Genomic DNA, 115,343 nt, shown 5'->3' with positions numbered 1-115,343 from the left:
TTCCAATTTTTCTGCGGCGATTGATCTCCTCTGCGATTGCGATAATTTTTCCCCGCTTGACGGAACTGATAAAATTCAGACTGCCGCTTAATGTCACAGAAGAGATTCCGCAGGAAATCGCCGCAAGTCCTGCAATAGAATCTGCCAATGTGTAATATACTCCTCCATGAAGAATACCAAACGAATTGAGGTTGTGGTCTTCAATCTCCATCTCGACTTCAGCATAACCCTTGTCCATTTTTACTACCCTTATACCATGGTTCATCAGGAACTTATCTTTACTGTTGATTAAATCTCTTATCTTATTGTAGTCCATATTAATAATCTTCCTTAAAGTTCAAATTGTAATTGGTTATTGATAATTAAAAATTTAATCATAAGGTTATGATTTAGTTAAAACTCTAAAAAGAGCAGCTATCGGAAATCGGTATCAGTCTTTTCCGACAGCTTACTCCTTTATAAAACATTCCCCATTGTAAATCAATGGAAACATTTACCCATATCTGAACTCAACCCCGAAAGTCCCTTGAGGATACTTCCAATCCTCAATGACTTTCCCCTGAGCCAAAATGCGGCAGGTGCCGCATTCCAGACATCCTGCATAGTCGAAGCGGAGCGTTCCGTCTTCATTAAGGCTGTACAAGCCTGCCGGACATGCTTTGATGATCTTATTCAGAATCACCAGCTCTTCATCTGTAAAGTCGCTTTTTTTGACGATGATATGGGCATTGCTTTCATCTACGTAAAACTTATTAAAGCCTAGTTTTTCTTCTATGCTCATCATAAAGCGTTAACCCCCTTCCAGGCATCCCTGGTCAGATTGACGAGTCCTACTTTCTTCAGAGCACTGAATGCCTTGCTTTTAAGAGATTTATTCGGCACACCGTCAATCCGGAACAAATCCGTCAAAAGACCGGCTGCCAGTTCAGGATATTCATTAAAGATCCTGGGATTCTCCATAAAAGCCGGAAAATCTTTGTATAATTTCATATCTCTGATCACAAAGCTTTGCTCCAGCTTCTTCTGATAGCAGAAAAGACTATCGGCGCTGAAATCGTTTCTTTCTTTTGCTTCTATAAAAGCCCGGGCCGCCATTTCTGCAGAAGCAATGGCCAGATCCATGCCTCGTACCATATAGCCGGTATTAATCACCAACCCTGCCGCATCCCCGACTACCATCACTCCGTCTCCAAATAGCTTGGGGATCGCGTTATATCCTCCTTCAGGCACCACGTGACCGGAATATTCTACTAGTTTCCCTCCTTTTATGAGGGGCTTAATAATGGGATGCTGTTTAAAATTTTCCAGCAGCTCCGGTACGGTATACTCCGATTTGCCGATGCCGCCCAAACCGATCACCAATCCTAATGAGATGCTCTCCTTATTGGTATAAAGGTAACCGCCGCCCATCATGCCGTCGCTGCAGGCACCGGCAAAAAGCCAGGCTGCACCTTCATCCCCGTTGAGATTAAAACGGTCTTCGATCACGGATGGGGGGAGTTCGATCACTTCCTTGGCTCCTACTGCCACATGATGGGGATCAATCTCATTTCTCATACCGATTTGCTGCGCCAATAGGGAATTAACGCCATCGGCCAGAATCACCACGTCAGCTTCCATTTCGTCTTCACCGGCTTTGATCCCTACTACCCTGCCGTCTCGGACCAGGAGCTCATCGACGAGAATTCCGCTGGCGACCATCGCACCGGCCTCTTCCGCCTGGTCAGCAAGCCAGCGGTCAAATTGGCTCCGTAAGACCACATAGGAATCCTTGGATTGAAAGCCCAAGCGGTCCGATTGGAAATCCATGGTTACTGCCGAATCCTGTGTCATAAAACTGACTTTTTCACGGGTTACTTTGCGTTCAACGGGAGCACTTTGGGCAAAATCGGGGAAAATACTTTCCAAACTATGAGAGTATAGCCTGCCCCCGGTCATATTCTTGGCACCGCTGAAGTTACCCCGCTCGACAATCAGAACTTCCAATCCCACGCGAGCCAGCATATAGCCTGCGGTTGAACCCGCGACACCGCCTCCCACGATGATGCAATCAAATTTATCTGCCATATGATTCACCTCCCAGGCTTATTTAAGCATCACTTGACGAGCCTGTTATCAATTATTTTGCTACTTTGCCTATTACTCTTCCCCTTGGAAATTTGCTTTTCGTTTTTCTAGGAATGCGTTTAATCCTTCTTCATGATCTTTCGTAAAAAACATTACACTCATTATGCCTTCTTCGATTTGGCAATAATCCTCATGGGTCATTTCGGAGATTTTATTGCATATGCTTTTTATTGTACTTATAACAAATTTGGGTTTATCTGCAATTTCTTTAGCCATTGACATCGCTTCTTCAAACAGGCTCTCAGAAGGAACAATCTTTGTTACTAAACCGTACGTCATGGCCTCTTGGGCATTTAGCGTAAGCCCCCTCATAGCAATTTCCTTCGTTCTCATGACTCCAGCTAATCTCGTTAAAGTCCATAGTCCACCTGTATCTGGCATAAGACCAAGATTTACAAAAGGAAATAGGAATTTAGCCTTCTCAGAAGCGAAGATGAAGTCACAAGATAAAGCCAAATTAGCTCCTCCCCCTGCCGCTGCACCATCAACAACAGCAATAATAGGTTGAGGCATATCATACATTTTTTTAACTGCTTTATTAAGGGAATTTAAATATTTTTTTGCCTTATAAGGAGTATCTGTTGCTTTCATTACGTCAAAATGTGCTCCCGCAGAGAAAATTTTCCCTTCAGCCTTCAGGATGATAGCCTTAATTTCACTACTATCAGCAATTTCTGAAAGTACGCTATATAGATCCTCTGGAAATTTTGTCAGGAAAGCATTTGCCATATCACCTCGGTTTAAGGATATAATTGCAATATTATCCTCTTGTTGCTCAATTTTAAAAGATTCATATTGTTTTTCGACAATTGCCATTACCAGCATCTCCAATCTTTATTATTTGCTTACTTTAATTTTTTCTATCAGTGCAGGAAGCACTGTGTAGAGATCGCCGACAATCCCATAATCAGCCTGTTTGAAAATAGGAGCCGCTTTGTCCTTGTTAATTGCAACTATCGTTTTGGCCGAGTTAGCTCCGACCATATGCTGAATTTGACCCGATATCCCTATTGCAACATAAACATCAGGCTTCACCATGGCCCCAGATACACCGATATACCGTTCCTTCGGAAGCCAATTCTCTCCTTCGGCAATTGGTCGGGAACATCCCACTTCTGCTCCTATGAGGTTAGCTAGATCTTTAGCAAGTGTAAGATCCTCCTGTTTAGCAAACCCACGACCGACACCAACAACACATTTAGCCGCACTTAAGTTGACACTCTCGCTTTCTTTTTTGCGTATCTCTATACATCTGACCGGGTGGGCAGGCTGTACGAAATCAACCTCCACAATATTGCCTTTACGAGAATTATCTTCAATAAGAGCCTCGAATACTCCTCCGCCTACAGTAGCGACTACAACTTCCGAAGTTGAGTATTCACGCTTTAATCCCGCACCGCCATATACTAATCGCTTGGTGTGCAGCTCATTATTATCTACTGTAAATTCCATAACATCTGTCAACACACTTGTTTTTAGCTCCGCAGCGAGCCTGCCTGCTATCAACTTAGCTCTTTTACTGGATCTAATAAGAATTAGCTCAGGTTTTTCCTTTTGCACCAAATGAATGATTGTTTCTGTATAGTCTTCTATTCTTCGGTCTTTAAGTTCTCCCAGATGATAGACACTATCTGCTCCATAAGAAAAAGCCTTATCTACTTCTTCCTTAGGCCCTAATACTAATGCACAAACCTGACTGCCCAGCTGTTTTCCACCAGCGCAAAGTTCAGCCAGCATTTCCGTTTTATCTGCATAAACGAAAACGGTCTGGAATATTCCCATACGTGTTAAACCTCCTTGGTCTCATAAAAAGAATAAATTTTACTTAAAAACAGCATCGTATAGTTTTTGAACAGCTTCTTCACCTTCCAAAATAATTTGTTTTCGTTCTGTTTGATCAGGAGCAAGGGTAGAGATTGACCGAGTAGGACAATCAATATTCTCTGTACCAATATCAGCAAGGCACCACTGAGTAACCGGCTTTTTCCCTGCAGCAAGAATATCTTTCATTCCAGGAATCCGTGGAAGGTTGATATCGGTAGTAACAGAAATCACAGCTGGTAGGGTAACTTCCAATACTTCCACTTCATCCTCAAGGGTTCTTTCGACAACTAGCTTATTCCCCTCAGGGATAATTTTACTCACTGCATTCAGGGTTGTTACCCCTAATAACTGACCCAGTTGAGGACCGACCTGCTGAGCATAAAGATCTGAAGATCCTTCACCACATAAGATCAGGTCAAAGCTCCCCATTTTTTTAATCGCTGCTGCCAAAGCTGAAGCTGTTTGAAAGGTATCGGCTTCTCTCAAATAATCATCAGCAATGATAAACAACTCCTTAGGACCGCGGGAAAGTATACCTTTTTTTAGTTTAGAGTTTTCTAGTTCTTTGCCACCAATGCTTAAAGCAGATGCAGATCCCCCAGTAGCCTCAGCAAGCTTCATGCCAGCTTCTACAGCATTGAGATCATATTGTCCGATTTTCCATTCGGCTCGATCGAAGGAAAGCGTGCGATCGTCTTTTACAACGATATCCTGTTCTTCGGGAACAATTTTATAACAGGTTATAATTTTCACAAATATCACCCCATAGATTTTTACTTCCCTTACTTACTAAATTAGCGCATTCGAAATAGCAATTCTGCATGTAGACGGTTTCGGTGTAGGTAAAGCTGCACGACTAGCCCCATGCAGGCAGCCTTACTTTACACCTACTTCTGTTTTGAAATATATTTATTTCCTAATCTTTTTCAGTACTTTGATTATTAAATGTTACTTAATTAAACCAATATCTTTGGCTTCCTGGGTTAATTGATCCCGGAAGTCAGGATGAGCAATACTTATCATTAACTTTGCTCTTTCTGAAAGGCTCCTGCATTTCAGGTTAACTATACCGTATTCCGTTACAATATATTGAGCTAAGGCACGAGGTGTAGTTACTGCAGCACCAGGTGGTAGTACAGAAACAATCTTTGAAGAAACAACACTGGTCTTCTTATCTTTATTTATTGACGGCATAGTAATAAAGGATTTTCCTCCTTTAGATAGGCTTGCCCCTATTGCGAAATCAAGGTGACCACCAATTCCACTAAATTGTCCGTAGCCATAATTCTCAGCACACAGCTGACCGGTTAAATCAATCATAATTGCAGAGTTAATGGATACTTGGTTATTGTTCTGAGCGATAACTATGGGGTCATTGACATATGTGCCTGGAGTAAGAATCAACTCTGGGGTGTCTGACATCCACTTAAACAACTCAGGTGTGCCTATACCCCCGCCAGTTGGCATCAAACCCACATCGATTTGCTTTCTTTTGCCCGTGAGATTACCATTTTTGAAGAGCTTCATAACTCCATCACTGATCATTTCAGAATGAAGGCCTAGATCATTTTTATCCAATAGACAATCACAAATAGCATTGGCGACCCCACCAATACCGACTTGAATACAATCTCCATCGTGAATTTTATCAGCGATGAATTTGCCCATTCTTAATTCTATTTCTGAAGCCGGTGGATAAACTATCGAAAACATTGGATCATCTGCTTCAGCAATATAATCAACTTCTGATACCGGAATTAGAGCTCCTTTAATTCCGTTTACAAACGGTACTTGTTTATTTACACAAACAATAACAGTAGTAGCAGCATCAACCAAGTGAGGTGTGTGTTGTCCACCAGCAGGCCCAACAGACATGTAACCATCTTTGTTTGGTGGAGATACTTCAAGTAAGGCTACATTTAATTTAGCCACATCTTTGTACCAATAATCTAACTCTCTTACAGGAATTGAGCTTACATCAATATTTCCCTCTTTAAGGAAATTTCTTTCATATCCCTGCATGAAAAAGGTATGAAAATTGAGGTGGCCTTTAAATTCACCTCTCAACAAAGCAAAAGGTTCAAAGAAATTGCCGCCATACACTTCAACATCTTCTAATTCATCTTTACGTGCACATAAAGCATTAATCAATTGCTTTGCAGCGCTTGAAGCTTGTGCCACGGCAACATGATCCCCCGATTTAACAACCGCAGCTGCCTCTTTCAAACTGACTAACTTATTAAAATAATCCTTTTCCCAAGCAAATCCTTGTGGTTCTAGAATAATACTATTCATTTAACAGTTCTCCTTTCGAAACTCCATTTCTTAGATATTTGATTTTTTTGAAAAACCGATAAGTCTTATTTATATTGTTTTAAAATTCCTCTTCCGGCAATATGAACCATGATTTCGTCTGTTCCGCCACCGATACGTCCAACCCTGTTATCCCGCCATAATCTTGAAACACGATGATCGGTCGTATAACCTAGTCCCCCAAGAATCTGTAGAGCATCGTCAATCACTTCAAAAGAGGCCTGGGCACAATATCGTTTACACATAGCTGAAGACAATTGAATCGATATGTTATTATCTTTTTCCCATGCTGTTTTGTAGACATAGTTCCTCATATTTTCAATCTTAATATTCATGTCAACAATCTTTTGTTGGATCATCTGGAACTTACCGATTTTCTGACCAAACGCAATCCTTTGATTAGCATATTTAACCGCATCCTCAAATGCACATTCAGCCTGCCCAAGAGCCATTGCTGCCATTAAAGTGCGTTCGATCTCAAAGTTTTTCATCAATTGAATGAATCCATGCCCTTCTTTGCCTACCAAATCCTTTTCCTCAATCTCAACATTATCGAGATACACCTCACTGGTGGCAGACATGTTCCAGCCGATTTTATCCAAAACCTCTATTTTTACTCCAGGGGCATTCATGGGAACCCACCACATTGAAAACGCTTTGGATGGTTCACTTACATCAAAATCTCTAGTCATACAAAGCATGTAGGGCGTGGTTTTAGCAAAGGATGTAAATGTTTTGTGTCCGTTAATATATACTTTTCCATTTTTACGAGTTGCGGTTGTAGCAATTGCATTTGTATCAGACCCCGCTTGGGGTTCACTGAAGCCAAGGCAAAACGCCATTTTCCCCTCTTTAGCGTACTCCATTGTTGCTTTTTTCTGTTCTTCATTTCCGAAGGTGAGGATATCGTCTACTGAAAGTGCTGTTCCATAAAGATAAACAGGAGCACCTGACTTTCCCATTTCTTCAGCTACCATCATTAAAGTTACATTATCAACCTCTGTTCCGCCGTATTCTTCCGGAACTCCAAGAAGTCCAAATCCATTTTCCGCTAATGCTCTCATAAATTTTTCAGGATATTCATGCTTTGCATCGCATTCTTTAACATAGCTTTCAGGGCATTCCCTCTCCAACAACTCCCTTAAACTCTCTAACAAGAGTTCTTGTTCTTCCGTTTTTTTAAAATCGATCATTTAGTATCTTCCTCTCTTGTTGGTGATTGTCAAGTTTTTTAGCATCTTCACTTTAATAATTAGCAAGTATCATGCCAAGTAATGAATCCCTTTAAACTAGGAATTTTAGGCTTTTTATGTTATTATGAACTTGTTTCCTCTTTCCCATATGTATACATCATTTTCTCATTTTTTCTCATAAGTAAACACCATGTATAGAAAGGATGAATTAACAATGAGGCCAATTCCTGATGCTTGCTCTGTTGCTTATCAACGAAAAGTTCGGCAAGAAAAAAGTGCTTTTCTTAATCATCAAAATATTGATGCCGATTTATTTAGCCCCGAAATACTACATTCCTGGAAAATTTGTAAAAATCTTAATTTAGATCCAGTTAACATTCCAGAAATTAAGTCGAGCAACAAAAGGTTAACCATAGAAAATATTAATCCCTTCAAAAAGTATATTCTTAGCATATTTCATACATTTCATCGACAATTGTCTGACACGCTTACGCAACTTAATGCTGCAATGTTATTCCTTGACCACAATTTGCAGGTTTATCACAAAGAAGGAAACCCAGAGCTATTAACAGAACTTAAAAAAAAGAATATTGCTTTTGGAGCAAGTTTTGCAGAAGAAGAGGCTGGCACCAATTCTGCGGCTTTAACCAAAAAAACTCAAAAATGCTGCTGGGTTATAGGCCAGCAGCATTATAAAGATGTGCTTTCAGATTATGTTTCTTATACACATAACCCTATTACAACGATAACAGAATCTCAAGAATATACCTTAATAATAATACCTTATTCAAAATTCAATAGTGCTGTGATGTCAATCTTCGAATATATAAGCGAATCCTATTGTCAATTAACAAATTTTCAAACGTTACCTCAAGTTACCCTAACAACCAATGTGTTAGAGCACTACTTGAATCAAAATCATGCCATATGTATTATTACTGACTCCAACGAAGATATCATTTTTACAAATCAATATTTCTATCAGCTTTTCGGAAAAAGAACATCTCAGACGATTGGCACAAAACTTAAAGACTTACTTCCCGAAGTAACTCCTTATATCTCAAATCAATCAACTAGTGTTAAATCAAAAGGAATTATATTCAATTCTTTAAAGGAAAATTCAAAGGCTTTCTTGATTGATTATGATCCAATCTACATTGGCGGCACAAAATTAGGTAATGTTGTTATTCTGACTGAAAAAAACCATATGGCTAAGCAAATAAATAAAATCAACAATTCCGGCACATATTTTACCGTCGATAATATTATTGGCAATTCACCTGAGATGCTTCAAATAAAAGAAGTCACAGTGCGTTCAGCAAAAACAGACAGTAATGTATTGATTACGGGAGAGAGCGGAACAGGAAAAGAAATGATTGCTCAATCTCTACACAATGCCAGTGACCGTAGAAATCAACCCTTTATTTCAGTTAACTGCGCAGCAATCCCTAAGGAATTAATTGAAAGTGAACTATTTGGTTATTCGGAAGGTGCCTTTACAGGTGCAAAAAAGAGCGGTTCTCCTGGAAAATTCGAGCTCGCTGATCAAGGGAGTCTATTTCTTGACGAAATCGGTGAAATGCCGCTAAATATGCAAACAGTCCTTCTCCGAGTTCTTGAAAATCGGAAGATCACTCGTTTAGGAGGAACAACACCAATTAACGTCGACATCAGACTTATTACTGCAACAAACTGTAACCTATGGGATCTTGTGAACCAAAAATTGTTCCGTATGGATTTATATTTCAGGCTTAATGTAGTAAATATTCAAACCTTACCTTTAAGAAGATTAACCAGTGATTTACCCTTGCTCATCCAGCATTTCCTAAATAGCCTTTCATCTCAATATGATAAAAACATCCCTGCCATTTCTGATGAAGTACTTCACTTTTTTAGACAATATTCATGGCCAGGTAATATTCGAGAATTGCGAAACGTTCTTGAAAGAATCACCATTTTCAACGACTCCCGCTTAATAACCATGGAGGATATCCCTCCTGATTTATTTAATCGCATGAATGATAATATATTAACCGAGCAACCAAATAAGTTTCAGCATTTCAATACTCAGCAGAGCTTTGACAACTACGCTGAGTATGAAAAGCATCAAATTCTCAATCTTCTAGCAAAATACAGAGGAAATAAGACATCCGTTGCGAAAGAGTTGGGAATATCAAGACGGACGCTCTATACAAAAATAAAGAAGTATAATATATAACTTGAGTTTCCCACGCTGGAGCTGACCTTTCACCATCAGATAATTCCTTCAGTACATGGGCTCGAAAATTATTCAGTTTTGCTTCAACACTCGTTATGCTTTAACTGATCCGTCATATCACATATCTCCCAGGGCATGTCTTTTGCATTCTCCCCAAAATGGCCATAACAGGATAACCTGGCATAAATAGGGCGGTAAAGCTCGAATTTTCGGATAATTGCCACCGGCCGCATATCCACAGTCTGAATGATATGATCACGCACCTTGTCCATAGCAACCCTTCCCGTCCCAAAATCTTCAATATGGAAAGAGAGCGGCTCGGAGAGTCCGATAGCATAACTTATTTGCACCTCACATCTGTCTGCGATTCCGGCAGCCACAATATTCTTGGCCAAATATCTTGCCATATATGCACCACTTTTATCGACTTTTGTCCCGTCTTTACCAGAGAAAGAGCCTCCGCCATGCCTGGCATATCCGCCGTAAGTATCGGCAATAATCTTTCTGCCCGTGAGACCTGTATCTCCGGCAGGACCTCCCAGGACAAATCTTCCCGTGGGATTAATATAAAAATCTGTCCAGCTATCGATCATTTCCTCAGGTAAAACCGATAGGATCACGTGTTTTGTAATATCGTCACGTAATTGATCTATTGTAACATCGTCACGGTGCTGTGCCGCGATGATGACTGATGAAATCCGTTTTGGCTTACCGTCTTCATATTCCACCGTCACCTGGGTCTTGCCGTCAGGACGCAAATAGGGCAATACCCCTGATTTTCGCACTGTCTCCAGGCGGTGTGCCAGCTTGTGAGCCATCTCAATGGGATAAGGCATCAGATATTCCGTTTCCCGGCATGCATATCCAAACATCATGCCTTGATCCCCTGCCCCTCCATCCAAGGGTTCTGTTTTATTAACGCCCCGGGCAATATCAGGGGACTGCTCGTGGATATCCACCGTAATCTTACACGTATCCGCATTAAAACCCGAATCATCATCGGTGTAACCGATATCTGCGATAACTTTTCTTGCCACAGCATCATAGTTGACAGATGATCTTGCGGTGATCTCCCCCATAATGTGCAGTTTATTAGATGTCGCTGTAACCTCACAGGCGACATGTCCCAAGGGATCCTGGCGCAAAATCTCATCCAGTATGCTGTCAGCAATTTTGTCACACAATTTATCAGGATGTCCACTGGTCACGGACTCTGAAGTAAAATATGAACGCGTCATCGGTACACCTCGATATTCATCTACTGTTGATCCTGTCAATTATCTTTACCAGTCCTAATTTCTTGACGTTCATCCCATAGTCTGTCTGCTACAGGAGCCCATCTTTCGGCCGCATGGACACATTTATCACAATAGTCAACCGCCTTCTCCGGGGAAGCCATATCCGTGGAATAAGCATTGCTGCCCTCCACCATCTCTGTCAGCCGTCCAGGATTATCCAACACCGGGCAGGGACGGAGCAAATTGGAGTTAAAGGGCTGGTTTTTCCGATATGCCTGGAATAAGGGTGATTGGTAGGCTTCAATCAGGGACTTATCCTTGATATTAGAATCAGAGTAATGGATAAATGCGCAAGGCTCGATATCCCCATTGGCATTAATATGCATATAACATCTTCCTCCGGCAATACAGCCGTTGACATATTCCCCGTCATTCCAAAAATCCATGGTGAAGATGGCTTTCTCACTGCGGAATTTACGCACCTGCCGAAACGTATATTCACGCTGTTCGGCAGTGACAAGCAGTTCCGGTACTGCATCCGCACCAATGGGCATGTAGGTAAAGAGCCACATGAACTTCGCCCCCATGTCAACCATGGCATCGAAGAATTCATCGCTTATGATCACTTCCGTATTTGTGTTGGTACAGCAACAAGAAATACCAAAAAGAAGCTTCTTTGCTTTCAGTCTTTCCATAACGGAAATAACCTTATGATAAGTGCCTTGACCACGGCGGGAATCTGTACTCTCTTCAAAGCCTTCGACGCTGATGGCGGGAACGAAATTGCCCACACGCACCATTTCATCCGCAAACTCCTCATCAATCAGAGTTCCGTTAGTAAAAGCAAGAAAAGCACAATCATCGTGCTTTTCACACAAACGGATCAGATCTTTCTTCCGGACAAGGGGTTCACCGCCGGAATAAATATAAACATAAGTACCGTGTTCCTTGCCTTGGCGAATAATATCGTCCATCTCTTCAAAGGTCAAATTCATTTTGTCGCCGTATTCTGCCGCCCAGCACCCAGTACAATGCAAATTGCATGATGAAGTAGGATCCATGAGAATTGCCCAGGGAATACTACATTCGTATTTTTCCTCAAATTCCTTTCGTACAGGGGATCCCAGGAGAGTGCCGTTAATGATGCCATTATTAAACAGGAGTTTACGCTGTTTGTGGTTAACATCCGACCACAAGCTATAAAGGAGCTGAGACCAGTTATTATCAGGATCGGTGACTGCCGCGCGCACTGCTCTTACCGGAGTTGTGACAGCATTTTTTTCATCATGATTTTCTAACCAATCAAGAATTTTGGGAAGGTTTTTCTGCGGATCGTGATCGATATAACTGTAGACAGTTTTTACACCTAGATATTTTAGTTTAGACGATAGATCCATTTTCTTGCACCCTTTCATTATGATATTTTGGTTTATCACCTGATACCATTATATTAAAGGGCGGTTATAGATAAGTACGGTCATTTGTGATGGAATGTGAGAAATTTTGGCATCAGACCATTCATTGACCAAAATTTGGGCAAAATAGACGAATTGTTTGATTTTTGGACAAATTATTCTTTTTGTCGAGAAATCTCCAGCAGCTTCTCGATATAATTACGGATACTTTCTTCAGTAAGGAGACTGATTCTTTTTAATAAGCTTTCCAGCTCCTCATCATCATCGTCAGCAAGCCAATTAATCAGAAAACCAACAAGGGCATACTTATGATAACGTGCTAAAAAATGAAGATCACCTTGAGGGATGTCAATGTCCTTAAAGCAATGCTTCACAAAATTAAGCATCGTCTGATCCAGTGCTTTAAAAAGATAACGCTCCAGCTGATCCCTATTAGCAGAATCGTAAATATGCTTTAATGCTGTCCGGTTATTTTTTAAAAAATCCAGCACAAGCTCACATTCGTCGCTCAAAGATTCAGAAGTCATTGTGATTTCCTGAAGTTTTTCTATTTCCGTATTGAACAAATAATCGACCAGATTATAAATATCCTCAAAATAATAATAAAAAGTATTGCGACTAATCTCACATGTTGTTATGATTTCCGTCACGGTTATTTTTGCCAGTGTCTTTTCATTTAATAATTTAACAAAGGCATCAATGATCGCTTTTTTGGTAAAATTAGCCATAATCATCCCCTCTATTCAGCATTAATCAGCATTAATCGGCACTAACCCGTTTGTCAACCTGCCACCTTCCCTATGATTAGTATTCTACTTATCTTTACTTATCTTTACTTATCTTTAACTATCTTCAATTATCTTTAATTATCTTCCATATCAAAAATATCGGTCAGTGCGTGGCTAACGATGTATTGGTATGCTTTGATTACATCTTCCACGACTAGATCATCATCAGAGTAATCGCACCAATTTTTAATAATATCAATAATTCCAATCGTATAATAATGAGCAATTCCGTGACGCGACAAGGCAATTACCGAATCTTTTTCTTTTAGCGGAAACAATTCAAGGATATACAAAAATAATTCTTCTACCCTTGTGTGGAATATTTTACTAAAGGAGTTTTGCCCTGAGACCTTGAACGCCTGGTGATAAAAGGCCTTATTCTGATCAAAATAATTAAAAAGCATCGCTACTGCTTCATCTAACATTTTCAAATCAACTAGTTTATACATGGAGTCAAACAATTCGTCATCTAAAATCTCTTCAAAAATAGCATACTTATCACGAAAATAATTGTAGAAAGTCGGCCGAATCACACCGGCACCGTCCGTAATTTTCTTAATCGTAATTTTTTCAAAAGATATCTTAAGAAGCAATTCCTTAAAACTGTTAATAAGTGCATGATATGTATCATCAGTTTGATTGATCACAATCTCCCCTTCATTCCTTGGATAACCCAGGGTACCAAAAGTTAAATCAGCAAAAAAAGGTATCCTATTTACTAATATTATGTAAATATTATACCCTATTTTTGAATGTTTGTATTTAAAATTGGTAAATGTTTAAAGCAAAAAAATAGCATCTTTTACACGAGGTAAAAGATGCTTCAAAAAATAAGGGGTAACTAGTAATTGGGGTATAAGGTTTTAAAATTATAAGTCAGTATGATTTAGTTATACGATGCCGACAAGCAGAGCAATCGCTGCTACGATAATTCCTACGATGTTCAACGTTCTTTGCGGCGAGAATAAACCGATGACACCTAGTACGATACCGGTAATTCCCGTCCAGATCGGTTGCCAGAAAAATGCAATAACACCGAAAATAATTGCCAGCCAACCTAACCATTTCCCTGCAGTGTTGCTAATCTTGGTTTCATTGTTGTTAACAGTTGTTTCCGTCATGATTAATTCCTCCTTTTATTTTGGTTATCTTTTGCGTATTTGCTCAAAAATTCCTTTATCTCTTCCCTCAGTTTTTACCTGATTTTTTGGAGCTTGATTCCAAGCATTTTATGGATTGACCTGTATTTTTTAATCATCTTAATCGCCCTACCATTTTCTACATTTTCTATATGAATTATGAATTCCTGGGATCTATTTTATTTTTTTTGGTCTTACGTTAAAAACTTAACGCCATATTTAAACTGGTAACGAGTATAATTGTAGCACCCAGATAGTAGGCATTTGTTTTTGGCTCGTAGCCAAACCAGTGACCAACATAGACACCGAGAAAAACAGCTAATACACTTATAAACATGAAAGGAAACAGTAAACCTGTAACCGAGACACCCATAATTCCCATCGAAATTCCTGCCAGTAGCGCATCTAAGCTAGTCACAATTGCTAAGCGGAATGTTTTTCTTACGTATAGACGCTCCTGCAGTTTTTCTTCCACGTAATAGTGATGGCGGGCTTTCCAAATCAGATACAATCCTAGAAAAACAAATATGCCAGTCGCCAGGACTCCTAAAATTTCTCTTATATAAAGTGGATCCATAAGACTATTTGAAACTATATATCTCTGGGTAAGTGCACTGCTAAGCGTTATAACCAGTGTCTGCCATCCGCCAAAAAGAACACCAACCTTGATTAAGTTAAAAAGTGAATTGTAGGAATCATTGCTCCCTGGATTGTCATCACTGCAAATGCATCAAGTGAAATGCCAATCGCTAATAAAATAATTTCCATTTCTTCAATAGCCATCACCTACTTATTGAGCCAACTTGATCTTGATTTTTGAGAACACCTCCTCTTCATGATTTCACGATTTGCCTTTTCAATTTCTATTGATTAAGCTCTTTCGTTACTCTTATTTTACGAGATAAAGTGTGAGAGATAAATATGCAGAAATCCTTGTTTGAAGCGTTTTGGCGACAATTTTGAGTGTTTGAAATCTAAATAATACAAAGTCGGAAAATTGTATTCTTCGCGTGTCATCAGGGGGGACAGATTCTTGTGTTCCTTTGCCTGCAACTTTAACATAAGAACTGTACCGCTCATGGATAACGATTTCTAAGCATCAGATGGAGTAAAAACTCCACCTGATGCCCAGAACTCTTTTTGTGCAAATAAAAAACCGCCAACCTTTGATTTTAATGGCTGGCGGACGTTTTTAAATATTTACTTCGAAAGTCAGACTGGAGGGACAAGGAGGACACTTTATAATCACATTATCGGGTTTTTTGCGTCAATGAATAATTGGAATTTCCAAATCAAAGAATTCAATAGATTTAATTTCTTTATCATTGATTACTTTTTCAAATCTCTTAATGCTTATTGTTGTATTGGATGAATAAGAGCCCAATGTCATGCCGGTAGCATAGGTTGTAGTTTCTTGTGAACCGTCCTTATAATTAATTGTAACTGGAAACTTATCAAGATAAGTATCATATTCCACTTGCTCAAAGGGTACGGCATTGTGTATTTCTTCGGTATAAGGACTCTCAAATTTTACGGTGACAGAAATAGGTGATATGGCAATGGATTTCAGTGTTGCTTCGTGGCCATGCACCATTACTTTACTGTTTGGCGTATAGGTTTTTGAATAATCCTTGAAATCAAGCTTAAAGGAGGTAGACCAGGTCCCTTTAATGATGGGTTTGAATTCATATTCCTTACTGTCACGAGCGGCTGCTTCCTTAAAGGTTTTTGGCAGATCTTCGGCACCTTGTAACTCTTTAAAGTCCAGCCTGATTTTTCCACCCACAAGGGATTGCTCTGTGTTAAGAGTCATGACCATACTGATTTTATTGTCCTCCGGATTTTCATCCTCAAGTTTTGTGAATCCCACCGAATAAACTCCATGGTAGCTATCCACACCATTGATGGAAGAATCAAAGCGATAGCGATCATCATTCAAGGTTATGCTCTTCGGTGCTGTAAAATCCATTAAGATATAGGTTAAATTGCTGTCGCCTATAACCTGTTTAATTTCCAATGTTCCATTTTTATTTTTTACTTGCTTGTCAACAATGTAAGCTCCGTTTGCCAGATATTCCTCTTGTTCATCGCTTGAAGGATTCAGAAAATTAAGGAGCTTAATATCCAACCCTAAATATGACGCGGTAAAGGCTGTTGTGGTAATCAAGAAAACTGCCAGCACAGCCGCTACCAATGCAGGTTTAAATCGTTTCATGAGTGTAAAACCACTTTTCTTTGTATTCTCATTTCTGTGTTTTTCTAAAATACTATTGAACATTCGCTCTTTTTGTTCTTCTGTAGGTTCAAGAATTTCAGATATTCTGTTCGCAACTTTTTTGTTCAAGATCTTTACCTCCTAAATCAATTTTGAGTTTTTCACGGCCCCTTTGCAGTTGTGACCGGATAGTGCTTTCGTTGCGCCCTAAAATCTTTGCTATTTCCTTTACCGAATAATCTTCCAAATAATAAAGATGTAAAACCACCCTGTATTTTTCGGGGAGAGCAAGAAGCTTTGCAATTATTTCTTTCTCCTGCTTATCTTTATCTTGCGAAGCAATATCCGGCAGGGTTTCAAAATCAACACGTTGTCGTTTCCACCAAGATTTAAGGATATCTTTGCAATAGTTTTTTGTTGTTGTGATGAACCACGCCTTTTCGTGTTCGTAGTCATTAAAATATACATTTGATTGTAGCAGCTTTAGGAATACAGATTGAACGGCGTCCTCTGCATCAACAGCGTTTTTCAAGTATATATAGCACAACTTATAAACTCTATTTACATTCCGCTGGTACATTTCAGCCAATTCTTTATCCGTACGCAACAAAGAATTGTCTCCCATCAACTCACCTCCTACATATAACACGATTGGCTAATCCAAAAAGTCTCATTTTTAAAAAATTCCTTGGTGTTATTTTTATAAATAGCTTGCATCAATTGTCTACTTTACACTGCACAGATAGCCAACAAAGAAATCCAGACCACAATTTCAAAAAAGGAACGCGATCTGGAAAGAGAAATAGCATAACAGTAAACGGCAGACAGCGAATATTCACTGCCTGCCGATACATACCACCCACTGCACCACGGTTTAGAAAATGTCCCTATGACACCGTGGAGTATGAGATGCTTTTTTAATTTGCTTTAAATAAATTTATTGCCTGATTTATTACTCATGGAAAAATAACTCTATCGAATGCAGCTGGCAAATTTTTTAGCACAAAGCCACGGAAAGAGAACTGTCCGACACTGAAAAATATCTATTTTACTTCGATTTTACTTCGATTTTATTTCTACTTCCGTGACACATTCCGATTTAATTTTCCCAACCAAAAACTGCAATCCATCAATGACATGAGGTCTGATATCACCGCCGATCAAAACATACATGATATCGTCACCCACCTCTAGCTGTCCTTCGTTAAGCCACACCTTGATATAGAAGATCCCCGGCATTTGATAAGTTTCCCTGATCACCTCTTCCACTTTCAGTTGATCATAAGAAAATTCCAAACCTTTGACCAAAGAACCGTCATCAATCCCTTGCCTCACCTGAGCTTTCGGTGTCTGGCGTACAATGCCGTTATGAACTAAAAACATCCCTTCTTCCCCTGCTCTGGGATCTGCTTTTGCTTCTTTGAGCCATTCATCAATAGACGGCGGTATTTTTTTTGCCTTTTCATTGTTCATTAATTTATCAGCTCCTTACAAAATAATCTCGCCCCAAGAATCGTCACCCAACACTTCATCCAGGGCTCTGGGAATTTGCTTAATTATATCATAGATTTGTGTGGCCGGTGTCGGCCTGGCATAAAAGCCGGCTAAACGGTTAATCCTGGCCGCCTTGGCTGATGCTTCCTTGATCTCCATACCGGAAGCAACCAGGGCCGAGACAATCCCCGTCAGTGTATCCCCGGTACCGCCGATGGCTTCCAGAGCTTCCTCAACAGGTTCGTCTATGACCGAGATAATCCCATTTTCATCGGCGACATAATCTTTTGCTCCTTTAACAAGGAGATGCGCGGCCGCATTATGATGTTGATAGGCCCTTTTAATCAGCTCCGGAACCAGGTTGTCTTCATGGAGAATAAATCCTCTGGTATAGAAGGGATGAGGCGCTTTTTCGTCAGCTAAATAAGCAAGCTCCCCCGCGTCCGGTGTAAATAAATCAAAAAACGGGGCATCCCCGCCCATTTTGGCTACATACATAAAACCTGCATCCGCGATTAAAATAGGCTTGTCTGGCATTTTGGCTATGGCAGCAATCACTTTCTTAAATAAACGGACTTCTGGCTGAAAGTAGTGAAAGACCAAAGCATTACAGGGTGTCTCCATGATATTGGCTGCCAGGTGCTGATAAAGATGCACACTCCCCTCCCCGGTGCCGATATCTCCTACCAAATAACAGTAAGGATCAGGCTGATTTATGTATTTCAGGGTTTTAACCGCGGCCGCGATCAGCGCCGGAGTCCCCCTGTTCACATGAACGGAATGGTTGTCAATAATAATATGGTCCTCTTCCAGCCGGACCGTTCCGGTGATCAGAGGAAAATTTTCATCTGGGATAGTGCCTACGATACCTAGCATATTTCCACCATCCGATCATAGGCAATCTGAAGGGCATAGGCACAGAGGGTGTGCCCGATATCCTTGGGCTTGGGCGCTTCATGGAGGTGCCGGTTTACCATTTGCCCCGCCAAGTAAGGAACGTCGGGGCATCCCCCTCCCGATATATTTACGATTAGCAAGGTGTCCCGATCAACGGTGATCTTCATGTTAGCGGCCCGTACCATCAGATATTTACCATATTTATCGAATTCCTTTACCTGCAGAAGATCAACCGGCTCCAATAAAGCACTACTCACCGGGACAACCTGTACCGGTTTGATCCGCACCTCGGTAAGATTTCTCATAACTGCCAGCTCTTCGATGAGGGGAAATTCTATGACCAGGTCGCAGCCGGTGCGTATCTCCGGAGGCGGCCCCATGACCCTGATATTCCAGCCCTTCGCCTTTAAAACGTTTTCTGCTCTGATGACATCGCCGGTATTTTCAAAAACGAGAATACCCCGATCCCGGTTTTCCCAATCAGGTTTGCCTTTCTTTTTGCCAAAACCTTTAAACATGTTAATTTTCCTTTCTTAAAACAATCCTGTAACCATCGCCTTCTGCTTGAATATCTGACGCCATCCAGCCCTGGGACTGGGAGGCGCGGCTGACATTCTCCTTAGCCGTATCTGTGTCTACCAAAACCACAAGCTCGCCGTCCTTGGTTTTTTTGATGGCGTTCAGGGTCATGATCACAGGCTGGGGACAGGAAAGTCCTCTGACATCAATCGTATTGCTCATATCTAAATCCCTCCTATTCCTATTATACCGCTTATACCGCTTCTCTCATGGTAAATCCAATGAGCAGGCAAGCTGCCAAACCGATAAAGAGCGCAATGATACCCCCGGATGTGACGCCGGCAGCAGAACTGGCCAGTCCGAAGTTGTGGGCAAAGGCGGCACCGACGACCATACCGATGACAAATACGGCGGCATCCCCATCTCCCTCACCTGATAAAAAGAGCTGACGGCCGGGGCAGCCGCCGGCAAGGGCAAAAGCCAAGCCTGCCAGAACCATGCCGGAAAAATTCCAGATGTGCATGGTATGGGCAACGGGCTGATTGGCAAACCCGGGATGAAACTGACCGAGAATCAGGTTAACGACAAAGGCTGTCACGGCCAGACTTACGATGCCCATGAAAAGATGGGTCTGTTTGAATAAAACCAGGTCACGTATGGCTCCCATAGTACAAAAACGGCTCCTTTGCGCGACAAAGCCAATGGCCAGGCCTGCGACAAGAGAAATGATCAAAGGTGCATGGAGAGATCCCGGTCCTTCTACACTGTAGTTAATAATTCCGCTTTTCCCTTCCCCCGGGATCTGAGGATTGAAGAACATCAAGATAAGAAAACTGAGCATAATGATGGGGAAAATCCACCCTACGGAGGTATAGGTCTTATGGCTGGCTCCTAAATTATATCCGGTTTTAAGAAACAAGGTGCCAATCCAAATACCTACGCCCAACCCTAGCAACCCCAAAATAGCATTGAAGTCGCCGCCGGCCAGACGCAGCAATGCCCGCCAGGGGCAACCCAGGAAGATCAAGGCTCCGATCATGGCGAAAAAACCAAGTACAAAGCGAACCAAAGGTGCAGACCCTAGGCGCGGTCTGAATTCTTTAAAAAGATATGCAGCAGCAAAAGACCCCAGGACAAAACCGATAATTTCCGGGCGCATATACTGCACCACGGGGGCTTGATGCAAACCTAAAGCCCCTGTGATATCCCGCAAAAAGCAGGCCACGCAAATACCCATGTTGGCCGGGTTCCCCCAAAACTGTAATAATGGCGCTAAAATACCAATAACTATACCAACTCCGATGATACCCTGTTTAGTAGCAAATACATTTTTCATTCTTTGTCAATAACCACCTTTCCTGATTTAATGTGCAGAATCATAATAAAGCGCCTAAATTTTACTATAAACTGCTACATATGATTCTACTACCAAAATATTCAATGTTGAAATAGAATGATTTTATTGTATAATTTTGCTGATAAAAATAGTTAATCATTGAAATTTATAGACAGCATACACGCAAATTGGTATACTGCATATATTCTATTATTATGTTTTTATAGGATACAGTTTGGTTTTGCCTCGTAATTAGGGGCATATAAATGGAGGAAGTGAAAATGCTACAAGTCAATCATAGTAGCCAACAACCAGTTTATCAGCAGATTTACGAACAGATAAAACAGGATATTCTTATGGGGAAATTACCTATTGGAACCAAAATAACATCGACAAGGGTATTAGCGAAAGAGTTGCAAATTGGGCGTAATACAGTTGAAAATGCCTATACTCAATTAGTATTGGAGGGATACCTCACAAACGTACCAAGTTCTGGCTATGTAGTTAACAACCTGCAATTTGACCTCAACCCAAAACCATCAGAACGGCTATCTAAACATAAAACTACAGTAGTTGATTCCAATCATGGAATGGAAAGTATTAAGTATAATTTTCAACATGGGAATCTTGATGCTGTAAACTTTCCTAATAAGCTTTGGAGAAAGTATTTAACCGATGTATTGGATGGCACGGATACTCAACAGGTTCATAGCTATGGCGATGTAAAAGGAGATATTGAACTACGGATTCAACTGAAAGAATATTTGTATCACAGTCGCGGCGTAAATTGTCGACCCGAACAGATTGTAATATGCAGCGGCACACAATCCGCTCTTGAAATCATGATAAAGATATTTCCATATGCTAAAAAACAGGTTGCTATGGAGGAACCATGCTATAATGGAGCCAGTATTATTTTCCGCAGTAATGGGTTTGAAATATTACCGATACCTGTTTATGAGGATGGAATTGGAATCAATGATCTTTCCTTATCATCAGCAAGGATGGTACATATTGCGCCATCTCATCAGTTCCCTATGGGCGCTGTTATGCCAATTCATAAACGAATTCAATTGTTAAACTGGGCACAGGAGGGCGGCAATATCATTATTGAAGATGATTACGATAGTGAATTCCGCTATAATGGGCGACCAATTCCCTCACTCCAATCTATTGATGAAAACGAACGAGTCGTGTATGTCGGTACATTTTCTAAATGTCTCTCCCCCGGACTGCGTATGGCATACTTGATATTACCAGAATGGCTACTAAAAAAATATGAAGAAAAGTTTATTGGTTACCAATGTACTGTTCCTCTAATAGAACAAAGAATTATGGCCAAATTTATAGCTGATGGGCATTGGGAAAAGCATGTGCGAAAAATTTGTTTAGCCCATAAAAAGAAACATGATATATTGATCCATGCAATCAAAGATACTATTGGAGATAAGGTTCGAATTCACGGGCATCAAGCCGGATTGCATATTCTTCTGGAATTCTTGGATGGACAGCGGGAAGAAGATCTTACCCGAAAAGCACTTCAAGATAAAGTAAAGGTTTGCCCGGTATCCCCATTTTGGCTAAATAAAGATAATTATAGTAATAACGCTCTTGTTTTGGGATATGGTATGATTTCAGAGGATGATATCCCAAAGGCTGTAAAAGTTTTATCAAAGGCTTGGTTTAGCTAATCAACTGTATCCTGAAATCACATCAAAACCGGCTCTTACAACAGAGCCGGTTTTGTGGTAATGTAAAATAAAAATTACGATGATAAGGAGAATATTATATTATGCAGTATCGAATGAAAACTCACCAACTATCCGAGGAACAGATACACCAATTACTCGGATGTTCACAAACAGGTAGCTTAGCAACCTTGAATTCTGATGGAACCCCATATATTATCCCGATACATTTTGTTTATTATAAAAATGCAATCTTTGCTCATGGGCTTCCTAAAGGGAAAAAGATTGACAATATCTCTAATGACGCAAGAGTAGGATTCTGTGTTTATGAAATGGAAAAGTTGTTGTTAGATCCAAATGGAAACCCATGTAATACCAATACAGAATACGAAAGTGTGATTATTTCCGGCATTGCGAAACTTGTTGACAATATTGAGGAAAAAAGCAGCGTCTTAAAGGAAATCGTGAAAAAGTACACGCCGCATTTAGTCAACAGTGAACTCCCAAACAATATGGTTAAAGGTACAGCAGTAATACGGATTGATTTGACAGAAATAACAGGAAAATACTATAAATAATAAAGGAATTAAAAAGACTCAACGTAGCAGAATCCTTTTTTAATCAGTAAGCAAAAGGCCATCCGCGCTTGAGCATTTTTGCTCTTGCATGGATGTCTTTACTTGTTGTCCCCGCTTGAAGATAGTCGGTCAAATTACGCCATCATGTCCATGGTCGAAAGCGGACTTGGGATAAGTATCCTGCCGCAGTTGATTCTGAAGCGTGCGCCTTACCGTATCGTACAAAAAGAGTTGGATGTGCCGGCATACAGGAATATTGGCCTTGCTTTGAGAGATAAAAAATCTGCATCATTAGCTGTACAACGATTTATGGAATATGTACAGTATCGGTAGTAACTATTGCAATATTTAACATTACTTTTTTCTGAGTTTACTATCCGGTGGCACACACAATTCTTTGTTGAATTTCATCTACATAGGGCATCTTTATTGCCATTCCGTACATATTAGATAAAATCCCTTCGGAAACAATATCCCGTGTTTTACCAAATAAAAACTTCCCTTGGCTATTAATAATAGCTGTGTGGCTATCTAACATGATCGCATGATTGGGTTGATGGGTTGTCATGATGACGGTGTATCCCTCCTTTGCCAAATCTCGCACCAGCCCCACCGTTTTATGTTGATTACCGAAATCAAGATGTGCTGTTGGCTCATCTAAAATAATTATTTTAGGATCCTGCACCAGCACCTTGGCAATGGTTGCCTTTTGCCTCTCTCCTCCGCTGATTTGGGTATAGGGCTTATTCCTCAAATGATATATCTCCATCTTGTCCATTATCTCTTCAGCAATGAGGATATCTTTTCTCGTTGGCTTTGCAAAAAGGCCAACCTTTGGCGCTAATCCCATAGTCACAAATTCCGTTACCGTAAAACCAAAGGTGGGGATATGTATCTGGGGAACATATCCAATCTTTCTTGCAATTTCATTGAAATTCATATTTGCAATATTCTGACCTTCAATTAATATTTGTCCGCTTTTTGGCTTTAATACGTTGGTCAGACAATTCAGCATCGTGGATTTTCCTGCGCCATTTGGCCCAAGAATGGTCAATATATCTCCCTTATGCAATGAAAAATTTGCATTTTTAAATATTATTTTACTCTTATCATAATAATATGATAGATTCTCTACCTTAAGTATCATCGCTATAACCTCACTCTTTGCCTGGAAAGTATCCAGAAATAAAATGGTGCCCCGATCAAACCTGTTAAAATACTCAATGGTAATTCTGCCGTAGTTAATACCCTGGCCAAGGTATCAATGGTAACCAGAAAGATTGAACCCAACAGCAAAGATATTGGAAAAACCTTGACATTATCCGGGCCAATCAAAATCCTTGCCAGATGGGGGATAACCAATCCCAACCAACCAATAGTTCCGCTGATGCTGACTGAAGAAGCAGTCAACATGGTAGCACAGATGATTACAATAGAACGAATCATCTTTACATTGACGCCCGATAATTGAGCCTCTTGATCCCCTAATGTTAAAATATTGATCCGCCATGATAAGGAGAGAAGGATCACAGTAGCAATCACGACAATCGGCAAAATACCAAGAACATCAGGCAGATTAACCTTAGCCAGACTCCCCATTTGCCAATAGACAATTTCCGCCAGCTGTTCATCCGGATCTGCTAAAAATTTAATAATACCAATGATGGATCCCATCAGTCCGCCCACAATAATGCCGGACAATACCAGCAGCATCGTGGAAGTATTCTTTAAAAGCTTTGGTATCATCATTGTTAATAGCACCGCAGCAATCCCACCCAAAAAAGCTCCTATCTGAATCATAAATCGATCTCCGCCTAAGAGAATAGCAATAGCAGCTCCTACAGTCGCTCCCGAGGATACCCCCAATATATCGGGGGATACCAGTTGGTTTTTAAAAACTCCTTGATAACAAGCCCCCGATATGGCTAAAGAACTGCCTACTAAAATTGCCCCTAACACTCGAGGTAATCTTAAGTTTAAAACAACCCCTTCTGCCACCAAATCCTGGGTACCTTCTGTTTGAAAGATAAAGGATATCAGAATCCTTACGACCTCTGAAAAAGAAACGGCATATCTTCCTACACTCAGGGAAATAATAATACCGGCAATGAATACGATGATAATTACAATAAAAACATTTCTATATTCATTATTTATCTTCATAGACACCACTCTTATGATCTATTTAGCATTTTATTTAATTCCTGCTCTGTTAAATCATAACTGAAAAATTCCTTATAAAAATTCCTAATATCTTCATCCAGTACATAATCATTGAATAATTCCGGCTGCTGTATTTGGCCCAGCCATTTCATAAATAAAGGTGTTTCCACACATGGAGCGTCCCATCTAATGATTCCTACCGGTGTTTTATACACTCTTTTATTTTTCACTGCATCTATTTGACTCCAATCCTGTCCTTCAATGGTATTATTATATAGGTCTTCCGGTTGAAAACTATCAAAATTGCTTAAATAGATAATCTCCGGATTCCAATTGAGCACTTCCTCCATAGAAACCCCAGTCCAAGAACCCTTGACCCCTGCTGCTACGTTAATACCTCCGGTTAATTCGATCAGCTGTCTATTGAAGCTTTCGCCGGCTGCAACCGCTAAGTTCTTATCTCTGATATATAAAACTTTTGGTTTTTCATTTTCGGCAATTTGATCTTGTTTAGCTGTAAAATAATCTTCCACATCAATATTATATTGATTTAAATTTTCCGCTTGTTGTTCTTTATTCAATAGTTTTCCTATGATTTCGATATTATCTCTCGTCTTTTCAAGATTGGAACCTCCGCCTTGATCAAGAGCAACTGCCGGTATATTCACTTGTTCTAATTTTCTGATATCATCTTCTTGAACGTGCCAAAGAACGACAACTTCCGGCTTTAGATTCAGCAGTGCTTCCACATTAATGGTAAAATCTGTGGAAACATAATCAACCGAAACATCTGCAAATTCCGGAGCTAATGTGCTCAGCAGAGATTTTTCATATTCGCTTTTAACATCAGGATTAACGGCCACTATTTTTTCCATTGTGCCGTCAATGGCATAGATGATGGAACCATATGGAACAGGGGTTACAACCATTGAGTTGATTTCATTCCTCACTTCAACTTCCCGCCCTAACATATCAACCACTGTTTTAAATCCTCCTTGACCATCTGCTTGTCCCTCCGGTTCTGTTCCTTGATCCGAGTTGTCATTATTTTGGGCACATCCTGTAATTAATAAAGCCAAAGCCATTAATACTAATAGTATTTGCTTATATCTTTTCATTTTTTATCTCCCCGTTATTATTAATTGTCGTTTAAAATATTCAAACCCTTTGATGCCTATATAGTCATAAGGGATTTTAGCATACTCTCTTCCACTTAAACCAAAATAGGGTATCTCAATAAAAGTCTTCTCACTAATTTGTGGAATCGTCTCTCTTAATAGGGGATCACCAATAATCAGATCTGCTGCCTGGATCCTGCCCAAAAATTTATCTTCATGAGTATCAAAAAAGATATCCTCATAAAGTGCTTCACTTAATTTGTCCTTTGAAAAGTTTTCTTTAGGTAACAAAGACAAAATCTGTACCTCATCCAGTCCAAAATCCTTTTGCAGCGCTTTTCGCAAAAATGCCGCAAAAAATGGCTCTCCTATGATCAAAACTTTTTTTGCATTTCCCTGCTTTTTAAAATAATAGTCTTCCTCTTGATCCATCTCCGGATATGTTTCACCCGTATATTCTTCTAAAACTCGAATCAGATCTTTCATCCCTGATTTCGAGATGGGCAACAATTTTTCATAGGGAACTCCATCTGCCTCTTTTAATTTTTCTCCCAGTTTCACCCCTTCCTCTGATAAGATAATGGATATGTAAGCGGATTTTGATAATTTTGCATGGGCTTTCCCAAAACAATCAAAGCCGGGCAAACAAAATTCAATTTGATCATGGTGAAAAGTATCCAAAAATTGTACTAAAAATTTATCAGAACCATGGACTAGCGGATGAAAACCAATTAAATTGACTTTTTTCTTATCTCCGGACGGATCCTTTTCCACAATAAAGGGTAAAATTTGCAAATACGCCTGTGCAATAGCTTTAGGATAGGCTTTAAATCCATTGGTATTAAAAAATACTACCGGTTTTCCTGAAATTGACTCGATTTTTTGGGATACCACCCCAAGGTCTGTCCCGATGATATCTGTGATGGCTGTTCCCATGACTGCAATAAATTCCACATCCCGCTCCATATTGGATAATAACTTTTCATTGATAATCCCTTCAATACCAAGAGTGACTTGGGCGTCGTCAAGTTTTGTCGTATATTGATTGGTGTTGGAAAAGTCTCGATATTCATCCACTTCTCTGATTGGCTGATTGCATCCACTGGGAGACAATAAGATTATCGAAGTTGGCAGATGGTATAACAATGAATGTAAGCCGGAATAATCACTCACAAGTTGCGGTAAGTATCGATCATAGATATTCATTGATTTTAGAAATCAACTCCTTCATTTTCTCCCTAGGCGCTCCTGTTCTTTTTGCAAAAGGTCCTCTCTTAAAAACATATACCGGCATATTATATTTCTCCCATAGCGTTCTTTGGGTTTTTTCAAACTTCATTCCCGTCAGTATTTCAGAGCAAGACAGGTAGAGAATCAGACCTCGCATCTCCCTCTTTTCGGATATCATCTTGGAAATATGCTCAATAAGCCGATCTTCATAGGAAGCTGATATTACATCGATGGGTTTTATTGCAAATGAAAAATACTGCTCTAATAGTTCAGCTCTCATTGCTCTAAAAAAGAGAACCCTTAAACAACCGGGAGGACCGATGGACAACACATAGATACCTTTCTTACTCAATGCTAATTCAATCAGTTCATTAAAACTATCCTTCTGAACTAAGGTTTTTTCTAACATAGCTGCCCCTCATCTACAATCAACGAAAGATATTCTTTGGATAATTGTTCCAACTCCCCCTCTTCCAGTGGTTTGGGGATTACCCCTGTAATCCCTGCCATAATAGTTTTCGATGTTTCGATAAATCTGCTTGCTATAGCTGAATCCGGATATTTTTCAATAACTGTTTTATAATCCAATTCACTAAATATAATCTCCTTAGCAAAAGGAATTTCTGAGATAATGGGTACTTTCACTTTTTCTGAAAAATCCCTAACCAATCCCCCCATAGCGTTATCATTTCGCTGATTATGGATGATTCCACCTAAGAAGGGTTCCTTTTGATCAGAAAACACCTCAATACTTTTTAAAATATTGTTTGCCGCGTAGATGGACATATATTCACTGGAAGATACCAGCAAGACACGATCTACATATCCTTCTCGCATGGGTACTGCAAATCCCCCACAGACCACATCGCCTAAAACATCATAAATAATCACATCCCAATCTTTATCAAAGATATTATGTTTCTCCAGTTCTTCCATCACGGTTATGATCCCCCGGCCGGCACAGCCAACCCCAGGAGAAGGGCCGCCTGTTTCAATACAAGATATATTTAAAAAACCTTTTTCCAAAAAATCCTCCTCAGCTAAGAAATCTCCCTTTTCCAAGATCAAATGAAGCATCGACTTGATTTTTCCTCCAACAATATTTTTAACAGAATCACTTTTAGGATCACAGCCAATAAATAAAACCTTTAATCCAAGTGAACCCATTGCAGCTGCTATATTGCTTGCAATTGTGGATTTTCCTATTCCTCCTTTTCCATAAAAAGCAATTTTAATCGGTCTCTTCAATTCATCATCCCTTTCATGATAGCCATCAAATCAAAAAAACTCTCCTGAACAATTAACAGAAGAGTTTATAAAAAAATAAAGACCTCACCTAATAATCCGTTAAGTTCGGTAATAACGAAATGTAGTAGTATCCTGGCTCAAGTTCATTGCCATCTATAACAACTTCCCAGAAAGATTCTTTCCAGTGTTGAAACATCTTATAGAGGCTCACTCTTACAGTGGCGTTACCGCATCGGATTTTAACCGATTTCCTTGCAACATTTCGAATTATTCAATTGATGCCAGTATATCATAGAAGTTTCATTAAAACAATCGGTTAATCTTCTTGAATTTCAATTGCTAGCTATTAGTTTATTTGACGGGTCTTCGACACTTACAGGCCTATCAAAATCCCTCAAAGCCTTTAAATAGGCTTATTTTTTTGTCAATTTTTTTAAAATAAATGTTGTATGTGGTGTATGTATACGGTATAATATATATGGGTGATGCGTCTTGAAACTATACTATGATAAACGGCTTAAAGATCCTACTTATTATGCGCAGCAAGGAATAAGAAACGGCAAAAAAACTACTACCAAAAATATCAAGAATTTCGGAAAACATTCCGAACTCTTGAAAATAACTGATGACCCCGAAACCTACGTAAGAGAAGAAATTAAAAAGATGAACGAGGAATACCGCGTTGGCAGGGTCACATTTAACCTAACTGCTAATTTTAATGAGAAAGTCAAGCATACACAAGACGAGGCATCGGCATCCACTTGTTTGAACATAGGTTATTTTGTTCTGCAAGATATTATGAAAGGTCTTAATCTTAAAACTTTTTTTAAGCAAAATATTTCAGAATGCAAGAACACCTATGATAGTTTTAAAATCCTCCGTTTCCTAACGTACGCTAGAATACTAAAACCCGGTTCTAAACTTTCCACCTGGAATGATTTGAATTCATATTATGAGCAGCCAGAATTTGATTACCAGCATATTCTTCGGTTTATGGATATTTTAGAGGAGCATTATGACGTTTACTTAACATGGCTTTATAAAAACAGTAATGCTGTCGTCAAAAGAGATTCTTCTATTATCTACTATGATTGCACAAACTTCTATTGTGAATGCGAACAACCTGACGAGGATATTGTTGATGAAGTTACAGGGGAAGTTATTTGTGGCTTAAGAAAATTCGGGATAAGTAAGGAGCATCGCCCTAATCCGATTGTGGAGATGGGGCTTTTCATGGATAGCCAAGGTATTCCCATCACCATGTCCCTGCATCCCGGGAACACAAGTGAACAAACTACTGCCATCCCCCTGGAAAAAGAAGTCTTAAAGATGCTGAATGGAGCCAAATTTATTTATTGTGCCGATGCGGGACTTGGTTCTTATAGCATCCGTAAATTTAATAGCATGGGTGGCAGGGCTTTTATTGTCACTCAATCAATTAAAAAATTAAGCAATACTCTTAAGGAGGCAGTTTTTAATGACTATGACTATCATTTATTGTCAAACGACTCCCCTGTCACAATCAAAAAAATGACAACCTTTGATCAGTACTCAAAAGAAAATTTACCTTTGTATAACGATTTTGCTTACAAAGTAATTTTTGCTGACAAAGCCCTTGACATTGGTTTAAGCGAAGAAATAACATTAAAAAATGGTAGTGTTAAGTCTAGGAAATCGACCGGACTTTTAAGGCAACGCTTAATCATAAGATTTTCACGAAAAATGATGGAGTATCAAAGATCAGTACGGAGAAGCCAGATAGAGCGGGCAAAAAAACTATTAGCTAGAAAGGATCCTGAAGAAATTAAGAAGGGACCGAATGATGTAAAAAGATTCATGAAAAGAATCTCTCATACAAAATCTGGTGAAAAGGCAGTTATTAATTATGTCCTGGACGAGGAGAAAATTGCTGAGGAAGAAAAATACGATGGCTATTATGCAGTGGCGACTAATCTCGAAGATCGTGCTCAAGATATTCTCGCAATATCACACAAAAGATATCAGATTGAAGAGTGTTTCAGAATTATGAAAACCAATTTCACCGGGAGGCCTATAAATCACAGATTGCCTAATCGTATCAAGGCCCACTTCATGATCTGTTTTACAGCCCTATTGGTATATCGCCTATTAGAGGCTAAATTGGACGAACAACATACTCATATAACTCCAGAAAACCTAATTACTACACTTAAAAATATGAATGTCACCAACGTACACGATATTGAATACATGGCACTCTATCATGGTAGCAAGGCCCTTGATACATTAATGGAATTAACATCACTTAATCTGGATAGGCTTCATTATAGACCAAAGGAATTAAACGGGAAAATTAAAAAATTATTAAACTAGTAATTACATACAACATTTCAAATTCAATAATTAGCTGGGAACCTGCTAAACACGCGGGTTCCCAGCTTTCTTTTTCTTCTAACTGTCGAAAACGGGATCATAGAAGTTTCACTAAAACAATCGGTTAATCTTCTTGAATTTCAATTGCTAGCTATCAGTTTATTTGATAGTATAATAGTATATTGAAAGGAAGTAATTAGATGATATCGTTACAAAATATGAGATATATGATTGAAATTTCAAAGCATCAGTCTATCTCTGCTGCTGCAAAATCCCTTTTTATTTCTCAATCCACTTTATCAACAGCTATTAAAGAAGTGGAACAAAGCCTGGGTATTGTTTTATTCAAAAGAAATAGCAGAGGTGTTGAGTTAACATATGAGGGCCGGGATTATATCAGTCATGCCAAGGATATTGTAGAACAAGCTGAATATTTAGAAAGACGCTATCAGCATAAAAAGTCTCTTCCCATGCGTTTTTCAGTTTCTACACAGCGGCTACCTTTTGCAACCAAAGCTTTTATTAAAATTATTGATAAGATTGGACTTGATCGATATGATATTGCCATTCGTGAATGTCCAACCCACGAAGTCATTCATGATGTGACAACCAGAAGAAGTGAGATAGGTGTTCTATGTCTTAACGAAAATTATTTAAATACTATGAAAAAGATATTAAATACCAGTAGTCTCATTTTTTATCCTTTAGGAGAAATTGAAAATTATGTTTTTGTCAGAAAGGAACATCCCTTAGCTTCCATGGATGCACTAACTATGGAAGACCTTAAAGGGTATCCCTTTGTAACTTACGGCCAAGGTGATGATAATCTCCTCCATTTCTCTGAAGAAATTATCTTTAAAGAAATTCTTGATAAAAACATCCATGTTATCGATCGTTGTACTAAAATAGCATTGGTAAGATGGAGTAATTGTTTTAGTATTGGCCCTGATTTAACAAATAGTAATGGTGACGAGATGCATTCAAAATTAAGTGAAATACAGGCTATTAAACTTTCAGATAATAATCAAATTTTATACGCCGGTTATATTTTGCGTAGTGAACATACCTTAAGCGATTTAGGAGCAATTTATATCAAAATTCTAGAACAAGAAATCCAAGGGTTATAAAAAAATCCTATTTATCATGATTACATTCCTTACGCATAATAAAATACCTGTGATCCGATATATACTCAATTCCGAGGCCCGATGAATTTATCGCCGTTTAAGTGGATCATATGGTCTGGGTTTTCTTCAATCCACACCTCAGTTTCCCAGGCAAGCTGGTCAATTAATCTCTTATATAATTTTCCGTCAGGAAAAGCAGTGACATATATCCTCCCCGCCGCACATCCTGCGGTCATATCTTCGATTTCCCGCATCCGTTTTACCGAAATCGGCCCTGCGCTGGTTACTGCTTCAATAAAATAGAGCCAGTTCTTATCGCTTAGATACAAAACCACATCGGGCAGTTTATCGTGGTCGGTAATTATTACACCTATAGATTCAAGCACCTCACGGTTCTTGATTAAATCCTTGTTCTCAGCATCGCCTACATAAATCACTTCCGCCCCTTTTGCGAAGCGGGGGGCAAATTCTTCGATTATTGCTTTCTGCAAGGTGTTATGCTCACCTGGACTAAAATTAAATTCCTGTCCATTTACGACAACAGGCACCCGTGCTATATCCCTCAGCTGACTATATTTATCAATCAAAGTTCCCTGCTTCGAAATGAATTTTTTGAGGGTACGCTGCCATCCCCTTGTTCCGTATGTCTTTATTAATTCAAGCATTTCGTCCGTTAAGCAATAGCTGTACTTCGGACTATTGGTAGGGCGGTCGATGCTGTTTGTATTGCGCTCTGCAACTGCTCCATCAACGAATTGATGTATGGTATCCTTGCGTATGGTTTCCCGCGTATTCGGCTTATAAACCTTGCCATAATGCTGGGACATGAAATTCATCATATCCACAATGCGCCTCTCCGGTTTTTTTGCTCTTGTCCATGGGTCAGACACTTTTATGTCTGCCAATGCCAAAAGCACATAGGCGCTGCGGTCATTTGTCTGCTGACTGGGCATTCCAATGGCAGATAAAATCCCTTTGGATTCTTCTAATTTGCTCACGACAAATCCTCCTACATCACTTGACTAATCGCTATAGACATGAACTGATTTCTAAGAATATCGTCACAATCCGAATCGTTTAATGATGTTTTGTGCATAGCCGTTATGCCCATTTGCACAAGGTCTCTATGTGCGGGGAAAGGTATCGAATTGATTTCATTCGCATTGACCTGGGTAGAGCCATTCAAAATGCGGAAATATCTATCCATGCAACTGGAGTTGAGGACAACAAACAATCCATACAATTCTTCTTTGCTCATATGTCCATTGATTTTGGTTATAAAGTTCAAATGGTTTTCCGTGCTTATCCCATCGTATAAAGGAAATTCTTCTTCAAATAGCAACGCGCATTGGAGACGTTTGCGTTCTTCCTTCGAAGTAAAACGCTTGAGCAAGAGATAGTTGCCCTTCCTCATTTTAAGCCGATTCGTTTCTTGAACATTATGAAGATACTGGGGCTTTCCGTCCACTTCAACCGGGAAATTGATACGGTTTTCATGGAAGTTATATGCCCAGAGCAGCGGAACAACCTCCTCTTTGTTATCGGTGCAGAGCCATGTAGTTTCACGAAAGTCTACGACCATTCCGGTTTTCATCCGATAGCCTAATTCCGGCAAAGACGCAGGCCATTGATTCACAAAATTCAATATTTGCGCATCATCTTCAGAAGACGGAAAGAATAAGAAAGAGTTACTGTCCTTTCTGACGCAAGTGTCATACGCCACAGAATATTGGTTTGTGATATGACAGCTTTCGTCCGAGGATTCTGTTATCTCTATGACATCTGGACGCATATTTTTTTTTGCTGCCCGCAAGATAACTGTCTCTTGCAATACATTGTCTCCAGAGCCGCCAACAGATTCTCTTGATGTAAACAAATGCAGATTTGTTATTCTAACCTCATTCAAGAAATGATTACGGAATGCAGTAAAATATAGGCCGCTGGAAAAGCTGCGCGGCACAATATATACGCACTCCCCGCCGTCTTTCAACAGCCGCGTTCCCATCGCCATAAACAAAAAATACAAGTTCGGCTGACCATAAACAATGTCCTGCATGATGCTTGCTTCCGCATCGCGCTTGCCAATTTTCTTGTAGGGTGGATTGGCAATGACAATATCGTATTTCTGAATGTTGATAAACCCCGTCCATGCAAAATGGTTTTCGGTAATAAAGTTCTCTTCAAAAATGTTGAAGTGTAATGCCACATATCTATCTTGTGCTGCCCGCTGTATAAGAGTCAGGTTTTCTTTCAGCATAGGCAGTATGTCAGAATTGTTCTCATATGCATCAAGATAGATTTCTTTTACTCCTTTTGATATAAGTACATCTACAATAGCGGCGGACAGAATCCCACTCCCCGCACCTGGGTCGAGGACTGAAACAATATTGCCGGAGCTCCGGGTCAATCCAGCCATATAATTAGCTATGGCGGCAGGTGTAAAAAACTGACCGATTTTCTTCCGCTCAGTTTTAGGCATTGTATCTAAATACGATGTTGTCTTCTCATAAATCATCTTTGCAAGGCTCATAGTACCACCCCGCTTTCTGCATGTTTTTATTGCAACTATTGTATCATAAAAACTTGCAGCTATCAAAGGATTTCACAGAAAATAAGATTCATTTTTCTATAGCTGCATAGGAGCAATCAACTTGGCAAACTAAACGGAAAAATAGCATAGCCGCAATTAACGACTATGCCCAATTTTTCAGGAATTATAAATCTCCGTCAGACCACTCCAATGGAGGGATCAAGTTTATGTTTATATCGTTTCTCCGACAAATTGAACCCCCAATTGGCCAGACTTTATTTCAACATTTGAAGGGATTTCCAGATAAAGTATCCTTTGCCCCACTTGGAAATGTCTCAGTCCGGAACCCGGACCTTGAAATTGCGGAGTCGTGTCAGGATCTGCGAATTGGGCAGCGACGAAATCTTTTCGAAACTCAACTAAACTGATCTTATTTTCAAAGTTACCGACCTCCAGCTTGCTGCCGGTAAATTTCATTTCAGGCACTTTAATCTTTAGAGAAAGATCTTTACCATTATAATAGGTTTTGGTAGCATATAAAGATGCGGTAATTTGTCCGTCACCGGCAGATCACTATAACCGTCGTGGTACGAGATCAGCAGCTCTTCTCCCGGCAGTATGAAATTTGTTTTTCCCAGGAGCATGATCCCGTCAGTTTCATTCATCCTGTTTTCTTAAGCCGCTGCATAAATATTTACTCTTTCTCCCGTAAAGTACCCCTCTGAGGCACCGGTAAAACCTTGCTCCCTATACAAAAAGCCCATTTTACCCCGATATCGTGATAAAATGAATTATTCCGAAATACCTATCTCCACTTTTGGTTGTTGTTACCAATTATATATAAGCTTAAACGTCCTCTATTTGTTCTACCAACACCGGTTCAACTAAAGGGCTTGTTCTGTAAATTCTTTAAAACTATCGATAACATACTTCTTAAATTTCTGGATAGGTAAAGTCTCCTGTCTATTTTTCATATAGCCAAAATAAATGATTCTTTTATATTTAGGATTACCAATAGGAAGTATTTTTATGTCAAAATTCCGGAAGGTAGGGTTTTCCGGGACGATGGCGATTCCTATTTTAGCCGCTACCAAACCAGCCATTGAAACGTCATCACCTACCTCACAACAAACTTTTGGAATTAGATTGACCTTCGCATATTGGCGATTGATTTCTCGTTTCAATCCGGGCTTACCCGAATAATGTATTAAAGGATATGGCTCCAAATCTTTGAGATCAATCTCATTATTCTGGGCTAGAGGATTATCATAAGGTAGAAGAACAACTAATTTTTGCTCACAGATAGGAACAAATTCGACATCAGAATCCTTGGGTACTAATGAAGCAAAAACCAAATCAATCTTTCCGGTCTTTAAGCGTACAATTAAATCAGCCGTACATTCATCTTGGGTCGTTCCTTCTTGTAAAGCAAACCGTATATTTGGTTTTTGTTCAACCTTCCTGTAACCAGAGATTAATTCAGGAATGAAGTGTGAGCTAAGTGTATAAATAAATCCAACGTTAATAACACCTTGAGCATTACTTGCCGATTCTTTGATCTTGTCAGCTCCCTGTTCTAATTCTGCTAAGGCTTTTTCGACATAGGGCAAAAACTCTCTTCCGTATTTTGACAGCGCAACATTACGTCCATGCTTTTCAAATAGCGCTACTCCCAGCTCATTTTCTAAGGAAGATATAGCATTACTTAGACTAGGCTGTGTTAAACAGAGCTGTGCAGCGGCTTTTGTATAATGTTCTGTAAGCGTCAAATCAAACCCACATATTCGTCCTTTTCTTACTATGAGATAATGAATTCGAAAAGAGGGACAAAACCTCCTCCATGACAATCACAAGGAAGTGAGTGTGGCTATGATGTTAGGCCGAGTAGACACGGTTTATCTTGCAGCCGGCGCAACGGATCTTCGCAAGTCTATCGATGGCTTGGCTGTAATCGTGCAAGAGCATTTCCGCTTGGATCCATTCTCTAGGCATCTTTTTGTCTTTTGTAATCGCAAAAAGGACAAAGTCAAAGTCCTAGAATGGGGTGGCGATGGATTCTGGCTCCATTACAAGCGCCTCGAGAAAGGACACTTTCAGTGGCCAGATGGCAATAGCCAGTCACTTGCTGTCAGCCAGCGAGAATTTCGATGGCTGCTCGATGGTTTACCCCTTCATCAGGCAAGTGCCAATCCGGAAATAAGCGAGAGAATCATCATATAAAAACTGCGAAAAACCTTGATTCTATGCGGTTTTTGGCTATCTTTCATTAGCGAAAAATGATATAATAAAGCCATGGAAAACATAACTGAATCAGACGCAAACCATCCTCAAACGGATGAACATATACAAAGTCTTAAGGACAAAATTTCTGTTCAAGAGCACCAAATCGAAGAGTTGTCCGCTAAGCTGAAATGGTACGAAGAACAGTTCCTTTTAAGCCAGAAGCGGCGATTCGGTGCATCCAGCGAGAAAACCAATCCAGATCAATTAAGTTTCTTCGATGAAGCGGAACAAGAAGCCGATCCTAAGGCATCTGAACCAACGGTTGAGGAAATTACATATAAAAGACGCAAGACCAAGGGCAAGAACGACAAAATGCTTGATGATCTTCCCGTAGAGACTGTGGAATACCCCTTATCGGATGAAGCACAAACTTGCCCACAGTGTGGTGAGCATTTACATCAGATGAGTAAAGAAATCCGAAAGGAGATCAAGGTTATTCCAGCTCAGGTTAAGGTAGTCAAACACGTGCGACACGTATATACATGCCGTAACTGTGAGAAAAATGACATCTCCACGCCGGTGATCACTGCACCCATGCCTGCCCCTGTGCTTCCGGGTAGCTTTGTCTCACCGTCTTTAATGGCGTTTGTGATGGATCGAAAATATACTCTTGCTGTTCCGCTTTACCGCCAGGAGCAGCAATTCAAACACTTTGGTATCGATTTATCTCGCCAGACACTGGCCAACTGGATGATTCACGGTGCGAATGATTGGCTTGTTCATCTGTACAACCGCATGCATACCAAGCTAATTGGGCATGAGATTTTACATGCGGATGAAACGATATTGCAAGTGCTGCGTGAAGAAGGAAGAACAGCCGCTAACAAATCATATATGTGGCTGTATGCTACAGGTCATACGGATGTGCCGATCTATCTTTATGACTATCGTACGACCAGAGCCAGTAAGCATCCGCAAAACATGCTTGACGGTTTTAATGGATATTTGCATACTGATGGCTATATAGGGTATAACGGCATTCCAGGTGTCAAACCGGTCGGTTGCTTCGCTCATGCCAGAAGGTATTTTTCTGATGCACTCAAAGCCTTGCCAAAAGGCTCCGACCAGACATCTTCTGTTGCGAAAGAAGGGCTGGATTATTGTAACCAGCTTTTTCACCTAGAGCAAGGGTTCAAGGATCTGGATGCTGACGAGCGATACGACAAGCGTTTGGAACAAAGCAAACCGGTTCTTGATGTCTTCGAAGCCTGGTTAAGAACGAAGAAAAGACAGGTTCTTCCGAAAAGTGCTTTAGGAAAAGCCATTGATTACAGCCTGAAGCAGTGGGATAAACTGTGCGCGTTCTTGCTTGATGGTCGGCTGGAAATCAGTAATAACCGAGCAGAACGAGCCATCAAGCCTTTCGTAATCGGAAGAAAAAACTTCCTCTTCAGTAACACTCCGAAGGGTGCTACGGCCAGTGCAATCATCTACAGCATGATTGAGACGGCAAAGGCCAACCATCTGAGCCCTTTTCATTATTTGACGTATCTATTTGAGAAGTTGCCCAACATTGACTTGGGAAATATGGCTCAACTGGATGCTTTGCTCCCATGGTCGGACACGCTTCCGGAATCCTGCAAAGTTTCTTCAAATAACTGATAGCGTCTTAACGACATCAGAGAGAAGTTTGGGATTGAATCCCGGACGCACTTCAATAGTTGCTTTGCCTACACGAACGGGCAAAGCTTCTTGAGGTTCGCTTACTTCTAACCCGCCGATCTCCACGGAAAGCCACTGCATTTTCTTCTCTGCTGACTTGCTTTCTGACTTAAACTTACGCATCCAGTAGCGCAGCTGATTGATCTTCAATTCATGTGCTGTGCACCATGCTGTAGCCGTTTGGCCACTCGATTTAAATTCATTCACCCTGGATTTCCACATTTGGCACTTTTCAACTTTGGTCAATGAGCAGGCCTCCTTATAGTTATCATGGAGACATTATCTCATAGCTAGATTCAAAAGAATATGTGGGTAGTATTTGACGCTTACGGAAGATATAGCATTACTTAGACTAGGCTGTGTTAAACAGAGCTGTGCAGCGGCTTTTGTATAATGTTCTAACTCCGCCAGTGTCTTAAAATAATATAACTGATAAAGATTCATTTTCTACTCACCTCCCCGAAAACTTCCGAAGTTTCACACCCTGTAGAGTAGTACCAAGGTCATGTGATGGTTATTTCAATCACAAATCTGCTTGTTAAAACAACACTAACTAATTATGATTAATTATAACATTTACCTAGATGTTATTTAACATAAAAAGCAAGAAGATGCCTTAACCCCTGCAACGCAGAAAGAATTAAGACACTCTCTGACTACTCATTAATTATTCCACTACTCCAAATGTAGCCGTGAAAATCTACTAATCTTTCTCTTTTTCTAATTTATTCACTATATCCTGACGCAACACGAATTTCTGGATTTTCCCTGCCTCCGTGCGCGGTAGATCTTCCATAAATTCTATTCGTTCAGGACATTTAAACTTGCTCACACCTTTTTCCGAGAAAAAATCCCTCACTTCTGTCAGGGTTAACCCCTTATTCCTATCATTCAATACCAAATAAGCACAGACTCTCTCACCCAACCTGGGGTCAGGCATAGCAACCACTCCTGCCTGACGGACATTAGGATGTTGAAGAAGGATATTCTCCAATTCGCTGCTACTAATATTCTCTCCCCCACGAATAATAATGTCCTTCTTCCTACCCGTAATTCGGATATATCCGTCGTCATCCTTGACACAAAGATCGCCACTGTAATACCAGCCATTGTTATCTAAAACCTTTGCAGTTAACTCAGGTTCCTTGAGATAACCCACAAAAACCGCTGGTCCACGAGAGGCCTCCTCTCCCTGAATCCCAGCCGGCACAGGGCGCAGTGATTCGTCCACGACTTGAACTTCGACCCCCGCTACCGCCACCCCATCAGTATTGATAATTTTTTCGATATCATCACTCAATCTTACAGCTGTATGCGGAACACTTTCCGTTGAACCATAAACTCCGATTACCTTAATCCCTGCTTCCATAGCTTCCTTAACCATATGTCTGGGTATTGGCGCCCCACCGCACATGAAAAAACGCAACGTCGAAATATCATATTTTGTTTTTTGCAGGGTACGCAGGATGTCGTAAACAAATGGCGTTGCACCCATAGAGCAGGTGCATTTTTCCCTTTCAATTAACTTAAGAGTAATTTCCGGAGCAAATATATCCTGAAGAACACTTTTGGCACCGCAAATGAATGGCAAAGACACCCCGTGATGAAAACCGGTAGCGTGGGCTGTTGGTGCGGGCATTAACATGACATCTAGATGTGTAATATTCATTGCCGCAGCCAAGGATTTTTCCGCGGCAATAATATTATTATGGGTCAACAGGACCCCCTTCGAAAAACCCTCCGTTCCTGATGTAAATAAAACGGCAGCCAGATCGTCCGAACTACTTCCGCAATTGCCGACTAAAGGTGAATAATCGCTGAGTATCATGTGTAGAGTGGTACCTGCCCGAGCCTCTTTTACCTTTTCGACGATTACTATTTCCTGCAAGGTAGGAATTTTCTGCCTAAGGGAACTCATCATTGCCGGAAAATCAAAACCCTTAAACTCAGAGGGGATAAACAATATTTTGGACTCACATTTATTGAGAATGTATGATAATTCATCAGCACGATAGCCCCAACAGATAGGATTGGCAACTGCTCCAACTTTGAGACACGCCACATAGATCATCGTGAATTCTGACCAGCCGGGTATTTGAAATGATACAAAGTCGCCTGGCATTACCCCACTGTCTTTTAGATAAGCTGCCACTCGGCCAGCAGCATGATCCAATTCAGCATAAGTATAGCTCGTTCCTTGGAGATCAACAACGGCCACCTTATCTGGGACGCTTATCACAGACATCTGCCAATAGTCAGCCAAGGTTGCGTCACCCCAGTAACCGGCTTGACGGTATTCCCGCTTTCGTTCTTCATTTATTATCATCTCCAAAGACATCCTATCAACCCCTTTATCGGTTATAATAATTCTTCGATCACCTATGTGCGTCTATTCATACACATTTAGGTGTAATTTCCTTAACCCTAACAAACAACAATAATATCAGAGAGCCTACGATGGATATCAAAGCACCTAGATACAAGGCAAAATTATATCCATAAGCGTCCACGATTACCCCGGTAAGAAGGGGAGCCGTCACTCCGCCTATTGTGGCAAAAGTGGACCATAGACCAGTTATTTTTCCAGCATTTTTTCGAGAAAAGACCATCGGCATAGAGTAGTATCCACCCATAGTAAGGCATAAAAGGCCATTCGAAGCAGATATTAATACCATAGCATTAAATGCATTCGCTGCTTGAGATCCCAATATTAGCAAGACTCCGGCTGAAACCATGCCGATAACCGGGAATATCTTACGTCCGATGTTATCTCCAAATTTGCCTGCAGCCTTATCCGCTAAATAACCGCCGATCGGATATGTGAACACAGCCACAATATAGGGCATCATAGCAAATAGAGCGCTTTGCCCCAATTGGAGGCCAAGCCCCCTCATAAAGTAAGTGGGTAACCATGTCATGAATAAGTAGAAAAGATAGTTGGTACAGAAAAAAGATAAGGCACCTGTCCAGACCGACCGGGTCGTAAAAATATCCTTGGGAGTCAAGTCTAAAGATTGATCCGGCATTTCCTCCTTACCGCCTTGACCTGATTTGATATAGGCAAGCTCTTCTTTACTAATAGAAGGATGATCCTCCGGTTTCTCCTTACCAAACTTTAACCAAATCAAAATCCAAACCGGGGCAATAAATGCAAATGTCCAAAATACCATTTGCCAACTATGATACTCTATAATCCGAGCTGCAAGCGGCATAGTGAGTGTAATGCCCAGGGGAACCCCGACAAGACAAAGTCCCTGAGCCAACCCGGCTTCCCTTTTAGGTACCCATCTGGCAACCATAGATGAAATAGCCGGTAAAGCCACCCCTTCACCCATACCCATCAGTATGCGTATTATCACCATCAGGCCCAGGGAGGTACCAAAGGGGGTCAAAAATACGAATATTGACCACCATAATGCTCCAAAAATAATGACCTTACCGCCACCAAAACGATCAGCTAACCAACCACCCATGATCATCGTACATGCATAACCTATAAAAAATGATGTCAACACCAAACCAAATTGAGTTGCACTCCAGTCAAATTCTTTCATCATGGCCGGGCCTGAAATAGATATATTAGATCTATCCATATACAAAACTAAATAACACAGCAGAAATAGACCTATGATCAACCAACGTTTATTACCAATCTTAGGTTTCATATTTTTGCTCCTTCGCATTTAATCCAACCGTTAGTCTCCTATTACTGTAGGCAGAAATTCCACTACATTTCTTCGGTGGGGGATTCTAGCCCCACCGAAGTTCTCCGATTTTCGACTTTTGCCGAATAAGTTCACTTGAAACAGCGTTCTACTCATAATAGAGGCACTCTCTTTCTAAACAACCATTTCAACTTGCTTTAAGCTTCTTAAATTCCTCGATCAGAACGGGTATGATTTCAAATAAATCTCCAACGAGACCATAATCCGCTATGTCAAAGATCGGTGCATCCGGATCCATGTTGATTGCGATGATAGTATCTGATGAAGACATTCCCACCAAATGTTGAACTGCCCCCGAGATCCCAACGGCAATATAAATTTTAGGCCCAACCGTTTTACCCGTTTGACCGACCTGTTTTTGAACCGGAACCCAGCCCGCATCGACAGCAACTCTCGAAGCACCCACAGTTCCCCCAAGGACATCCGCCAGTTCTTGAAGGAGTGCAAAATTTTCCGGTTTTTCTAATCCTCTCCCCCCAGAAACGATGACTTCTGCTTCTTCAAGTTTGACGCCTAAGTCTCCAACTGCTTTGATCGTGTCCACAATTTTCGTTCTGATCATTTCTACCGGCGTTTTGATTTCCTCTTTAATGATTTCTACTGTACGAGACGCATCAGGTTCAGCCTTTTTAAAGACGCCTGGTCTAATCGTTCCTATCTGCGGTTTGGTTGCAGGGCACAAAATGGTAGCCATAAGATTTCCACCGAAGGCTGGTCTGGTCCACGCAACAAGCCCATCCTCATTAATGTCTAAGCCTGTGCAATCGGCCGTTAGACCTGTCCGTAAACGAGTGGCCGTTCTTGATGCTACGTCCCTTCCATTATTAGTGGCACCTACTAAGATCGTTGACGGAAGATACTTCTCGACCAACTGTACCATGACATTTGTATACCCATCGGCGTTAAAGTCTAGATATTCTTCGCCTTCGATACTGATAACCTGATCCGCTCCATAAGCGATGGCAACTTGGGCAGCAGCCTCGTTATTATTGCCAATTATGACTGCAACGACTTTTTCCTGTTTCACTTGAGCGAGTCTTTTCCCCTCATTTAGAAGCTCTAAACCGACATTTTTTGCTTCGCCCTTCGCTGTTTCAATAAAAACCCAAATATTTTTATAGTCACTCATTGCTTAACCCTCCATTAGACCAGTTTAGCCTCGACTAGCTTTTCGATTAACTTAAGCGCAGTATCTCTGTCTGTTTCTTCCTTGATCTTCACTCCTGACTCTCGCTTAACGGGCACGAAGGTTTTCTTTACTCGAGTCGGTGAGCCTTTTAAACCAATTTTCGTTGGATCAAGATCGGAAAGCTCTGCAGTTGTCAATTTTTCGATTTTGGCCTTATTTGCAGCCATTTTGCTCTTAATCGTTGCAAATCTGGGCTCGTTGATGGATTTAACAACTGTACAAACTACAGGAAGACTTGCTTCAATAACTTCATATCCTTCATCTGTCTCCCGGTTAATAGAGATCTTCTTGCCATTGACCTGGATCTTGGCGGCATAGGTCATTTGCGCAAGTCCCAGATGTTCAGCTATGGCCGGCCCTACTTGAGCCGTGTCTCCGTCAATAGCTTGCTTTCCACAGAGGATCAAATCGAAATTCCCCAGTTTCTTAATGGCTTGGGACAAGATGTAGCTGGTAGCATAGGTATCTGAACCACCAAAAGCGCGATCACTTACTAATACTGCTCTATCCGCCCCTACTGATACACATTCCTTTAAGGCTTCTTTCGCTTGTTCGGGACCCATGGTTACCACAGTAACAGTTCCCCCATGTGCCTCTTTGAGCTGGACTGCAGCTTCCAAGGCATTTTTGTCAAAGGGATTCACGATGCTCGGTACCCCGGCCCTGATTAAGGTATTGGTTTCCGGATCTATTTTAATCTCAGCCGTATCCGGAACTTGCTTAACACAAACTAAAATCTCCATTTAAAACCCCTCCCTACTTCAACATATCTCTTGCAATTGTGATACGTTGTATTTGATTGGTTCCTTCAAAAATCTGGAACACCTTTGAATCCCTCATAAGTTTTTCAACAGGATAATCTTTACTTACGCCGTAACCGCCAAAAAGCTGTACCGCATCAGTAGTTACTTTCACTACAGCATCACCACAGAAGGTTTTTGTAATCGATCCTTCTCGAAGACAAGGATCATGAGCATCCATCAACACCATGGCATGATTGACTAATTGACGAGCGGCCTCACATTGGATTTCCATATCAGCCAAGATCATTTGCACTGCTTGAAAGTCAGCAATCGGTCTGCCAAATTGTTTTCTTTCCTTCGTATACTTGACACATTCATCAATCGCGGACTGCATAATCCCTACTGCTAAAGTGCCCACGAAGGCACGAGAAATGTTTAAGGTAGCCATGGAAATTTTAAAGCCATCACCTTCGTTACCTATCAATGCACTAGCAGGTACTCTTACATTGGTAAAGGCTACATCGCAAGTATTAGATAATCTGAGACCCATTTTGTCTTCGTGTTTACCTACCATGATTCCAGGGCGGTCTCTTTCGACGATAAACGCCGATAATCCTTTTGACCCTTTGCTCTTGTCTGTAGAAACGAATACAACGTATACGCTGGCAAATTCACCATTTGTAACGAAAGTTTTGCTTGCATTGATAATATACTCGTCGCCATCTTTAACAGCAGTACCACGGATTGAGCCAACATCTGATCCCGAATTAGGTTCTGTTAAACAGAATCCGGCAAATGCCCCCGGGGAAATAATATCAGCGAATAATTGCTTCTGTTGATCATTTCCACATAGGAGAACAGACCTTAATGGCACAAAGGTTGTAACCAGGGAAATAGCGAAACCTGCATCGACCTTAGCTAATTCTTCAAATACTACTGCATTTGTTACATTACTTAATCCTGCACCGCCAAATTCCTCAGGAATCTCCAACATGTGTAGACCCATATCAAATGCCTGTTTTAGTAGTTCTAAAGGGAATTCTCCGCTTTCATCAAACTCTTTAACGTGTGGCTTGACAACTTTATTAGCAAAATTTCTTGCCAATTCGACTAACCCCAATTGTTCTTCATTAAGAATATGTCCCATGATAAAATCCTCCCATTAATAATGACATATCAAATTATTATAAAATAACCCTAGCCTTTTCTGTAGACAATCCCCATGCCTTGACCTGGATAGTTCCACGAATATCCCGGCATATTCTGATTGAGCCTCTCACAAATTAGACGACAATTCCCACATTCCAAACACCCTACATGATCAAAGTTTAATTTATCGTTTATTTGATCCCACATATACCGTTCCGCCGGGCAACAGGTAGTGCACGCCCGATGTTCGCATGTCTTACAAGCTATCTTGTCAACTAGGATGTGCGGGTTGTGATCATCACTATCAAAGCGATTCGCCAGCAATCGATCATCCATTGACAGTTTTTTCATAATGATCTACCCCCTTTCACAATGTCTTTAAGGACATCGAAATAAGAGAGCTTCCCGGAGGTTGTTTTTTTCATTAACCCCATTACGGATTTAGCGGGATTCCCGTCTACATCATACAAATTCTTCATTAAACCCGTTGCCAGTGCCGGATAGGTTGTAAACATGTGCCGTGTATGTGCAAGGTAGTCATGTGAATTCTTAAGAGTTTCAAAATCCTTCAACACCGTTTGCTGGAGTTTGTTTTGATAGCTGTTCAGAAAGCTCTTGGTGTAATTACCAGCATCTATTGCCTCATTTGCCATTTCAGCTGCAGCTATTCCGGATAAAATCGCATAATCCATGCCCCGAACCGTAAATCCTCTATTGATACAGAGTCCTGCTGCATCCCCGGTCAAGAGAAAACCGTCAGCACACAATTCAGACAAAGCTCGACATCCTCCTTCAGGAATGAGGTGAGCAGAATATTCGATTAACTTCCCTCCTTCGATATACCGCGCTAAAGCGGGAAACTGTTTAAGCTCTTCAGCAGCATCAGCTAAGGATATTTTCGAATTTTTCCAACTGTTAGCGTCAACAACAAGACCAAGTGAGATGCTTTCTTTATTTGTGTAAATAAAGGCTCCGCCAAAAATACCCTTGTTACACTCCCCAACAGCTAACAACGCTGCACCTTTTCCACTCACAGTATTAAACCGTTCGTTGATTGTCTCCTCGGATAATTGATAGACGTATTTTACCCCGACAGCGATATCCTTTACATTTACTGGCTTAATCAGCCCGGCGCGCTCAGCGACGATAGGGTTTACCCCTTCTCCACTGATGACTAAATCAGCCTCGAGTTCCTCATCTCCTGTTTTAATGCCTACTACTTTTCCATCCCTAAGGAGCAGTCCATCAACAGTACTGCCTGATATCACCATTGCTCCGGCTTCTTCCACCTTCGCCGCTAACCACTCATCAAATTCAGCTCTTAATACCGAGTATGATTGGCTCACTGACGGAAACAATGAGTCAATGGAAAAGCTGTCTCCCTTCGACATCATCATCATTATTTCCCGTGTTATTTCTCGTTCAAGTGGTGCATCTGCCCATTTCCCGGGCATCAACTTTTCCAAAGCATGAGTATAAATCCGGCCGCCGGTCATATTCTTTGCTCCCGGCGTTTTGCCCCGATCAACGAGCAAGACCTCCCGACCAGCCTTCGCCAGACGATAAGCTGCTGCGGATCCTGCTGGTCCTGCACCAATTATAATGACTTGAAACCCCTCGTCAGACAAAGTGTTTACGCTCCTTTCACGAACCTAAATTTCCTATTGGGATTACATAGCGCAATTTAGTCGATGGGTTCTTTTGCAGATGTTTTTTCTAATTTATCAAATTCTAGATTCTCACCGTTATACGCTTTAACCGCACCATTTGCAATCAAATGATTGATTTCTTCTTCAGAATAGCCATATTTCTGAAGATACTCACGTGTATCATAGCCGATAGGTTTAGATGTCCAAAGCTCTGGATCACCAACACTACTCATTCTGATAGGACTTGTCGGAATAACTCGGTCACCATAGGAGTCATATTTCACACGTCTTAGGATGTCATTGGCATAGGCTTCTTCATCGTTAAGGATATCATCGACGGTAAAAGCCTTTTGAAAAGGAATATCGTATTGTTTGAATATTTCTTCCCACTCAGCAAAGGTCTTCTTCGCAAACGCCTTTTCAAAAAGTTCAATAACGTATACATTAGTCTTATTGGCAGTAAGTTTTTCCAAAGTGTTATAGTCCACATTGCCGATGAGTTCTTCAATTTCAAATACTTTAGCCATTTCATCATAGAATTTGTTATAAGCCGCATGGCAGAGCAGGAACCATACCCCATCTTTAGATTGATAGCAATTATTTGATGGAGTAGGTACGAATTTCCTTGATCTCGGATATAGGGCTCCGGACTGTCGGGAGACAATTGCATGCTGCATCCCCCAACAAGCTACATGATAGAGATTAACTACAACTCTATCTCCTTCTCCGGTCATCTGCTTTTTCACCAATGCCGCTAAAATGCCGGCAGTTAAAAAGGCACTGGCATTCCAGTCACCAAAAGCTGCAGGGACGTTAACAGGACTCTCCCCAAGCTGCGGGAAGGACATCAATATACCACCTCGGGCAGAATAAGCTGTAGCGTCATATCCCCTTGAATCCCTTTCCGGTCCTCTTTCTCCATAGCCTCTCATTTGTGCATAAACGACATGGGGGAATTTCTTGTGAATTGTCTCATAATCAAGACCAAGTTTAACTAAAGCTTTATCTCGAAAGTTCGTAACAACGATATCCGCGGATTCTATGAGTTTATAAGTAAATTCTAAACCCTTCGGATTTTTAAGGTTGATACTCAGCCAGTTCTTTTTAAGCCCTCCCATATCAAATGCTGGGTCTTCGATATCATCACGCAGCATTCCGTAACCGGGGCCTTGGGTGCGTTGTTCGTCTCCGGTAAAGGGTTCGATCTTAATGATCTCCGCTCCTAATTCACTGAGAAGTCTTGGACTTGCCGGTGCTGCAATAAAAGAAGCTAACTCGACAACCTTGATTCCTTCTAAACCTTTCAAGTTAAAAATCCCCTTCCTATTAAAAATTTAACCTTAAATTTGGGGTTCAATGGGCTTAACCTTACAGATGGTCAACAAGAATACTGCTCCAAGCAAAGCCATCCCCGCTCCTAAAAACAATGCGTAATTATATCCGTAGGAGTCTACAACAAGACCTGTAAGAAGTGGTGCTGAAATTCCGGCAAATGTGCCGATAAACCCATATAAACCAACAATTTTGCCTGCATTTCTTGGAGCAAAGATAATCGGCATTGAGAAAAAACCTCCCTGAGTTAGGGTTAGGAAACCCATAGACGCGGCGATTAAAACGATGGCCATACCTGCACTGCTTGCCTGAGCCCCAACAAACAGAGCGCATCCACCAACAACTAAACCTATTATCGGAAACATCTTCCGACCAACATTTTGTCCGTATTTTTTCGAAGCAAGGTCAGCTAATACACCACCCAAAGGGTACGTGAAAATTGCAACGATATAGGGAATCATGGTAAAGTACCCACTTTTCACTAAAGTAAAGCCACGACCCAGTACTAAATATGTCGGTAGCCAGGTTAGAAGCAGGTAAAAAACATAGTTGTAGCAAAAGTAAGCTATTGTTGCACCCCACACCGATTTGTTCTTGAAAATATCATTATTAGATAAACTCACCCCTTGACTGGCCCCAGGATTAGATCCCTGATCAGATTTGATATAATCCAATTCAGACTTGCTGATCTTGGGATCTAATTCAGGCCTGTCTTTACCGAATAACAGCCATATCACCGTCCAGATGGGTCCTAGAAATGCAAATGAATAAAAAATTGTTTGCCAGCTGAAGTACTTGATCAGTTGAACTCCGACAAGCATCGTTAAAGCCGTTCCCAAAGGAACACCAACCAGTGTCAATCCCTGTGCTAAACCGGCTTCTTTTTTGGGCACCCATTTCGATACCAGCGAAGAAGCTGATGGTAACGTAACTCCTTGACCCATTCCAACTAAGACACGGATGAACATAAAAGCACCTATCGTACCACCAAAGGGGCTGAAAAATGTAAATATCGACCAAAATAATGTTCCGGCCACAATGACCTTAGTCGCACCAAATCGATCAGCTAGCGCACCAGCCGGTAGCATCGTCATTGCATAACCTATAAAAAATGCAGTTGATACCAAACCAAACTGTGTCGCATTCCAGTTATTGCTTTCCATCATTGCTGGACCCGCGATTGACACTGCAGAACGACCAAAATACATAAATGTATAACATATAACAAGTAAAGCGATGACGAGCCAGCGTTTATTGCCGATCTTTTGTTCCATTTGTGTCCCTCCTTAAATTATAACTAATAGAAGTTTTGGCCTTTAATTTATCCATTGATTCCTCTACTACCTCCCTTGTTATTTTTTAACTTCTAGATTGCTTTCAGTATGCTTTTTTTATACATAAGGGTCTAATTCATAAATGTTCGGTATTTTGAATATTTCTATAAATATCTTCTATTGATTTGTGAGAACTGTCTCAAATCTCCTTGGTTGACTTAAAGAAGTCCGCAATCTTTTCCAAGGGAACTTCCAATAGTCCTCTGGTTTTAGTATAAAAATAGATAATAAAACCACGTTTGCAACGAAATACACACTCTTGACAGATAATTCTGTCGCAATAAACATAAGCGTCCTCATCGGATAAAGGAAAAATCAGAGGTGGCTGCTTCTTTGAATTAACATACTTCATATAACCACCGGTAAATGTCTTAAGTAAAACCCACTCAGGTCTTTCCCCCGGCTGTTTCGTTTCCCAGAACACCTGCACCGCACTTTGGTTGAAACCACCAACAATCTTGTAATCTACATCAATCTCGGGCGCCACATCCTTCAGATGCAGCGGCTTCAGCTGTTCCATGGAGGCAGCACAGCAGATAGGTTCTTGAGGTGGCACATCATAGCCCAACCCTTGGTAAAGCTTACCGCATTGATTACAGCGGTAGATCAGGATTTCCGGGCATTCCGGCCAGGGTTTTCTAGCTGCCCTGCTTCTTAAGTGTCCAAATTCCTGTCCTGCCAATTTTCAGCCCTCCCAGTACACTCTGAATCTTGGAACCGATCTGATTGCAGATACGGCTTGCTTAAAAAAGGGCACCGGCGTCAACCCGATGCCCTCTGGCATATCCATAGATTCCTTAAAATTAAGAGTTGTACTCTAAGACACCACCGTGTTTAATTGTCTGACGGGAAATAGTAATACGTTGAACGGTTGGAGTCCCTTCCTCTAACCACATTGCGCGAGCATCCCGGTAAAGGCGCTCTACGGGACCATATTCACAATCTTCGAAATAGCCAATACCGCCAAAGATCTCCAGCATTTCATCACTTACCAATTTGGTAACATGGATACTGAAAAGTTTGCACATAGCAGCTTTCTCTTCAATGTATTCTCCCTTGGGATCTTTTTCGTAGTCCTTAGCAAAGTCATATACCATGGTACGCAGAGCATGTGTATAAGTAGCCATATCAGCAATCTTCATCCGAATAGCTTGTCGTTCGATAATAGGTTTGCCAAAGGTAACCCGATCATGGGCCCGTTTTAAGGATATTTCCAACATACGTTGAGCCATACCCAAATTACTGGCTGCGATATGGACACGGGAAACAGACAGGGAGTGAATAGAAATGTGAAGACCATCACCTTCTTTGCCGAGCAAGTATTTTTTATTGACTCTCATGTCAGTAAACTTTAAGCCAGTATGTCCTGAACCCCGGCAACCCATCATGTGTGGCATGGGAGTGACCTCGTAGCCCGGGGTGTCGCAGGGAACCATGAAAGTAGAAAGACGGTGCTCCTTATCGGCATTAGGATCGGTAAGGCAGGTAATATATGCATAATTGCAGCAGTCTGTGTGGGAAATTAAAAACTTTTCCCCGTTGATAACATAATCATCTCCGTCTTTTACAGCAAGAGTTTTAATATCCGCACCCGTTCCGCCAGTTTCTTCAGTGACTGCCCAGCAAGTAAAGACGGATCTGTCTTGGAAACCGGGCATTAATTCTGCTTTAAGCTCCTCGGTGCCGAAGTCGTACAAGGGGCGCCAGTTCAAATCCATGGCGTAATGCAGATGCATACGCATTCCCCCCGGGCCGCGACTAAATTCTTCTTGAATCTTCAGGATTTCAGTTTCAGAGAGATCCCATCCACCATATTCTGATGGAAGTGAGCAACGATACAAGTCATTTTTAATACCCAACTGATAGAACTCCTCAGGAAACACATTAGTAACTTCAATATCTTTTTGCATTGCATCGAAGGTGCCTTCTGTTAATTCCCTGATTTGTTTTAAGTATGCTTGAAATTCGTGTTCATTAAGCTTCCCCATTTTTTAAATCCTCCTTGTTGCTTTTTTGACAACGTTACTTATTTTTATAACTGATTAATGATAGTTTACTTCTCGTTTATATAAATGTCTAATTTGCAATAGTTCGGTAATTCAATCAAATCCATTTAAAAAACCAATAGGTTATTTATTACATAACAATAATTCATAAGTTAAAATGATTAAGGTTTTTAAAAAAACTCAGCAATCAGTGATTATCTGACTGCTGAGTTTTTTTTTGAGAGCAAAACTATTGATACAGGAAAAAGATCATTTTTTGTCATTCCAAGATGGTAAAATTATGTTCTATCACCGTTTTGTCTGTTCTGACAACCAAAGTCCATTCTCCGGCACAGATTTCTACAGGTGAGCCATCTGCGGTTGTGCCTATTGGTTGGGATAAAATAAAAGAGCAATCCATACTCCCGTCAAATGAGGGTACAGTTTTAACCTTGATCCGCTCCATCTTGAGTTCTTCAGGATGAGTAGGCATTAATTCAATATTTGCCTTATCACCAGGAAAATAGTCCGCGCTTATATTGAGCGGTTCTCCCATATGGGCAGATTCAGGTTTAACAGTTACTCCCTTGACCGGAGTTGAAAATCCGATAATCGGTTTGGGTGACATGAAGAGTATGAACAGCTTGAATGGTATAAATGACATTAAAAACATAGGAAATATGGAAAGTACGGAATAAATTACAGATATAGTAAATAAAAATAAATTACTGGAAGCCCGGGGGATTAGCAAATCATTCCCCGTTGACAGAGGTTGGGTTCAGGCAGTCCGTGAGACAAGCTTTCAAATCTATCAGGGAGAATGCCTGGGTTTGGTTGGAGAAAACGGATGCGGCAAAAGCACCCTGGCCAGGCTGATTGCCCGTCTAGAAAAACCGGATACGGGAAGAATTCTATTGGAAGGTGAGGATATCATCCCGCCGCAAGAAAAGACTGTCCAGGTCAAGCTAAAGGCGCCAAAGTGGCCAGAGGTGTCAGGGGTGACAAAGAATTCAGATGGTGTTTCAATCTTCCCTGGAGTCTTTTAATCTCAGACTATCTCTCAGAGAAAGCAACATGGAGGGCTTGATCAACCAGGGGTTCAAAAGCCGGCAAGCAAATCATCTGACCGAGGAATACATGGGGATCTGCGGCCTGACCAGGGAATTAGCCGGCCGATTTTTCAATTAGGTCAGCGGCTGTGAGTGCCAGCGGGCTTCTATCGCCCGGGCTGTTGCCATCATTCCAAAGCGGCTGATCTGCGATGAAGCCACCAGCGCATTGGATGTCACAATCCAAGCTCAAATCATCACCCTGATCCGGCGCTTAAGAAATGAAACGGGCATGTCTTATTTGTTTATCAGCCATGACCTTGCCTTGGTACAGGAAATCTCCGACCGGATCCTGGTGATGTACCAGGGTAAATTAATCGAAGAAGGAACCCCTGATGAGATTATCATGGATCCCCAAAAAGCATACACCAAAAGGCTGGTGGATGCCGTGTTATAATCAGGCAGGTAGCTGATCCTTATTTGATCACCCTTCTGATTGTTTTGAATGACGAAAAGCCAAGGGATACGTCCCCCTGGCTTTTCCCTATTTAACTATCCTGATCAAGCTTCAATAAAACAAATCCCGTCTTTTCATCAATTATTCTTTTGGCTTCAATTCCGGTAACTTCATTGATTACCGCTTCCCCATAGCACCAGACAGAAATCCCATCTCTTAAGCAACCTGCCTTTGATTGACCTGCTCGACCCAAAGCTCCATGTATATGCAAAACAGGTTTCCCTTGCAGACCTGGAGCAATAAAGCCAATTGCTATCATTTCATGGACGCCGTCAATAGGTATCATCATAGGCTGAGGAGGACTTTCCCCTCCATCCCTAGGCCCCATAGCTACGTTTCCCTTTTCCAGACAACCGATTAAAGTAACCCACCCAAATCTAATTTCTTTTTCCCGGGCAAAGTCCTCGATACATTGGGGGATAAGATCACCATCCTCCATCCTGAGAAAAAATATTCTCCCTACTTTTCCTTCCATTGACTGCATTTATGACACCACCTTAGAACTATTTGCTTTAAACCAAGGGTATGTTTCTTCCGGCTTTCCGGTTAAAATGGCAAACGAAACGTCCCCTTGACAATCCTTGACACCCTTCCAAGATAATATGATAATATGATTATATTATCATATTATCATATTATCATATTATCATAAGATTTTACATTTTCCTATCTATTTTGCAGTACACCCACCTTTCAGCCTTATGAGCTGACGGGTGTTTTTTTATGGTGGTGTTTCCCTGTCAGCTGATCATAAACAGTATCAAACACCACCACTTGAACACCGTTTATAAAGCATTAGTCAATGCCTAATGCGCTTTATTGAAAAGACTACATCAAATCAGCTGAGGTATAAGAAAATACAACCAGGTGCGGGGAGCCGCTATGTTCACGGTGGAACTGCTTTGCAGAAGGAATAGTATTACATGTAAATCTCAAGTTTTTCTCAATTTCACTTTTTCTCGGCTTTCTTTTATTCTTCCATCCGCAGGCTTTTCTTGACAGATAAGGTCTATTGCAGTAAACTAAAGGCGAGGTTTATCGCGGTAGACTCGAGGAGGTTTTATCACGCATGGAAAAATATAAACTGTTTGATGCAGAGTATAAATTTGCGAGTATTATTTGGGACAACGAGCCAATCAATTCAACAGAATTGGTACGGCTTTGTGCAGACAAGCTCGGATGGAAGAAATCCACCACCTACACGGTTTTAAAAAAACTCTCTGATCGCGCCATCCTGCAAAATAAGGATGCGGTTGTGACCGCACTTGTCAAGCGAGAGGATGTGCAAAGGTACGAGAGTAATGCAGTGGTGGAAAAATCCTTTAATGGTTCTCTTCCGAAATTCTTAACTGCTTTTCTTGGCGATCGAAAAATCACCGAACAAGAGGCTGAGGAACTGAAGCAGATTATTGAGGAGGCGGTAAAATGAGTACCTTATCAGGACTGTTTACAACCATTCTGAACATGAGCATCACTGCATCCTATGTGGCTGTCATCATCATTCTTGTCCGCCTGCTTTTAAGGAAAGCTCCAAAGTTTTTCTCTTATGCCCTATGGGCTGTGCTGCTGATTCGCCTTATCTGCCCCTTGTCTTTCACTTCCGATTTTAGCTTTTTGGGACTGCTGAATATTGACTCGCGGAGTAATTCCGGTGTTTTGGAATATGTGTCCAAGGACATTGGTTTTATGCCGGAACCTACTATTCAATCCGGCACAGGCAGCATGGATAGCATAGATAGCGCAGTGAACTCATCCTTACCCCAGGCTGCACCAATCGCAAGCGTAAACCCTATGCAAATCTGGATGGAAGTTCTCAGCCTTATCTGGCTTGCAGGAATTGTTGTCCTGCTTTTGTACAGTGTGATCTCATACATAAAAATAAAAAGACAGCTTCTAACCGCTACCCTTGTCAAAGGCAATATTTATGAGTCAGACCGGATCGGCACAGCTTTTGTCTGCGGGTTTATTCATCCAAAAATATATGTGCCTGTAGGTGTCGGAGACGCCGACCTTTCCTACATACTGGAACACGAACGCACGCATATCCAAAGAAAGGATTATCTCATTAAACCCCTTGCATTTTTCGCCCTCATTCTCCATTGGTTTAATCCGCTGATGTGGTTGTCCTTTGCGCTTATGAGCCGGGACATGGAGATGTCTTGTGATGAAAGGGTTTTACAAAAGATGAATCAGGATGCCAAGGGCGGTTATTCCCTTTCTTTGCTTTCACTTTCGTTAAAAAGAAGCGGACTTTTTACGGCCAACCCTCTGGCCTTTGGGGAAAGCCATGTAAAGGCAAGGATTAAGAACGTAATAAATTATAAAAAGCCTGTATTTTGGGTGATGATTGCTTCCGTCGTTGTCTTAATAGGCGCCGGTATCACACTCTTATCAAATCCCCAACCCAGATATGCGAATTTAACCTTGGAGAATATAGAGAGTATGACCTTGACTTCAGGGTTAGATGATAGGAAAAATACAGTTAGCATTGATCCTGCGGACTGGGTTGAGATCATAAATATGATCAATACCGCTAAAAGAAGCAATATTGCCGAAGAGTATCAACCTTCTTATGGAGAGCTCTACCCCATCATCAATACCCTGACAGTTTCGGCAAATGAGCAAGGAGCAGCAAAAACATATTCATTGATGATTTACAACCATAAAGATTGGGATGTTTTTCACGGAGAATATGAATATAAACTTGCCCTTAACTGCTCCTTAGAAAATGGCAAAACAGAATTATGGGGACTCCCCTATGCCGAAGGCTACCGGCTGATGGAATGGATAAATGGAATACGTGATAGCAAACAAAATAATGATATCAATAATGGTGGAGCCTCTGATATGGACTCTGATATGGACTCTGATACTACCGATATTGCGAAATTAGTAGAGGACAACATAAGTATCATTATGTCCTCACCAAAAACTTCTTCCAATCCCCAGGATTATATCAATGCTCATCAGAACGAATATGAAAACTTTTTTAAATATGGCGGAGAGGATGCCCTGCAATACATGCTGACCCAGTTTGAGGCCGGAAACGCCGAAGGACTGCGCGGGCAGATCATGATGAGGGTGTGCAAGGAACTTCTGGGCGCACGTAATAACGTTACCGACGAATCTCTGTCCCCACAGGAATGGTACAGTGCCCTATCCATACGCCAAGAAATTCTGCTGCCAAATTATGAGTATGACGGTCAGGACAGAATCGAAAAGCTTGTCTATGATACCGAAATAGAAAGAGATTCAGCCTCTAATAAAAGAGGCGGTTTTATAATTGTCGCTCCAAAAATTTTTGCTAGCTACGAGGAAGAGGATCTGCTAAAGGTCTTCGTGACCACTTATAGTGCAAGGTATAAACTTTTTGGCAACACTTTATCGCAAGAAGGGGGCAGCATCATTCCAGCGGCAATCACCTATCGCAAAGATAATAGCGGCAGGTATATCCTGGAGAAATACCAACAAGCAGGAGATGGCTCGGAATTCGATCCATCAATTAGGGAATATTGTACGATGCCCGTATCCGGTAGGGAGATCAAAGGGCTTGCAGACAAAATCTTCAAGCATTATACAAACTACGGGGATATCCGTACCCTGCTGTATGATAACCTGTTTAAACATTTAAAGAAAAATAGGATTAAAGACGCAACACTTGCCAATTCTCAAGGCGAGGTTGAATTTTCCATGAGTAATCCGAAATACAAACCGTGAATCCCTTATTCCCTCCAGAATCCAGAAAAAAAGCAGCAAAAAAGCAGACAAGTAAAATAGCCTTATTAGCTTTAATTTTGTTTGATGGAGATCATGCTCATAATGTGCCTAGTTTGAGTGAAGTTTATTTCTTCTTTTCGTTGAAATAAATTATAAATCCACCCATAATAGCTACACTCGAAATCGTACCTATTCCTTGATAATCTCCTACACCTAAATAAGCTTCTATAAGAAGCCCTAATACAAGAGTTATAATTGCTGCAACAATAGCTTTTCCCATTTTGATATACTCCTTCGTAAATTATAAATTCGCTCCGAGAGCGTAAAAGGCTTATGCCAATCGAATGCTCATAACATGCGCCTACTCAAGGTCTTGGATATTCATTGTCTCTAACTGACTGTTTTTCTTAATACTTTCTCTGCAAGCTTTATTCAACAGTTTCAATGGAATCCACGATGCTCATCTTTGCAATCTGGCTGAGGGGAATACAGGTCGCAATCAGACAGGCAACAATAGATGCGAAGGCTGCTTGAATAATGGGGGAAATCGGCACAGCCACAAACACAAGTTGATCTGTTGCAGCTGCTTCTACAAAGATGGTGCAAATATATCCTGCCACAGCCCCAATAGCACCAGCTATTATACCGTAATAGGCACCTTCCCACAGAAAGGTCTTATACAGGCTTGCCGTACTCATGCCGATTGCACGCTGCATCCCGATTTCGTTGATACGGGTGTGAATATTGGTGTAGGTCGTATTAATGATGTTCAAGAGTCCAATTAACCCGATAAAGAGTATCAGCCCCCATGCAATCAGCCTAATTTGCTGATAGCTTTCTTCCAACTGTCTATCAGTGTTCTGATAAGAAAGCCAACGGCTTCCTGCTGTTTGATTGCAGATTTGCTCTATTTTTTGCTCCACAGCTTGGGTATTCGCTCCATCTTCTAAAATCGGGTACAGTTCTGAATAGGTGTTCTTTCCTGTCAGCTGATCATAAACCGTATCAAACACCACCACTTGAACGCCGTTTACAAATCCTTCGTTATCCAATCCGACAGCATCACTATTTCCGAATACCTTCAGTTCATTATTAGCAACTGAAATAGTATCCCCGGCTGTGAAAGAGGTTGTTTCTGTTTGTTTTCCTTCATAAGCTATGGCAATGGGGTTTTTGATTAAGCAGGCTTTTCCATCCTTCAACTCTTGCATCTCGTCTTTGGTGAGTGCTGGCATAAGTGATTTCAGACGTTCCTCATCGACTCCTATAATTTGCAACGTTTCTGCCGGTCTTAACTTGAATCCTGTTTCGATAGGCAGAGTGCCGTCGCTTTCCTGCTTATAAAGGCTATATTTTAAGGTGGATACAGAAGAAATCCCTTGCTGCAATTTTAAATCCTCCACAACAGATGGATTAAAACCAATTGTATCATTCGTAATGGAGTAATCCCCTAAATGAAGCTTTTGTACATCTTGAGAAGCATCAAGCAAGCCGGAAAAGGATTGGATCGCCACAAACACCGTAATGCTCATCACTAGTGACAGGATTGTGATAGCAGTTCGAGCAGTATTTCGTTTGAGATTTAATCTTGCATAAAATGCTTCAAAATTACGGATATGCTTATCCTTTCGATTTTTCCGCTTCACTTTACTTGTTATCCCATGCATGGCGACGGTGGGTGAGACCCTGGCGGCATATCGTGCGGCAGGCATGGCAGCAATAAAGGCGAATACTAAAGTAATCGCTGCGCTAACAAGCAGAGGAAGCAGCTTCCCTGTACTATTCTGTGCGATCAATTTATCAAGCTCTTGAATGCTTTGCACCATGAAGATTTCCGGGGAGAACAGGCTGGTAGCCGCTTTTGTGATACCACCGGCTGATATTACGCCTAGAATAGCACCTATAGGAATACCTGCAAGGCATAGCAGGATTAGCTCTTCTGCAACCAAACGATAAAGCTGTCCTTGATGGGCGCCGATTGCCCGTAGAGTCCCATATTCCTTTATTCGTTTACTCACCGCGATTTTCAGAATGTTGTAGATAACAAGACCTGCTGCCAATAAGACCAATGCACCAATCATAATACCGGCCACAGTCATATAGGAAAAACCACTGGTTTTGCTTTCATCACTATCGCTCTCACTATAGTCAATGCCTAATGCGCTCAGGTAGAGCCAATTGTATTGGATGCGGCTCTTGGGAACCCCAACCTTATCAGCAAGATCGCTGACGGTCTGTTGGAAGCCACCCTTATCTGCCGTGCGAAAATCCGTCGAATAGAGCTTATACTTTTCCGAAAGCCATTTCTCTGCAGTTCCTTCTCCGGCAATTCCGGTAACAACTCCTGAGCTGTAGCCAATATAATTGCTTCTCAATATTCCGCACAAGGTAAATTCCGCTTGATATTCATAAGCTTCTTCTGTGTCCTGAAGGAGTGAAATGCTTAAACTAAGTGTAACCGTATCGCCAATGTCACCGGAAAACCCCAAGTAATCAAGTGCATCCTGGGGCAAGGCGATTTCTCCTGCTTTCTGCGGGAGATGCCCTTTGCTAAGCTGTGTAACAGTTGGATAAACTGATAAGTCTTGCTCGTCATATTCTCTAAGCTGTAATGAGATTCCACTGTTCTTTAGCTTTGCTGTGCCAAGAGTCATATTACTGCCGACAAAAGAGAGCCGGTCATCTTTCTCAAGAAATAGTTTTTGCTCCTCAGTCAAGTTGTGGAATGTTGCGTATCGGTTTCCATTTAACATTCCGGCCTGCTGCTCCCGTAAGGCCTGTAAAATTCCCCAAGACTGACCAATCACCGTTGTCATCATAGTAGACAGTATAATGGCAATTAGAATGAGCGTGGATGTTATTTTTTGAGTTTTTAGCTCTTTCCAGGCAAGTGCATGATAAGATTTCATCGTGCTGTCACCTCCGAAAGCACTCCATCCACAATAGCAAACTGCCGATCTGCCATTTGTGCTATGCGGCTGTCATGTGTGATGATGACCAGTGCTTTGCCAAATCCCTTCCAAATGTTTTTAAGCATTTCCATAACCTCATTACCGCTCCTGCTATCCAAATTACCTGTGGGTTCATCCGCAAAGATAACATCTGGCTTTGCAATCAATGCGCGGGCAATGGCAACACGTTGCTGTTGTCCTCCCGAAAGCTCGCTGGGCAGATGGGATAATCGGTTGGTGATTCCTAAAAGTTCGGTAATTTCCTTCAAATAGGCTTCATCCGGCTGACGCTTGTCCAAAAGTAGGGGCATGATAATATTCTCTTTTGCAGTCAATACGGGCAATAAATTAAATTGTTGAAAGATAAAGCCAATCCTGCGACGGCGAAAAGCCGAAAGCTCTTGATCATCCGTTTTGTAAATATCCTTTCCGTCAAATGTAACAGTCCCGGAGGTTGGCGTATCCAATCCGCTGATTATATGAAGCAGTGTGCTTTTTCCACTGCCGGATGGGCCCATAATGGAAATAAAATCACTTGCTGCAATTTCGAGATTTGCTTTGTTGAGAGCGACCACCTTGCTTTCACCGCTCCCATAATATTTTGATAAGTCTTTTCCTTCAATTATCATAAAAAAACACTCTCCTTTCGTTGATAAGGAGAGTTTATCAAGCAATTCTCAAAAATTACTCAAGTTTTAGAAATATTAAATCTTGCTGTAGCCAAAGCCCCGTCTTTAGTGTTTTGCAGCTGCAATGAACCATTGTGTTTTTCGCATAGCAGCCGACAAATATAGAGTCCCATGCCAAAATGGGGGCTGTGGTCGTTACCTTCATCACCGCGAAGAAATGGCTTTGCTACCTTGTGCAGGATTGCATGCGGAAATCCCGGCCCATCATCCTGTACGGACAATATAAGCATTTCCGCTTCTAGTCTTAAGCTGATCTGGATTTTAGTTTTTACGAATCTCACTGTATTCGCAATAAGATTTTCCGCTACATTGAATACAATTGCCTTGTCAAGCCATACATTTTTTTTCAGAGTTTCAAATTGGTCTTCTGCTTTTACTTCTACTATAATGCCGGAATCCATTGTAAGCAGACGGGCACTATCTGATAACTCCTTAATCAATGTTTCCAAATTAATTTTTTTTAGGACACATTGTAACTCCTCCAGATGTTGTACGCTGCTCATGGCTTCAATATACGTTTCAATTCTCCCAGTATATTCCTCGATCATTGCTACGGAGTCCTGGGCATTTGGGGGTGATAATGTACCATTGGCTAGTCCCTTTTTAAGTAGCTTGGCAGAGCCTTTTAGTACGGTAACCGGATTGCGTAGATCATGAGAGAAAGCCGCATTGAGGCGCTTGCGCTCCTCCATTTGCCGCCAAAGCTCCCTATTATTTTGCAAAAGCTGGCGACGCATTTTTTCAAAGGAATTGCAGAGCTGTCCCAACTCGTCTTGGGAAATAGCTTGGATAGAAAAATCTAAATCGTTTTGCATAATCCGCTCTGCCCCGGCTTGCAACTCTTCAAGGGGATTTTTGATCTTCAGGCGATAAAATACTAGACTGGATGATATCAAGCCTGCTGTTACAAAAAGAACAGGAAGTGCCAATTGTAAAACCCCTAAGGCGTGATACCAAAGGGGAACAGCATTATCAGCCGTTGCTGCAGGCGGAATTATAACACCGTTGCCGTCGATTTTCATTTCTAATGAAGTTCCGTATTCCTGTGAAATTTTGCCGATGCCTATTACAGAAAAAGTACTTAAGACGAGGGCGATAAGTAAAAACAGCATCGTCAAGCAAAAAAATGTCTTTTTTAAACTCATCTGCTTCAGCCGTTCCACTTATAACCCACCCCCCATACCGTATCAATATAACTGTGCCGGGTATACACGGCTAATTTTGAGCGAATTTTTCGGATATGCTCCATGATGGTATCACTGCTGCCGTCACCATCGATGCCCCATATAGCTTCGTAAATCCTTTCCCGGTCAAAGACTTGCCCAGTATTCATGGAAAGCAGCTCAACAATCTCAAATTCCCTTTTTGACAATGGGATAAGATTACTATTTACCCTTACCTCTCGCTTTAAATAGTCGATGGCTAGCTCGTCAAAAAACCGCACAACAGACTGGTCCTGCTTTCGCTGTTCCCGGCGCAAGTGAGCTTCCACACGTGCACCCAACTCATCTATGTCAAAGGGCTTAACAATGTAATCATCCGCACCGGCCTGCAATCCTATAATCTTATCCTTACTTTCGATTCGTGCAGTAAGAAAAAGAATCGGACAGGAAATATGTTCACGAATGCGCTGGCAAACAGAGATGCCATCCATTTCCGGCATATTGATGTCAAGCAGAATAATGTCCGGTTGACATATAATCTTTTCAAGTGCTTCTTTACCATCATAAGCAGAATATACTTGGTATCCTGACATTTCAAAATAATTTTTCATCATTGTAACGATGCCTTTTTCATCATCAACGAGTAATACTTTATGTTTCAAATAACACCCTCCCTTCGTCCCCCTGTCTTCGTTCTATTTAACGGTTTTTTCTGGTCACTGTTATCGCGAATACTTCACAACATATATCAGTAAGCGTCAAATCAAACCCACATATTCGTCCTTTTCTTACTATGAGATAATGAATTCGAAAAGAGGGACAAAACCTCCTCCATGACAATCACAAGGAAGCCTAGCGGTAAAATGTCAACATTAAAAAAATGAGAAATTGGAAAAAAAATAAGGGAACATGAAAAGTTCTGCTAAAAAAGGGTAACCCAAATAAACCTCGCACCAAATACCAATAAATGTAAGACGGTGAAAGGATATAAGAAGACCCAGTTAGGAAAAAGAGTTAATCTCTCCTTTCTGGTGGTGTGTACAGTTTGTTGGTCTTTAGTAGCATAAAGACCAACCGTACCAATTTTCGGGCAGTTAAGACGAGAGCACGTTTGTGCTGATGTTTCAAAGCTTCAGAATACTTTTTAGCATAAAAGGCGGCGTAATCACTATCATAGCGACGAACAAGGTTGGCAGCTTGTACCAAATAGTAACGCAGATACTTGTTGCCGGTACGTAATCGCTTAGTTTCATCGCTTTCAAATTCTCCGGATTGATATTGGGACCAAACAAGGCCTGTATACTTAGCCAGGGCATTATGATTGTCAAAGCGATTAATATCACCAATTTCAGCAATAATACCGGCAGCAAATACAGGACCAATGCCTTTGACTGAAGACAAAGTTTCAGGGACAGATTTCATGATCTTTCCAATTTCTTTATCGATCTTAGTGACTTCTTTTTCCATGGTCTGAATTACAGTAAGCATGACCGATAAAGAAAGATTAACAGGATCAGCCATGGCCTTATCAAGGCGATATGAAGAGCGAGCCAGTTTTTGTAAGAATAAAGCTAACTCTTCAGGGTTATCAAAACGGTTTTTCCCTTTTTCCTTTAGAAAATCCACCAATTCAGTAATGGACATGGAAACAATCTGTTCAGGCTCAAGTTCTTGCAAAACTGCCAGGCAGGTAGCCCCAAACATATTGGAAAAAGGGTTGTCCTGGCGCAGACCACTGAATTTAAGGAAGACCTGATTGAGAAAGTAGGTTTTGTCTCGGGCGATACTTTGCATCAGATGAAAGCGGGTTCGTGTAAGTCGCTGAAGAGCTTCATATTGAATGCACGAAGTCAATTCATGAGGAAGACGGCCAAATCTAAGTTGGTCCGCAATCACCCAGGCATCAATACGGTCATTTTTAGGAAGACAATCATATCCTTTCTTGAAACGAGCTACCTTTCTTGCATTAAGTACAAAAACCTGAGACTGAAAATCAGTAACTTCGTGGAGCCCGGCATTGAGAAAATGGGCTAAATGCCAGCCCAAATTAGAAGTAGCCTCCATACCAACACGAACAAGACTAGTCTGATATTTGACAGCAGATTGAAGGATACGTTGCAATAAAGTTTCAGCCCCGTTTAAATCGTTGGGAATAGAAAAGGAAGCAAGAGCATCACCGGAATCATTCATGAACTGCACAGAATGAGAGCGGAGGCTCACGTCAATTCCTACCATAAGATTTGCCATATCCACACCTCCCTTCGATAAATAATCAAATACTTCTCAGACCTGGGTGCCCATGGGAACCATCTAAAGCAGCCTCGTCATCAGAACTCATGAACAGGAAAACGACAGCTTGGGTGCTACCCCCGAATTCCTGACCCGGTGCAACTAGCGGTTAGATACTCGATGATGGACCACGGGTGGCAGGCTTTATAAAGCAGTATCCAGCAGGATCCGCAAGGAGTGACAGAAATCTCCCGAAAAGTACCTGTCGATCCCATTGTCCCATGAGCAGGTCCAAGAAACAAGACAGAATAAAGCAATAAAAAAGACAGCAAAAAGAGAACAAAAAGGCAACAAAAAACCAGCCAAGCAACAGCTAGTATTTCTACTCTGGCTGGCTGGTTTCCAATCACTAAGGAATTCAAGCATCCTGTTATGGGTCATATACCCTGAGCGTATTATATTTAAACGCCATAGTAACCAGGATTACTGATTTCCAAAAGTGCTCTATATTCAATTAAAAAGTTTTACCATCTAGTTTTGAAGAAACAAATCAAACAACAAAATGATTTGACCACAATCTATAATCGCGCGCCTTACAGATTAAACATGGACTACAAGTTTGCGAATGAAGAGATTCTTCAAAACTGGGAACCGGTTCCCCGGATCGCTATTCTTCAACTGGAAATTATGCTATCCGGTGGATCTAATACTATTATACGAGGAGTGGGTTTATGAATTTATTTGATAAAACGCAAATTGGCAGTTTGGACGTAAAAAATCACTTTTTACGCTCTGCTACTTACGAAGGAAAGGCTACCAAAGAAGGATTTCCCACCGAAGCCACCAAGTCCATCTATCGGAATTTGGCTTTATGCGGGGTCGGCACAATCATCACCAGCTACACCTACATCACAGAATATGAACAACCGGATAAACATCAGTTAGGCATCTACAATGACAGCTTTGTTGAAGCATACCGTGATTTGACCGATACGGTTCATACCTATGATACACAGATTGTGATGCAGATCGTGCATGGGTCTTCTTTGAGTCAGGGATACCCGGAAAGGGCTAAGATCCTCGGCCCATCTGCGATTGTTCATCCTGCCTCGGGCATAACACCGCAAGAAATGACAAAAGATGAAATCCAGGATGTGGTTCGTTCTTTTGCGGACGCTGCCGGACGTGTAAAGGCAGCCGGATTCGATGGTGTGCAGCTTCACTGCGCCCATGGCTATTTGCTGGCACAGTTCATTTCTCCATTATTTAATCAGAGAACTGACGAGTATGGCGGATCTGTCCAAAACCGTCTCCGTATTCTGTTAGAGGTCTATGAGGCTGTGCGCAAAAATGTTGGAAAGGACTATCCTGTATGGGTCAAGATGAATTCCTCTGATGAGGTACCAAATGGACTTGAAATAGAAGATTTTCTGAAAATCTCAGTCCAGCTTGCCCAGGCAGGGATCGATGCAATTGAGGTCAGCGGCGACCAATGGAGTAAGCACAAGGCCAACGAACGGCTCTATTATAAAGAGGCGGCAATCAAACTGTCTGAGGCAGTAGATATCCCCGTGATTTTAACAGGGGGCATCCGTACCATTGCCGATATGAAACAGGTATACCAAAACAGCAAAGTAAATTTGTTCGGCTTTGCCAGACCTTTCCTGAAAAATCCGGCGTTCATTCAATCGTTATCCTAAGGGAAAGCATGGGCCGAATTTCAATTAGAGTACAGGTGCATGGCACCTGCGATGTTAGTGTTCATCAACGTCGAAGGTTATCGCAGTTACTCTAACACTTTTCTTTGACAAGAATGGTTAGAAATAAAACGCCAGGTTGTTTATGATTTACGTAATTTAGTGAATTTTTGATTGCTTTGACTAACGCAGAGGTAAGGGGACGCGGCATTTGGAAACCAAAAGACAAATTGTGCAAAAGGCTTTCAAAACGGCTTTTCCATGCACAATTCCGATTTTTGCAGGCTTTGTATTTTTAGGCATCGCCTATGGTATTTATATGAACGCTTCGGGGTTTAACTTTTTATATCCCATGCTGATGAGCCTGACGATTTTTGGAGGCTCGGTGGAATTTGTGGTGGTAGGGTTGCTGTTGGGTGCTTTCGATCCTTTGAAAGCCTTAATGCTAACCTTGATGATCAATGCCCGGCATTTGTTCTACGGTATCTCAATGCTGGAGAAATACCGAGTTCCGGGCCTCAAACGATTCTATTTGATTTTCGGTATGTGTGACGAATCCTTCTCTATCAATTACTCGGCGAATATTCCGGAAGATGTGGATAAAAGCTGGTTTATGTTTTTTGTCACGTTACTGAATCACTTCTATTGGGTACTGGGCGCTACCCTGGGCGGTTTGTTTGGAGGCTTGATTAGATTTAATACAAGGGGCCTTGAGTTTGTTATGACAGCTTTATTTGTTGTAATCTTTTTGGATCAGTGGATGAAAGAGACCAGCCATTACAGCTCCTTGATCGGATTGGGCATGTCCGCGATATGCCTGATTCTCTTTGGTAGCGGCAATTTTATCATTCCGGCAATGGTGCTGATTTTATTGGTTCTATCTCTGTTAAAAGGGGTTTTGATGAAAGCAGGTGCAGTGAAATGACGATGAGTATTGGTCAACAGATTATAACAATTGGGGTTGTGGTGTTTGGGACAATGCTAACCCGATTTCTTCCTTTTATCTTGTTTCCCGAGAACAAACCAACACCCAAATATGTGCAATATTTAGGGAAAGTGCTCCCCTCCGCTGTGCTGGGAATGCTAGTAATATACTGTCTAAAGGATGTCAACATCCTGACCGGAAGCCACGGAGTCCCGGAGCTGATTGCTATCGTGGTCATTGTAGTGCTTCACTTCTGGAAAAAGCAGATGCTTATTTCTATTGCGGGAGGAACCATCGTATATATGCTGCTGGTGCAGCTCATTTTTATATAAGTAATAAATAATCTTAAAAGGTGCTGCGCTTTTGCGATAGCTTCACCTTTATTTAGTCTCTCATAAATGCTCAGCAATCTAAAACCTTTATTCCCATTATAATCACTATAATCACTATTGATTGTCAAATTTTTCACCAACCTATCTATCAGCTCAATTTCATTATACTTGCCATGATAGACACATAATGGGGTTCTTGTAAATTTCCTTATTAACTTAACGATAAACCCTATTAATCTATATTTTACCAAGATAATAAAATTATAATATCATAAGATTTTACATTTTCCTATATATTTTGCAGTACACCGTTTTACTTTTATCTGATGTAATATATTTATCATTCGGAACACATCTCACTCAGAAGATTCCTGCATGGACGGTGTTTCAGATCGAACATAAATAAAATAAACACAAAAAGCACCCCTTCAGCCTTATATGCTGACGGGTGCTTTTTTTTGTTCAATTATTAGTTAAACCTCCAAAAAAGGGATTACAATATAGTATTATTTTTTCTTAAAACTTTTCTTGGGATTGCAGCATACCCGGGAGATTGAAAGGCTGTAACCAAATTGTTGATTGAATTCATAGCATGAAAGGAATATAATATGATTAGAATGTTACTACAAGGAGCTGATACCATGCATATTAAACCGTCCGCAAGCATCAGGCAAAACTATAATGAAATTGCGGCTTTATGCAAATCCTCCGGAGAGCCTCTGTATCTTACCAAAAACGGTGAGGGCGATCTTGTGGTCATGGATATAGATTCATTTACCCGTCGAGAAAAAATGCTCAAGCTGCGGGAAGAATTGTTGGCCGTTGAGGAAGATCGAATGGCTGGCCGCACCGGAGTAACACCGGATGAACTGGACAGCTATTTGGAAAGCATTATAGATGAGGTGGAACATGGAAAAGAAGCCCCAATATAAGGTCATTGTTTCCGACCGTGCCCGTCAGATGCTGGCGGGCCACGTTCGTTTCCTAGCGCAAAAAAGCCCTTCTGCCGCCCGCAGGACAAAGAATGAGTTAATGGATGCCATTCGCTCCCTTTCCACCATGCCGGAGCGATTCCCTTTTCTCAACGCAGAACTTATACCGCTGAACAAGTATCACAAGATGTTCGTTGAGAAATGGTATTTGATTCTTTATCAGATTAGGGATCAGGCGGTGTATGTCGATTATATCGTGGATTGCAGACATGATTATGGATGGCTGGTCAGATAATTATTATAATGATAATGAAGTCATATCATAGAACAGAAATTTTGTATGAATCCGGTAGGATTCGGGATGGAGGATCAATCATGGAAACCAAAATAAAGGTTTGGACGGCACAGGCCAAAATAGTAATTGATACTATCGAAAAATATGGGGTATATCATGTCAAACGGGAATTTATTCTGAAGAAATACAAAGAACTATCCAGACTTTTTCTTGATCCTTATGACTGGTTTATCCGCCGGGCGGTTAATCGTGTCACCCCGCCCCCGGGGGCAGAATACCCAGTATGGGCGTACTGCGATGCCAAATTTATTTCTAATTACGGCCCGGGTGACTATATTATCGAGCTGGATATTCCGGTGGATCAAGCTGTATTTTTTAATCAGGGGAAATGGTTAAGGATTCTTAACCTTTCTTACATTCCTCTAAATCCAGATGACGATAAGGATTTCAAAAACAAGATCAGCACCCAGGGCCTGCAACACACCTCCCAGGCATACCTGAGCAATTTCTACCCGCTGCTTAAGAGAGAAATCATCGCCAGCTGGGAAAGATTGTTTGACGAAACCATCAGACTTTCGGAAGATGAGATGTGCGCACTGTGGGAAATAAAAAAAGAATGGATCACAAATATAATCAGCCCCAAATAACAGTACAAAGTCTCCCCCATACGGAGACTTTGTCAAAAAATTATTTGGTTGGAAAAATGGTGTTTTTGATCCATTCTGACCGAATTTCCCAAATCACGGCCTGATTGGAGCCTGATATTATAATCTCGGGATCAAACAATCTCTGCCAGCTTTGTTCCACTTCCCGCTTGAGGATCGGATAAAAATTTGTCATGTAAATACTGCTTTTGTTCTTGATCCCCATGACTTCCAGCTTTTGCTCATACGCTTCATTGTCCTTGCTGTCTAGAGGTATATACCATAAATTGAGAATATAGTCCCACTTGCCGCTGTCAAAGATAATGACATGCTCTCTTTCCACTTCCAGCTCAAGGCGCACCTGTCCTTCCATCAAGCCAAATGACCCTTCCTGGTTAAAAGCTGTCCAAATGGGAAATTCCACACCCTCCGGCCTGGAAACAATGCTGTCTGCGGCATGGGAAAGCCACTTGTAGACTTTTAAGTAGAGGTCCGAAATAGTGTCGTACTTTCGCCTGATGCTCCCAAGCGTTGCCCGATATACACCTGTTTCTTCAATTTCCTTTAGTACACGGCTATCTTGGGTTGTGTACATTTTTAATTTTTCCATGCGATTAGATCTCCTACTTTATTCGTTCCATGATAAATTTATCATGTTTGCTCACTTCAGCCTCAATCCGATCCAGCTTTTCCGAGTTTTGTTTGTAAATATCTAATAAAGCGGCTAATTTTGAGCCGTGATCATGCTCTACGCGGGTAACCGTTTGATTGATATTTTTAACATCCGACTCTAATTCATCCATTCTTGAGGTAAGACCTCCTATCTGCTCAGTATTGTTTCCCACCTGATCAGTAAGGATTCCTAACTTTGCCACAATCAGCTCCAATAATTCTCTATCGGTCATTGACTAACCCCCCTTAAATCAATTTTAACAACCTACGCCAAATTCTTTACCTTACTCAGCAAATACCTCTGAAAATCCTCTCTCAAATCCTCCCGCTCTAAGGCAAAATCCACGGTTGCTTCCAAAAATCCCATGCGATCCCCCACATCGTAGCGTTTTCCTTCGAAAATATATGCGTATAATTTACGGTTTTTGCTTAAGGTACGCAGGCTGTCTGTTAATTGAATCTCTCCCCCGGCCCCGGGCTGCTGCTCCTCCAGGATCTTAAAGATGTCGTGATGAATAATGTAACGTCCCAGTATCGCCAAGTTGGAAGGGGCATGCTCCCGGGCAGGTTTTTCTACCAGATCCTCCACGTCATATAAACGGTTTTGCACCATATTCCCTTTGACAATTCCGTATTTATGAACATCTGTATCCGGAACAGGCTGTACCCCTAAGACACTAACCTCATGTTCCTCAAAAGCTTCCATCATCTGCTGCAGGCAAGGTTTTTCCGCCCGAATAACATCATCCCCCAGGAGGACGGCAAAGGGTTCATGCTCGACAAAACGCCGGGCACAGAGGATCGCATGGCCCAGGCCTAAGGCTTCCTTTTGGCGTACATACTGGATATTGGCCATGCCGGAGATCTCCTGCATCATGCTCAGCAGTTCATATTTTTTATGTTTCTCCAGTTCTGCTTCCAGTTCATAGGATTTGTCGAAATGGTCTTCAATGGCCCTTTTCCCTCGGCCGGTAACAATTAAAATATCTTCAATCCCGGAAGCAACGGCTTCTTCCACGATAAACTGAATCGTGGGTTTGTCGATTATGGGAAGCATTTCCTTGGGCTGGGCTTTGGTAGCCGGCAGAAACCTGGTCCCCAAGCCGGCAGCAGGAATGACTGCTTTGCGAATTTTCATTTTTGCACCATCCTTATGATTAATCTCATTGATCAGGGATAATTCGTACCTGACAGCTATTAGATTGCCCAGTCTTCGGCGATTGCCTCTGACCAGTAACGAGCTATTTACTATGGTATTTTATGGTTACCTAAATTTGGTTACCTAAATTGACGACATTGCTTCACTATTTAGGATAAACCCAATAAATAAAGTTACCTGACACCTACATTATAGCAAAGGAAGTGATCTGGAAGGAAGCCCTTTTTTAAATTAGGGCAAATCTGCGTTTTGCATTTTTATAATTTGCTGTGTTTAGCTAATCAGTTAATCTTGTGCACTGGGTACTCTTCTCTCTCTCAATCTCAATCTCAATATCTTTCTCAATATCTTTCTCAATATCTCTCTCAATCTCACTCTCACAGCTCATAAATCCCAGCATATTTTTCATAGGTTGCCTGGTTTACCTTGCTAACAAAAGGAGGGGTGCGGCTTTTCCCCCTTTGTTTACGACGCCCTTCATATTCCTTTACCTCAAAAAGGGTGCGCAGATTGGCCTTTTTCCATTCTCCCAGAATGGCGTTCATGTAGTTCAGGCGGTAAACTCCTTTCAAAACGGCAATCTTCAGAGCTTCTGCGAGGATTTCCAATCCGTAGCTTTCTTCCCATGACCGGATTTGGTCCAGCTCCAGGGGACTTAAAGGGCGTCCGAATTCTCTTGCCACCATCACAGCCGCCGCTGCGGTCGAAACTAAGACCTCTCCACCATCTGCGATCCCAATAACTTCTGTAACTCCCCTATCTTCCCTTTCCTTTTCCGGCACACCTTTTTCTTTTGCCTCTTCTGTAGCAGCCAATTCTGTAGCTGCCGCCCCTTCTGTCCTGGCGGTAACTGCAATTTCAGTTCTTTCCCTCATTTCCATCATTTCCATTTCTGCCGCCGCTGCCGCAAGTGACGCCGCTGCCTCCTTTTCCCGAGGAGCACCGGAGTTCGGGTTAAGGGAATCAGAAATAAGGTTAAAGGAATCCGGCATCAGGATAGGGGAATCAGGAATCAATTTAAAGGAATCAGCCGGAGTGGTTTCCGCCTTTTCCGGACTTGTCACGAAATTTCTCGATTTTTCCGTCGGAGCAGGAATGGTGCTCTCTATTTCGTTTTTGTGTGGATTTTGATGCTTCTTGAAATTAATCACCCAGACATAAGCATTCCCCTCTACCTGATATCTTTGGATCAAGCCTTGTTGGTGCAGATCCTCCAGCAATCCATCCACATCACAATCATCATAGGGTAAAAGCTCCGCTTTGATTCTTTTGGGTCGGTCTTCCAGACGGCCTTCCCGATCGGCAATGGTCCAAAGGCCGGCAAAAAGAATACGCCCCAAAGGTGCGATCTCTGCCAACTTGTCATTCAAAAAAAATCCTGGTTTAATGTTACGGGAACGAGCCATGTTACTTTTCCTCCTCTTTAAATTCCATCTGAACATTTGTTCGTTTGTTTATTATAATTCAGGCAGGGGTGATTTTCCAGATGGGCATATCGGGACATCCCCGGCAAAAGAGAACAAGGGGGACAAATAAGGATAAAGAAAACTTGGCTTGAGGTAAGCCTTATTTGCACTTATACTTTCAACCTTAAAATAAAATTTATGTTTTCTAAAATTATAGAAAAAAAACTACCGACGGCGGTAGTTTTCTTTTAGGTGTCAGAATTTATATAATTATTAGCCAGAAATTTTTTGATGTCCGTTTTTTCCATATTCTTGATACTTGGCCTTCCTTCCTGCTTGCTTTGCTTCCCCTGAACACCTGTTCGGTAACTAAATTTTACCGAATATATGATCCCCTGTCAAGGGAATTCTTCCAAAGGAGAAATTACTTGCTATTTTTTCAGAAATTCGATGACTTTGGCCAGTTCGGCAATGCTCTCACTTAGGGTATCCAGTTTTTTTTCAATACGGATCAGCAGATATGCTGAAATGGCAATGGGAAATCCTACATTGCTGATGATTGTAATCAGTTCTTCCATTTTTTCTCCCTCCTTTTTTCTTTAAACCATCTGATGATAGTATCAGATCGCGGCAGGGCGTGTTTCCCGCCAACTGTAGATTGTTTTCGCCTGCACTTGGGCAATTTCTCTTAAAACATGATCTTGTCTTAAGCTGTCTTCCTCCAGGGGGTTGCTGATAAAACCGTTTTCCACCAGGAAAACAAGAGGGATCCCTCCGTCCTGGGTGATATCCAGTACCGTAATCCGGTCCTCCCCGGGGTACCGGGAGCTTTTATCCACCTTCGCTCCCCGGTTGTTAGTTCTTGACACTTGGGCAATCACCCTTGAAAGCTCCGTGGCCTTGCCCTTCGTTTCCGGTAAATCAATGCTGTAGAAGACCTCCACTCCTTTGGCTTCCCGGTTTCCGGCGGCATTAAAATGCTCTGAGATAAAGATGTCTGCTCCCCAATGGAGGGCTGCCCTGCCCCGGGCTTTAAGATCAACATACTGATCCTGATCCCGGCTTAATTTCACGGCAAAACTCCCCAGCTTCTCTAATTCCTCTTTTAAATATTTACTCAGGGTCAGGGTCAAATCCTTTTCCCTGGTGCCTTTCTGTCCCACGGCCCCCGGGTCTTTTCCCCCATGGCCGGGATCAATAAAAACCTTATAAATCCTGCTGATCTTGTCAATTTTGTCAATCTTATCAGTCTTGTCAATATTTTTATGATTCTCATCCTTTTGGGTCAGCTCCACATATTCTTTAAAAACCCAGCCGATGGCATTTCCAAATAAGACCTTAAACCACTTTTTGCGCTCTCCCAAAACGATCAGTCTGGTTCCGGCAGGAGCTATACCCAAAAGGGTACTTTGATCCTTTGGCTCCCCACGCACCTTCAAGTTGATCCTGGTGGTGACATTTTTTACGCTGCTGATTGTGGTCGCATCTCTCATAATTCTTTTACTCCTTTTTAAAAATCACCTGACTGCGGTCGGGATATCCGGTCAGAAGAGAACTGTCACGGGAAAATATTATAAAAAACATATTTTGCTACATATTCCTCTATACTAATATTTATATGCTTGTCTATCCCCTTCTGTTTCTCCATGAGAAAAAAATAGTGAACTCGTTCAGCTAAATTAATCCCGGATAAGGTGATTAACATAGTTCTTGGTATTAGTGGCAGTTAGTTATCGGATTAACAGAGTTCTTGGCATCAGGTGGATTTTTAATCCATCTGATGCTTAGAAATCGTTATCCAGGAACTTAGTGCCACTTATCCCACCGCTTTATAAAGCGGGGGTATTAGTGGCAGTTAGTTATCGGATTAAAAAGAGGGGACTGGTGATCCAGCCTCCCCTCCCCCTCTTTTTCTATGCGTCCCTCAAACAACTTCTCAGACAGCCGACGAAACGTTACCTTTTGCTCACCCAGCTTTTTTAGGCTGGATCATACATATCCGTCGTTACCGTATCGATGATTTTGGCGTCTTTCTTTTCTACCAGGTCACCGCCGGTACTGAGAAAGATGTTTTTGGCGATGATATCATCCATCGCAGCCGCAATCTCCCCCTGGGTCAAACCCTCTTTGGGGTTATCGAAACTAAAGGACACGGTGGTACCGGTTTCAGTACCGAAGGACATGCGCAATGTCTTTTTTGTTTCAGCCATTCTTAGATGTCAACTCCTTTCCTATATTATTGCTTTAAAATTACGCTCAAGGTGATCAGAAAACTTTCAAACATAAATCAAACAGTAATCAAACCTTCTCTTTACGTAACTTTTACGACTTTTACACACCTTCAGCCAGGTCGCTGTCGTCAATGCGAAAGACAGCTGCCAGCGCATCGGCTAAAAGAGTGCTTAAAGCATTGGCTGTGTCCAAAACGTCCTGATCCAGGGCATCCACCTTCACATTGCTGATGGTTTTGTTTTTGTACACAGGATTGCCTTCCCCATCCAGTCCCGTTTGAAAACGGAGCTTCATTTTACTGGTGACCGGGGTTACCACTACTGCCATGAAAATACCTCCTTTACTTTGAACATATGTTCCCGCGGGTTGATTTCATTATACCGGGTCCAGGGAGGAGCTGCAACGTGGGCTTTGGGGACAAAATGGCCAGACTAAGACAAACTGAGAAATATCAGGAAAAAGAAATTCAGCCGCAGCAGCATCTGTGGATTCTCATCAAATTCTAATCTTTCATTCAACCTGCTTTAATAATATTGGGTTATAATAAGATCAAAGGAAGAAAGGAGTTGAAAAAAATGACCATTGATATGAAACTGATTGATGAAATGCGCAAAAGAACCAACTGCAGCTATCAGGAAGCGAAGGAACTGCTGGAGAAACATAACGGAGACCTGATTGAAGCCATTGTAGAATTTGAGAAAAAGCAAGCCCAGTACGGGAACTTTTCCGGTTACAATGGAAACAGCTCCACCTTTGGCAACCGGGTCAAAAGGATGTTCCATAAAGGAAATGTCACTCGTTTTTCTGTGGAAAAAGGGGAAGAAACCTACTTAAATATTCCCGTGAATATCCTCCTGCTGATCCTGCTCATCACCATGCCTATCTTCTGGTTCTACGCGATTTTGGTTGGTGTCCTCTATGTCCTGGGTTACAAAATCAGGATAAAAAAGGATGCCGGACGGACAGTTGAAATTAACACCATCATGGATGATTTAAGCAGCAAGGTCAAATCCGCCGCAAAATGGGATGAAAAACCGGCTGCTAACACGAATCAAACACCGGGCGCAAAGAAAGATCAGGGAGAGAATGAGATCACCATCGAATAATGATCTGAGTGATTTGAAATGATTTGAAATGATTTAAAATAATTGAAATGAACCTGTGTTGAGCACAGGTTCATTTCAGTTTATAATTAAGTGAACTCGTTCAGCTAAAGCTGAACCTCGGGGCTTCAGATTGGGAATCTACCCCACCTGAAGTGAAAATAGGAGTTCCCACTTATAGAAGTGGGAGTCTTGGAATTTGATTAATAGGTAAAGAAAACTTGGCTTACACCAGGCCGTAGGCTTAGGCGCGCCAGAATTTCTGAGTGAGAGTATTGGAATTTGATCAGTAATTTAGCATCCGTGGTAAAGGTTTTTTAAGGAGGCCAAAGGAGATGGAAATGAAAATTCTCATCATCGAGGATGAAGTTAAAATTGCACGATTTCTGGAACTGGAGCTGTCCCATGAAGGCTATGAGGTGGATGTCGCCCACGAAGGAAGAATCGGCTATGAAAAGGCAGCTTCCGGAAAAGCTGATTTAATCATCCTGGATCTGATGCTGCCCGGTTTAAGCGGCATTGAAATCTGCCGGCGTATCCGGCGGGAATCGGATGTGCCCATTATTATGCTCACCGCCAAAGATGATGTTACCGATAAGGTCATGGGTCTGGACAGCGGCGCCGACGACTATATGACCAAGCCTTTTGCCATTGAGGAATTATTAGCCCGCATCAGAGTTGCCTTGAAACGAAAAGAAAAAACGTTACACCAGGCTCAGACCATCCAAGCAGGCGGCCTCACCCTCTATAAGGATGAGTACCGGGTAACCTATCAAGGGGAAGAAGTGGCTCTTTCCAAAACGGAATTTGAGCTACTGAAATATTTAATGGAAAATAAGGGCATGGTCCTCTCCCGGGAAAAAATCCTGGAACATGTCTGGGGCTATGACTACGTGGGAGATACTAATATTACCGACGTTTATATCAGCTATTTGCGCAACAAAATCGATCAAAAATATGATCTTCCTTTTATCCACACGGTGCGCGGCGTGGGATATCTGTTAAAAGACTATGAAAAATAACGGTCAGGGGCAGATGAGCAAGCGGCTGAGGAAAATCCTTGCCCTGCCTGTGTCAGGGATCAGGTTTTTTAACCGTACCATCCGGGAAAAGCTGGAGTTTTCCATCCGCTTTAAATTATCGGTCAATTTTCTGAAAATTTTCATCAAAGCCATGGTGCTGGCCGGCCTGGGCATATTTTTTATCTTTGGCGCCTCCAATATTTTTCTCGCTGTGCAGGGGGACTATACTGCTCTGGAAAATTTCCTGGAGACAGAGATGAAAGCTCCTGTTGATCATCAAAGTGATCATCAACGGGGAGGACTGGCAGCAGAAGAGGGGGAAGTACAGTCTAGCCTCAGCCGTATCAAAGAATTTGCAGCGAAAGAGGATTTACCTCTGATGGTTTATGATCAGTCCCGGTCCCGGACCTTGATTCTGGCCACGGATCCGACACTCGCCAATGACGGTTTTCCCCGGCTCATCGGTGTGGTAGGAAGGGACAAACATACCTATCTGGCCGTGAACAGGGACAGTATCAATCGGCTCCGTTCCTCCCCGCTCCTTAGATTTTTTCCTTTTTTTGCTAACCAGAATCCCAGCAGCATCCCCCTCCCTTACACCCTGGTCAGCTACACTGACTTAGGGCCGGTGCTTACGGGGATGATTCGTCTTGCCAAAATTATGCTGGTGGTGGGCACCCTGGTTTTCCTCTTATCCCTGATCTCCATCGCCATGATCGGCCGGGGGTTTTTTCAGCCGATTAAAGAAATGACCCAAACCGTCCGGGATATTTCAGAACGAAATTTAAATCTCCGCCTTAACGTCAGCGGTTCCAAGGACGAATTAAAGGAGCTGGCCATGACCTTTAACGAGATGATGAACCGCATTGAGAATAATTATAACCGGCAAAAACAGTTTGTCTCCGATGCTTCCCATGAATTAAGAACGCCCATTGCCGTGATTCAGGGTTATGCCGACATGCTGGACCGCTGGGGCAAGGATGACCGGGAAGTGCTCCAGGAATCCATCGACGCCATCAAAAATGAAGGGGAAAATATGAAGGAGTTGATTGACAAACTCTTATTTCTGGCCCGGCACGACAAAGAAAACTTCGTGCTGCAAAAGGAAGAATTCAATCTGACAGAAGTCCTGCAGGAAATCGCCAAAGAAACTCAAATTATTGACGACACCCATAAGATCTCTTTTGATATCCAGGGCCAGGGGGAGGCAAGGATCTGTGCCGACAAAAATCGCATCAAACAGGCAATCCGCATCTTCATTGATAATGCCCTGAAGTATACGCCGCCGGGGGGGGAGATCGCTGTCACCCTGGGCCGGACAGAAGATTTCTGGACCATCAGCATTAAGGATTCCGGCATCGGGATGACCGGGGAAGAACTGGAACATATTTTTGACAGGTTTTATCGGTCGGAAGCATCCCGTACCAAAGAAAAAGGCGGGCACGGCCTAGGCCTGGCCATCGCCAAAATTATTATTCTGGGCCACCAGGGAAAAATAAAAGTCAAAAGCCGGCCGGGGATGGGATCGGAATTTATTATCTTTTTAAAATAAAACATAAAAAGGCTCAACAGTCAAAAAATCATTGATTGTTGGGCTATTTTTTTATCCCATATTGGATGCCACAAAATTATCGATGCTAATTATTTTAGACAAGTCTCTCACATTTGAGTAAAACCACTAATACAATACAGTATGAATATAGCATAAAAAGATACAAGCTTTCGCTGGACGAGCTGAACGAATTAGAAGGGAGATCTATTAAGATGCATAATGAAGAGGAAGCCAGGAGCAATTTGGAAAATAAAAATTTTGATGAGGCAGATGCTGATTTGCTTATCGAGGATAGGCAGAAGCATTTCTATCGGGTGAAAACAGTAGGATTAGTCATGCATGAGGATCAGGAGTTGAAAAACACCATTTGCCTGCCTGAACATTTTTTGCCCGAAAACAAGGATCGTGAAGAAATAAAACTGACTTTTGGTTTAAAGAACATCAAGGTGAAAATCCAACCGGAACAAAAAACAGGTTTGATTGTTCTTTCTAAGGATATTTTTGAATCCTTTGGTTTGTGTGAAAACATGAAAATTGGAGCCCGTTTCGAAAATGGAGCAGTGAAATTAGGTCCTCTCGTAGGTGTATTTATGAATGAGCATGCCGTAGGCCGTCTCAAAAAAGGAAACCCAACTAAAAAGCTCATGGAGATGGCCAGGGCTGCTAACCGGGCAAGAGTGGCATTATACTTTTTTTCTGTCGATGACGTGATTTGGACAGAAAAAATGGTGCACGGGGTGTTTTTAAATTTTGCTACCAACACTTGGGAAATAAAGAAATTACCAATACCCAATGTGCTTTATGACCGGGGCGGGGGTTTTAAGAAAAATAGCAGAGCCCAAGCCTTAAGTCTTAGAAAACAATGGCATCGTTATCCTCATTTATTGAAAATTAATGCTCAGCATTAATTTGATAAATGGAAGGTTCATGACCAACTATCAAAATATCCGGAATTGAAATGCTATCTTCCGGAAACCCTGCTCTTCGATCACACCGCTGAGGGAATTGAGCACATGGTAAATAAATACCCGGAGGTTTATCTTAAAATGCGCACCGGCAGCAATGGAAGGCAGATTATCCGGGTCCGTAAGCAGTCACCCGAATTATATGAACTCAGTTATTTCAAGGAAAAAATCATTAATGAATATGCCCAGTCTGCGGAACAAATCGTTCAGATTGCAGATAACTTTATGAACTATAAAAGCTTCATCATTCAGCAGGGACTGGATGTTTTGACCTATAAAAATAGCAAAGTGGATATTAGAGTATTAATGCAAAAAGATCGCAAAGGCGAGTGGCAGATCACCAGTATGCCTGTGAGAATTGCCTATGCAGACTGCCCGGTTACCAGTACCAAAAGCGGCTCCAGGGTATATGCTTTTGATTATGCCTTTAAAAATGTTTTGCAATACCCCCAGAAAAAAACAGAAGAAATCAAAGCGAAAATTACTAAATTAGTCTATACGGCGGCCGGTACATTGGAAGAGGAATACGGCAGCCTGGGAGAATTGGGCATTGATGTGGCCATTGATCGTAATGGACAACTGTGGTTTATCGAAGTAAATTCCAAGCCGGCTAAAGACACCATCATGATTGCCGGGATCAAATATGAAATCAATAGAGCCTTTATCCTTCCTTTTGAGTACAGCAAATATTTAACCGGATTCATTCCGCCCGCAAAGCATCATAATGAGAAAGAAACGACTGGAAAATTGAGTGACAGTGAACTGCCTCACACTGAAGACAAAGAATAGAGAAAAGCATAAAAGGCAATGCCCCGTCCCGGGTCACCTTTTTGAATGTAATTAATTATACTAAATAATTGGCGGGATTTAAGGGAAACTGCCGTAAATATTGACTGGGAGTGATCTTTCATTGGAAAATAAACAAAAGGTTCAAAAGGTTCAAAAAGATAAACAAGATCAACATGAAAATAATCGGGTATCAATCGCCCGGGCTGCTGAATTAAAAGATCAAATTACGGACTACCTGGAGGCCAAAAACCAGATTACCGTTGGTCTCGAGATCCAGGAAAAAATCAATGAGCGCAAAGAAAAAATCAAAAAGCTCCTTAACGCCGACGAAAATGACTGGCATAATTGGCAATGGCAGTTAAGCCATCGGGTTGATCACCTGGATACCTTAAGTAAAATTATCAATCTCAGCAAGGAAGAAAAATTGGAAATTCAGGAAGTGGAACAGGTTTATCGCTGGGCGGTGTCGCCCTATTACTGCTCTTTAATGGACGAATTCGACACCCATTGCCCCATCAGGCTGATCAGCCTTCCTCAGGGAAAAGAATTAGCTGATGCGACAGGGATCTTAGATCCCATGCAGGAGGAACAAACCAATCCGGCCGGGGTCATTACCAGAAGGTACCCGGACCGGTTGATCATCAACGTCACCAGCGAATGCAGCTCATACTGCCGATTTTGTCAAAGAAGGAGAAACATTGGCTGTCACTACGGCATGGCGTCCCAAGAGGTCATCGCAGAATCCATTGATTATATCAAAAACAACAAAGAAATTCGCGATGTTTTGATTACAGGGGGAGATCCTCTTATTTTAGGCACCCCCCAATTGGAATCAATTTTAGGAAAGATCAGGGCCATCCCCCATGTGGAGATCATTCGGATTGGGACAAGAGTTCCCGTCACTTTGCCCATGAGAATTACCAAGGATCTGTGTGAAATGTTAAAAAAATATCACCCTGTTTATATTAATACCCACTTTAATCATCCCCTTGAGATCAGCGAAGAGTCAAAAGAAGGGGTGGAAAGACTGGCGGATGCAGGGATTCCGGTCGGAAATCAAATGGTGCTTTTACAGGGAATCAATAATGATAAGAATATCGTCAAACGCTTAAATCAAGAGCTGCTTAGAGTACGGGTGAAGCCTTATTACATCTTTCACCCCAAATCAGTGAAAGGCACGGCTCATTTTAAATGCTCCATCGATGAAGGAATTGAAGTTATGGAGCATTTGCGGGGGTACACTTCCGGATTAGCTATTCCCCAGTATATAGTGAACGCCCCCAATGGCCTGGGTAAAGTACCCATCTTGCCCCAATATCTCATCTCTAGGGGAAAAGGATATTTTGTCGTCCGTACCTGGGAAGGAAAAATTGTTAAAATAGATGACAAATAAGAAAAGAAAATATTAAACCCCGTGGGTTTCTAAGGGAGTCCTTAAAACACCACGGGGTATAAATCAGATAAATCAGATAAATCAGGAACATAGGGAAAGCCAGGGAAAGCAAAATCCTATGTTCATACTTAATTTGTTTGCAGAGGCTTGCCTTCCAGGATTTTTTCCACTTCTTCAAATCCTGTGAGGAAGGCATAGTTATATCGGGCGGGGAGGGCAAAAATATACGAGGTATTCTTACCAAGTTCTGAGGGGCCCATGGGAGCCGCCCCAACATTATATTCTTCCTTTTGCAATGACTGCCATTGCGCCGCTGTAAATATCATGATGGGGATATCCTGCCGGGGATTTTCCTTCGTCCAGTCCGGATGCCTGATGGAAATGATGGGGCCTGTTTCGATTACTTCACCCTCTTTTTCTCCAACAATGGCTACGCCTTGCCATTTGTCAGTGACGATAGAATAGCCCTTCCAGCTATCAGGCAAGGAAAAACTAAACCCAAATTCGGTATTTTGATACTGAACAGCACTGCTGACTTTCTCCGGCCCCATGGTAGCGTCGTTGATCAGCCAGCGGTCATAAATTTTTTCCACCACCAGGGTAATATCATACTTACCGAAGGACCCGCCATGTTCCTTTTCCGCACTTGTCATTTCAATGACTTCACCTTGCACCTTATATTGGGTTTCCGATAATTTTTCGATACTTTTTATTTCGATTCTTTCCGGCCAAGGGCTGGACGTCAGCCTGCCCGGGGCATTCAAAGGATCAGCAAGCCATATTTTCAGAAGGTTCGGGGAAACAAAAGCACCGTACTGCTCCTGCATACTCTTTTCTAAAATATCCTGGGGCGCTTGCAGAGAAACTGCCTGCAATTGTCGGCCAAAATCTTCAACTAATTTTTTAACCGCAGTTTCATCATTTTTCTGATTGTTCTCCGTCTCTCCCTGAGATGCTCCGTCCTGGTTTGATTTATCCCCTGTACCATTGTTCATGCAGCCAAACAGGGAAACACTTAATAATAAGACAAGTAACAACAATAATGATTTTTTCATCTGTTTTCCCCCACCTTTCTCATCTTTCCCGCTTTTCTCATTTTGATGAAAGCTTTTTTTAATGGCTTTTGATTTACAGACGAGGAAAAGGATTTTTTGTTCCCTAAAAGCCACAAAAAACCACAGAAATTTTTTTGCCAATTACTCCTTACTATCTCCGAAATCCAGGGTGAATTTTTCTCTGGGCAGCAGGTTACCTATACTATCCAGGCTAAGAATCATTTCCTCTGAACCCGGCTCATATAGGGAAAATATGAGCAAGTTAGGGTTTTCCCGATCAAAACGGGCTTCGCCCAGCTTCATCCCCTGGTTGCTTTTAAGTTCAAAATGAGGCAAAACCGCCCCAGGGGCAGAAGCTGATGATAATCGGTAGCTGATGGATACCGTGTCATTTTCCCGCCAGGCTTTTTCTAAAATAATCTCCCCTTCCGGATAGGCCATGCTTTTTGACAGATTAATTTCCTTTTTACCATTATCACCCATATTATCCTCATTATCTTTATTATCTATATTACCCATATTATCTTTATTATCCTTATCATTTATACTGCTACCCCCATTTTCCCGGAAGTCCAGCAGCAGCTCATTGTCCTCCGCGACTTTCTGATAGAGATAGATGGGGGGCAAAAGAACCTCCAACTCCTCCGTTTCCTGGGAAACCGGGGCAAATTTTAAAGTTGCCTCCACTTGACAGGGAAACTGTGTAGTCCTGTACTCACCGTTTTCTACCTCTACCTCACTGCGTTTGGTCAGGTCATAAAGGGCCGGGCGGTTTTCCGGCGGACCATCAGACGAATAGTTTATCCCGGATGCCGAGGCATAACCGGACATCAGCCCTCCGGGGGGAGGCAGAGCCTCCCCGGGTGGGGGCGGAGTATCGGGTGCTTTAACGATGGAGGTGGGAAAATAAGCCTCCCCCCTGCCCACGCCGATCCCGGCTACAGAATAATCCGTCGGCCAGTCAAGCTTTAATCTGACTTCTGATTCACTCACGCCCAAAATCACTTTTTCCAGGGAAATCCTAAGGGATGCCACTGTTTTTTCCTGATTAGGATAGATAATCCTGGTATACTGGGCCGTTTTTACCACATCTACGGGAAATGTATATTCCGTTCTTGCTTTAGTTTCCTCCCCCGCCTCCCCCAACGCCAGGGACAAATTAACCGCTTGAGCTTCAGGTTTTAAGGGCTCAAATTCCAGCATAAAATATTTGTTCTCCCAGCCCTTACCGCTCTTTTCATCATACTGATTTCCCTGGTCGTCTGCCAGGGTCACCTGAGGGAAGGATTGGGAGGAGTCAGAAAACTGGAGAAAGATCACAGAACGGGTGCTGTCAAATAAGCCCTTATTGACCGTGATTTGGATATCATCTACTGTTTTCGTTGCATTTATTTCTGTAAACAGGTCCAGCTCCTGGGCAAAGCGGTAGACCGGATCATCCATACCTATATTCTTTCCCGCAAGGTAGGAGGCACCGGCAATGCCCGTTCCCCCCATGACGATCAATAATGCGGCTATAACCATTGTTTTTTTCAGTTTCGTGAAAAGTTTTCTTTCAAATCCTTGATGAGATGTACGGTTTTCTTGGGGCAGGGGATCCGGCAGCGGCCGGTTTAACCCTTCCCATTCCCGGGTACAGGCAGGACAACCGGCGAGATGATCTTCGATGTATGCTGCCGTCTCTGCACTTACTAATTGTTCCGCATACAAAGGAAATAGTTCCCGGACTAAATTGCATTCTTTGCTCATTTTCCATCCTCACCCCCCAGTTCCCGATATCGTTCACCTAACTGCCCTTTTGCCCGAAAAAAGTTTACCCTTGCCCAATTGACTGTTTGACCAAAAACACAGGCTATTTCCTCATAAGAGAAACCCTCATATTCTCGCAAAATCAAGATCGTGCGAAAAGTTTCAGAAAGCTCAACCAGGGCCTTTCTGATCATTCCTCGCTCCTCCTTAAAAATTAAAAGTTCTTGAGGATTATCAGCTTCCGAAAGCTCCGAGCAATTTAAATCCATATTTTCCTCCCAGGAAATAGTTTTGTGGCTTTTTTGGTCCCGAAGATTTTTGAGATAAACATTGCGGGCAATGGAGAAAAGCCAAGTTTTAAGGGAAGAATCATTTCTGAAACGGTAAAAAGAAAGGCAGGCCTGATAAAAAGTCTCCTGAGTCAAATCACCCGCCTCTTCCTCATCACCGGTCATGCGATAAAAGTAGCGAAAAATTGTTTCTTTATGAAGTTCATAAAGTTCTCGAATCTTTTCCATGGCCTTCCTCCCATTTTATCTGAATTCTACATTGGGAAAGCCAAATCCTGTCAGTTTAACCGATTAATCGAACAATTGAATAATCGGTAAAAATATTAAACTTTGAACTATTAATCGATTAACAGATTAGCGGATTAATAGATTAACTGAATAGCTGAATAACTGAATAATTAATTAACCGACAACTATCTGATGTTCTACTAAAATTTCCCTCATCCTCAATCTCCCTGATGAAATCAGATGTCCTACCTCCTTTTCGGATTTATGCAATACAAAAGCAATCTCCCCATATGAATAAGTCAGGAGATCCCGAAGAATTACCGCAGAACGCCACTCCGATGGCAAACAAAGGAGAGCTTCCTGGGCATCGTTTATTTCATTAAATTTCTTAACTTTCTTAACTTCCTTAACTTCCTTAACTTGATCAAAATTTAAATTTTTTTGCCAATTTAGCCAATCCTGCCAAACCAGCTGTAACAGGATCACTTGGTCGTTTTGTGCGCTGCGATCATGAAAATATGCTTGTTCCGTTAATATCTCAGCAGTCTTTTCATTCCCTGATAAACGGTAGGCAAAATTATATATCTTACTAAGACAGACGGGGTCTAAATATGTATTGATATGCTCACGACTCTGGTGCAAACTAGCCAACTAGCCGATTCCTCCTCCGGTATTAATCCTTCTACTTAATTAGTACCGGAAACCCCTGATTCATTACAATGAAAATAAATTAATTTTGCCTGCCTTATTTGAAAAAATAATTATACTGCAGTTCCGAAACTTTAAAATGCAAACACTTTCAGACTTCGATGTCCGAAAGTGTTTGCAAAGTCTTGCTTATAGGTTATACTGTTATTATTATAATGAAGTTTATTAAAGGATGGGTACCTTATGAACAAACGCATCAATAACCATGGGTAACCATGGGGGTAACCATGGGGACGGTAACCATGGGGACGGTTCTTCTGGTTCGCCGCTCGGACGGTAACCATGGGGACGGTTCTTCGGTAACCATGGGGACGGTTCTTCTGGTTCGCCGCTCGGGGTAACCATGGGTGGGGTAACCATGGGGACGGTTCTTCTGGTTCGCCGCTCTAGGATAACCACGGGGAGATGGTAACCATGTAACCACGGGTGTAACCATGTGTAACCATGGGTGTAACCATGGGTGTGTAACCATGGGGACGGTTCTCCTGGTTCGTCGCTCTATGCTTTTAAAACTATTCCCCTACTTATACCCGTTAATCTTGCATTTTGCCTTGTAACATCCAAACAAAGATCGTCACTGCTTATCTGATGAAATCTCTTAAAGCTTTCCAATGCCTTTTCCCTATCACTACTAAATATCCTCAATGCAAAATCGGTATCTACAATTGCCCTCTTACCAACATATTCATTATAACTGCTCCAATTATAATTTGCAGCATCAGCTGCTATTCCTGCTTTTACCGGGTTTTGGTGTATATATCTTAATACAATTAAAAAATAGCTCTCATCTTCCACCACTTCACTTTTATATCTATCCTGAAATAAATGCCCGTACCGATTATATTTTAGATTATACCAGTACACGTAACTTGCTCCTATGCGACGCATTATTATTTCCAGAGCTTCTTTTTCTTCCTTAATCAGCAGATGAATATGATTTCCCATTAAGCAATATCCATATATTTTATAGCCGTTTTTTCTTGATATTTTTTTAGCGTTTCCAGAAAAATTAATGAGTCATCTTCCTCTTCAAAGATGGATTGCTTATTGATACCCCTCATTACGATGTGATATATACTACTTTTGTTTTTTATTCTTCCAGTCCTTGGCATTGTTCAATCATCTCTAAATATCTTATCATACAAGGAATTTTGCCGTAAACCGCACGAACCGTCCCCATGGTCTCCCCCGTCCCCATGGTCTCTCACGCTAAATGGTAGCTACCCTCATCCCGGGATAGCTGCCATTTTTCACTTCTATGGGTCTTAGACTGTGCACTTGCACTATTATTTCAAAAAGGGAGCACCTAACTGCCGCAGCAGTCCTAAAGCATCTAATTGCGCCCATATCTCCACTGCTTTACCATTTTCCATCCGGGCGATAAGCAAATCATAAAACTCAACTTTATTACCAGTAGCTGGTATCCCCTCATTCTCTCCCACCTTAAACTCTCCTAGATGTGTCCCACTGACATTTATGCAACTGGTAACTATATCATTTTCCGCTACCTGAAACTCAATATCATGATTCAAATCAGGAAACGCAGTGAATAGCATTTTTGCAAATTCAAGAAACTCAGCTTTACCTACTGGAACGGGAAAGTACGGAAGATGCCCAACGAAATTTAAAGCACATAGTTCATCAATACCATCAACACTATTCTCTTCGATTAAATCACGTATAACTCCTTTGTTTTGTTCAATTGTCATTTTTTTCAACCCCTAAATAATTATTATTATTATTTTTTCAATTAGCCAAATTCAAGCAATCACAAAACACATCTTATTTTATCACCTCCCTTGTAGATTTTCATGAGCATACCTCGAAATAAACATTGACACAATATTGAACAAGTGTTTAATATAATTATACATCATGAAATAATACTTACAATGTGCAATAGTCGGGATTTATACATTAATAGACTAACAGTAGGTGTTTGTTCATTATTTATCACTTTAAATTTTTTGAGGGGGTAGTTAAAAATGGATAGAAGAATAATTAAATCTCAGGTTGCGATTAAAAAAGCATTTATTGACCTGATGACAGAAATGAGTTTTGATAACATCACCATCCAGAATATTTCTGATCGGGCAAATGTCAGTCGTGGAACTTTTTATCTTCACTATATTGATAAATTTGATCTGTTAGATAAACTCATAGCATCTCATTTGGATGAACTCCAGGCAATTTGCAAAACCAAAGCAGATTTTGGCCTCGAAGATGCCTTGTTAAGGTGGACTGTGTACTTTGAAAACAACTATTTGTTTTTTTCCACAATACTGACTAGTAAAGGAGCCTACTGCTTTAGCAGCCACTTTCTGGAGATGGTTAAGAAACAATTGCGGATGGAAATTAATTTCGATGAGGGCATAAACCGTGGAGTGCATAAGGATATCGTCTATCATTTTTTGGGGTCCGCGATAACAGGGCTAATTGAATGGTGGTTTATCAATAAAAGGCCGGTTTCATCACATGTCCTAGCAGAACAGCTTAGCACTTTATTAGAGCGCAATCTATAAGTGGTCATACCAATAAGCACTGTCATCATCTTTTCCGACATTGACGGCTATCGCTTTCAGGGCAATTGACATGTTCCCTTGTACAATAAAAATGGGGGTTTCCCGGCATAGCATCTTCGGCAAAGTAGCTGGGAGAAAAACACAATGTCTGGAAACCCTTGTTTATGGGCATTTTTAGCCCTGCTATTTTTCAACTCTTGACATCAATACCATGCACTCCAGATGGCTCGACCGGATTTTTTTATTACAACAATTGCACATTTTCAACCTATTGGTTCGGTAGATACAGTCGATAAAATTTGCTTGTTTGGTAGATGCAGTCGATTGAATATGTTCGTTTGGTAGAAACGGTCAACAAATTTTGGGTGTAACCATGGGTAACCATGGGGGTAACCATGGGGACGGTTCTTCTGGTTCGTCGCTTTATGCTTTTAAAACTATTCCCCTACTTATACCCGTTAATCTTGCATTTTGCCTTGTAGAAAGTCCTTCTTCCTTTAAAAATTTCAAATATCTATCCCGTTGATCCTTTTCCACAGACTGAATTTCACTGCAATGATTTACCCGGCATTTCTGCTTAATAATCTCTACGACCATTTTATCCGTTAATCTTTTATTTTCACTAACATCCAAACAAAGATCGTCACTGCTTATCTGATGAAATCTCTTAAAGCTTTCCAATGCCTTTTCCCTATCACTACTAAATATCCTCAATGCAAAATCGGTATCTACAATTGCCCTCTTACCAACATATTCATTATAACTGCTCCAATTATAATTTGCAGCATCAGCTACTATTCCTGCTTTTACCGGGTTTTGGTGTATATATCTTAATACAGTTAAAAAATAGCTCTCATCTTCCACCACTTCACTTTTATATCTATCCTGAAATAAATGCCCGTACCGATTATATTTTAGATTATACCAGTACACGTAACTTGCTCCTATGCGACGCATTATTATTTCCAGAGCTTCTTTTTCTTCCTTAATCAGCAGATGAATATGATTTCCTATTAAGCAATATCCATATATTTTATAGCCGTTTTTTCTTGATATTTTTTTAGCGTTTCCAGAAAAATTAATGAGTCATCTTCCTCTTCAAAGATGGTTTGCTTATTGATACCCCTCATTACGATATGATATATACCGCTTTTACTCTTTATTCTTCCAGTCCTTGGCATTATTCAATCACCCCAAAATATCTTATCATACAAGGAATTTTGCTGTAAACCGCAAGAACCGTCCCCATGGTCTCCATATTTAATTACTTTCTGACTTCAATGTCTGAAATATATGCAAATCCATGTTTATCGGGTATACTAACGAAAAAATTGTTCTAAGTTGATTATCATTTGGAAGATGGTCGTCACCGTTCTACCAAGATGTGGTACATACGCATTTATGGCATCATGATGTGTCAGCACATTGATGCATGGTACACTCACCGAAAGGAAGAACTTGAGGGGTTAATGCGAATCATTTTATTTCAGATTGCTTAGTTATTTACCACAAGAAAATGATAAATCCTAGAGCCTCCTTTAAAAAACGGGTGCAGTAAGGCTTTTTTGGTATGCTCATTTTTAAGATTGAATTCTGATGAAGCCCCAGGATCCCTTCGTCAACATAATCCCCAGTTAATATTATCCAGTTAAGACATTACCCCCCTTTTAATTGCGAGAAGCTATATTAATCCTTCTACTTAATTAGTACCGGTAACCCCTGATTAATTACAATGAAAATAAATTAATTTTGCCTGCCTTGCTAGAAATAAAGCTGCAGCAAGAACAAAGTGAAAAGCGACAATTCATTCCCTTATTAAAAAGGTGGAGTTATAATCATTCTTCAAGCTCTGGATATTCTTCCTTAGTCAGATCACGGATCTTTTCATGGGATGATCCATCTAATGGTACTTTATAATAACCCAATGTTTTTTCCGGCGTCCTGGTGCGAAGGTCTACGCCCCGGGTAATGATCCCCCCCTCCTTAATCTCCCAAATGGGGGCATCAAAATACTGCCATACCATCAAAACATCTTTTTCATAGCGGGAAAGCTTGACCTGATAACCATAAAAATAGCCTGGTGTCCCCAAATGCTTCAACCGGCTCCAGTCATCATTAGCATCTTTTAGCGGTACCGTATAAAGGTTTCCCTCATAAGTGGTATGACTGGGTTCGGAAAAATAATCCGCAAACTCGTCTGTTAACAGATAAAGATTCCCTTTAGATATGATAAAATCAACTATATCCCCGCTCATCAACAGTTTCACCTGCTTATCTTTTACCGCATATAGATATTGCGCCCCTTTCAAGGCTCCCCCATTATGGCAAAGATAATAATTTACCCCATCAACCCTGATTTTCTTCCATACATGGCTATCCTCACCATCCAGTTTTTTTCTGTCCGGCTATCCATATCCCGTAAATAAATGCCATCCTTACGGTCTAAAAAAATAAAAGCACTATCTTTATAGAAAATTGGTTGGTCTTGAATCAACCATTTAAGGTCTTTTAAGCTTCCATCATTATATTCGAAAGCTTCCGCCGTCTTGTCACGGATGATGATCATATCCGTTGCTTCATCATATACCGTCACCTTATCAATAGCGTCTCCCAAAGTTATTTTTTTAATGTACGCTTTTAAATCTGATCCTTTCTGTGCTATTAAATCTGTTTCATTTTTGCCACCCCAGGAAATATTTTACTTCATTTTAAAAATTATTCCATTGCTCTATGCTTTCTTGTACTATTGCCACCATATTATCTTCGGCACCAAGACTGAAGTTGAAAATAATTCCTTGTCCTCCGCCGGCACCGATTGCGGAAATAAAAATCTCACTGCCATGGCTTACTACTGTGAGGCTTAAACATGCCCGATTCCCGTTTCGCATAAAATATTTATCATATACCCGAACTGCAATTTTTGTATCTTTGAAGGTATAGTCGCTTCCATCAACTAAATTCATGGTCATTGCGCTATTGCTAATATCGTTTTCTAAATGATTGAGCACGTCCTCGAATTGACCGTTTATCGTTGTTTCATACTTTGCCATGATTGCCCCTCCCTATCGCAGGTTTTCTTCTTAAAGATTTTCTTCTTAAAGGTTTAATATTTAAAGGTTTTCTATTTAAAGGTTTTCTAAGCTCTTTTTCGTACAGGATAGATAGGTAAAATAAATATCATCCAGCGGATCGTTTACGATAAATTCAGCCTGCCACTCTACTGCGGGGTCTAATACTGTATCAGGATTATTCCACACCAGGCGGTCACAAGCTTGCCAAAAGCTTAGCCCTTGATACCCATCTTTTTTCATTTCTTGATACACAGCCTGGGTATTTTTTGACGAGGAAGAATCATAAGGATCTCCATCCAACTCATGGAAATAATACCCGGTTATCTGCGCTTTCCAGCTCTCTTTTCCTTCTGGGGTTTGTCCTTTTTCCAGGTTCTTTAGTTCATAGATATAAAAACCATGCAAGCTCATGCCTGATGCTGTGTACAAGCCATCATGATACTCAACATTTCCTGAGGATTTATGGATATAGCTTATGTCGCCGAAGTATTTTGTTACCGTCTCAGCGAATTGTTCTTTGGGCATGGAACCATTGTTCCATGAATGGGGTGCATTAAATACGACAAATTGAGTTAGGTCATCCCAAATCGAATTTTTGCCTCGGGCAAAAACAGGCAAACACCTAAGTTCCATGCTATTTGTTCTAAAGTAATCGTTGAAAAATCTTTGGGTACCTTCGGAAATGTCCGTTTTCCCATCTCTGATTTGCTGAGTATAAAACTCCCACTGATAGGCATATTCCAAATTATTAAAGTCCAGCTGCGCGCTCTCGGAAGGGACTAGGTTCCAGTCAACCGATGCCGCATCATCACCCTTTCTCTAAACCGTCCTTATTAATGTAGTAATAGTAAATATCGAGCCTTGGCACGGATAAGCTATTAAAACCTCATTAAATACTCTTGATCAAATTGCCATTCGGGAGTAATTAATGTTTCACCAAAATCAAGATCATACCACGGACTTATACTCGAGTTCCGAGGATTTTTCAAAATCTGGATATCCTGAGCCGGCATATAACTTTGGGCCAGCAGAAATAGTTTTTCACCTGTTGACCTGTTTTCTGCCATATCAACAATGATTACACAATGTCCCGGGCTGCCCCCTACGATAAAGACATCCCCAATCCTCATTTCTGCCACTAGGATCGGGTTTAATTCTTTGGCCAGCGAAGCGGTGCCGGCATAAGCAAAGACCATATCCAAATACTTTCTAAAACTCGCATAATCCTTGTTATACTCCGCTTGCTTGACCCAAGTTACCTGGCTGCCATTTACGTTAATGCGGTTACCCTGCATCCAGGTGCTATAGTCGGCGGAAAAACCGCTCACAAAACTAAAACGGATTTTGTCGTACATCTCTTGCTGATACAAATACTCGGCCCGCAGCCTGATCACAGCATCTGCACACTGCTGCAAATCCCGCTCCCCAATCTCCATATCCACCACTGCCGCATAGACATCTTTTGTTTTTTCCCGCCCATCAAAATAGAGTACCCGTGCACCATGGGGTTTTAAGGGAAGATTCTGCAAATACGCACCAAAAGAATCTTGCTCCATTTCCATTCTGATAAAACCTTCCGGTGGGGTTATTCTTTCCCTGACGCTATTACCCTCCAGATTAATTAGGCTCTGTTCCGAAGCCCCTATGTTTTTTGAACTATTTTGCTCATAGTTTCCTATTGATTCTGATTGGTTCCTTGGGTCTGAATCACGCTGTTGATAGAAATAAAATAACAGGCCTAAAATCATCAGCGGTATCAGTAAATTCCATAAATTCCATACTTTTTTCACAATCACGCACATTCCTTTTGCGTTGCTTTTTAGATTAGCCCTCAAGGCAACGCTCCGGCATGTATTCCACCCCCCAATTTATCAATTCAAGTTAAGCATCCAATATTATATTGACCCTGTTTCTGCCAAAAATGTTCCAATAAAATGCCATCGAAAAGTATAATTTTTTCGACGGCATATTTTAGAAGCATGAGAACCATCCCTGGTTTGTCCTTAATAAATCATCAAATGAAAACGCCGATAGTCCTTTCCTCGTAAAGACTATCGGCGTTTTAGTTATAAGTCATGAATTCAAAAAAGTCATCTTAATAATAGTTTTTCATTGATTTTTTTTCCAAGAATGATATAATTATAAGAAACCCAATTTACCATTTAATATATTAACTCAACTATATTCTAGCATGTTTTCATGGTTCTGTCAATGGATTTGGTGAATTTTTTTGTGAAAATTATCTGGAGGTGAATGCACTTGGCAATTGAGCACATGAGTTTCCCTTCATCCCTTACTCAGAAACTGGCAGTGGCGGAAATTGAAAAATCAAACGAATATACCCGGCAGTTTGGCTTGACTCTCTCCCACTTTGATGCGGTTGAACTGGTTGAGACGCGTACCCTGGCACTAAAAGGCTCCGGCCGCATTGAATTTGGAGGGGGTGTCATCGAAAAAATCATCAGGGCATTTTGTCACTCACCCTATGTCTCCAAGCATAATTACACCGAAACACTACATGATCTGACGGAAATGTTCTATTATTACAAAAACGAAACCCTGGACCTGATAAGTGATGACGACTTGATAAAATTCATGAAAAATAGTTTTGACGGCACCTGCCAGGGGTCCCTGGAGCTTCTTGCGGGACGTGAGCTTAATAACATGGCGCGGAGCTTACGCTATGGCCGCGATCTGCATGATACGGAGAATATGTTAGATGACGAGTTGGTTGAGGGGGAGGAGTATGATGAATATGAAGATGAATAAGATAAAAAAACGGCATACCATTAACATTAATAACCTGACAGGAGAAACCTTTTTTACATCACTGCTAGAAGAGGGATATAAGGCGGGAATGCTCCGGGATTCTGATGCAGAAAGCATCCAGCTCAATTGCCTTAAACTTTTAGCTGATAAATGCGAAAAATACAACTATGGTGAAAGCAGTTCTATTAAAGTGGAGACCGCCGAAAGCATTATGAAATCAAACCTCTGCACCATTGGACTCTACTTAAAATCCTTACCCGATGCCGATTATGCCGTCAATGAACTTAAACAGTCCGAGATTGGCGAAATATATCAAAAAGGCAGAGAGCTAATTGATGAAAAACTCAGCCGGGCAAAATATCTCTATCAGTTGGTGCTGGAAAATAAGCTGGTTACAGAAAATTACTCCTATAACGCGACCCTGAACGATGGTATTGAAACTTTTTTTAAATTATACAATCCGGATTATGAGTCCCATGAGTGTCCCGCTTTCATTGATTATCAGCTTTGCCATCCTGTCACCGATGTACTTGGGGTGGAATTAATTTTAAAATATCTGGAGCATCTATTCCTGGAAAATGAGTTCTGCCGGAAATTTCGCTCTGAGGATATCCACTATCTTCTTTACGGGTATGATCAGGACTACCAGGAACTGCTCATTAATATTTTTGAACAAGTGTTAACGGGAGCATTAGGCTGCCTTCTTGCGGGTAAGGGCCACCGCCGATTGGATCTTTCCAAAGAAGAAATTAGCAGTTTGCAACTGGAGCTGTCAAAGGATGATGGCAGTACACTTGCTTTGAAGATCCAAAAAGCAAGTGATAAGATGCTTGCAGCGCTGGATGGCAGTGGGTTTTCCCTTGAAAAATACGTTGAAAAGGCCCTGCCCAAAATTACATTCCAGATCCTTAATGCAGTCAAAACAAACACCCTGGACAAAACCCTGTCCTCTCCTGTTAATCCGGATCTGGAACCTAAAATCCGGTTTGTCTCTACAGTGAAGATGGATGATAAAGAATATCGAAAAATTATCGACGAATTGCTGGTCTGCCGATATACCTCGGATAAGATTGCTTTGATAAAGGAAAAAGTTAAATCCTTTGGTGATTTGGAAGATCTGCTATTTGATGCAGAGCTTTGCCAAGAAGAAGTCACCGAGGTTTTTGGTATCCTCAATGAAATTGAAATTGCTGCAATGCTTAAGAGGCACCCGTTTATAACGGATATTCGAGCTGTTGAATTATCAGAAGCGGAACAGCTATTTCGCTTGTATTTAAAAAGTTACTTTGACAGTCTCGAAGTATCAAGACAAAATGAAATTACTAAAATAGGAAGCCAACTGAGCGACGATTACCTTTAGTCGTGCAAAACAATGGACCCTCTTTTCTTTTATCTGCAAAAGAGGTACAATAAATTATTGAACCTTTATTAAATTTAAACCTTCATTAGAGTATATCCCGAAAACAGGAGTGAAATATCAGTTGGTTAATATCTACCAAAGAAAAATAAAAGACCGCTGTGCACCTGTCAATTACGAACAGGGTTTTTCCTGGTTCAATCAAAACCGGGTACGCAAGCTTTCCTTTAAAAAATCGGAAAATAAATATACAGGCCAGGTGGCGGGGATGAATGATGCTACCTATAAGTCGGAAATCTGGCTGGACGACAAGGGTGAGGTAACCAATTACCAATGTTCCTGCAATTCCTACAAAGGTTATTTTGGTTATTGCAAGCATGTGGTGGCCACCCTGCTGGCTTTGGAACATCATGAGGAAAACCGCCAGGAAAGAATCATGGCCCGGTCCCGTCAGTTAATCAGCGAGATCTTAAATGAGCTGCCGGGAGAAAAGTCCCTTCCTCCCCGAGAAGTGCGCCTCCTGCCCACCCTGGTTTTTACTTATGATGAGGAATATCCGGAAGAAAATCAAAGTTCCGTGACCCTCTCCATCGGCGAGGAGCGCCTGTACGTAGTCAAGAACATGCGGAGCTTTCTAGAGCAGCTGGAGAAGAGCGAGCAGATCACCTTTGGCAAAAAGTTCGCCTTTCAACCCAAGGTGCATGCTTTTCGCGGGGAGGATCAGGCCATGCTGGACCTTTTTTATGAGGTCTACCATGTGGGCAGCTTGTACGAACACCGCTCCGCCCGCTCCTTCTCCTATTATACGACCTCTTCCTACAGCGACCGCAGCGGTCAACGGGCACTCTTTAACGGGAAAAACATCATCCTGCCGGAAATACTTCTGAAACGATGGTTGCAGCTAATGGCCGGGAGAAGCTTTGCCATGGAATTAAACGGCAAGTCATACGATAATGTCACCATCTTGGAGCAACCTCTCCCCATGAACTTTTTCCTGGGAGAAAAAGAAGGGAACCTTTATCTGGACGGTCAGGTGCTCTCTGCCATGACCCCTCTCACCCAGGACGGGGAATATTTCTTCTACCTGGGATCCGTATATCATCTCAATTCCCGGCAGCGGGCCAATCTGATGCCCTTTTATCACGGTCTGATCAAGGCCCCCGCCCACACTCTGCTCATCAGCGGGGAACAGCAGGAGCGGGTGGTGTCGGATATTTTGCCCCGCCTTAAAAAGGCAGGGGGTTTGACGGTACAGAAGGATCTGGAGACCAAAATCCAGGAGCATCCCTTAAAGACGGAGGTTTACCTGGATACCCAAGAGGGCCGGATTCTGGCAGAGGTGAAATTCCTCTACGGAAAGCGGGTCATTAACCCCTTTGGCAGCAATGAGCAGGAAGACCAGACCGGGGAAGATCAAATCCTACTCCTACGGGACAGCGAGAAGGAAAAAAATGTGCTCCAATATTTTGAAACCGGCGGCTTTCATGTCCGGGGCCAGGAGGTTTATCTGGAAGAGGAAGAAGATATTTTTAACTTTGTCCAAAACATCCTCCCTGCCCTTCAGCAAGAGGGGGAGGTTTTCTTCAGCGACAGCTTCCGCTTGGTGAGCAAGCACCCCCCTGCCCCCAGTTTTCGGGGCCGGGTGTCCATTAACGAAGATTCGGATCTCTTAGAGCTGGACTTTGAGCTGGACGGCATCGACCGGGAGGAGCTGGCCCATGTTTTCTATGCCTTAAAGGAAAAGAAGAAATATTACCGTCTCAAAAACGGCGCCTTCTTACCCTTAGCCTCAGATGAATTGTCCGCCATGGCAGATTTTTTTGATGAACTGAACATCAAGCAGGATGATTTTGACCGGGGTCATATGGTGCTTCCCATGTACCGTTCCCTGTATTTGGATACTATGCTGCAGCGCAACCCCCGGGGACTTTTCAAAAGGGACAAAGCCTTTAAAGAACTGGTGCAAAATGTACGGGAACCGGAGGATTTGGATTTCTCTCTCCCTCCCCATCTGGAACCGGTGCTGCGGGATTATCAGAAAACCGGCTTTAAATGGCTGAAATCTCTGGCCTCTTATGGCTTTGGCGGGATTCTCGCCGACGATATGGGCTTGGGCAAGACCCTGGAGACCATTAGCTATATTGAATCGGAAAAGGAGCAGCATCCCCAGCCGGCCCTGGTGATTGCCCCCACCTCCGTGATCTTTAACTGGCAGGGGGAGATCGGAAAATTTGCCCCCGGTCTAAGGACCCTAGTGATTACAGGGACAAAAAATGAGCGCCTGGCCCTTTGGGAGTCATTAAAAACCAATGTTGTGGATGTGGTCATTACCTCCTACCCTTTAATTCGTAATGATATTCACCTCTATCGGGATCAGACCTTCAGCGTCTGCATCCTGGATGAGGCTCAATATATTAAAAACGCCCATAGTCTCACGGCCAAATCCGTAAAAATGATCAAGGCCAAACAATATTTTGCCCTTACAGGAACACCCATTGAGAATTCTCTTGCGGAATTATGGTCTATTTTTGATTTTCTGATGCCCGGGTATTTTCCCGGTTATCAAAAATTTGCCCAAAAATATATCAATCCTCTGAAGAAGGCGGCGGAGACAGAAAACGGCCCCAATGTGCTGGAAGAGCTCTCCCGCAAGGTCAGTCCCTTTATTCTGCGGCGCATGAAAAAAGACGTGGTACAGGAGCTGCCGGATAAAATTGAATTAAAGATGGTCTCCGAGCTGACCCGGGAGCAAAAGAAGGTTTATCTGGCCTATCATGAAATGATCAAAAAGGATATTGCCGGGGAAATCAAGGAAAAGGGCTTTGAAAAAAGCCGCATCAAGATCCTGGCCGGGCTGACCCGCCTGCGGCAGATCTGCTGCCATCCGGGGATGTTTTTGGAAAATTACGCCGGGGAAAGCGGCAAGCTGATCCAATTAAAAGAGGTACTGGAAGAACTAAAAGATGGCGGCCACCGCACCCTCCTCTTTTCCCAGTTTACCTCCATGCTCGCCATCATTCGCACCCACCTAGATCAGGAAGGTATCCCTTATTTTTATCTGGATGGGTCGGTGCCTTCCGAGGAACGCTTGCAGATGACGGAAGCCTTTAACCAGGAAGAGGAGCGGGACTTGTTTTTGATCTCCCTCAAAGCCGGGGGCACCGGGCTGAATCTCACCGGCGCCGACACGGTGATCCACTTTGACCCCTGGTGGAATCCGGCGGTGGAAGACCAGGCCACGGACCGGGCTCATCGCATCGGTCAGGAAAAGGTGGTCAACGTGCTGAAATTCATCACCTTAGGCACCATCGAAGAAAAAATCTATGCCCTGCAGCAGCAAAAGAAAAATCTGATCAACGAAGTGATCAGACCGGGAGAAACCTTTATCGCCCAACTGCAGGAGCGGGAGATAATGGAGTTGTTGGAGTTATAGGAAAACCAGGTTAATGGGGCGGTGGGTTAAGAAAACATTTAATCGGGGCACAGGAACGGTTATCTTGTTGCCAAATTTAATGCTATCTTTAAAGAATAGTAAAGAAGCAGGAGAACCGTTCCTGTTCCCCGTATACATCAAAATTTTTTTCGCTGATTCTTTAATGTTGGAATTTTAGTACCTTTGACATTCACACCTAAAATTGCAGCCCCCAATACAAGCGCACCTCCAATAACATGAACTCCGTACTTAATAATTCCATTATAGAACTCTTTGTTTTCAGTATCTTTTGCCGAAATACGATCCGCAACAGTTATCATTTGTTCTGTTATTTTTGCTCTTTCATCAGCGGTAATTGTATCCTTTTTTAAAAGCTCACCAAGGTCATCGAGTGTTTTTTTATAGGCTCCAATTACTTCCTTTTGACTTTCTTCAATTTCCTTCATTACATTATTGCATATGGTGTTTAACTGTTCAAGCATATTATTTGCTAATTCAGTGTAGGAAGGAAACTGCTCAATTATTTTAATTGCAACCTCTTTATCCATATTCGGAATTGCAGAAACAAACTCCATGATTTTATCCTTAGTTATATTTCTAAAATTGTCAATAGCCAAAGCCTTCTTAACTTCGTTCTCGGTAATCATATACTTAGCCATAACCTTTTCTCCTTATCTCATGTATTCATTTTAACACCTTGTATTAGTTATCAATAACCCTGCAATATCCTGGGTTTTAGATAGCTGTTCTGTCTTCTGAATTTGTGTTAAATCAAATGCACGCAAGCACCATAGGTGTTCTAGGTTAATTTTCTTAAAATCAGATTTTCTGTTTTCTTATCTCAGTTAATTCAACAGTCTGTCCACATGGCTCGGGTTACCACATTATTGATGTCTGCATTCTTGAGAACAGATCAACCGTTTTTCACGCTTTCGTGGTTTGCGGGAACATACCATCGGTTTTAATATTCTTAGGAACATATTAACCCTTGATTTTTTTTGCAACATCAAATGCTTTTTTACCGAAAGTAAGAATAACACCACCAACTGCTACGGCACCGCCACCAACTTCGACAGCAACTTTCTTAACTTTGCTTTTTCTATCTTCATGCTTTGCAAGGCATCTTACACAGTATTTCTCTGTATCGTCCGGCAGCAGTGTATAACAACCTTTGCACACATAAACCAGCGGACTTCCACATTTTGAGCAGAATGTCTCTGATTCTTTATAAGTAATTTTCTTCTTATGAGCCTCGCATGACTCATTGCCACAACCTTTGATCTTTCCCATCACTCGTTCTCCTTTGAAACGCTAAGATAAATCGTCTTATCGGGTGCATTTAATTGCTTTTTAAACTCTGATACATCGAGTTTCAACTTAGCTCGTGATTTCCATACACCTTTTTCAGTTCCGGTATCTGTTATATCGCATTGTGCAAGTAAATTTGCGTTCTTCGCTACAGTACCATCAATGAAATAAGAATATTCGTTGAGGACAGTTGACATAGCCGTCAATTCACCTTCGTTGCAGTAGATTCCTGCTCGAAGCATTGTAGCCTGATGAATAAATGAAAATGATTGATTAATGTTATTCATACGACTATCGATTAAATCGACACTTTTTCTTTTGCCAATCTTAAACTCACCATTAGCAAGATATTTGATATCTGACTGCATTGTAAGTCCAAGTTGGAATGTAGCCTCTGAAAGTGCTCTTAGAGATTGGGCGATCAAGGCTTTCTTCATTTCCGGATCATTTATATTTCTGGCCTCTAAGTACAAGCTCAATCCGCTATAATATAATCCAATTCTGTCATTCTGCTGACCCTGTATTACTTCTCTAACATTTTGGTCAATGACAGCGATCTGATCAGCGATTTGTTGAACTTGATCTTGAAGTGCTTTCATCTGCAGTGCATTAGCCATATTGACCGGATCGATACCTATTGCAAATACCTCTTTCTTAATAGGTAACTTCGATCCATAATGTCCATTAGCTTCACGTATCTGAGCATATATATTACCTGAGTTTTCGGTCGTTAACTTTATCTTGCCACTTTCGATGGCTGCCAGTGTGCTTTCAGTTGCATCAACAACGTAACGATAACCTTTCTTCGTTGCTTCACGCACCTGTGTTACCATTGGTGATGCTTGTGCAACTGCCTTATAGACAATCTCGACCATATTCTCTGCTTGAGCTAGTTTCAATTTAAGTCCATTCGATAACAGCTTTACTGGATATGCCGCATCGTAAGGAGATGGTTCATCCAATACCGGACTCATTAAATCTATATAACCATTTTCATTTTTTTTGATTTCATTCATATTGTCACCCCTTTATGACATCTTGTAAAAGCGGCTTTAAATCCGAAATTAACGATGGAGAAATACCCTCTATCTTTGACAAGCATAACAATGGTCACAGATGCCAAACGATTAGATTTCGCTCGACCGTTTTCCCAACGATTAATTGTTGAAAAACTTAGGTGGATTGCATCTGTAAAGGCCTGCTGAGACGTGCTAGTGCGTTTCTGATGCTCCTTAATATCATGGCAATTTCCATTAGTCACACCCCGCTTGAATTATTATAGCACACTCTTATAAAGCGTTATCTGTATTGTTAACTATTTTACTAGAAAGGTTTGATTTAAAAAACGGCATAGCCGATATTTCTACCGACTATACCGAATTTTTTAAGGAAATAACCTTAGACACGCGTCCTTTAACTGATCTTTTTTCCATTACTCACTTTTGCCGTCGCTTCTTCACCCTTTATCTCTTTTTTCTATTCCGTATTACTATGGACTTCTTCATGCTTGATGCGGACAAATTCAATCCATTTGAGGGACAAACAGGGAGGACAAACAGGGGACGGTTCTTTGTTCTAGCATAGGTAAATCTTTTTAACAGTAAAATCAGTAACTTTGGCTATCTGTGTCAAACAAAAAACCCATCCCTTTTTTGCCTTACGGCTTTGGCGGGATTATCGCCGACTGATATGGGATTGGGCAAAACTATGGAAAAATCAACATTATTGAACGGAAAAAGAGCAGCATCCCCTGCCTGCCCTGGTGGATCAGGAAGGTATTCCCTATTTTTATGTGGATGGGTCGGTGGAATCCGGCGGCGGAAGACCAGGCCACAGACGGGCTCATCGCATCGGCCAGGAAAAGGTGGTAAACCTGCTGAAATTCATTACCTTAGGCACCATCGAAGAAAAAATCTATGCCTGCAGCAGCAAAAGAAAAATCTGATCAACGAAGCGGTAAACAGGGGCGGTAAACAGGGGACGGTTCCTCGTTCTGACACCGAAAAGAAAATGTTTTTAGCATACCCCTTGGTTCCGTGAATCTATTATTATTGCTTGTTAACCCTTACTTTTTCTCTCTAGCCACTATATGATGCGCCCCTGCGTGACGTACGAATCATATCCTTACACCCTCTGTTGCTCACGCCAGAATACTACCTTAAATTGATTTTTATCCACCTCATTAAAGAAATCCACCTGAATGCCTTGTTCCTTACAGCTTCTGATGATCCTCGTAATTCCCATCCCAGTGCCTCGATAGGGAACATCCTTAATATCCTTGATATGAGAAAGCAAAATCGGATTTCTGGCAATATGAATGCCGGTTTTTATCGCCTCTACATTTAGCGTATTGGGTAAACATCCCGGACTAATAATTTCTACCCTATTGTCAAATACGAAGATTCTAATGTTGCTTTGTACAAAATAATTCCGATGCACAATTGCATTAATCAATGCTTCTTCTAAAGCAATTGCCGGAATTTCCAAAATACCTAAGGGGCAAACAGGGGACGGTTCCTCGTTCTGACACTGAAAAGAAAATATTTTTAGCTTACCCTTTGATTCCGGGAATCTATCATTATTGCTTGTTAGCCCTTACTTTTTCTCTCCACCCACTATATTATGCGCCCCTGCGTGGCGCACGAATCATATCCTTACACCCTCTGTTGTTCACGCCAAAATACTACCTTAAATTGATTTTTATCCACCTCATTAAAGAAATCCACCTGAATTTAAAGCCTATCCTTTGCCAACTCTTCCAGCACGAATACAAGGACGTCCTTTTCTCCCCAGGACTTAATCTTAGCCTGAAATGCTTGCACCTTTTCAAAACGATTACTGCCATTGATACTCATTATTTCCCACAAATATTTCTTAAAATCCTCCTTGTTTAAGGCACTATGCACACCATTATGGTATCTTTCCAGATTATTAATAAGCTGATTAATATCGGCCGGCTTTTCTGTCTCCCTTTCACTATTGTATCTTACTCTCTCTGAATAACTATTTTCTTTCAAGAGCTTTAATGCCCCAGGTACATCATCTTGATAAAGATAAGCGATCACAGGACCTAAATCTATGAATTCTTTCTCCTTATTTAAATATCTTTGGTAATATTCAATGGCTTTTTCTGTATTACCGGTTCTAAAATATAATTCACCCATTTGGTGGAACCAGAAAATACTCTTACCCATCTCATTTTCAATTTCTTCGTAGAGTTTTAAAGCTGTCTTGTAATTACCGGCTTGATTATTGGCACCGGCAGCTGCCTGCACGATAAACCTATCCCGATTAACCTTTAACAGCTCCTCGTAATAATTCACGGCCTTACCCAGATCAGCTGTTTCTTCCGTCCAGCCATAATTATAAAGGCGGGCCAGGGAAAGTAATATATGGGGATCATTTGGCTTCTCTTCCAACCCTTTAAGGTAAGCCTTAATTGCCTCGGAATATTTCTTCTCCAGCACCAGCTTATCCCCAATGGATAAAGGATTAGTTTCCCCTACTTGAATGGATGGGTAGTTTCCGCTCGGCTCAAGGACGTAGCCCTCACTGTCAGAAATAGGCCGACCCTCATCATCCAATGCTTCCACCACAAAGAAGATCTCCGCCCCGGGATAGAAACTCCCTAGGATGGCCGAAGGGCCCAATACGTACTCATTTCCCCAGGTGACAAAATTCATCTCCCTTAGTGCCATTCCCTGAGGATTAAAGATATAGGAATTCCCCCTAAGGTTCTGCCGGTATACTTGGGAAGCATAGCCATTTTCCAATTTGAGCGTAATATGAAGATTATAAGATTTAGCCCCGGGTACTTCTTCCCAGGCTATCTTAAGGCTCTCCCCTGCATTAAAAGTATTCTGACCGGTAGGTTCCAAAATTTTTGCCTTAGGCTGAAAAACATACCTAAGCTCCTTCGTCTGATCTTCTTCCACCGTGAAAGCTTTCAGCCCATTGAATCTCCCCAGTCCATTTAAGTCTTCCGGTAACAGCCCAAGCACGAGAAAATACCTGCCCGGAGCAACATTATCAAATTTAAATTCTCCCTTCATATCTGTTTTGAAGGCGGAAGATTCTTGAATTCCTTCCAAATGGTTCATACTGCCATCATATTTTTTTTCATTTATTAAATAAACAAGCACATTGGACATAGGAATATTTCCCTTTAGAATTTCCCCCTTAACACTGCCTTTGGCCTCATCACCCTTAGTCTTAAGATTTCTAATCAATTCCATCTGGGATTTACTGTGTCTGTAGACCGGCTGTTGGTCCAGGGTGGCATTAATGCTTTCCTCCTGATCACTTCGGTGAGCTTGAAACTCGTCCCAGTCTTTTTTCGCTTCTTCTAAGGCTTTTCGGTAGCATTCTTCTGCCTTTTGATAATCCCCCTGTTGAAAGAAAAGATCGCCTTTCTTGGACAGGAATTCATCAATGTATAGATCAGCATACTTTTTCGAGCTTTCCTCTATTAAAGAAAGGGCTTTCTCCTGCTCCCCGGTTTCCAGATACAAATCAACCAAACGAATATTTGTCTCTGCCGCCCTAAAATTCCCGTCTACAGCTTCAAAGCCTTTCGCGGCAATCAAATAATTCTCTTCTGCCGCTGAGAAACTTCCCTGGGAGTGATAAACTTCGCCCAGCTTTTCATACATATTATATTTCCACATTGCTTCTTTTTGGGCTTTAGTAACCTTTAGGAGATAGACGATTACTTTTTCCGCTGGAACAAGGATATCTTCCTCAGCTCCCCCGCCACTGGTAAAATCCGGCCCAATCATTACCCGCTCTTCCTTTTCTAAAAGCCTATCAATTAAAGAATAAACCTCCCACCGGGCTTCTTCTGATCCGGGAAAAAAACGGATTAACCGCTCTTTTAAAATGACGGCATTTTCCTGGTTTCCCTCCTGCTCATATGCTGCTATTTTTACCGCCATTAATTTGGGTGTGGAAATATATCCTACTGTCAATATCAACCCCAGGATGATTACCAGAATAATTAATGTTTTCTTTGTCATAGAAATCCTTCTCATGGGTGTACAACCCCTTTCCCTTTTTCTACAGCCAAGGCAAAATGCTGCACTGCCCCAAAAGGAACGCCATTTTCATGAATTATGATCTTCTCTCTCATCTCAAACCTGGCCATATCTTTTTCCGAAATGTAAAAGAAAGTTCTGGTATAAAAGGCTGTGGCAATAAACAATAGGATCACAGATAAGGAAATTGCCTTTAAGGAAATTGATATTGACCTGTTCCACCACCCCGGGGAGTATTCGGAGCTTTTATTTACTCTTTGTCTTACCTTTTCCCTGGCGAGAGGAGAGAAATGAATTTCCTTTGTTTCCTCTTCCAGGTTGTCTTTTATTAATTTTCTAAAGAGATCCTTATCTTCCATCCTTCAGCCCCTCCTTTTTCATGATCGTCTCTAATAATTCTCTTCCCCTAAAAAGTTTACTTTTTACCGTACCTTCCGGCTGCGCCAAAACCCGCGCTATCTCAGAAATCTTCAAATCCTCAAAATAATGCAGGACAATAACCTCCCGGTAGATAAGGGGCAGTTTCAAAATGCACCCTCTGACTCTTCCGCTAATAGCCTTGTTGATAACAGTCTCCTCCAAGGGTTCTGTTAACCTACATGCTTTTTCCTCATTTTTAAAGGGGATAAACCAAATCCTTGATTTACGGCTAAGGTGATTTTTGCTAAGATTAAGAGCTATCCGATAAAGCCAGGTATAGGGAGAAGAATCACCGCGGAAGGAGTCCATGTTTTTGTATGCTTTAACAAAAACTTCTTGAGTTAGCTCTTCGGCCACATGGTAATTATCAATGATCAGGTAGATAACCCGAATAATTCTGTCCCCATAGAGCCGCATCCACTCATCAACTTTCTGCCAGTTACAATCTTCCAACAGTTACCCCCCTTCCCTTATCCTTTAGACCAATTAAGCATGTTTTTGGTTGCATTATTTTACTAAATAATTATACTCTATCTAAGGACAAACAGGGGACGGTTCTTTGTTCTAACATCGGTAAATCTTTTTAACAGTAAAATCAGTAACTTTAGCTATCTGTGTCAAACAAAGAACTCATCCCTTTTTTGTCTTACGGCTTTGGCGGGATTATCGCCGACTGATATGGGATTGGGCAAAACTATAGAAACATCAACATTATTGAGCGGAAAAAGAGCAGCATCCCCAGCCTGCCCTGGTGGGTCAGGAAGATATTCCCTATTTTTACGTGGAGGGGGTCGGTGGAATCCGGCGGTGGAAGACCAGGCCACGGACCGGGCTCATCGCATCGGCCAGGAAAAGGTGGTAAACCTGCTGAAATTCATTACCCTAAGCACCATCGAAGAAAAAATCTATGCCCTGCGCAGCAAAAGAAAAATCTGATCAACGAAGTGATCAGATCGGGAGAAACCTTTATCTCCCAACTGCAGGAGCGGGAGATTATGAAGCTGATAAAGTTATAGAAAAGTGAACGATAAACCCATCGTCCCATGTGTTTCCATATATCCAAGCATTATATTCAATCATTTTTAAGGAGGTTTTCCCCAGCCTATTATAAAGTTGGAGGGAATAAAATATCCCCCGGATATATACAGGGGGATAACATATCAAAATACTAAATACTTCCCTATGGTAATTTTATGCCGGTTTTTTTCAACCGGCATCTCGTCTCGTTAATCACGGTAGCCACTATGAAGAAAATCTTTTAATAACTGCAGAAGATCCTTTACCATGGTCAATGGATACCAAAATTTCATGAGGAATGGCAGTCCCAATTTTACCTAAACGATTTCACGGGTTAGGCGAGACATTCCCTTATCCGCCCATTTTAAGGCGGTAATAATTAGTAGAAATACTGGACAAGACCAACTCACCGTCAAGACCGGCTTTTTCTGCAGATAATAGTACCGTACTTACATCACCTGACTTTTTACGTAGGAGGATTTCATAATTGCTGCAACTGCCATGCTGCAAAACCTTTTGCACCACTTCATTGACCGCCCGGGAATCGAAAACATTTAATTCTGCAAGCGCTGTGTCAATTAATTCTTCACGGCTATAGCCGGTATAGCACAGAAAGTCATCGCTTACATCGAGGCAGCGCATATCCCCGAGAGAACTGTAGATCTTTAGTATGGGAGTGTCATCAAATGATTTGAAAATTCTTTCCTTTGATAATCGGATATTATCCTCCATGTGCTTGCGTTCTGTTATTTCAATAAACAGCTCAAGCATTAACACAGTTCCATCTGCATCATAAAATGGGTACTGGAAAACCTGGAAAATTCCATTTTTATGAGATACCCACTCCCATTCTAATTTATTCCCATTAAAAACAGCTGGAGCCATACAGTTCCGACAGGGCCGGCACATGTTGAAATACAACTCGTGACACAATCTACCTTTAACTTCCCCAAAGCGCTTGCGATAGTTGATGTTAGTGAAGCGTATTGTATAATCCGGTGCAATCAAGCAGACATAGGCCGGCAGCGTATCAAGAAGTGAATACAGCCTATCCCTCTCTGAGATAAGATTTTCCTCCGCAAGCTTTAATTCGGTAATATCCCGCCCCATTGACTGGTTTTCCGCTAGGGCTTGGCAGCTCCTGTCACAAAGCTCCAGAGAATGCTCGGATAGATCTCTGCTGGTCGACTTAATCTGACAAACTTTCTTGCGATACTCACTTGGAGATATTCCGGTAAAATTATTAAATGCTGCTGCGAATTTACTTGGGCTATTATAGCCAACTTCCCGGGCTATATCAGATATTTTTATTTGGCTTTGGCTTAGTAGTTTGCATGCTTGTTTCATTCGATTGGTCCTTATATCTGCAGCTATGGGTATCCCGTAAATTTCTTTGTAATAGGTTTTTAGAGTCGTTGGACTAATGAAATTCTGCCTTGACAATGCCTCAATAGTATAGTTCACATTAGGATTTTCAATAATTTGTTTGTGTATATGTTTTATCGTTTCAACCTGTTGTTGGAAATATAATTTTCGCTGTTCTTCAGGAGAAACTTCAAAGAAGTTCAAGAAAACCAGCAATTCCAGCATCTTTAATTTAAAGTAGGTTTTTCGTGACGCTTTTGGTGCCGAGTACATACCCTTAAATATGTGCTCAATTTCATCCCGTGAATGGATCATTAAATGTTGATTATTCCCAAGGAACTTTTCCCATAGGGCATCAAAGTCAATGTTTAGATCATTTAGCAAATCTATTTGGGAGATGTTTTCAGCCAATTTATCTACATAAAAGATAACTGTGAAACCCTTGTAATATTTGAGTGGGAATTCTATCTTAACGATTTGATTGCGCATGCTACTAATAAACATATCGCCCTCACCCAGATAAATAAAACTTCCATCCTTCATCCTGTATTCTGCTCGTCCTTCATGACAGTGATTTATTTCGAGAATATTATCATCTGTATTATTATAAGTCATGGCCGCACAAGAAGCAGATTCAAGCTCTTGGTATATTAAATCGATGCCAGGGAATACATTATAGACCGTATGCACTCCCGATCCATCCTTGCAATCCATATAATAAACGTTTGTATCCCGATACGGTTTCTCAACTGATGCTACGCTCTTAATGAACGAATGAGTTTTCTTGTGGGTCGTTATTTTCAATGTGTTCCTCTCCTCTGTTTTTATGCCAAGATACTTGTCACATTTCCTTAGATAATTACGAGTGCACACTTCTTATTTATACAACGATCCTCTTAACAATAAGCCTCCGAAACCCATTTCTTTGAATCATATGATTCATACATCCATGTGCTTATCTTATTATTTTAACAACTAAAAGACAACATCCATTTTGCTCCAAGCAGACTTTGTTTTAGCCTTTTTGGACATACCCGCTCCCAACGGACTTAGTCTGAGCCTATACGGATGCAGTTGCTTCCGGATCGTTGACCAAATATTTTGCGATTGATATCCTAACAAAGGATACAAAAAAATGCAGGAAAGCTTCATTAAAAATTGCCAAAGGAGGAGATTGCATGAAAGATTGTACCAAGGGTCACATGAAAATTGTCGGCGTCAGTCATCCTATCCACGATGCCAAAGCCAAGGTCCGCGGCAAAGCAACTTATGCCGGCGACATGGAGCTTGCCGGAATGCAGTACGCTGCAATGCTGTTGAGCCCCATACCGCATGCTTTGATTAAATCCATCGACCCTTCCGAAGCCCTAGCCTTGGAAGGCGTGGAAACGGTGTTGCATTGCTTCAACACCACAGAGAACCTGTTCAGCCGTTGGCACATATTATCCCGTCAGCCCGGTATTTATAATCAGGAACGGGTGTTTAACAGGGAGCTGAGACAGATTGGTGACCGTGTGGCTTGTGTAGTAGCGGATACGCCGGAAATTGCCCGCCAAGCAGTGAGATTGATAAAAGTGGAATATGAAGAGCTGCCCTTCACGACAGATGTGCATGAGGTACTGAAGGGTGCCTTAGGAGACATGCATCCCGAAGGCGCCATTTCTGAATTTGAGCGGGAAATGGGCGATAAAAGCCTGGTAGCTCAGGATTGCGTGGAAACAGTCACCCATAGCAGTTTGGACCGGGTCTCCCATACCGCGATGGAACCCCATGCTTGCCTGGCTTACTACGACCAGGATATGGATGAATTGACCATTTGGAGCCCCAACCAGGGGGTTTTTGGCATACGTTCTTGCATAGCCGATCTGTTTGAGATGCAGTATCACAAGGTGCGGGTGATCAAAACTACGATGGGCGGCTCCTTTGGAGGCAAACAAGACTGGATATTGGAACCTGTGGCCGCTTGCGCAACCCTGGCTACCGGCAAACCGGTGAAGCTGGTCTATAGCCGGGAGGAAGTTATGCTTAATACCTCATGCCGCTGCCCCTATATTGCGGAGGTTAAGTCCAGGTTTACGCGGGATGGTTTGCTGCAAAGTTTAGATCTTGATGTGATTTCTGACGCGGGTGCTTATCTGGGTAACAGTGTGGATTATATGATGTATCAATCCGTTGTACTGTCCCGCACCTTCAAATTTCCCTATGCCAGGTACCATGGACGGGCTGTCTGTACCAACGGTCCGACTTCCGGCGGTCTAAGAGGTTGGAGCTCAGGGGAATTGAGTCTCTTTGTAAATCACAACATCAACATGGCCGCCCGTAAGCTGGGCATTGATCCGTTGGAACTGTGTCTTAAGAATGTATATAAGCCGGGGGATATAGATCACGACAATCTTTCCATGGGAGAGATTCGCACTAAGGAATGTATTGAACTGGGTCGGGAGAAATTCCACTGGGATGAGAAAAAGCGGGCGGATGCGGATTTTAATCGTGAAAATAAGCGTTACCAGCGTGGCGTAAGTATTTCATGCGGCGGTCATCATAATGGCTATTACCCAATCGTGCTTGATTTTACGGGTGTTGAGATGCGTTTTACCGAAAGCGGCAGCGTTATCGTCAATGTTGCTCTCCATGACCATGGTTGCGGTACGGTGCAGGCTTTTAAAATGATTGCGGCGGAAGCGTTGGGTCTGCCGGTGGATATGATCCATGTAGCGGAAGGGGATACGGCCTACAACCCCGCAGATACCGGCTGTTATGCCAGCCGAACCATTTATGTGATTGGCCGTGCTGTCAAGGATTGTTGCCAAAAGCTGCAGGAGCAGCTGCTGCAAGATATGGCTCATGCGCTGGACATGCCCGTGGAAGACCTTGAGATCGTCGACGCTCAGGTGCGCGCCAAGAATGATCCAACGATCTGTTTTAGCTACACCGATGCGGTGCACGAAATCTTATACACTCTCTCAAAAGAAGTCTGGGTCAAGCACGAATATAACAATACAACCAACCCTGGCGTAACGGGCACGCATTTCGCCCACGTAGAGGTGGATACCTGGACGGGTATGATTAAAATACTGGATTATCTGGCCGTGCATGATATCGGTAAGGCCATTAACCCGGAAATATGCAGAGCACAGATCCAGGGCGCAGTGCTGATGGGCAGCGGCTTTGCCCTGACGGAGACGTTGCATACCAATCTTAAGACCGGTAAGAGCGTTTCCAGTTTGAAGGATTATCACGTGATCAACGCTTGGGAGGCGCCCCAGATTCAAGTATTATTTGTTGAGGATGGTCTCACGGAAGGGCCCTACGGAGCAAAATCTATTGGCGAGATTTCATTTGTACCGGTGACGGCCGCCATCGTGGGTGCTGTCAATGAGGCGCTGCAAAGTGATTTTTGCGAGTGCCCCCTGAATCCGGATAAAATCGTTGCCTTAATGCAGGAAAGGAGGGCAAAAGCATGAAATTAGAATTTACGGTAAATGACAAGAAGCGCGTTCTGGAAGTGGCTGCGGATAAGCGCCTCATCGATATCCTTCGTGAAGACCTTGGTCTTATGGGCACGAAGGAGGGCTGCGGCGAAGGTGAATGCGGCGCTTGCACTATCCTCTTAGATGGAAAAGCCATCCATTCCTGTTTGCTGGTGGCTGCCCAGATATCGGGCAGACAAGTAATAACCATCGAAGGGTTGGAAAAGAACGGTAAGCTTGACCCCCTGCAGTCGGCTTTTGTAGAAGAAGTGGCGATCCAATGCGGCTACTGTACACCAGGTATGATCCTCTCTGCCAAAGCACTTTTACTGGAAAATCCTGCGCCGACAGAAGCAGAGATACGAAGGGCACTAGCTGGTAATATCTGCCGCTGTTCCGGATACACCCAAATTTTACGCGCTGTAAATCGCGCGGCACGGGAAGGGGGAGCTGCCATATGAGTGTAAAAAGCTTTGCACCCCAGAATATGGCGGAATTGTTTTCAGACCTGGCAAAAATGACTCCGGAAAGCAAAATTATCGCCGGAGGCACGGATCTGAATATCCGCTTACATGGGGGCTCTGTCAAAACGGACGCCCTGCTTTATGTGGGCGGTATTAGTGAAATGCGTCAAATTGTCAAGACAGAGGATAAAGTTGAGATCGGTGCTGCGGCCACCATGAGTGAAATAGCAAAAAACCCGCTCTTACAAAGGGGCCTGGCTGCTATCGCGGACGCGGCTGGGGATGTGGGCTCTACCCAGATCCGCAACAATGCCACCATTGGCGGTAACGTGGCCAATGCTTCCCCGGCAGGTGATATTATAGTTCCCTTATTTATGTTGAAGGCGGAAGCGGTGATCGCGAACAGCAAGGGCCAGTTGCGGTGCGTGCCTATCTCTGAAGTGGTGTTGGGACCTAGTAAAAACAGCCTTGGCTATGATGAAGCCATCGTTAAATTCGTTCTGCCATTGCCCTTGCCGGGACGGCGCAGTGCTTTTGTCAAGTTGGGCTTTCGCAAAGCGGTGAACATTGCCCGGATCGGTTTGGCAGCCAGCCTGGAGGTGGCGGAAGACGGTCTCATAAAGGCAGCGGAAATGATGGTGGGCGCTATCTCCCTTGTACCCTTGCACATGGAAGCGGCCGAACAGTATATGCTTGGTAAGCGGCCGGATGAGGCAGTGGAGACAGTGGGCCAGATGCTTTCAGATTTGATCATGGAAAAAACCCCCAAGGAATTTGACCGGGATTATAAAGTGGGTGCCGCTCGTGGTGCAGTTGACGACCTGTTGAGGCGTTTTTGCTAAAATATCATTTGATCATTGAGTGGATATGGTGAGTGGATATGGTGAGTGGATATGGTGAAAATATCAGGGCGGACAGAGAATATTTAAACTTAAATACAGACATTATCCCAATCGGACATATCTTTCTCCCCATCGGACGCCACCCAGTTCATTTTGTTGACAATTTTGCTAAACCTTTATATGCTTTAGCAAAATAATAAACATTTAAGGAGGTGATGCCTTTGATGTAGGATAAACTTGATGCAGGATAAAAGAACCAATGTAAAAATGGTACTAACAATCAAAAATAATTTTGCATTCGTATAGGAGGCTTTTACTATGCTAAAAGAAATGACACCCAAAGAACGTATCAATGCCGCCTTCGCCGGTGAGCCCATAGACCACATTCCCGTCACCCCGTTTTTAGAGGGGGGTGTATGGTTAATGGCACGGGAAAACATGTCGTTCAATGACTTGTACAAAATGGATGACCTTGGAGTCAACATGATTGTCGATGCTTTTCTATCAATGAAAAGCGACCTTGTTATGTGTGGGTTGGGATGCTGGTTGGGCTGGCTGGAGGCTATCGGCTGTCCTATTGATATGAACAGAATTGGCTCACCAATAGAAATGTCTCCTTGCTTTATCGATGTAGCTAAAAATCCTCCTTTATTAGACAAGTCAAGTATCCGCGCTCAATTGGAAAACAGTGGGCTTGTTCAAAAAATGATGCAGCAAACACGTGAAATTAAGAAATCGGTCGCCCAAACACACCATGTTGTTTTTCCCATCGTTGCGCCCTTTTCCGCTGTCAGCATTATGGTAGGGATGAATGAACTCATGTTACTGTTAGCGGAAGCACCGGAAGTCGTTCCGGATTTGTGTGATTATGCAGTTGAATGTTGTTCAGAAATGGCAAACATGGCCTGTGAAAATGGAGCTGATATTGTCCTGCTTTCCGATCCGGTAGCTTCTGCAAATTTGATTAGCCTAGCTATGTATGAAAAATTTGCAGCGCCGTACTTGGATAAGGTGCTTGAAAAAATCGACAAATGCGATGATGTGCTATTGCATATTTGCGGTAAAGCTTTAGATAGAATACCCAGCATCAAACAAATGAAAAAAATCAAGGGATTTTCTATTGATTCTGTTATAGATTTAAAACAAGCGTTGGATGCAGCCGGACAGGATCTGATTATTATCGGTAATGTTGACCCAATTGGAATTATGTTACAGGGGACGGCTGAAGATGTATATCGAGAAACTTATAAATGTGCTGAAATTGCCGGGATGGATGGACGATTATTCTTAATGCCGGGATGTGATTTGGCTGCCGGCACTAAGGAAGAAAATATATTAGCAATGACAAAAGCATCATTGGATTATGCAGCCAAAGCATCTGCAAAATAAATTTGGAAGCAAACAGGGGCAAACAGGGGACGGTTCTTTGTTCTAGAACCGGCAAATAATCTTATTAACTGTAAACCCGGTAAGTCTGGATATCTCTTTAAACAAGGAACCGTCCCCTGTTTTACCCCGAACTGTCCCCTGTTTCCCCTTCTTAAAATCCGACCAGGTATGGTCCCTTGGCAACTTGATTTAGATTATTTTGATTAGGGATCCCCCCAAGACATTTTTTTCTATTTCGGTTGATCCTTTTTCAACATAAATAGGAAACCGCACATAAAATGTCGTTCCGGATGGCCCGGTCTCGAAGTCTATCCTGGCGTGGTGACGGGCGGCAATACTGTAACATACTGCCAGGCCCAGGCCCGTTCCATGCTCTTTGGTGGTAAGAAATGGGGTGCCCATTTTGTCCATAATTTCGGGAGATAATCCTGAGCCTTCATCTTTTATATACAGGATTACTTCATTGCCCTGCTGCCTGGTGCCAATCGTCAGAGTGCCATGGGATGACATGGCCTCCATGGCGTTACGGCACATGTTTATTATCAGCTGCCGCATCTCATTTTTATCTAACAGGACCTCAGGCGGATTACCCAAATCCAGCACGACTCCCATTTCTCTTAAATTAGCTTCCGATTGGATGATCGGGTATAATGATTCTATTCCCTTATCAATAGACCGGGGCTGCAAGTTGACCACTCTGTTCCTTGCCAATCCCAGGTATTCAGAAATGATCTGATTGGCTCGGTTCAATTCCTCGATCATAAGGTCAAAATATTCCCGGTCATTTTGGTATTCCTGCCTTTCTCCCAGAATTTGCAGGAATCCTCTGACGGCTGTCATGGGATTTCTGATTTCGTGTCCGATGCCGGCCGCCATATCCCCAATTAGGTTGAGACGGTCAAGACGAGCCATCTCCGCCTCCGTTTTTCTTTGTTCAGTGATATCCAAGGACATCTGCAAGATCAGTGTTGATCCATCTGTGTCGATAAAAGGAAAGTTATAGACATCCCAGATACTTCCATCCGGTGTTTGAGACAGCCAATTATGAGGTTGCCCGGTTTCAAGGGGGCGTAAAGACTGGCAAGACGCACAGGGCTGATTGAGGCCATGAAGAAATTCATAACAAATACGGTTCTTGGGATCACCAAACCTTTCCCGAAAAGTACGATTAGCAAAGGGAATATGGTAATCAGGAGTGAGGAGGCAAATGCTGACCGGCAGGGTTTCCAGTACATTTAACAATCTTTGCCTTTCCCCAGCGAGTTCTTTAGTTCGCTCCTCTACCCGAACCTCCAGTAGCTCACGGGCTTTCCTCACCTCTCCTTCGGCCTTCGCCCGCACTACCGCGTCCCAGGTTCGCTCCGCGGTATCCTGCAAAATAGCGATTTCATCTTCGGCCCACTTGCGCCGACTGCCTTGCAGTACGCCAAAATTGGCAACCCAGCGGCCATTTTTTATTAAGGGAACGGTTGCACTGGCATAAACTTGAAGCGAGGTACATGCTTCTCTTTCAGAAGCATTCTTCAGCGGTGTCGTAGTCTGATCCTCGATTACGAGGATCTCTCCCCGACGCAAAACGTCCATAGCCTTCCCGAAGCTGCTTACCGGAAAATCACCCG

116 protein-coding genes, 2 pseudogenes and 1 riboswitch (2 of these 119 cut by a window edge) are annotated in these 115,343 nt (G+C 41.8%); of the genes and pseudogenes, 35 read left to right on the top strand and 83 right to left on the bottom strand.

Annotation, left to right across the window (positions count from 1 at the left end):
• The 8 genes from CEQ75_RS10755 to CEQ75_RS10720 form a co-directional block, all read right to left on the bottom strand.
• Positions 1-316: the 5' portion of a PaaI family thioesterase gene (locus tag CEQ75_RS10755; protein ID WP_089610538.1), read on the bottom strand. 119 nt of this gene lie to the left of the window's left edge; only the first 316 of its 435 coding nucleotides appear in the window; it begins with the start codon at positions 314-316; its stop codon lies beyond the left edge, outside the window.
• A gap of 177 nt (positions 317-493) precedes the next feature.
• A complete protein-coding gene (locus tag CEQ75_RS10750; protein WP_198306720.1) occupies positions 494-781 on the bottom strand; it encodes a 4Fe-4S dicluster domain-containing protein in 288 nt (95 codons plus the stop codon).
• A complete protein-coding gene (locus tag CEQ75_RS10745; protein ID WP_089610535.1) occupies positions 781-2,067 on the bottom strand; it encodes an FAD-dependent oxidoreductase in 1,287 nt (428 codons plus the stop codon). The genes CEQ75_RS10750 and CEQ75_RS10745 overlap by 1 nt, the downstream gene beginning before the upstream one ends.
• 72 nt (positions 2,068-2,139) lie before the next feature.
• A complete protein-coding gene (locus tag CEQ75_RS10740; RefSeq protein ID WP_157677421.1) occupies positions 2,140-2,943 on the bottom strand; it encodes an enoyl-CoA hydratase/isomerase family protein in 804 nt (267 codons plus the stop codon).
• 21 nt (positions 2,944-2,964) lie between these two features.
• Positions 2,965-3,909, bottom strand: a complete 945-nt coding sequence (locus tag CEQ75_RS10735) for an electron transfer flavoprotein subunit alpha/FixB family protein (protein ID WP_089610531.1) — start codon at positions 3,907-3,909, stop codon at positions 2,965-2,967.
• A gap of 39 nt (positions 3,910-3,948) precedes the next feature.
• Positions 3,949-4,704, bottom strand: a complete 756-nt coding sequence (locus tag CEQ75_RS10730) for an electron transfer flavoprotein (protein WP_089610529.1) — start codon at positions 4,702-4,704, stop codon at positions 3,949-3,951.
• 195 nt (positions 4,705-4,899) lie between these two features.
• Complete coding sequence (locus CEQ75_RS10725; RefSeq protein ID WP_089610527.1) at positions 4,900-6,246, bottom strand: acetyl-CoA hydrolase/transferase family protein; 1,347 nt, start codon at positions 6,244-6,246, stop codon at positions 4,900-4,902.
• Positions 6,247-6,311: 65 nt separating this feature from the next.
• Entirely contained in the window at positions 6,312-7,454 is a 1,143-nt protein-coding gene (locus CEQ75_RS10720) for an acyl-CoA dehydrogenase (RefSeq protein ID WP_089612597.1), read from the bottom strand.
• A 217-nt stretch (positions 7,455-7,671) separates the two neighbouring features.
• Between CEQ75_RS10720 and CEQ75_RS10715 the strand changes: the two genes are divergently transcribed.
• The gene (locus tag CEQ75_RS10715) at positions 7,672-9,675 is read left to right on the top strand and encodes a sigma-54 interaction domain-containing protein (RefSeq protein WP_198306516.1); all 2,004 of its coding nucleotides are present in this window, start codon (positions 7,672-7,674) and stop codon (positions 9,673-9,675) included.
• A gap of 83 nt (positions 9,676-9,758) precedes the next feature.
• Here the strand turns inward: CEQ75_RS10715 and metK are convergent, their stop codons facing one another.
• The 13 genes from metK to yedE form a co-directional block, all read right to left on the bottom strand.
• Entirely contained in the window at positions 9,759-10,913 is a 1,155-nt protein-coding gene (gene metK, locus CEQ75_RS10710) for a methionine adenosyltransferase (RefSeq protein WP_089610524.1), read from the bottom strand.
• A gap of 35 nt (positions 10,914-10,948) precedes the next feature.
• Positions 10,949-12,310, bottom strand: coding sequence for a radical SAM/SPASM domain-containing protein (locus CEQ75_RS10705; RefSeq protein ID WP_089610522.1), 1,362 nt, complete (start codon positions 12,308-12,310; stop codon positions 10,949-10,951).
• 173 nt (positions 12,311-12,483) lie between these two features.
• Positions 12,484-13,056, bottom strand: coding sequence for a TetR/AcrR family transcriptional regulator (locus CEQ75_RS10700; protein WP_157677420.1), 573 nt, complete (start codon positions 13,054-13,056; stop codon positions 12,484-12,486).
• A gap of 134 nt (positions 13,057-13,190) precedes the next feature.
• Entirely contained in the window at positions 13,191-13,763 is a 573-nt protein-coding gene (locus CEQ75_RS10695) for a TetR/AcrR family transcriptional regulator C-terminal domain-containing protein (protein ID WP_157677419.1), read from the bottom strand.
• 243 nt (positions 13,764-14,006) lie between these two features.
• The gene (locus CEQ75_RS10690; protein WP_089610518.1) at positions 14,007-14,237 is read right to left on the bottom strand and encodes a DUF308 domain-containing protein; all 231 of its coding nucleotides are present in this window, start codon (positions 14,235-14,237) and stop codon (positions 14,007-14,009) included.
• A 217-nt stretch (positions 14,238-14,454) separates the two neighbouring features.
• The gene (locus CEQ75_RS10685; RefSeq protein WP_089610516.1) at positions 14,455-14,832 is read right to left on the bottom strand and encodes a manganese efflux pump; all 378 of its coding nucleotides are present in this window, start codon (positions 14,830-14,832) and stop codon (positions 14,455-14,457) included.
• 690 nt (positions 14,833-15,522) lie between these two features.
• Complete coding sequence (locus CEQ75_RS10680) at positions 15,523-16,599, bottom strand: DUF4179 domain-containing protein (RefSeq protein ID WP_089610514.1); 1,077 nt, start codon at positions 16,597-16,599, stop codon at positions 15,523-15,525.
• Positions 16,568-17,095 carry an RNA polymerase sigma factor gene (locus CEQ75_RS10675; RefSeq protein WP_089610512.1) on the bottom strand — a complete coding sequence of 176 codons (528 nt, stop codon included), beginning with the start codon at positions 17,093-17,095 and terminating at the stop codon, positions 16,568-16,570. The genes CEQ75_RS10680 and CEQ75_RS10675 overlap by 32 nt, the downstream gene beginning before the upstream one ends.
• Before the next feature lie 434 nt (positions 17,096-17,529).
• Positions 17,530-17,943, bottom strand: coding sequence for a molybdenum cofactor biosynthesis protein MoaE (locus CEQ75_RS10670; RefSeq protein WP_089610511.1), 414 nt, complete (start codon positions 17,941-17,943; stop codon positions 17,530-17,532).
• A gap of 15 nt (positions 17,944-17,958) precedes the next feature.
• Positions 17,959-18,840, bottom strand: a complete 882-nt coding sequence (locus tag CEQ75_RS10665) for an NAD(P)H-hydrate dehydratase (protein ID WP_089610509.1) — start codon at positions 18,838-18,840, stop codon at positions 17,959-17,961.
• Positions 18,834-19,379 (bottom strand): putative Se/S carrier protein, encoded by a 546-nt coding sequence (locus CEQ75_RS10660; protein WP_089610507.1) that lies wholly within the window; start codon positions 19,377-19,379, stop codon positions 18,834-18,836. Before CEQ75_RS10660 ends, CEQ75_RS10665 begins: the two co-directional genes overlap by 7 nt.
• Position 19,380: 1 nt before the next feature.
• Positions 19,381-19,602: a sulfurtransferase TusA family protein gene (locus CEQ75_RS10655; RefSeq protein WP_089610506.1), complete on the bottom strand. Its 222-nt coding sequence runs from the start codon at positions 19,600-19,602 to the stop codon at positions 19,381-19,383.
• A 31-nt stretch (positions 19,603-19,633) separates the two neighbouring features.
• Positions 19,634-20,716 carry a YedE family putative selenium transporter gene (yedE, locus tag CEQ75_RS10650; RefSeq protein ID WP_089610504.1) on the bottom strand — a complete coding sequence of 361 codons (1,083 nt, stop codon included), beginning with the start codon at positions 20,714-20,716 and terminating at the stop codon, positions 19,634-19,636.
• Between the two features lie 266 nt (positions 20,717-20,982).
• Between yedE and pdxR the strand changes: the two genes are divergently transcribed.
• The 3 genes and pseudogenes from pdxR to CEQ75_RS10635 form a co-directional block, all read left to right on the top strand.
• Positions 20,983-22,407, top strand: coding sequence for a MocR-like pyridoxine biosynthesis transcription factor PdxR (gene pdxR / locus CEQ75_RS10645; RefSeq protein WP_242965118.1), 1,425 nt, complete (start codon positions 20,983-20,985; stop codon positions 22,405-22,407).
• 101 nt (positions 22,408-22,508) lie between these two features.
• Complete coding sequence (locus tag CEQ75_RS10640) at positions 22,509-22,982, top strand: pyridoxamine 5'-phosphate oxidase family protein (RefSeq protein WP_089610501.1); 474 nt, start codon at positions 22,509-22,511, stop codon at positions 22,980-22,982.
• 132 nt (positions 22,983-23,114) lie between these two features.
• Positions 23,115-23,315 (top strand): annotated as a pseudogene (locus CEQ75_RS10635) (LysR family transcriptional regulator substrate-binding protein); the annotation flags it as partial.
• A gap of 40 nt (positions 23,316-23,355) precedes the next feature.
• On the opposite strand, the gene CEQ75_RS10630 reads toward CEQ75_RS10635, so the two are convergent.
• Genes CEQ75_RS10630 through CEQ75_RS10605 form a run of 6 tightly spaced genes read right to left on the bottom strand, consistent with a single transcriptional unit; the run spans position 23,356 to position 28,741 of the window.
• Positions 23,356-24,129, bottom strand: coding sequence for an ABC transporter ATP-binding protein (locus CEQ75_RS10630; RefSeq protein ID WP_089610499.1), 774 nt, complete (start codon positions 24,127-24,129; stop codon positions 23,356-23,358).
• Between the two features lie 2 nt (positions 24,130-24,131).
• Positions 24,132-25,145, bottom strand: a complete 1,014-nt coding sequence (locus CEQ75_RS10625; RefSeq protein WP_089610497.1) for a FecCD family ABC transporter permease — start codon at positions 25,143-25,145, stop codon at positions 24,132-24,134.
• 11 nt (positions 25,146-25,156) lie between these two features.
• Positions 25,157-26,263 carry an ABC transporter substrate-binding protein gene (locus CEQ75_RS10620; protein WP_089610496.1) on the bottom strand — a complete coding sequence of 369 codons (1,107 nt, stop codon included), beginning with the start codon at positions 26,261-26,263 and terminating at the stop codon, positions 25,157-25,159.
• Between the two features lie 3 nt (positions 26,264-26,266).
• Positions 26,267-27,469, bottom strand: coding sequence for a nitrogenase component 1 (locus CEQ75_RS10615; RefSeq protein WP_089610494.1), 1,203 nt, complete (start codon positions 27,467-27,469; stop codon positions 26,267-26,269).
• On the bottom strand, positions 27,456-27,902 hold the full coding sequence (locus tag CEQ75_RS10610; protein WP_089610492.1) for a hypothetical protein: 447 nt from the start codon (positions 27,900-27,902) through the stop codon (positions 27,456-27,458). The genes CEQ75_RS10615 and CEQ75_RS10610 overlap by 14 nt, the downstream gene beginning before the upstream one ends.
• Entirely contained in the window at positions 27,896-28,741 is an 846-nt protein-coding gene (locus CEQ75_RS10605) for a nucleotide-binding protein (RefSeq protein WP_198306515.1), read from the bottom strand. Before CEQ75_RS10605 ends, CEQ75_RS10610 begins: the two co-directional genes overlap by 7 nt.
• A 103-nt stretch (positions 28,742-28,844) precedes the next feature.
• A riboswitch (cobalamin riboswitch) is annotated at positions 28,845-29,019 on the bottom strand.
• 214 nt (positions 29,020-29,233) lie between these two features.
• On the opposite strand from CEQ75_RS10605, the gene CEQ75_RS10600 reads away from it, so the two are divergent.
• A complete protein-coding gene (locus CEQ75_RS10600; RefSeq protein ID WP_089610490.1) occupies positions 29,234-31,093 on the top strand; it encodes an IS1634 family transposase in 1,860 nt (619 codons plus the stop codon).
• A 200-nt stretch (positions 31,094-31,293) separates the two neighbouring features.
• A complete protein-coding gene (locus tag CEQ75_RS10595; protein WP_089610489.1) occupies positions 31,294-32,220 on the top strand; it encodes a LysR family transcriptional regulator in 927 nt (308 codons plus the stop codon).
• A 65-nt stretch (positions 32,221-32,285) separates the two neighbouring features.
• On the opposite strand, the gene CEQ75_RS10590 is transcribed toward CEQ75_RS10595, so the two are convergent.
• From CEQ75_RS10590 to CEQ75_RS10575, 5 genes are all read right to left on the bottom strand, one after another.
• Positions 32,286-33,218: a BsuBI/PstI family type II restriction endonuclease gene (locus CEQ75_RS10590; protein ID WP_089610487.1), complete on the bottom strand. Its 933-nt coding sequence runs from the start codon at positions 33,216-33,218 to the stop codon at positions 32,286-32,288.
• An 11-nt stretch (positions 33,219-33,229) separates the two neighbouring features.
• The gene (locus tag CEQ75_RS10585) at positions 33,230-34,750 is read right to left on the bottom strand and encodes an Eco57I restriction-modification methylase domain-containing protein (protein WP_089610485.1); all 1,521 of its coding nucleotides are present in this window, start codon (positions 34,748-34,750) and stop codon (positions 33,230-33,232) included.
• Between the two features lie 231 nt (positions 34,751-34,981).
• Positions 34,982-35,227, bottom strand: coding sequence for a hypothetical protein (locus CEQ75_RS10580; RefSeq protein ID WP_089610483.1), 246 nt, complete (start codon positions 35,225-35,227; stop codon positions 34,982-34,984).
• A gap of 17 nt (positions 35,228-35,244) precedes the next feature.
• Positions 35,245-35,415 carry a hypothetical protein gene (locus CEQ75_RS18380; RefSeq protein ID WP_157677417.1) on the bottom strand — a complete coding sequence of 57 codons (171 nt, stop codon included), beginning with the start codon at positions 35,413-35,415 and terminating at the stop codon, positions 35,245-35,247.
• A gap of 219 nt (positions 35,416-35,634) precedes the next feature.
• A complete protein-coding gene (locus CEQ75_RS10575; RefSeq protein ID WP_198306514.1) occupies positions 35,635-36,519 on the bottom strand; it encodes a LysR family transcriptional regulator in 885 nt (294 codons plus the stop codon).
• Positions 36,520-36,619: 100 nt separating this feature from the next.
• Between CEQ75_RS10575 and tnpB the strand changes: the two genes are divergently transcribed.
• Both tnpB and tnpC read left to right on the top strand, forming a co-directional pair.
• A complete protein-coding gene (tnpB, locus tag CEQ75_RS10570; protein ID WP_089610481.1) occupies positions 36,620-36,970 on the top strand; it encodes an IS66 family insertion sequence element accessory protein TnpB in 351 nt (116 codons plus the stop codon).
• A 72-nt stretch (positions 36,971-37,042) separates the two neighbouring features.
• Positions 37,043-38,635, top strand: coding sequence for an IS66 family transposase (gene tnpC, locus CEQ75_RS10565; RefSeq protein ID WP_089610479.1), 1,593 nt, complete (start codon positions 37,043-37,045; stop codon positions 38,633-38,635).
• Here tnpC and tnpA read toward each other — a convergent pair.
• The 13 genes from tnpA to CEQ75_RS10495 all read right to left on the bottom strand — a co-directional run bounded on the left by tnpA (position 38,624) and on the right by CEQ75_RS10495 (position 52,429).
• Positions 38,624-38,941 carry an IS66 family insertion sequence element accessory protein TnpA gene (tnpA, locus tag CEQ75_RS10560; protein WP_089610477.1) on the bottom strand — a complete coding sequence of 106 codons (318 nt, stop codon included), beginning with the start codon at positions 38,939-38,941 and terminating at the stop codon, positions 38,624-38,626. The genes tnpC and tnpA overlap by 12 nt on opposite strands.
• A 33-nt stretch (positions 38,942-38,974) precedes the next feature.
• Positions 38,975-39,139: a LysR family transcriptional regulator gene (locus tag CEQ75_RS10555; RefSeq protein ID WP_089610475.1), complete on the bottom strand. Its 165-nt coding sequence runs from the start codon at positions 39,137-39,139 to the stop codon at positions 38,975-38,977.
• Positions 39,140-39,398: 259 nt separating this feature from the next.
• Positions 39,399-41,021, bottom strand: a complete 1,623-nt coding sequence (gene fadK / locus CEQ75_RS10550) for a medium-chain fatty-acid--CoA ligase (protein WP_198306513.1) — start codon at positions 41,019-41,021, stop codon at positions 39,399-39,401.
• 67 nt (positions 41,022-41,088) lie between these two features.
• Positions 41,089-42,360 (bottom strand): MFS transporter, encoded by a 1,272-nt coding sequence (locus CEQ75_RS10545; RefSeq protein WP_089610472.1) that lies wholly within the window; start codon positions 42,358-42,360, stop codon positions 41,089-41,091.
• Between the two features lie 187 nt (positions 42,361-42,547).
• On the bottom strand, positions 42,548-43,549 hold the full coding sequence (locus tag CEQ75_RS10540) for an electron transfer flavoprotein subunit alpha/FixB family protein (protein ID WP_089610470.1): 1,002 nt from the start codon (positions 43,547-43,549) through the stop codon (positions 42,548-42,550).
• Between the two features lie 14 nt (positions 43,550-43,563).
• Positions 43,564-44,352: an electron transfer flavoprotein subunit beta/FixA family protein gene (locus CEQ75_RS10535; RefSeq protein WP_089610468.1), complete on the bottom strand. Its 789-nt coding sequence runs from the start codon at positions 44,350-44,352 to the stop codon at positions 43,564-43,566.
• A gap of 13 nt (positions 44,353-44,365) precedes the next feature.
• Entirely contained in the window at positions 44,366-45,499 is a 1,134-nt protein-coding gene (locus CEQ75_RS10530; protein WP_089610466.1) for an acyl-CoA dehydrogenase family protein, read from the bottom strand.
• Positions 45,500-45,848: 349 nt separating this feature from the next.
• Positions 45,849-47,129, bottom strand: a complete 1,281-nt coding sequence (locus CEQ75_RS10520) for an FAD-dependent oxidoreductase (protein ID WP_089610463.1) — start codon at positions 47,127-47,129, stop codon at positions 45,849-45,851.
• A gap of 56 nt (positions 47,130-47,185) precedes the next feature.
• On the bottom strand, positions 47,186-48,457 hold the full coding sequence (locus tag CEQ75_RS10515) for a CaiB/BaiF CoA transferase family protein (protein ID WP_089610461.1): 1,272 nt from the start codon (positions 48,455-48,457) through the stop codon (positions 47,186-47,188).
• Between the two features lie 33 nt (positions 48,458-48,490).
• The gene (locus CEQ75_RS10510; RefSeq protein ID WP_089610460.1) at positions 48,491-49,756 is read right to left on the bottom strand and encodes an MFS transporter; all 1,266 of its coding nucleotides are present in this window, start codon (positions 49,754-49,756) and stop codon (positions 48,491-48,493) included.
• Positions 49,757-49,955: 199 nt separating this feature from the next.
• Positions 49,956-50,498: a hypothetical protein gene (locus CEQ75_RS10505; RefSeq protein ID WP_089610458.1), complete on the bottom strand. Its 543-nt coding sequence runs from the start codon at positions 50,496-50,498 to the stop codon at positions 49,956-49,958.
• 121 nt (positions 50,499-50,619) lie between these two features.
• Positions 50,620-51,804 (bottom strand): acyl-CoA dehydrogenase family protein, encoded by a 1,185-nt coding sequence (locus CEQ75_RS10500; RefSeq protein ID WP_089610456.1) that lies wholly within the window; start codon positions 51,802-51,804, stop codon positions 50,620-50,622.
• 277 nt (positions 51,805-52,081) lie between these two features.
• The gene (locus CEQ75_RS10495; RefSeq protein WP_089610454.1) at positions 52,082-52,429 is read right to left on the bottom strand and encodes a hypothetical protein; all 348 of its coding nucleotides are present in this window, start codon (positions 52,427-52,429) and stop codon (positions 52,082-52,084) included.
• 202 nt (positions 52,430-52,631) lie between these two features.
• Here CEQ75_RS10495 and CEQ75_RS19545 point away from each other — a divergent pair, with 202 nt between their 5' ends.
• Together CEQ75_RS19545 and CEQ75_RS18965 are read left to right on the top strand one after the other, a co-directional pair.
• A complete protein-coding gene (locus tag CEQ75_RS19545) occupies positions 52,632-52,847 on the top strand; it encodes an ATP-binding cassette domain-containing protein (RefSeq protein ID WP_242965114.1) in 216 nt (71 codons plus the stop codon).
• Between the two features lie 232 nt (positions 52,848-53,079).
• Positions 53,080-53,307, top strand: a complete 228-nt coding sequence (locus CEQ75_RS18965; RefSeq protein ID WP_242965113.1) for an ABC transporter ATP-binding protein — start codon at positions 53,080-53,082, stop codon at positions 53,305-53,307.
• Between the two features lie 91 nt (positions 53,308-53,398).
• On the opposite strand, the gene CEQ75_RS10485 is transcribed toward CEQ75_RS18965, so the two are convergent.
• A complete protein-coding gene (locus tag CEQ75_RS10485; RefSeq protein ID WP_089610452.1) occupies positions 53,399-53,851 on the bottom strand; it encodes a PPC domain-containing DNA-binding protein in 453 nt (150 codons plus the stop codon).
• A 585-nt stretch (positions 53,852-54,436) separates the two neighbouring features.
• On the opposite strand from CEQ75_RS10485, the gene CEQ75_RS10480 reads away from it, so the two are divergent.
• Complete coding sequence (locus CEQ75_RS10480) at positions 54,437-54,796, top strand: BlaI/MecI/CopY family transcriptional regulator (RefSeq protein ID WP_089610450.1); 360 nt, start codon at positions 54,437-54,439, stop codon at positions 54,794-54,796.
• Positions 54,793-57,084 (top strand): M56 family metallopeptidase, encoded by a 2,292-nt coding sequence (locus CEQ75_RS18960; protein WP_242965105.1) that lies wholly within the window; start codon positions 54,793-54,795, stop codon positions 57,082-57,084. The genes CEQ75_RS10480 and CEQ75_RS18960 overlap by 4 nt, the downstream gene beginning before the upstream one ends.
• 124 nt (positions 57,085-57,208) lie before the next feature.
• On the opposite strand, the gene CEQ75_RS18375 is transcribed toward CEQ75_RS18960, so the two are convergent.
• The 6 genes from CEQ75_RS18375 to CEQ75_RS10445 all read right to left on the bottom strand — a co-directional run bounded on the left by CEQ75_RS18375 (position 57,209) and on the right by CEQ75_RS10445 (position 64,134).
• A complete protein-coding gene (locus tag CEQ75_RS18375; protein WP_157677416.1) occupies positions 57,209-57,364 on the bottom strand; it encodes a binding-protein-dependent transport permease in 156 nt (51 codons plus the stop codon).
• 148 nt (positions 57,365-57,512) lie between these two features.
• A complete protein-coding gene (locus CEQ75_RS10465; protein ID WP_089610448.1) occupies positions 57,513-59,993 on the bottom strand; it encodes an FtsX-like permease family protein in 2,481 nt (826 codons plus the stop codon).
• Positions 59,990-60,664, bottom strand: coding sequence for an ABC transporter ATP-binding protein (locus CEQ75_RS10460; RefSeq protein WP_089610446.1), 675 nt, complete (start codon positions 60,662-60,664; stop codon positions 59,990-59,992). Before CEQ75_RS10460 ends, CEQ75_RS10465 begins: the two co-directional genes overlap by 4 nt.
• 59 nt (positions 60,665-60,723) lie before the next feature.
• On the bottom strand, positions 60,724-61,887 hold the full coding sequence (locus tag CEQ75_RS10455; RefSeq protein WP_089610444.1) for a HAMP domain-containing sensor histidine kinase: 1,164 nt from the start codon (positions 61,885-61,887) through the stop codon (positions 60,724-60,726).
• Positions 61,875-62,549, bottom strand: a complete 675-nt coding sequence (locus CEQ75_RS10450; protein ID WP_089610442.1) for a response regulator transcription factor — start codon at positions 62,547-62,549, stop codon at positions 61,875-61,877. Before CEQ75_RS10450 ends, CEQ75_RS10455 begins: the two co-directional genes overlap by 13 nt.
• Positions 62,550-62,901: 352 nt before the next feature.
• Positions 62,902-64,134, bottom strand: a complete 1,233-nt coding sequence (locus CEQ75_RS10445) for an IS110 family RNA-guided transposase (protein WP_089608955.1) — start codon at positions 64,132-64,134, stop codon at positions 62,902-62,904.
• A 713-nt stretch (positions 64,135-64,847) separates the two neighbouring features.
• Here CEQ75_RS10445 and CEQ75_RS10440 point away from each other — a divergent pair.
• The 6 genes from CEQ75_RS10440 (at position 64,848) to CEQ75_RS10415 (ending at position 68,944) form a co-directional block, all read left to right on the top strand.
• Complete coding sequence (locus CEQ75_RS10440; RefSeq protein WP_089610440.1) at positions 64,848-65,816, top strand: NADH:flavin oxidoreductase; 969 nt, start codon at positions 64,848-64,850, stop codon at positions 65,814-65,816.
• A 208-nt stretch (positions 65,817-66,024) separates the two neighbouring features.
• Complete coding sequence (locus CEQ75_RS10435) at positions 66,025-66,738, top strand: AzlC family ABC transporter permease (RefSeq protein WP_089610438.1); 714 nt, start codon at positions 66,025-66,027, stop codon at positions 66,736-66,738.
• A complete protein-coding gene (locus CEQ75_RS10430) occupies positions 66,735-67,070 on the top strand; it encodes an AzlD domain-containing protein (protein WP_089610436.1) in 336 nt (111 codons plus the stop codon). Before CEQ75_RS10435 ends, CEQ75_RS10430 begins: the two co-directional genes overlap by 4 nt.
• Positions 67,071-67,711: 641 nt before the next feature.
• The gene (locus CEQ75_RS10425) at positions 67,712-68,002 is read left to right on the top strand and encodes a type II toxin-antitoxin system Phd/YefM family antitoxin (protein WP_089610434.1); all 291 of its coding nucleotides are present in this window, start codon (positions 67,712-67,714) and stop codon (positions 68,000-68,002) included.
• Positions 67,980-68,297: a type II toxin-antitoxin system RelE/ParE family toxin gene (locus CEQ75_RS10420; RefSeq protein WP_089610432.1), complete on the top strand. Its 318-nt coding sequence runs from the start codon at positions 67,980-67,982 to the stop codon at positions 68,295-68,297. Before CEQ75_RS10425 ends, CEQ75_RS10420 begins: the two co-directional genes overlap by 23 nt.
• 80 nt (positions 68,298-68,377) lie before the next feature.
• Entirely contained in the window at positions 68,378-68,944 is a 567-nt protein-coding gene (locus CEQ75_RS10415) for a DUF3841 domain-containing protein (protein ID WP_157677415.1), read from the top strand.
• Positions 68,945-68,984: 40 nt separating this feature from the next.
• Here CEQ75_RS10415 and CEQ75_RS10410 read toward each other — a convergent pair whose 3' ends face one another.
• From CEQ75_RS10410 to CEQ75_RS10375, 8 genes are all read right to left on the bottom strand, one after another.
• Entirely contained in the window at positions 68,985-69,551 is a 567-nt protein-coding gene (locus CEQ75_RS10410) for a DUF3841 domain-containing protein (RefSeq protein WP_089610427.1), read from the bottom strand.
• A 13-nt stretch (positions 69,552-69,564) separates the two neighbouring features.
• A complete protein-coding gene (locus CEQ75_RS10405) occupies positions 69,565-69,846 on the bottom strand; it encodes a hypothetical protein (RefSeq protein WP_089610425.1) in 282 nt (93 codons plus the stop codon).
• A gap of 32 nt (positions 69,847-69,878) precedes the next feature.
• Positions 69,879-70,751 carry a UTP--glucose-1-phosphate uridylyltransferase GalU gene (galU, locus tag CEQ75_RS10400; protein ID WP_089610422.1) on the bottom strand — a complete coding sequence of 291 codons (873 nt, stop codon included), beginning with the start codon at positions 70,749-70,751 and terminating at the stop codon, positions 69,879-69,881.
• 398 nt (positions 70,752-71,149) lie between these two features.
• Positions 71,150-72,178 carry a DnaD domain-containing protein gene (locus tag CEQ75_RS10395; RefSeq protein ID WP_089610420.1) on the bottom strand — a complete coding sequence of 343 codons (1,029 nt, stop codon included), beginning with the start codon at positions 72,176-72,178 and terminating at the stop codon, positions 71,150-71,152.
• A 431-nt stretch (positions 72,179-72,609) separates the two neighbouring features.
• Entirely contained in the window at positions 72,610-72,756 is a 147-nt protein-coding gene (locus CEQ75_RS10390; RefSeq protein ID WP_089610418.1) for a YvrJ family protein, read from the bottom strand.
• 42 nt (positions 72,757-72,798) lie between these two features.
• Positions 72,799-73,671, bottom strand: coding sequence for an N-acetylmuramoyl-L-alanine amidase (locus tag CEQ75_RS10385; RefSeq protein WP_089610416.1), 873 nt, complete (start codon positions 73,669-73,671; stop codon positions 72,799-72,801).
• A 486-nt stretch (positions 73,672-74,157) separates the two neighbouring features.
• Positions 74,158-74,388 (bottom strand): DUF2922 domain-containing protein, encoded by a 231-nt coding sequence (locus CEQ75_RS10380; protein WP_089610414.1) that lies wholly within the window; start codon positions 74,386-74,388, stop codon positions 74,158-74,160.
• Positions 74,389-74,509: 121 nt separating this feature from the next.
• Positions 74,510-74,737, bottom strand: coding sequence for a DUF1659 domain-containing protein (locus tag CEQ75_RS10375; RefSeq protein ID WP_089610412.1), 228 nt, complete (start codon positions 74,735-74,737; stop codon positions 74,510-74,512).
• Between the two features lie 248 nt (positions 74,738-74,985).
• On the opposite strand from CEQ75_RS10375, the gene CEQ75_RS10370 reads away from it, so the two are divergent.
• The 6 genes and pseudogenes from CEQ75_RS10370 to CEQ75_RS10345 all read left to right on the top strand — a co-directional run bounded on the left by CEQ75_RS10370 (position 74,986) and on the right by CEQ75_RS10345 (position 81,234).
• Positions 74,986-75,516: a DUF4342 domain-containing protein gene (locus CEQ75_RS10370; protein ID WP_089610410.1), complete on the top strand. Its 531-nt coding sequence runs from the start codon at positions 74,986-74,988 to the stop codon at positions 75,514-75,516.
• 332 nt (positions 75,517-75,848) lie between these two features.
• Positions 75,849-76,535, top strand: a complete 687-nt coding sequence (locus CEQ75_RS10365; RefSeq protein ID WP_089610408.1) for a response regulator transcription factor — start codon at positions 75,849-75,851, stop codon at positions 76,533-76,535.
• A complete protein-coding gene (locus CEQ75_RS10360) occupies positions 76,525-78,087 on the top strand; it encodes a sensor histidine kinase (protein ID WP_242965103.1) in 1,563 nt (520 codons plus the stop codon). Before CEQ75_RS10365 ends, CEQ75_RS10360 begins: the two co-directional genes overlap by 11 nt.
• Positions 78,088-78,299: 212 nt before the next feature.
• Positions 78,300-78,995 carry a hypothetical protein gene (locus tag CEQ75_RS10355; protein ID WP_089610406.1) on the top strand — a complete coding sequence of 232 codons (696 nt, stop codon included), beginning with the start codon at positions 78,300-78,302 and terminating at the stop codon, positions 78,993-78,995.
• A gap of 12 nt (positions 78,996-79,007) precedes the next feature.
• Positions 79,008-79,841: pseudogene (locus tag CEQ75_RS10350) on the top strand (YheC/YheD family protein); the annotation flags it as partial.
• A 193-nt stretch (positions 79,842-80,034) separates the two neighbouring features.
• Entirely contained in the window at positions 80,035-81,234 is a 1,200-nt protein-coding gene (locus CEQ75_RS10345) for a KamA family radical SAM protein (protein ID WP_242965470.1), read from the top strand.
• 128 nt (positions 81,235-81,362) lie between these two features.
• Here the strand turns inward: CEQ75_RS10345 and CEQ75_RS10340 are convergent, their stop codons facing one another.
• The 7 genes from CEQ75_RS10340 to CEQ75_RS10315 all read right to left on the bottom strand — a co-directional run bounded on the left by CEQ75_RS10340 (position 81,363) and on the right by CEQ75_RS10315 (position 86,973).
• The gene (locus CEQ75_RS10340) at positions 81,363-82,289 is read right to left on the bottom strand and encodes a hypothetical protein (protein WP_089612593.1); all 927 of its coding nucleotides are present in this window, start codon (positions 82,287-82,289) and stop codon (positions 81,363-81,365) included.
• Positions 82,290-82,430: 141 nt separating this feature from the next.
• A complete protein-coding gene (locus CEQ75_RS10335) occupies positions 82,431-84,038 on the bottom strand; it encodes a zf-HC2 domain-containing protein (RefSeq protein ID WP_089610401.1) in 1,608 nt (535 codons plus the stop codon).
• Entirely contained in the window at positions 84,035-84,556 is a 522-nt protein-coding gene (locus tag CEQ75_RS10330; protein WP_089610399.1) for an RNA polymerase sigma factor, read from the bottom strand. Before CEQ75_RS10330 ends, CEQ75_RS10335 begins: the two co-directional genes overlap by 4 nt.
• Before the next feature lie 174 nt (positions 84,557-84,730).
• The gene (locus CEQ75_RS10325; protein ID WP_089610397.1) at positions 84,731-85,207 is read right to left on the bottom strand and encodes a sigma factor-like helix-turn-helix DNA-binding protein; all 477 of its coding nucleotides are present in this window, start codon (positions 85,205-85,207) and stop codon (positions 84,731-84,733) included.
• A gap of 253 nt (positions 85,208-85,460) precedes the next feature.
• Positions 85,461-85,736 carry a hypothetical protein gene (locus CEQ75_RS18370; RefSeq protein ID WP_157677414.1) on the bottom strand — a complete coding sequence of 92 codons (276 nt, stop codon included), beginning with the start codon at positions 85,734-85,736 and terminating at the stop codon, positions 85,461-85,463.
• 26 nt (positions 85,737-85,762) lie between these two features.
• Positions 85,763-86,209 (bottom strand): transposase, encoded by a 447-nt coding sequence (locus tag CEQ75_RS10320; protein WP_242965101.1) that lies wholly within the window; start codon positions 86,207-86,209, stop codon positions 85,763-85,765.
• 341 nt (positions 86,210-86,550) lie between these two features.
• Entirely contained in the window at positions 86,551-86,973 is a 423-nt protein-coding gene (locus tag CEQ75_RS10315; protein ID WP_089610395.1) for an ester cyclase, read from the bottom strand.
• A 276-nt stretch (positions 86,974-87,249) separates the two neighbouring features.
• Here CEQ75_RS10315 and CEQ75_RS10310 point away from each other — a divergent pair, with 276 nt between their 5' ends.
• Positions 87,250-87,786, top strand: a complete 537-nt coding sequence (locus tag CEQ75_RS10310) for a TetR/AcrR family transcriptional regulator (protein WP_089610393.1) — start codon at positions 87,250-87,252, stop codon at positions 87,784-87,786.
• A 423-nt stretch (positions 87,787-88,209) separates the two neighbouring features.
• Here CEQ75_RS10310 and CEQ75_RS10305 read toward each other — a convergent pair whose 3' ends face one another.
• The 7 genes from CEQ75_RS10305 to CEQ75_RS10280 all read right to left on the bottom strand — a co-directional run bounded on the left by CEQ75_RS10305 (position 88,210) and on the right by CEQ75_RS10280 (position 92,692).
• Positions 88,210-88,788, bottom strand: coding sequence for a transposase (locus CEQ75_RS10305; protein WP_420838528.1), 579 nt, complete (start codon positions 88,786-88,788; stop codon positions 88,210-88,212).
• An 11-nt stretch (positions 88,789-88,799) separates the two neighbouring features.
• Positions 88,800-88,967 (bottom strand): hypothetical protein, encoded by a 168-nt coding sequence (locus CEQ75_RS19360; RefSeq protein ID WP_338031961.1) that lies wholly within the window; start codon positions 88,965-88,967, stop codon positions 88,800-88,802.
• 654 nt (positions 88,968-89,621) lie between these two features.
• Entirely contained in the window at positions 89,622-90,095 is a 474-nt protein-coding gene (locus CEQ75_RS10300) for a hypothetical protein (RefSeq protein WP_089610390.1), read from the bottom strand.
• Between the two features lie 29 nt (positions 90,096-90,124).
• On the bottom strand, positions 90,125-90,379 hold the full coding sequence (locus CEQ75_RS10295; RefSeq protein ID WP_089610389.1) for a hypothetical protein: 255 nt from the start codon (positions 90,377-90,379) through the stop codon (positions 90,125-90,127).
• Positions 90,380-90,494: 115 nt separating this feature from the next.
• A complete protein-coding gene (locus tag CEQ75_RS10290) occupies positions 90,495-90,836 on the bottom strand; it encodes a DUF6054 family protein (RefSeq protein ID WP_089610387.1) in 342 nt (113 codons plus the stop codon).
• A gap of 75 nt (positions 90,837-90,911) precedes the next feature.
• Complete coding sequence (locus CEQ75_RS10285) at positions 90,912-91,382, bottom strand: hypothetical protein (protein ID WP_157677413.1); 471 nt, start codon at positions 91,380-91,382, stop codon at positions 90,912-90,914.
• A gap of 353 nt (positions 91,383-91,735) precedes the next feature.
• Positions 91,736-92,692 (bottom strand): DUF4846 domain-containing protein, encoded by a 957-nt coding sequence (locus CEQ75_RS10280; RefSeq protein ID WP_242965099.1) that lies wholly within the window; start codon positions 92,690-92,692, stop codon positions 91,736-91,738.
• Between the two features lie 424 nt (positions 92,693-93,116).
• Here CEQ75_RS10280 and CEQ75_RS10275 point away from each other — a divergent pair, with 424 nt between their 5' ends.
• The 3 genes from CEQ75_RS10275 to CEQ75_RS10265 all read left to right on the top strand — a co-directional run bounded on the left by CEQ75_RS10275 (position 93,117) and on the right by CEQ75_RS10265 (position 98,416).
• On the top strand, positions 93,117-93,626 hold the full coding sequence (locus CEQ75_RS10275) for a DUF6323 family protein (RefSeq protein WP_089610383.1): 510 nt from the start codon (positions 93,117-93,119) through the stop codon (positions 93,624-93,626).
• Positions 93,604-94,986: a DUF6179 domain-containing protein gene (locus CEQ75_RS10270; protein ID WP_242965097.1), complete on the top strand. Its 1,383-nt coding sequence runs from the start codon at positions 93,604-93,606 to the stop codon at positions 94,984-94,986. Before CEQ75_RS10275 ends, CEQ75_RS10270 begins: the two co-directional genes overlap by 23 nt.
• A 121-nt stretch (positions 94,987-95,107) precedes the next feature.
• A complete protein-coding gene (locus tag CEQ75_RS10265) occupies positions 95,108-98,416 on the top strand; it encodes a DEAD/DEAH box helicase (RefSeq protein WP_089610382.1) in 3,309 nt (1,102 codons plus the stop codon).
• Positions 98,417-98,553: 137 nt separating this feature from the next.
• On the opposite strand, the gene CEQ75_RS10260 is transcribed toward CEQ75_RS10265, so the two are convergent.
• The 3 genes from CEQ75_RS10260 to CEQ75_RS10250 form a co-directional block, all read right to left on the bottom strand.
• Positions 98,554-99,075, bottom strand: coding sequence for a hypothetical protein (locus tag CEQ75_RS10260; RefSeq protein ID WP_089610380.1), 522 nt, complete (start codon positions 99,073-99,075; stop codon positions 98,554-98,556).
• A 322-nt stretch (positions 99,076-99,397) separates the two neighbouring features.
• Entirely contained in the window at positions 99,398-99,706 is a 309-nt protein-coding gene (locus tag CEQ75_RS10255; RefSeq protein ID WP_089610378.1) for a hypothetical protein, read from the bottom strand.
• Positions 99,706-100,740 (bottom strand): hypothetical protein, encoded by a 1,035-nt coding sequence (locus CEQ75_RS10250; RefSeq protein WP_089610376.1) that lies wholly within the window; start codon positions 100,738-100,740, stop codon positions 99,706-99,708. Before CEQ75_RS10250 ends, CEQ75_RS10255 begins: the two co-directional genes overlap by 1 nt.
• 746 nt (positions 100,741-101,486) lie before the next feature.
• On the opposite strand from CEQ75_RS10250, the gene CEQ75_RS10245 reads away from it, so the two are divergent.
• Positions 101,487-101,669 (top strand): hypothetical protein, encoded by a 183-nt coding sequence (locus CEQ75_RS10245; protein WP_089610374.1) that lies wholly within the window; start codon positions 101,487-101,489, stop codon positions 101,667-101,669.
• A gap of 179 nt (positions 101,670-101,848) precedes the next feature.
• Here CEQ75_RS10245 and CEQ75_RS10240 read toward each other — a convergent pair whose 3' ends face one another.
• From CEQ75_RS10240 to CEQ75_RS10225, 4 genes are all read right to left on the bottom strand, one after another.
• A complete protein-coding gene (locus CEQ75_RS10240; protein ID WP_198306509.1) occupies positions 101,849-102,211 on the bottom strand; it encodes an ATP-binding protein in 363 nt (120 codons plus the stop codon).
• A gap of 245 nt (positions 102,212-102,456) precedes the next feature.
• Complete coding sequence (locus CEQ75_RS10235; RefSeq protein WP_198306508.1) at positions 102,457-104,739, bottom strand: tetratricopeptide repeat protein; 2,283 nt, start codon at positions 104,737-104,739, stop codon at positions 102,457-102,459.
• Between the two features lie 11 nt (positions 104,740-104,750).
• On the bottom strand, positions 104,751-105,116 hold the full coding sequence (locus tag CEQ75_RS10230) for a hypothetical protein (protein ID WP_089610369.1): 366 nt from the start codon (positions 105,114-105,116) through the stop codon (positions 104,751-104,753).
• The gene (locus tag CEQ75_RS10225; protein ID WP_089610367.1) at positions 105,106-105,630 is read right to left on the bottom strand and encodes a sigma-70 family RNA polymerase sigma factor; all 525 of its coding nucleotides are present in this window, start codon (positions 105,628-105,630) and stop codon (positions 105,106-105,108) included. Before CEQ75_RS10225 ends, CEQ75_RS10230 begins: the two co-directional genes overlap by 11 nt.
• A gap of 225 nt (positions 105,631-105,855) precedes the next feature.
• Here CEQ75_RS10225 and CEQ75_RS10220 point away from each other — a divergent pair, with 225 nt between their 5' ends.
• Positions 105,856-106,113: a DEAD/DEAH box helicase gene (locus CEQ75_RS10220; RefSeq protein ID WP_089610365.1), complete on the top strand. Its 258-nt coding sequence runs from the start codon at positions 105,856-105,858 to the stop codon at positions 106,111-106,113.
• Positions 106,114-106,545: 432 nt separating this feature from the next.
• Here the strand turns inward: CEQ75_RS10220 and CEQ75_RS10215 are convergent, their stop codons facing one another.
• On the bottom strand, positions 106,546-108,249 hold the full coding sequence (locus CEQ75_RS10215; protein WP_198306507.1) for a helix-turn-helix domain-containing protein: 1,704 nt from the start codon (positions 108,247-108,249) through the stop codon (positions 106,546-106,548).
• A gap of 488 nt (positions 108,250-108,737) precedes the next feature.
• Here CEQ75_RS10215 and CEQ75_RS10210 point away from each other — a divergent pair, with 488 nt between their 5' ends.
• The 5 genes from CEQ75_RS10210 to CEQ75_RS10195 all read left to right on the top strand — a co-directional run bounded on the left by CEQ75_RS10210 (position 108,738) and on the right by CEQ75_RS10195 (position 113,724).
• On the top strand, positions 108,738-111,023 hold the full coding sequence (locus CEQ75_RS10210; RefSeq protein ID WP_242965090.1) for a xanthine dehydrogenase family protein molybdopterin-binding subunit: 2,286 nt from the start codon (positions 108,738-108,740) through the stop codon (positions 111,021-111,023).
• Positions 111,020-111,490, top strand: coding sequence for a (2Fe-2S)-binding protein (locus tag CEQ75_RS10205; RefSeq protein ID WP_089610361.1), 471 nt, complete (start codon positions 111,020-111,022; stop codon positions 111,488-111,490). Before CEQ75_RS10210 ends, CEQ75_RS10205 begins: the two co-directional genes overlap by 4 nt.
• Positions 111,487-112,335: an FAD binding domain-containing protein gene (locus tag CEQ75_RS10200; protein WP_089610360.1), complete on the top strand. Its 849-nt coding sequence runs from the start codon at positions 111,487-111,489 to the stop codon at positions 112,333-112,335. The genes CEQ75_RS10205 and CEQ75_RS10200 overlap by 4 nt, the downstream gene beginning before the upstream one ends.
• A gap of 32 nt (positions 112,336-112,367) precedes the next feature.
• Complete coding sequence (locus CEQ75_RS18365; protein ID WP_157677412.1) at positions 112,368-112,532, top strand: hypothetical protein; 165 nt, start codon at positions 112,368-112,370, stop codon at positions 112,530-112,532.
• Positions 112,533-112,653: 121 nt separating this feature from the next.
• Positions 112,654-113,724 carry a uroporphyrinogen decarboxylase family protein gene (locus tag CEQ75_RS10195; protein ID WP_089610358.1) on the top strand — a complete coding sequence of 357 codons (1,071 nt, stop codon included), beginning with the start codon at positions 112,654-112,656 and terminating at the stop codon, positions 113,722-113,724.
• Between the two features lie 189 nt (positions 113,725-113,913).
• Here the strand turns inward: CEQ75_RS10195 and CEQ75_RS10190 are convergent, their stop codons facing one another.
• A protein-coding gene (locus tag CEQ75_RS10190; protein ID WP_089610356.1) for a PAS domain S-box protein crosses the window boundary here: on the bottom strand, positions 113,914-115,343 show its final stretch. 1,942 nt of this gene lie beyond the right edge of the window; only the last 1,430 of its 3,372 coding nucleotides appear in the window; its start codon lies off the right edge, out of view; it ends in the stop codon at positions 113,914-113,916.

Origin of the sequence: Dehalobacterium formicoaceticum (assembly GCF_002224645.1) — a bacterium.
GTDB classification, from domain to species: domain Bacteria; phylum Bacillota; class Dehalobacteriia; order Dehalobacteriales; family Dehalobacteriaceae; genus Dehalobacterium; species Dehalobacterium formicoaceticum.
Note: the sequence above shows the minus strand (reverse complement) of the source record. Positions and strands in the feature narration are given on the sequence as shown.

What these genes read in the sequence shown, in the direction of transcription:
- CEQ75_RS10195 (WP_089610358.1), top strand. Translation starts at nt 112,654, where the DNA reads ATGCTAAAAGAAATGACACCCAAAGAACGTATCAATGCCGCCTTCGCC.
- CEQ75_RS10545 (WP_089610472.1), bottom strand. Translation starts at nt 42,360, where the DNA reads ATGAAACCTAAGATTGGTAATAAACGTTGGTTGATCATAGGTCTATTT.
- CEQ75_RS10235 (WP_198306508.1), bottom strand. Translation starts at nt 104,739, where the DNA reads ATGACAAAGAAAACATTAATTATTCTGGTAATCATCCTGGGGTTGATA.
- CEQ75_RS10725 (WP_089610527.1), bottom strand. Translation starts at nt 6,246, where the DNA reads ATGAATAGTATTATTCTAGAACCACAAGGATTTGCTTGGGAAAAGGAT.
- CEQ75_RS10320 (WP_242965101.1), bottom strand. Translation starts at nt 86,209, where the DNA reads ATGGGAAATCATATTCATCTGCTGATTAAGGAAGAAAAAGAAGCTCTG.
- CEQ75_RS10625 (WP_089610497.1), bottom strand. Translation starts at nt 25,145, where the DNA reads ATGAAGATAAATAATGAATATAGAAATGTTTTTATTGTAATTATCATC.
- CEQ75_RS10220 (WP_089610365.1), top strand. Translation starts at nt 105,856, where the DNA reads ATGGGATTGGGCAAAACTATAGAAACATCAACATTATTGAGCGGAAAA.
- CEQ75_RS10480 (WP_089610450.1), top strand. Translation starts at nt 54,437, where the DNA reads ATGGAAAAATATAAACTGTTTGATGCAGAGTATAAATTTGCGAGTATT.
- CEQ75_RS10580 (WP_089610483.1), bottom strand. Translation starts at nt 35,227, where the DNA reads ATGAAATTTACCGGCAGCAAGCTGGAGGTCGGTAACTTTGAAAATAAG.
- CEQ75_RS10205 (WP_089610361.1), top strand. Translation starts at nt 111,020, where the DNA reads ATGAAATTAGAATTTACGGTAAATGACAAGAAGCGCGTTCTGGAAGTG.
- CEQ75_RS10535 (WP_089610468.1), bottom strand. Translation starts at nt 44,352, where the DNA reads ATGGAGATTTTAGTTTGTGTTAAGCAAGTTCCGGATACGGCTGAGATT.
- CEQ75_RS10425 (WP_089610434.1), top strand. Translation starts at nt 67,712, where the DNA reads ATGCATATTAAACCGTCCGCAAGCATCAGGCAAAACTATAATGAAATT.
- tnpC (WP_089610479.1), top strand. Translation starts at nt 37,043, where the DNA reads ATGGAAAACATAACTGAATCAGACGCAAACCATCCTCAAACGGATGAA.
- CEQ75_RS10735 (WP_089610531.1), bottom strand. Translation starts at nt 3,909, where the DNA reads ATGGGAATATTCCAGACCGTTTTCGTTTATGCAGATAAAACGGAAATG.
- pdxR (WP_242965118.1), top strand. Translation starts at nt 20,983, where the DNA reads ATGGAGGAAGTGAAAATGCTACAAGTCAATCATAGTAGCCAACAACCA.
- CEQ75_RS10285 (WP_157677413.1), bottom strand. Translation starts at nt 91,382, where the DNA reads ATGCCCAAAGAACAATTCGCTGAGACGGTAACAAAATACTTCGGCGAC.
- CEQ75_RS10335 (WP_089610401.1), bottom strand. Translation starts at nt 84,038, where the DNA reads ATGAGCAAAGAATGCAATTTAGTCCGGGAACTATTTCCTTTGTATGCG.
- CEQ75_RS10595 (WP_089610489.1), top strand. Translation starts at nt 31,294, where the DNA reads ATGATATCGTTACAAAATATGAGATATATGATTGAAATTTCAAAGCAT.
- CEQ75_RS10750 (WP_198306720.1), bottom strand. Translation starts at nt 781, where the DNA reads ATGAGCATAGAAGAAAAACTAGGCTTTAATAAGTTTTACGTAGATGAA.
- CEQ75_RS10340 (WP_089612593.1), bottom strand. Translation starts at nt 82,289, where the DNA reads ATGAAAAAATCATTATTGTTGTTACTTGTCTTATTATTAAGTGTTTCC.
- CEQ75_RS10665 (WP_089610509.1), bottom strand. Translation starts at nt 18,840, where the DNA reads ATGCTAGGTATCGTAGGCACTATCCCAGATGAAAATTTTCCTCTGATC.
- CEQ75_RS10395 (WP_089610420.1), bottom strand. Translation starts at nt 72,178, where the DNA reads ATGGCTCGTTCCCGTAACATTAAACCAGGATTTTTTTTGAATGACAAG.
- CEQ75_RS10740 (WP_157677421.1), bottom strand. Translation starts at nt 2,943, where the DNA reads ATGGCAATTGTCGAAAAACAATATGAATCTTTTAAAATTGAGCAACAA.
- CEQ75_RS10230 (WP_089610369.1), bottom strand. Translation starts at nt 105,116, where the DNA reads ATGGAAGATAAGGATCTCTTTAGAAAATTAATAAAAGACAACCTGGAA.
- CEQ75_RS10660 (WP_089610507.1), bottom strand. Translation starts at nt 19,379, where the DNA reads ATGTTTAAAGGTTTTGGCAAAAAGAAAGGCAAACCTGATTGGGAAAAC.
- CEQ75_RS10255 (WP_089610378.1), bottom strand. Translation starts at nt 99,706, where the DNA reads ATGGGAAAGATCAAAGGTTGTGGCAATGAGTCATGCGAGGCTCATAAG.
- CEQ75_RS10445 (WP_089608955.1), bottom strand. Translation starts at nt 64,134, where the DNA reads ATGGCAAATCTTATGGTAGGAATTGACGTGAGCCTCCGCTCTCATTCT.
- CEQ75_RS10510 (WP_089610460.1), bottom strand. Translation starts at nt 49,756, where the DNA reads ATGGAACAAAAGATCGGCAATAAACGCTGGCTCGTCATCGCTTTACTT.
- CEQ75_RS10440 (WP_089610440.1), top strand. Translation starts at nt 64,848, where the DNA reads ATGAATTTATTTGATAAAACGCAAATTGGCAGTTTGGACGTAAAAAAT.
- fadK (WP_198306513.1), bottom strand. Translation starts at nt 41,021, where the DNA reads ATGATAATAAATGAAGAACGAAAGCGGGAATACCGTCAAGCCGGTTAC.
- CEQ75_RS10260 (WP_089610380.1), bottom strand. Translation starts at nt 99,075, where the DNA reads ATGGCTAAGTATATGATTACCGAGAACGAAGTTAAGAAGGCTTTGGCT.
- CEQ75_RS18380 (WP_157677417.1), bottom strand. Translation starts at nt 35,415, where the DNA reads ATGAATGAAACTGACGGGATCATGCTCCTGGGAAAAACAAATTTCATA.
- CEQ75_RS10640 (WP_089610501.1), top strand. Translation starts at nt 22,509, where the DNA reads ATGCAGTATCGAATGAAAACTCACCAACTATCCGAGGAACAGATACAC.
- CEQ75_RS10270 (WP_242965097.1), top strand. Translation starts at nt 93,604, where the DNA reads ATGATGAATATGAAGATGAATAAGATAAAAAAACGGCATACCATTAAC.
- CEQ75_RS10315 (WP_089610395.1), bottom strand. Translation starts at nt 86,973, where the DNA reads ATGACAATTGAACAAAACAAAGGAGTTATACGTGATTTAATCGAAGAG.
- CEQ75_RS10410 (WP_089610427.1), bottom strand. Translation starts at nt 69,551, where the DNA reads ATGGAAAAATTAAAAATGTACACAACCCAAGATAGCCGTGTACTAAAG.
- CEQ75_RS10675 (WP_089610512.1), bottom strand. Translation starts at nt 17,095, where the DNA reads ATGGGAGACAATTCTTTGTTGCGTACGGATAAAGAATTGGCTGAAATG.
- CEQ75_RS19360 (WP_338031961.1), bottom strand. Translation starts at nt 88,967, where the DNA reads ATGCCAAGGACTGGAAGAATAAAGAGTAAAAGCGGTATATATCATATC.
- CEQ75_RS10380 (WP_089610414.1), bottom strand. Translation starts at nt 74,388, where the DNA reads ATGGCTGAAACAAAAAAGACATTGCGCATGTCCTTCGGTACTGAAACC.
- CEQ75_RS10685 (WP_089610516.1), bottom strand. Translation starts at nt 14,832, where the DNA reads ATGGATCCACTTTATATAAGAGAAATTTTAGGAGTCCTGGCGACTGGC.
- CEQ75_RS10670 (WP_089610511.1), bottom strand. Translation starts at nt 17,943, where the DNA reads ATGAACAATGAAAAGGCAAAAAAAATACCGCCGTCTATTGATGAATGG.
- CEQ75_RS10700 (WP_157677420.1), bottom strand. Translation starts at nt 13,056, where the DNA reads ATGGCTAATTTTACCAAAAAAGCGATCATTGATGCCTTTGTTAAATTA.
- CEQ75_RS10420 (WP_089610432.1), top strand. Translation starts at nt 67,980, where the DNA reads ATGGAAAAGAAGCCCCAATATAAGGTCATTGTTTCCGACCGTGCCCGT.
- CEQ75_RS10655 (WP_089610506.1), bottom strand. Translation starts at nt 19,602, where the DNA reads ATGAGCAATACGATTGATGTCAGAGGACTTTCCTGTCCCCAGCCTGTG.
- CEQ75_RS10715 (WP_198306516.1), top strand. Translation starts at nt 7,672, where the DNA reads ATGAGGCCAATTCCTGATGCTTGCTCTGTTGCTTATCAACGAAAAGTT.
- CEQ75_RS10630 (WP_089610499.1), bottom strand. Translation starts at nt 24,129, where the DNA reads ATGATACTTAAGGTAGAGAATCTATCATATTATTATGATAAGAGTAAA.
- tnpB (WP_089610481.1), top strand. Translation starts at nt 36,620, where the DNA reads ATGATGTTAGGCCGAGTAGACACGGTTTATCTTGCAGCCGGCGCAACG.
- CEQ75_RS10690 (WP_089610518.1), bottom strand. Translation starts at nt 14,237, where the DNA reads ATGACGGAAACAACTGTTAACAACAATGAAACCAAGATTAGCAACACT.
- CEQ75_RS10430 (WP_089610436.1), top strand. Translation starts at nt 66,735, where the DNA reads ATGACGATGAGTATTGGTCAACAGATTATAACAATTGGGGTTGTGGTG.
- CEQ75_RS10745 (WP_089610535.1), bottom strand. Translation starts at nt 2,067, where the DNA reads ATGGCAGATAAATTTGATTGCATCATCGTGGGAGGCGGTGTCGCGGGT.
- CEQ75_RS10250 (WP_089610376.1), bottom strand. Translation starts at nt 100,740, where the DNA reads ATGAATGAAATCAAAAAAAATGAAAATGGTTATATAGATTTAATGAGT.
- CEQ75_RS10465 (WP_089610448.1), bottom strand. Translation starts at nt 59,993, where the DNA reads ATGAAATCTTATCATGCACTTGCCTGGAAAGAGCTAAAAACTCAAAAA.
- CEQ75_RS10405 (WP_089610425.1), bottom strand. Translation starts at nt 69,846, where the DNA reads ATGACCGATAGAGAATTATTGGAGCTGATTGTGGCAAAGTTAGGAATC.
- CEQ75_RS10485 (WP_089610452.1), bottom strand. Translation starts at nt 53,851, where the DNA reads ATGCAGTCAATGGAAGGAAAAGTAGGGAGAATATTTTTTCTCAGGATG.
- CEQ75_RS10385 (WP_089610416.1), bottom strand. Translation starts at nt 73,671, where the DNA reads ATGAGAGATGCGACCACAATCAGCAGCGTAAAAAATGTCACCACCAGG.
- CEQ75_RS10355 (WP_089610406.1), top strand. Translation starts at nt 78,300, where the DNA reads ATGCATAATGAAGAGGAAGCCAGGAGCAATTTGGAAAATAAAAATTTT.
- CEQ75_RS10555 (WP_089610475.1), bottom strand. Translation starts at nt 39,139, where the DNA reads ATGAATCTTTATCAGTTATATTATTTTAAGACACTGGCGGAGTTAGAA.
- CEQ75_RS10610 (WP_089610492.1), bottom strand. Translation starts at nt 27,902, where the DNA reads ATGTTAGAAAAAACCTTAGTTCAGAAGGATAGTTTTAATGAACTGATT.
- CEQ75_RS10530 (WP_089610466.1), bottom strand. Translation starts at nt 45,499, where the DNA reads ATGGGACATATTCTTAATGAAGAACAATTGGGGTTAGTCGAATTGGCA.
- CEQ75_RS10290 (WP_089610387.1), bottom strand. Translation starts at nt 90,836, where the DNA reads ATGGCAAAGTATGAAACAACGATAAACGGTCAATTCGAGGACGTGCTC.
- CEQ75_RS10585 (WP_089610485.1), bottom strand. Translation starts at nt 34,750, where the DNA reads ATGAGCCTTGCAAAGATGATTTATGAGAAGACAACATCGTATTTAGAT.
- CEQ75_RS10375 (WP_089610412.1), bottom strand. Translation starts at nt 74,737, where the DNA reads ATGGCAGTAGTGGTAACCCCGGTCACCAGTAAAATGAAGCTCCGTTTT.
- CEQ75_RS10370 (WP_089610410.1), top strand. Translation starts at nt 74,986, where the DNA reads ATGACCATTGATATGAAACTGATTGATGAAATGCGCAAAAGAACCAAC.
- CEQ75_RS10360 (WP_242965103.1), top strand. Translation starts at nt 76,525, where the DNA reads ATGAAAAATAACGGTCAGGGGCAGATGAGCAAGCGGCTGAGGAAAATC.
- CEQ75_RS10330 (WP_089610399.1), bottom strand. Translation starts at nt 84,556, where the DNA reads ATGGAAAAGATTCGAGAACTTTATGAACTTCATAAAGAAACAATTTTT.
- CEQ75_RS10500 (WP_089610456.1), bottom strand. Translation starts at nt 51,804, where the DNA reads ATGGGGAAGCTTAATGAACACGAATTTCAAGCATACTTAAAACAAATC.
- CEQ75_RS18375 (WP_157677416.1), bottom strand. Translation starts at nt 57,364, where the DNA reads ATGGGAAAAGCTATTGTTGCAGCAATTATAACTCTTGTATTAGGGCTT.
- CEQ75_RS18370 (WP_157677414.1), bottom strand. Translation starts at nt 85,736, where the DNA reads ATGGTTACACACCCATGGTTACACCCATGGTTACACATGGTTACACCC.
- CEQ75_RS10620 (WP_089610496.1), bottom strand. Translation starts at nt 26,263, where the DNA reads ATGAAAAGATATAAGCAAATACTATTAGTATTAATGGCTTTGGCTTTA.
- CEQ75_RS10310 (WP_089610393.1), top strand. Translation starts at nt 87,250, where the DNA reads ATGGATAGAAGAATAATTAAATCTCAGGTTGCGATTAAAAAAGCATTT.
- CEQ75_RS10495 (WP_089610454.1), bottom strand. Translation starts at nt 52,429, where the DNA reads ATGTCACCCAAACCGATTATCGGATTTTCAACTCCGGTCAAGGGAGTA.
- CEQ75_RS10460 (WP_089610446.1), bottom strand. Translation starts at nt 60,664, where the DNA reads ATGATAATTGAAGGAAAAGACTTATCAAAATATTATGGGAGCGGTGAA.
- metK (WP_089610524.1), bottom strand. Translation starts at nt 10,913, where the DNA reads ATGACGCGTTCATATTTTACTTCAGAGTCCGTGACCAGTGGACATCCT.
- CEQ75_RS10365 (WP_089610408.1), top strand. Translation starts at nt 75,849, where the DNA reads ATGGAAATGAAAATTCTCATCATCGAGGATGAAGTTAAAATTGCACGA.
- yedE (WP_089610504.1), bottom strand. Translation starts at nt 20,716, where the DNA reads ATGAAAAATGTATTTGCTACTAAACAGGGTATCATCGGAGTTGGTATA.
- CEQ75_RS10390 (WP_089610418.1), bottom strand. Translation starts at nt 72,756, where the DNA reads ATGGAAGAACTGATTACAATCATCAGCAATGTAGGATTTCCCATTGCC.
- CEQ75_RS18960 (WP_242965105.1), top strand. Translation starts at nt 54,793, where the DNA reads ATGAGTACCTTATCAGGACTGTTTACAACCATTCTGAACATGAGCATC.
- CEQ75_RS10210 (WP_242965090.1), top strand. Translation starts at nt 108,738, where the DNA reads ATGAAAGATTGTACCAAGGGTCACATGAAAATTGTCGGCGTCAGTCAT.
- CEQ75_RS10415 (WP_157677415.1), top strand. Translation starts at nt 68,378, where the DNA reads ATGGAAACCAAAATAAAGGTTTGGACGGCACAGGCCAAAATAGTAATT.
- galU (WP_089610422.1), bottom strand. Translation starts at nt 70,751, where the DNA reads ATGAAAATTCGCAAAGCAGTCATTCCTGCTGCCGGCTTGGGGACCAGG.
- CEQ75_RS10540 (WP_089610470.1), bottom strand. Translation starts at nt 43,549, where the DNA reads ATGAGTGACTATAAAAATATTTGGGTTTTTATTGAAACAGCGAAGGGC.
- CEQ75_RS10705 (WP_089610522.1), bottom strand. Translation starts at nt 12,310, where the DNA reads ATGGATCTATCGTCTAAACTAAAATATCTAGGTGTAAAAACTGTCTAC.
- CEQ75_RS10200 (WP_089610360.1), top strand. Translation starts at nt 111,487, where the DNA reads ATGAGTGTAAAAAGCTTTGCACCCCAGAATATGGCGGAATTGTTTTCA.
- CEQ75_RS10615 (WP_089610494.1), bottom strand. Translation starts at nt 27,469, where the DNA reads ATGAATATCTATGATCGATACTTACCGCAACTTGTGAGTGATTATTCC.